The following is a 115,343-nucleotide window of genomic DNA, read 5'->3' on the forward strand; positions in this document are numbered from 1 at the left end:
GCTCCTGCACTTTGCCAGGATTGGCCTTCAGCACGAGAATCCGGTCCGCAAGCAAGATCGCCTCGTCGAGATCGTGCGTGATGAACAGCACCGTCACGTCGATATTGCGCCAGATGTCGAGCAGGTGCGCCTGCATCTTCGCGCGGGTCTGCGCATCGAGCGCGCCGAACGGTTCGTCCATCAGCAGGATGCGCGGCCGGTTCGCGAGCGCGCGCGCGATCGCGACGCGCTGCTTCATCCCGCCCGACAACTGGTGCGGATACACGTCCGCGAAGCGCGTGAGCCCGACGAGGTCGAGCCACTGCAGCGCCTCGCGCTCCGCCTCGCCGCTGCTGCTGCCGTTGCGCTTCAGGCCGAACATCACGTTCTTCTTCACGGTCAGCCACGGAAACAGCGTGTAGCCCTGGAACACCATCCCGCGATCGGCACCGGGGCCCTGCACGGGCTTGCCGTCGAGCAGCACGTCGCCGCTCGTCTGCGACTCGAGCCCGGCCAGGATGCGGATCAGCGTCGACTTGCCGCAACCGGACGGCCCGATCACGCAGACGAACTCGCGCCGGTGGGTGCGAAAGCTGATGTCGTCGAGCGCGACCACTTCGCCCTGCGGCGACCGGAAGCGCTTGCCGAGATGGCGCACGTCGAGGATCACGTCGCGCGCCTTCAGGCGTGCGAAGCGTTCGCTCACGGCATCGGACTGGAGCAGGTAGTCGGGAAGGCTGTGCGGATTCTGCATGATCGTCTCTTCCGAAAGGATGCGGTAGTTCATCGTGTTCAGCCGTCACGCCTTCAGCGTGCGGTCCCATGGAAACAGCCGGCGGCCGAGCAGCGCGAGCACGATGTCGGTCCCGAGGCCGATGATCCCGATCATCAGGATCGCTGCATAGACGTTGTCGAAATGCTGGTAGCGCGCCTGCTGGCTGATGTACCACGTGATGCCCGAACTGGTGCCGACCAGCTCGGCGACGATCAGGTAGGTCCACGCCCAGCCGAGCAGGATTCGCTGGTCGCGATACAGGTCGGGCAGGATGCCCGGCACGACGACATGCGCGATCAGCCCCGGCTTTTTCGTGCCGAGCGTCAGCGCCGCCTCGAACAGCCCGTACTCGAGCTTGCGCGTCGTGTTCGCGACGATCAGCACCTGCTGGAAGAACGTCCCGATCACGATGATCGCGACCTTCGGCGCGTCGTAGATGCCGAGGACCGCCACCATCAGCGCGCCGAACGCCGGTGCGGGCAGATAGCGGAAGAATTCGAAGAACGGCTCCTGCAGCCGCGCGAGCGCGCTGAAGGTGCCGCATACGATGCCGATCGGCACGCCGATCGCCGACGAAATCACGAAGCCCCAGAAGATGATGCGGATGCTGTGCCACAGGCTTTCGTGCAGCCATACGCCGTCGCGCGAAGCCGGCGGCGTCGTGAACGCCGTGTAGAACGCGCGCAGCACCTGATGCGGCGCGGGCAGGTACACGGGGTTCGCGCGCTCGCCTTCGGGCACGGCCGCATGCGTCGCGCGCGCATGCGCGAGTTCGTCGTCGAACACGGCGCGGTCGACCTGCATGCCGGGCTGGAAATAGTCGACGCTGCCGGGGTTCGTGATGCGCACCTGCGGATGCCAGACGAACGGCACGTAGCTGAGCACGCACCAGACGGCGAGCGGCAGCAGGAAGGACGCGACGCCGAGCGTCCACTTGCCGCGGGTCGACAGCTCGCGGCGCACCGCGAGCCAGTCGGTCGTATTGCGGGTCACTGACATGGTGAATCTCCGTATCGTGTTGCTTGCCGGTCGCGGGCGACCGGGCGCTCAGTGCGGCGCGCCGTTCGCACGGTAGGCACGCCAGCCGCCGAAGCGCGTGATGTCCACGGCGCCGTCGAGCGCGGCGGGTTCGCATAGAAAGCCCTGCACCTGCGCGCCGTCCGCGAGCGTCAGCGTGCCGATGCCGAGCGGCGCGCCGATGCCGGCGACGAAGCTGCCGTAGGCCACGACCGGCATCTCCCAGATCTCGACCGCGATCGCCGCGCCGCCCTCCGGCACGCGCACGAGGCCCGGCTTCGCGACGCCGCCCGACACGGCCGCGCTCAATGCGTAGAGGCGGTAGGACGGCGCGGTGGTCGTCGCGGCGACGAAGCGCGCGCCGCGCTGCGTAAGCTGCCCGTTCAGCGGCTCGCCGCGGAGATGCGCGCCGACGACGGCCACGCGCACGACGCCCGCCGGCGCGGCGAGCGGGAGCGTGATCGCACCGGAACGCTTGTCGCGCGCGGCGCCATGACGTTCGTTCGCGCCTACGTTTGCATGATCGTCGGCATCGACATCGGCATTGGCGTTACAAGCGCCCCCGCCCGCCACGGCGTCGCCGTGCTGCGCAGCGCCCCACGCGTCGCCCAGGTCGAGCAGCATCGCGTCGTCGTGCGCGCGGCCGACGAACGTGATGCCGAACGGCAAACCCGCATGCGGCCCGGTTTCGCAGACACCCGCCGGCACCGCGATCGCGGACAGGTCGAGCAGGTTCACGAAGTTCGTGTAATAGCCGAAGCGCGCGTTGACGCCGATCGGATCGGCTTCCAGTTCGTCGACGGTCGCGGTCGTCGCCGACGTCGGCATCACGATTGCATCGATGTCGTCCCAGGCGCGGGCCGCGTCGACGCGCAGCGCGGCGAGCCGGTCGAACGCCGCGAACGCGTCGGCGGCGCTGAAACGCGCCGCGCCGCCGACGATCTCGCGAATCACCGGATGCAGCGCGTCGGGCCGTTCCGCGAAGAATGCGCCGATCGCGGCGCGCCGCTCGGCGACCCACGGCCCTTCGTACAGCAGCCGCGCGGTCGCGAGGAACGCGCTGAAATCGATCTCGACGACCTGCGCGCCGCTCGCGCGCAAGCGTTCGACGGCCGTCTGCCATGCGGCCCGATACGATGCGTCGCCGAAGAACTCGATCTGATCGGCGCGCGGCGTGCCGAAGCGCATGCCGGCGAGCGGCCGAGCGTGCCGCGCATCGCGGCCATCCGCGTCGAGCAACGGCTGCCACGCGCGTCCGTACGGATCGCCGTCGGTCACGCCGTGCGCAACGGCGAACACTGCGCGCGCGTCGCCCGGCGAATGCGCGAACACCGACACGCAGTCGAGCGACCGGCACGCCGGCACGACGCCGAGCGTACTCAGCACGCCCTTGGTCGGCTTGAGCCCGACGAGCCCGTGAAACGCGGCCGGCACGCGGCCCGATCCGGCCGTGTCGGTGCCGAGCGCGAACGCGGCGACGCCGAGCGCGACGGCCACGGCCGATCCCGAACTCGATCCGCCCGACGCATAACGCGGATCGAGCGCATTGCGGCACGCGCCGTACGGCGAGCGCTGCCCGGACAGCCCCGTCGCGAACTGGTCGAGATTGGTCTTGCCGATCGGGATCGCGCCCGCGGCGATCAATCGCTCGACGACCGGCGCGCTGCGCGACGGCACATACGCGTAAGCGGGACACGCCGCCGTCGTCGGAATGCCGGCCAGGTCGATGTTGTCCTTGATCGCGAACGGCACGCCATACAGCGGCAGCATGGCGATGTCGCGCCCGGCCAGTGCATCCGCATAGCGTGTCATTTCGTCGTGCGTCAGCGGCCTGATCCACGCATGATGCGGATCGCCCGCGTCGAAGTGCGCGGCGATCGCATCGACGAGCGCATGCGGCGTCAGGCTGCCGGCCTCGTACCGCGCGCGCAGCGCGGCGATCGAGTGCAGGTCGGGTAGCGGATGACGATCGGACGGCTTCATGCGACCTCCTCGGCCGCGCCCGCGTTCATCACCATCAGCCGCTGCCCGGCGACGACCGCCGCGCCGGGCACGCAGTCGACCGCCTCGATCACGCCGTCTTCCATCGCCACCACGCACACCTCCATCTTCATCGATTCGAGAATCGCGACGACCTGCCCCTCGGTCACCCGCGCGCCGGTTTCGACCAGCACCTTCCATACGCTGCCCGACACGTCGGCGGTAATGCCGCGCTGTGCGCCGGCGAGCGTGTCGCCAGCCGCCGCACCGGCACCGGCATCGCCCTGCCCGGGCTCGCCCGCATACTCGGCGTGGCCGGCGGCCCGCCAGCGCTCGCGCTCGTCATCGAACGCGGCCTGCTGCATCGCCTTGAACGCGGCGATCGAGTCTGCTTCGTCGCGTAGGAAGCGGTTGTACGCGCCGAGATCGAACACGGATTCCTCGATCTTCAGTTCGGCACGGCCCGCGATGAAATCCGCGCGCAGTTCGGCCAGCTCGGCCTCGCCGACCTCGTAGAAGCGAATCTCGTCGAAGAACCGCAGCAGCCACGGCTTGCCGGGCTCGAATGCACGCGTCGTCCGGTGACGATTCCACATCTGTACCGTACGGCCGACGAACTGATAGCCGCCGGGCCCTTCCATCCCGTACACGCACAGGTAAGCGCCGCCGATGCCGACCGCGTTCTCCGGCGTCCACGTGCGTGCCGGGTTGTACTTGGTCGTCACGAGCCGGTGCCGCGGATCGATCGGCGTCGCGACGGGCGCGCCGAGATAGACGTCGCCGAGCCCCATCACCAGGTAGCGCGCGTCGAACACGATGCGCTTGACGTCGTCGATGCTGTCGAGGCCGTTGATTCGGCGGATGAACTCGATATTGCTCGGGCACCACGGCGCGTCCGGCCGCACCGACTGCATGTAGCGCTCGATCGCGACGCGCGTCGACGGGTCGTCCCACGACAGCGGCAGATGCACGATCCGGTTCGGCACGCGCATGTCGGCGACGTCGGGCAGCTCGTGCTCGGCCGCCTGCAGATGCGCTAGCAGCGCATCGAGCGGCAGCGCGTGCGCATCGAAATGCACCTGCAGCGAACGAATGCCGGGCGTGAGGTCGAGCATGCCGGGCAGCCGGTGCGCATCGAGCCAGCACATCAGCGCGTGCACGCGAAAGCGCAGGTTCAGGTCGAGCACGAGCGGGCCGTATTCGATCAGCAGGTTGCGGTCGCCCGAGCGCCGGTAGACGACGCCGATACCGTTGCCGGCTGCGGGATCGCGGTACAGCACGCAGTCGTTCGCGCCGTCGGCCGGCTCGCCGGACGCCGGCAGCCGTGCGGGCGCCGCAAGCGTCGGAGCGTGTGCGGGCATGGCGGCCGCGCGCGCGAACTGCACGGTGTCGCCCGGCCGCAACTGCCCGAGCTTCCACAGCTCGTCGCGCACGACCGTCACCGGGCACACGAAGCCGCCGAGGCTCGGTCCGTCGGGCCCGAGTATCACCGGCATGTCGCCGGTGAAATCGACCGCGCCGATCGAATACGCGTTGTCGTGGATGTTCGACGGATGCAGGCCCGCCTCGCCGCCGTCCGCGCGCGCCCATTGCGGCTTCGGGCCGATCAGCCGAACGCCCGTGCGGCTCGAGTTGTAATGGACCGTCCAGCGCGTGTCGTACAGCATCGCGATGTCGTCCGACGTGAAGAAATCCGGCGCGCCGTGCGGGCCGTCGAGCACCCCGAGCGTCCATGCGTGCGTCAGCGCGGGCCGGTCGGCTTCGGCGAGCGTCGCGCCGGCTTCGCCGCGCCCCGCGTCCGCATGCAGGTGCAGCACGTCGCCCTTGCGCAGCGCGCGGCCCGCATGGCCGCCGAACTGGCCGAGCGTGAAGGTCGCCTTGCTGCCCAGGTAGTCGGGCACCTGCAGCCCGCCTTTCACCGCGAGGCACGCGCGCACGCCCGCGCCCGTCACGCCGCCCAGTTTCAGCACCGCGCCGGGCGCCGCGCGCAGCACCTGCCAGAACGGTGCGGGCGCGCCGTCGAGCGTGGCGGCGAGCGGCGCGCCGCCGAGCACGAACAGCGTGTCGGTGTTGAAGCGCAGCGTCGCGCCGACCATCGTGAACTCGAGGCCGGCGGCGTCGCGCGGATTGCCGAGCAGCGCATTCGCGAGATCGAACGCGCGGTTGTCCATCGGCCCGGACGGCGGGACGCCGACGGCCCAGTAGCCGACGCGGCCCGGCGTTTGCTGCACGGTCGTCTGCACGCCGCCGTCGAGCACGTCGATCGTGTGCGGCGCGAACGCGAAACGCGACAGGAACGCGGTGGTCTGCGCGCCGCGCGCGAACGTGTCTGAACCGGCGATCGCGCGCAGGTAGTCGAGATTGGTCTCGATCCCGTACAGCTCGGTGGCGGCCAGCGCGTCGCGCAATGCCGCGAGCGCATCGCGGCGCGTGTCGCCGCGCACGATCAGTTTCGCGAGCAGCGGATCGTAATAGGCGCTGACCTCGGTGCCCGCGTCGATCCACGTATCGACGCGCACCGCGTCCGGAAACGCGACATGCGTGAGCACGCCCGCGCTCGGCCGGAACTGCTGGTGCGGGTCTTCCGCGTAGAGCCGCACCTGGATGCTCGCGCCGCGCGGCGCGACGGCGAGCGTATCGAGCGGCGGCAGGTCGCCTTCGGCCTGCAGGATCATCCATTCGACGAGATCGATGCCGGTCACGGCTTCCGTCACGCAATGCTCGACCTGCAGCCGCGTATTCACCTCGAGAAAATAGAAGCGGCGCTCGCGCGCATCGAACACGAACTCGACCGTGCCGGCCGACGCATAGGCGGCCGCGCGCGCGAGCCGCACCGCGCTCGCGTGCAGCGCGGCGCGCTCGCCGTCGGCGAGATCCGGCGCGGGCGTTTCCTCGATCACCTTCTGGTTGCGCCGCTGCACCGAGCAGTCGCGCTCGCCGAGCGCGATCACGCCGCCGCGCCCGTCGCCGAAGATCTGCACCTCGATGTGCCGCGCGTGTTCGACGAACTTCTCCAGATAGACGCCCGCGTGCGCGAAGTTCGCGCTGCCGAGCCGCACGACGGATTCGAAGGCCGCCGCGAGCTGCGCGGCGTCGCGGCACAGCGACATGCCGATGCCGCCGCCGCCCGCCGTGCTCTTCAGCATCACCGGATAGCCGATCGCATCGGCTTCGACGAGCGCCGTCGCGACATCGGCGAGCAGCCCGGTGCCCGGCAGCAGCGCGACGTCGTGCGCGCGCGCCAGTTCGCGCGCGGTGTGCTTGAGGCCGAACGCGCGCATCTGCTCGCCGCGCGGCCCGATGAAACGCAGGCCGGCGGCCTCGCATGCGTCGGCGAAGTCGGCGTTCTCCGACAGAAAGCCGTAGCCGGGATGCACGGCCTGCGCACCGGTCGCGCGCGCCGCAGCGAGGATCGCGGCGACGTTCAGGTAGCTGTCGGCCGCCGGCGCGGCGCCGACGCAGACGGCTTCGTCGGCGAGTGTCACGTGGCGCGCATCGCGATCGGCTTCCGAATAGATCGCGACCGACGTGATGCCGAGCCGCTTCAGCGTGCGGATCACGCGGCAGGCGATTTCGCCACGGTTCGCGACGAGGACTTTCGAGAATCTCATGTTGCCTCCCGCCGGGCCGCCCCGAGGCAGGCAACCGCCCCCTTGGGGGCAGCGGACGTGTCGATCCGGAGTAGCGCTTTAGCGCGTACTCCGGTCCCATGCAACGCAATTGAGCGTGGGGGTAGTTCATTCAGCCTCCCAGATCGTCAGCCGCACCGGCGTCGGGTTGTAGCCGTTGCACGGGTTGTTGAGCTGCGGGCAGTTCGAGATCAGCACCGTGACGTCCATCTCCGCGCGCATCTCGACATACTTGCCGGGCGCGGAAATGCCGTCCTCGAACGTCAGCCCGCCGAGCGGCGTGACCGGCACGTTCATGAAGAAATTGACGTTGCCGACGAGGTCGCGCTTGGTCAGCCGCGCGCCGGTGCCACATGCGCAGTGCGCGATCGCGTTGAGGAAACTGTCGCGGCAGTTGTGCATGTGGCGCTTGTCAAGCGCGTAGCGCACCGTATTGCTTTCGGCCGCGCACGCGCCGCCGAGCGTGTCGTGGCGGCCGCAGGTATCGGCAACGATCGTCACCATCGGATTGCCGAGACTGGACAGCAGCACGCTGCCCGCGCTCAGGTACAGATTGCGCTGCTCGCGGATCGTGTCCTGCGCGCTGTAGCGCTCGTCGGGTGCGTCGGTGCGATAGAACAGCGTATCGACGGCCTGGTTGCCTTCGAGATCGAGGATGCGCAGCACCTGCCCGCGCTTCACGTCGTGCAGCCACGGTTCGCCGGCGTTCAGCGTGGTGTCGTAGATCGCGTGCCGCGGGTCGAGGCGGCTTTCGATGATCGGCATGTCGGGTCTCCTTACGCGAACAGTCGGTCGGTGTTGATGAAGCCGCGCGTGTTCTCCGCGCACGCGGTGCGGCACGGATCGTCGTCCGGCGCGGCACCGTCGGCCGGGTAGGCGCGGTATGCGATCAACTTCACGGGTTTCGGCGTATAGGCCGGCTGCGGATCGAGCGGATGCGGCGCGGTCGAGAACGCGGCGAGCGTGTTCATCTCGAAGCGCAGGTCGAATGTGCTGCCGGCCGACGAGTGGCCCGCGACGAAATCGAACGACCCGTCGTCGCGCGGCGCGAGCTTGCTGAAGAAATTGACGTTCGCGACGAGGTCGCGCGCGGACAGCCCGTATTTCGCGAGTTCGAGCACGAGGCTGTCGCGGCCGTTGCGGATCATCGCGTTGCGTTCGGCCTGATACGACGACTCGCCGTACTTGCGCGCGAACAGCCGCGCATCGCCGATGCCGCCGAGCGGATCGTGCCAGCCGAGCGTGTCGGCCGTGATCGACGCGATCACGCGGCCCATGTCCGTATACAGCGCGTGGCCGCGCGTCAGGTGCGCGGTGTGCTGCGCCTTCAGCGTATCGGCCATGTTGTAGCGTTCGAGCGGATCTTCGTGACGATGAAACACGGCGGACAGGTTCGCGCCGCCGTCGAGATCGACGATGCGCAGCGCGAGACCGCGACGAAGGATGCCGGACCAGTGGGTTCCGGCGGGAACGACCGTTTCCCACACGACGTGCGGCAACGGGGCAAGCGGGGCTTGGGGGCTCGGCGACATGGCGGCTCCTCGGATCGGTTGGACAAAAGGCGTGAGAGGGCGACCGAACGACATCGCGACCTCCCGGGCTTTTGTCCCTCCGTGGAGCCTCGCCGGATCCTCGCAACAAGGCAGGCGGCAAGACCGGATTGCTCTCGGACCAGGCATCGCACGGCGTATGACGCCGCGCGACCGGAACCCTAGCGATCCTGAAGATGATGCAAATTGCTTCGCACCTCTCGGACGGTGAATAAGCGAGTTGCGTGCCAGCGCCTTCCGCAATCGCACGCGGCCCCGAGCAGCGCAGCCTCGGCGGCCGACCCGCACACGACGCGCAATCGCCGGCCCGCCCTCCCGTTGGGCAGCGTGCGCACCAGTCGAACGCGGCCGGCACCAACGCGGGGCAGCCGCGGGCCAGCAATACGCACGCGCATCGCGTGCGATCGCAATGGCACGGCCATTGCTGAATACGCACACCATCACTCTGTCGACCGACCGCTCATGAACAAACTCGACCTGCTTCGGCGCGCGCTGGCCGCGCTGTTCTCCGTCCGTTTCATCGAACTGCAGCGGGCTGCGCGCCATCGCTGAACGGCGCGTTTCCGACGCACGTCAGCTGCCGGATCACACCGCTGGCATGCTTCTCGCTCGCTCCGGTGCCGAGAGGTGCGGCGGTGTCGCATCTTAGGGATGCTAGGGTTCCGGTTCGTCGAACGTCTGGTCCGAGAGCAGCCCGGCGTCGGTGCATACGGTCGTCTGACCGTGCGCGCATGGCGCTACACGGCGGGACAAAAGCCCGGGAGATTGGCGATGGCGACGGCCGTCGCGCCTCTCCGTGGCCGGTCGTTCGTCCCGCATCCGCAGGAACCGGTCACGCGGCCGGATCGCGCATGGGCGCGACCCGTGCCGACGATCCCGATCCCGGTCTCCTGGAGAAAACGATGACCCGCCTCGCCTCGCCGTTCCGCCGCCTGCTGTCCTCCCGGCACCTCCGCTCCGTCCGCCACGCGCTAGCCGCCGTCGCCGTCACGACGTCGCTGTTCGCCGCGCCCGCCGCGCATGCGGCTCCGCCGCTGAAGATCGGCTACAGCGACTGGCCCGGCTGGGTCGCGTTCCAGGTCGCGCTCGACAAGGGCTGGTTCAAGGAAGCCGGCGTCGACGTCGATTTCGAATGGTTCGATTATTCGGCGTCGCTCGACGCGTTCTCCGCGGGCAAGCTCGACGCGGTCGCGGTGACCAACGGCGATGCGCTCGTCACGGGCGCGTCCGGCGCGAAGAACGTGATGATCCTGCTCACCGACTATTCGGCCGGCAACGACATGATCATCGCGAAGCCGCCGCTGCGGACCGTCGAAGGCCTGAAGGGCCGGAAGATCGGCGTCGAGCTCGGGCTCGTCGATCACCTGCTGCTCGAAACCGCGCTGCAGAAGCACGGGCTGAAGGACGGCGACGTCACGCTCGTCAACGCGAAGACCAACGAACTGCCGCAGGTGCTCGGCGCGTCGTCCGACATCGCGGCGGTCGCGGCGTGGCAGCCGAATGCCGGCGAGGCGCTGAAACGCGCACCGGGTGCGCGCGCGATCTTCACGTCGGCGGATGCGCCGGGGCTGATCTACGACGCGATCACGGTGACGCCGACCAGCCTCGCCGCGCGCCGGGCCGACTGGGCAAAGGTCGTCAAGGTCTGGTATCGCTGCGTCGCATACATCAACGATCCGAAGACGCAGGCCGATGCGGTGAAGATCATGTCCGCCCGCGTGGGCCTCACGCCGGCGCAATATCTGCCGCTTCTGAAGGGCACGCACTTGCTCGATGCCGCGGCCGCGAAGCAGGCGTTCCGCAAGGGCGACGGTCTCGATTCGATCTACGGATCGACCCGCAACGCGAACGCATTCAACGTGCGCAACGCGGTCTACAAGCAGTCGCAGGACATCGACGCGTATATCGATCCGCGTCTCGTCGAATCGCACTGAGGACGGCGGCACGTTCCGGCAACGCGGCGCACGGGGGAGCGTCGCCGCGTATGTCGAGGTGATGCTCGCCCTCGGCCTCGTGGCGGCACACCGGATGACACGGGCAGCACGCGCACGGTGAATGCCGAAGCGCGTCGGCCAGCGCTTCGCCGCGTTACCGTGCTGCTTTCCGTCGCGCGTATCGGTGATCGGTCGCTCTGCGCACCGCGCCTTCGCGATCTCAATCGCGGACCGCATGGCAAGCCCGGCGGCCGCAATTTACCGTCAACTGCACCGTCAGATATCGGTTCCGTATCGTGCGCGCGTGATTGCGCGCACCTTGATGGCGCATGTATCGACACTATAATTTTTCAAGGTGGATTCGCATTCGAACGGTCGGTCATCCCGAACTCATCGGGAAAAGGGACACATTGTCGTCACCCTCCCGTCCGGTCGCCGGATCGATAACGTATGATGGTTGGCCGCTTCCACCGATTCCCGCTGCATCCACGTCGGCCGGAGTTTTCACCGTCAACCGAGTGCAAGCGCAGGAGCCACGCATGCAGGACAACCCGCCCATTATCGAAAACCACCTGCTTGCCGCGCTGCCGGATAACGAGCGCGCCCACCTCGCCCCACACCTGACGCTCGTCGACATGCCGTTGGGAAACGTGCTGTACGAGTCGGGTGGCCAGCTTCATCACGTCTATTTTCCGACCACGTCGATCGTGTCGCTGCTATATGTGATGGAGGACGGCTCGTCCGCGGAAATCGCGATCGTCGGCCATGAAGGCATGATCGGCGTGTCGCTGTTCATGGGCGGCGAAACGACCCCGAGCCGAGCCGTCGTGCAAAGCGCGGGGCAGGCCTACCGGCTCGATGCGGGCATCCTGAAAGAAGAATTCCGGCGCGGCAACTCAATGCAGCGCCTGCTGTTGCGCTATACCCAGGCGCTGATCACGCAGATGGCTCAGACCGCGGTATGCAACCGGCATCATTCGATCGATCAGCAGCTGTGCCGCTGGCTGCTGCTCAGCCTCGACCGCCTGCCGTCGAACCAGCTGCGCATGACGCAGGAACTGATCGCCAACATGCTGGGCGTGCGCAGGTCGGGCGTGACGGAAGCGGCATTGAAGCTGCAGGACGCGGGCCTCATCCGCTACAACTACGGTCATATCGAGGTGCTGGATCGGCCGGGGCTCGAAAAGCGCGTGTGCGAATGCTACAGCGTGGTCAAACGCGAATTCGATCGCCTGCTTCCCGATCTGAAGCGGCTCTAGCCACTACTGCGACGCATCGTGGCGCGAACGGCCCGAATCCGATATTCCGTGAGCATACGACTGTCGACGCGACGGAACCTCTCTGTGACATCGTTTCATCCGGCTACCCAGTACGGCGTCCGGTTGTAGTACTGGTGAAGCGACATTCCCCACCGTGATTGCGTCATCACCGGCCAATGCTCGTCGTCGAAGCCCGGTGTGCCTTTGACATGCGCGGCGGTCACATCCAGATGGAAAGATTTGTCGCCGATATCGTATTTCATCGCATTCCACGGAATGGCGCAAAGCATCTCGCCCGTTCCTCCGCTGGAAGCAACCGCGTAGGCAATTCTGCCGTGGTGCAAGTCGAGCACGATGTCGAAAACACTTCCAACATCCTCGCCGTCCGACGCAACGATCTTGCTGCCCTTCAGGCCATCCGTAGTCGTCACCATAGGACCGGGCTCGTCGCCTGAATCGTGTTCGACAAGCTTGCCCCCGTTGCCGTCATCCACAGGTCGATCGGGGGTGTGAAGCGTCGTCATGATGTCCTCCTTGGACAAGATCCGGGAATATCCATCTCGTGCGCAGCCTCGACATCGACAATGGCACTCGACGCACAAGAAAACGCTGCGCGCACCGGCATCGGAAGTCGGTACGGTTCCGTACCCGGGAAGACCGGGAATATCGGCTCGCCGTCGCTCTGACCGATGCCTGCGCGTTCATCGATATCGCTGAATGCCGGCGACGACTCGATGGATCCCCGTCACGCAAGGCGCTGGCACGCATCGCGCAACCTGCGCTAACGGTGCTTGACGTGCGACGACTTCCGGTGATGCTTTCGATGGGCCGGGCGGGAAATCATCCGGGTGACACCGCCTATCGACGGCGGATCGCTGGCGGGGAACGTCCCCTCGACCGCGTCGTCGACATTGCGCTCGCTCTTGCTGCCGTTCGTATGCTGCTCTCGATACCTGCTGCGCATAACCGCCTCCATGGAGCTGATGATCGGACCGGGCTGCCCCGGATTCGACTGGCCGCGTGCGGCCGGCCCAGTGTGGAATGCCGCCGGTCACGACGCCAGCATAAGCTCCATTTAAAAATTGCGCAGGGTACGAGCGGAACCTGCCGATCTTCACCGCTTCGTGATCCTGATGACAAAAAGAGACAGGATGTTTCGCGACATGTCGGGAGGGGACGGTTCGCCGCCGGATCGTCCCCGCGTGCGCTTTGTACGGTTTCGTACCGCATCGGCCATTCGTCGCGTGTAGCGTCTCAAGCATGCCGGCCATCCGAGGGGACGCGCCCGGCAGGAATCGCTCCGCATCGGCGGACGAACGGCTGGACGCCGCCGCACGGCAGGCATGCCAGCCGGATCACCGACGTGCCGAGCATCGATCTGGCGAGGACATCATGTTACGAAGCATCCGAAGGTTGCACGGAGACACGGTTCGAGCGAAGGACGGCGATATCGGGCGCATCCACGAGGCCTACTTCGACGACGACAACTGGTGCATCCGCTACCTCGTCGTCGAGACGGGCGACTGGCTGCACGACAGGCAGGTGCTGGTCTCGCCGTATTCCGTCACGCATGCCGATCCCGAAACCCGCACGCTATACGTCAGCCTCACGCAACAGCAGGTGAGAGACAGCCCGAACGTGGACACGCACAAACCGGTATCGCGCCAGCACGAGATCGAGTACCTGCGTTACTACAACTACCCGACTTACTGGGGCGGCCCGAACCTTTGGGGGATGGGCGCGTACCCGGCTTTCGATCCCGCCGGGCCGTCGCAGGACCCTGAAGCTGGCGATCCGCTCGTCTCGCGCACCGCGCCGGCCAGCGCAGCGGCGGATACGCATCTGCACAGCACCCGCGAGGTCGACGGATATCGGCTCGAACTCGAGGACGGACATATCGGCCACGTGTCCGATTTCATTTACGACGATGAAGCCTGGGTGATCCGCTATCTGGCAATCGACACGTCGAGCTGGTGGTCGACCGGCAAGGAAGTGCTGATCGCGACTCACTGGCTCGACCAGGTGGACTGGCCGACGGAAACGGTATCGACCACGCTCACGCGCGACGCGATCCGCCGGAGCCCTCCATACGACGACTCGCAGCTCGTGCATCGAAGCTACGAGATCGAGTTGCATGAGTTCTACGGCAAGCACGGTTATTGGTCCGGAGACCGATAACGCTGACCCGCGCAACGGGTAGCCCACGCAACCACCATCCCGTGCGGGATATCCCGTGACCGGGCGCCAGGGAGCAACTGCATGACCTCAACCGATTTCCCGCCAACCGAAGGTTCGGCACTCGATGCACTCTGCATCAATACGCTGCGCTTCCTGTCGATCGATGCCGTGCAGAAAGCGGCGAGCGGCCATCCAGGCTTGCCGCTCGGCGCCGCACCGATGGCCTATGCGTTATGGATGCGCCATCTCAAGCATCACCCCGCCAACCCGGCGTGGCTCGATCGCGATCGCTTCATCCTGTCGGCCGGACATGGCTCGATGCTGTTGTACAGCCTGCTTCACCTGACCGGCTACGACCTGCCGCTCGATCAGATCGAGCGCTTCCGGCAATCGGGCAGCCTCACGCCCGGCCATCCGGAGCGCGGCCTCACGCCGGGCGTCGAGACGACGACCGGCCCGCTCGGCCAGGGCTTCGCCAACGCCGTCGGCATGGCGATGGCGGAAGCGCAGCTCGCCGCGTGCTACAACCGTCCCGGCTTCGAGATCGTGGATCACCACACCTACGCACTCGTCAGCGACGGCGACCTGATGGAAGGCGTCGCAGCGGAAGCCGCATCGCTTGCCGGCCATCTGCGGCTCGGCAAGCTGATCTGCCTGTACGACGACAATCGCGTCACGCTGTCCGCCGGCACCGCGATCACCTTCACCGAAGATCGCGCGCAACGGTTCGACGCCTACGGCTGGCATACCGAAACGGTCGACGACGGCAACGACCTGGCCGCCATCGACGCGGCGCTGGTCAACGCGCGTGCGGAGAAGCTGCGTCCGTCGTTGATCCTCGTGCGCACGCACCTCGGCTACGGCTCGCCGAACCGGCAGGACACGTACCAGGCTCACGGATCGCCGCTCGGCGATGCCGAGGTGCGCCTGACCAAGCACAACCTCGGCTGGCCGCCCGACCCCGCCTTTCATATCCCCGCACGGGCGCTCGCGCATTTTCGTCGTGCGTTGACGCAGGGGCGGGCACGGGAAGAGCACTGGAACGCGCGATTCGCAGCCTATGCGCGCGCGTTTCCCGAGCTGGCCGAGATGCTGCTGAACACCGTGCGCGGCGCGCTGCCCGACAGTTGGGACCGCGATATCCCGGTCTTTCCGGCCGATCCGAAAGGCATCGCGACGCGGGTCGCATCCGGCCAGGTGCTGAATGCCCTCGCCTCCCGCGTACCGTCGCTGGTCGGCGGCTCCGCCGATCTGAATCCCTCCACCTTCACCGCGCTGACCGGGCACGGCGATTTCGAGGCCGCCGGCATGAATGCGCTCGACCGGCAAGGCTCCGACGGCGGCGGCTGGAGCCGCAGCGGCCGCAATCTGCATTTCGGCGTGCGCGAGCATGCGATGGGCGCCATCCTGAACGGCCTGGCGACCCACGGCGGCATCCTGCCGTTCGGCGCGACCTTCCTGATCTTTTCCGACTACATGCGTCCGCCGATCCGGCTCGCCGCGTTGATGCGCCTGCAGGTAATCTATGTCTTCACGCACGACAGCCTCGCGCTCGGCGAGGACGGTGCGACGCATCAGCCGATGGAGCAGCTGGCCGGCCTGCGCGCGATCCCGGGCCTGCTGGTGATTCGACCGGCCGATGCCAACGAGACGGCCGTCGCGTGGCGGGTGGCGCTCGAAGCGCGGGAGCGGCCGACCGCGCTGGTCCTGACCCGCCAGGACGTGCCGACCATCGATCGCCTCCGGTTCGCGCCGGCCGAGGGCTTGCGGCGCGGCGGCTACGTGCTGGCCGATGCCCCCGACGGCCGCCCCGCGCTGATCCTGATCGCGACGGGCTCGGAAGTCGCGTTGGCGCTGGCGGCGCAAGTCGAACTGCTCGCGCGCGGCGTGGCGGTTCGGGTGGTGTCGCTGCCCTGCTGGCGATTGTTCGACGCTCAGCCCCAGCCGTATCAGGACGCGGTGCTGCCGAAGTCGGTCGGCGCGCGGCTGGCGATCGAGGCGGGTGTGTCGCAAGGCTGGCACCGCTATGTCGGCGATCGTGGCGACGTGCTCGGCATCGCGGGTTTCGGCGCGTCGGCGCCGGGCGCCGAGCTGATGCGCGATTTCGGCTTCACGGTCGAAAACGTCTGCGACCGCGCGCTGAAACTGCTGGCCTGAACCGTGGGCGGCCCATGCGCGTATCAGGCATTCGGGTCGCCGCCGGCATGGCGCGTACCGGCTTCGAGCACGTGTCGACCATCGACCGGGCATCGGACGCGATGCGCGCCACGTGATCCTCTCCGTCGAAGCTTTCCGGATAAATCCGGTAAAGGTCCTCGGTACCCGACGCGCCGGCCGTGCTCAATGCGCGGCCGGCTTGCCCGCTCGACGCTCGAGCATGAGGATAAGGGCGATGATGCTGACGAAATGCGTGCGTTCCGAGGGCGTCAGACTGCCGTGTTCCAGAATCGATTCCAGCCGGATTCTCCACAGTGCCCATGGCGCAGGCTCACCGGACGCGACGCGTGCAATGAGTCGTTCAAGTGAAAGCAGGTCTCCCTCGATTGCTGTGTGGGCCATGGCAGTGCTCCGGTGGTCGTCAGGGTCGGAAAACAGTCTATGACGACGCACGGCGCCACTCTGCCCGCTACCGTACATCGCATGCGTGCCGTTTCGGGTACGGGTTCCCGGGTGCTTCAGCCGCAGGCGCGCGTGGCTGCGATCGCAATGGTCGTGCCCGGTCCTTTGTCCGCCATCGGACAGACGCCGAACCGGCTCGCTGCGAACGTGGGACGTTCGGCGCGATACTGTGCGACGAGTGCGACGCCCCGAGCGTGCCACGTACTGCCTCCACGACGCCACATGGCGACCTGCAACCGAAGCGCGGCGAGCGCGACGTTATTCATGCGGGGAATGCAAAGTGACCGAAGCGATCGGATGCCTCATCTTCGGAGCCCTGCTGATTTTCATGGGACTCATGGGATCGTCGCTCGAGCGACTGCCGCTGAGTGCGGCCATGGTGTATCTCGGGATCGGCTTTCTGATCGGACCGGCCGGCATCGGCTTCCTGTCGATGACATTGCCGGACGACGTCGCGCGGTTGCGCATCGCCGCCGAAATCGGCCTGCTGATCTCGCTGTTCGCGATCGGCCTGAAGCTGCGTGTCCCGCCCGCCGATCCCCGCTGGATGCTGCCGCTGCGGCTCGGCGTCGTCGCGATGATCTTCACCGTCGCGTCGATCGCCGCGCTCGGCGTGCTGGTGTTGCATTTGAGTGTCGGCGTCGCGGTACTGCTGGGCGCGATGATCGCGCCGACGGACCCGGTACTTGCTCATGACGTCGGCGTGCGCGACGCGGGCGACGTCGAGCTGGTGCGTTTTTCGTTGTCCGGAGAAGGCGGGATCAACGACGGCACGGCCTACCCGTGCGCGCTGCTCGGCCTGCTTTTGTGCGGCTCCGGCACGACGTCGGAGCTTCACTGGAGCATGGTCGGCGGCATTGCATGGGGCATCGCGTCCGGCGTGGGCACCGGCTGGCTGTTCGGCTTCGTCACGGCCCGGCTCGTCGCATTCCTGCGTAGCCGGCACGGACAGGCGCTCGGCTTCGAAGGGTTCTTCGCGCTGGGCCTGATCATGCTGTCGTACGGCGTGACGCTCGCCATTCATGGCTACGGGTTCCTGGCCGTATTCGCCGCGGGCGTCGCGATGCGGCGCGTCGAGCATCGAACGAGCGGCCGGAAGACGTCGAAGGAGACAGTCGGCGTCGTGGACAGCGAGGATGTCGAGGCCACCGCCACCGATCCCGACAAAGCCCATGCGTTCGTCGCGGAATCGGTCATGGGATTCACGGCCGAGCTGGAACACATCGCCGAAGCCGTGCTGATCCTGCTGATCGGCGCACTCGTCTCCCGCTATTGGGCCGGCATGCTGACCTGGACGGGCGTGGCTGTGGTCGCGACACTGCTGTTCGTCATCCGGCCGGCAGCCATCCAGCTCGCGCTGATCGGGTCCCGGGCGTCGCGCCGCCAGCGCCGGTTGATCAGCTGGTTCGGCATTCGCGGCGTGGGTTCGCTGTATTACCTGACGCTGGCCCTGGAGCAAGGGCCGCGCGCGGAACTGTTGCCGCTGGTGCCGTGGGTACTGGCCATCATCGCCGTGTCGATCGTGCTGCACGGTATTTCAGCCGCGCCGCTGATGCGTCGCTTTGCGTGAGATCCGGGGCGTGCGCAGTGGCACGATGCGTGCGTTGGTCGAACGGCTCGGTGCGGTGCTCCCCCCCGACACGCAAGGTGCCGGGCGGGCGTCTTTCCATGAACCTGCAGCGTCGATGACGTCCCGCGTCACAGCCTGCCCAGCAGCATCAGGACGAGCAATACGATCAATACCAGGCCCAGCAATCCGCTTGGACCATAACCCCAGCCATTGCTGTAGCGCCAGGTCGGGATCACTCCGACCATCAGCAGCACGACCACGATCAGTAGAAGAAGTCCCAGTGACATGTCGTCTCTCCTCAATCAATCCGGACGGTCATGTCGCGATGCGTGCGCACCGATGACCCCGCCGAATGCAATCGAACCGATGTTTACGTCGACACGCTCACATGCGCTCCCGCCTCGACACGCGCACGCGCCGTTCGTCGCCTGTCGACGCGAATTTCGCAGTGCCGCATCCCGAATGCCGGAGTTCCCCGGACGCAAGTCGTCCTGCTTCTTCATGCAGGGCTCGTGCTCGATGCACCCGGTTCGGGACGTGCATCGACACTTTCGATATCAAGGTAGACGGACGCGGGCGCGGAGTCTGTCCGGCAACGTACCGGCCGCGCGCGAGTCATCCCGGACGGCGCGGCGCATCACTCCGGCCGCGCGACCTCGATTGCAACCGGCACGCGATGGCGCAACCGGGCAACGGGCGGCACGTCGTCGCGCGGTCGACAACGTGCGGACCTGGCGACGGTTGCGAGTCGACGATCGCGGGTGCCGCCTGCGAGGTTCGTCACCTGCTTTTTTCTTCGGTGCCCCGGCTCAGTGGATATGTCCGCCGAACAGCCCGAGCAACCCGATGACGATCAGGTAGATCGCAACGATGTAATTCAACAGACGGGGCACCACAAGAATCAGAATGCCTGCGATCAGCGAAACCAGTGGTCCCGCGCTCGTGAGGATGTTCATACGCCCTCCGCAAGATTGAAACAACACATGAATACAAAGCCGCCCTGCCTTCGACGTTTGTTACAGCGGCTTGAGCCGGGCAATACGCGAGCCTTTGGCGGTCGTGCAACGGCGCGCAACGGTCGAGTCGACGTCCGCGGCAACGCCGTGGCATTTGTCGGTCCGGTGGCCACTGGCGTCGGATGTGCAGGCCGTCGTGCATCCCGGGACACGACACCGATAGCAAGGATCGATCCCGGCGCATCCCATGGAAATGTTCGTCGCAGCATGATTGGCCGCGGATTGTTCGTGGATATCCCTGACACTGCCTGCACGCGAATGCGAATAAAGTACGAAAGCGTGCCTGGCGTGCAAGACAGACAACCTGCACCCTCCGTCTTCGCGGCGATCACGCCGAGCGCCGCCCGCATGCATCCGCTGGCGCGCCGGCGCCGACTCGCGTACGGCATCGTACCGACTTCCGTCACGATCGCGCGCAGTGTGTCTTCGGGCGCCCTGAGTGTCCCGCGCCAAAGCGCCCGATACGACGCTTCGATGGTTCCGGGTTTCGTACCGGTGAAACGGGCGACTCATGTCAAGGAGCGATGTCATGAACAGGGATCAAGTGAGAGGCCGCATCGCGGAAGCGAAAGGCAAACTGACGGAAATGATCGGCAGGGTCATCGGCAATAGATCGACCAGGATGCGCGGCAAGGTCGAGCAGGTCGTCGGCAAGACACAGGCGTCATTCGGTGACGCGAAAGAGCAATTCAGGAAGCGGCCGTAGAGTGTCCGCGCGAACGGTTCCGAAGGAAGCGCCGCGCGACCGGGCAACGTGCCGCGCATTCGGCGGGTATCGACGGCGCGTGCGTGCATGCATCCGGCGATACCCGCTTCCCGACTGAGCGTCACGATGCCGCAATGCGTCAGGTGCGATCGCTGTGCGCGGCACGTGGTTTGTGCTGCTCGTCTCCGACGCCGGGAAAGAACGCGTCCCAGGCGTCCCGGACACCTTTCGCTGCGGTCGCATCCGCGGCAAACGTCTCCTGGTCGCCCGACTTGGCCGGATCGGAGCACAAGCCTCGCCAGCGCGTAAAGGCGAGCACCGGCTTTTCGGTCCATTCGCCGCCGCCGAACTTCGCAAATGCCGTGTCGCCGCTCACCAGTCGAACCTCATACCATCCGTCGCGAACCGGCGCATATCGGTCCAGCGGAAACCATCGTGTAGATTGGATTTTCATCATTGCCTCACTTGTCCAGGGAGCGTTGTACGCGACAAAACTCCCGTCTCGTCCGGTCGGCGCGTGCGCTAATCGGCGCACCGATTCAGCCACAGCCGGCCCGCGGCCGTCATATTGATCGAGCCGCCGCTGCGCGACTCGTATGCAAGCCCGTGAATCAACAGTTCATTGGCTATCGCGCGCGGTATATCGGCTTGGGAATCCGGAATTCGATCGAGCGATTTGAGGGTCTCGACGACCTCGGGTGAAAGTGGGATGCACATGGCAGCCTCCTCGGTGTTGAGTTCATCGTGAACCGCACGACACGCCTGCGTCTGTACGGTATCGACTATTCGGAAGCGGGTATTCCTGCAGCGCAATTGACCGCCTATTGCAAACCGGTGATTCATCTGCATCGAAACATGATTCGGTATCCGATGTGTTCGTTGCCAAACCGGTATTGAGCGCGCACACTGAAACACCTGCCGGTTTGTCGTCAAGGCATCGGCGCCCTCGAATCCTTCGGCGCCAACGGTTGCTCTGTCAGGAGCACATCATGACCATCCCCACTCTCGAATATCGCGGACGTGAACTGCGTGTCTATTCGCAAATCCTGTTCCCGCCGTTCGGCGATCCCCACGCCCCCGGCCTGAAGCGCTTCGGTTCGATCGTGCGCATCGATAAGATTCCGGCGACCTCGGCAACGGCACCGCGCTACTCGACCATTTTCGGGCACGGCGCTCCGCAAACGGCGGCGCTCGCACTCGACCTGGCGATGCAATTGGGCAAGGACATCGTGGATGGCAAGATCGCCGCTCCGGCGATCTAATCCGTCCGCCGCATCCGGCTCGACGCGGCGTCTCGCGACGCGAGCACACCTCACTCCGGAGGAACTATGAAATCCTACACAGGCCCCTCGATCGATCGGCGCGATGACGCGACGCGGCAAAAGCAGCGGGACGATCTGGCCCGTGCAGACGTCGAACGCGCCGAAAAGCGCATCCGCCAGGATGCCGGCATCAATTCCAATGCGAGCAAGTGGCGTTATTCGCGCCCCGACAATCGGGCGAAATGAGCGGCGCGCGCGCCGCGCGCTGTGGCACGCCGGTCCCGCATGGCGGGTCGCCGGCGTGCCGCGATCACGCATACCGGCGCAGGCGCATCGAGAAATCGGCGATCGCCTTGATGCCGCTCTGCTCCGCACTACGGCACCAGTCCTGCAACTGAACCAGCAATTGCTCGTGCGACGCGTGCGACCACGTCCATAGCTCGAGCAACGTCTCGTACATATCCACGTACACGCGTATTCGCCGGTTCGCATTGGGGCTCTTCAGCGCCCGCAGATCGGGCTTGTCCCGATGGCCCCAGGCCTGGCGCAGCCAGCGTTTCATGCCGAGCGCGAACGCGCGCTTGTCGTCGCTGCTCATGTCCTCGATGCGGCGCAGCTCCCGCCGGCAGGCCGACTCGAGCATGCGCGCATAGGCGGCCATCACCGCATGCCGGTTGCGGATGATCGCTTGCAGCGTCGCGTCGTCCGCCACCACCTTGTTCGGGAGCAGGCGCGGCTTCGTCGCGATTCGCCGAATGGTCGCGAGTCTCAACACCGCCAGCAGGCGGATGTACAGCCAGCCGATGTCGAACTCGAACCAGCGGTTCGACAGCCTGGCCGACGTCACGTATGCGTGGTGATTGTTATGCAATTCTTCTCCGCCGATCAGGATGCCCAGCGGGAAAAGGTTGGTGCTCGCATCCGGCGTCGCGAAATTCCGATAACCGCTGAAGTGGCCGCAGCCATTGACCACGCCGCCGGCCCAGAACGGAATCCACATCATCTGGATCGCCCACGCCGCCACGCCGGGCAGCCCGAACAGCCCGACGTCGATCACGGCCAGCAGCCCGACGCCGAGATTCGGATAGCGGGCATACACGTGGCGTTCGAGCCAGTCGTCCGGCGTACCCGAGCCGTATCTGCGCAGCGTTTCCTCGTTCCGCGCTTCCGCCCGGTACAGTTCCGCACCGCGCAGCAGCACGGTCGCGAGGCCGCGGGTGCGCGGGCTATGCGGATCTTCCGGGGTCTCGCTCCTCGCGTGATGCTTGCGATGCACCGCGACCCACTGCGTGGTCAGCATGCCGGTCGTCAACCACAGCCAGAACCGGAAGAAGTGACTGGCGCACGGGTGCAGATCCAGCGCCCGGTGCGCCTGGCAGCGGTGCAGGTACACGGTCACGCTGATGATGGTGACATGCGTGAGCGCGAACACGACCCACGCAAGCTGCCACCACGACAGCTTCAGCTCGCCGTTCAGGAGAAATGCCGACATACCGGTCGCACTCCGCGCCACGCTCCTATCCGCGCGCGCTTCGCCGTGACGGCGCGTGCGCGTGCCGCTTCCCTGCCCTTCAACCGGCGGGCCTATTTCCCGACCTGATTGCCGACAACCCCGCCGACGGCCGCGCCGCCAATCGTGCCCAACGCACTGCCGCCCGTCAGGACTGCACCGGCGACGCCGCCGACACCGGCCCCGATCACGGTATCCGTTCCGCGGCGAGACATACCGCCGCAACCCGCCAGCACGACAACCGTCATGGTCACTATCGCCATCTCGACAGCAACGGAATGTAGCTTTCTCATGATCATCTCCTCGGGTTGCCGCCGCGCCGCCCGACCCGGCACGACGCACGGAAGCCCATGCGCCGACATCCCGATCAAGTTCGGGACGTCAGTTCATAATGCGCGATGAATCGCGCACAGTCCGTCCGCTAACGTACCGGCCGGGATGCCGGCCCGCCGGCTCACAGCAGCACCGCCTGCGCAGCCCCCAGCGTCACGACCACGCTATGCCGCCGACCATCGTCCACGAGCCGCACCGCCGCTTCGCCGGTGGCGAGCCGCACGCCATCGACGACGAGGCGCGACACGCCGCCGCTGACGTCGTCCGGATTCTCGACGACGATGTCGTAGTGCGACGCCCCGTGACGCAGCGTTGCCCGGAAGCCTGGCCAGGAGCGCGGGATGCACGGTTGAATGGACAGCATGTCGCCATGCCTGCGCAGGCCGAGCAGGCCTTCGACGCCCGCGCGATACAGCCAGCCCGCCGAGCCGGTGTACCAGGTCCATCCGCCGCGGCCGACATGCGGCGCGACCGAATAGACATCCGCCGCGACCACGTACGGCTCCACCCGATAGCGATTCGCGCCGCTGCGCGTGCGGCTGCGATTGACCGGATTGAGCAGCGCGAACAGATCCGCGGCGCGATCGCCGTCACCCATTTGCGCGAACGCGAGCACCGACCACGTGGCCGCATGCGTGTACTGGCCGCCGTTTTCCCGGATGCCCGGCGGATAACCCTTGATATAGCCGGGATCGACCGGCGAACGATCGAACGGCGGCGCGAACAGCAGCGCCAGGCCATCGGCGCGGCGGATCAGCCGCGCGTCCAGCGCGCCCATCGCGCGCGCGGCGCGCGCCGGGTCCGCCGCGCCCGACAGCACGCTCCACGACTGCGCGATCGCGTCGATCGAACATTCGGCGTTGCCGGCCGAGCCGAGCGGCGTACCGTCGTCGAAGTAGCCGCGCCGATACCACTCGCCGTCCCATCCCGCATCGGCGAGCGCGTCGCGCAACGCGTCGGCGCGCGTCAGCCAGCGCGCTGCCAGATCGCCCGCGCCGCGCGCCCTGGCGAGCGGCGCGAACGCCGTGAGCGTCGCATGCAGGAACCACCCGAGCCACACGCTTTCGCCCCGTCCGGCCTCGCCGACCCGGTTCATGCCGTCGTTCCAGTCGCCCGTGCCGATCAGCGGCAGGCCATGCTCGCCGACATGCGCGAGGCTGGACTCCAGCCCGCGCACGCAATGCTCGAACAGCGGCGCGCTCGTTTCCGAGATGCGCGGGACGAAGAATGCGTCCTGCTCGTCGGCGGCCAGCGGTCGCCCGTCGATGAACGGGATCGACGCATCGAGAATCGCCCGGTCGCCGCTGACGTCGACGTAGTGCGCGACCGCATGGGCGAGCCAGACGCGGTCGTCGGAGATCCGCGTGCGTACGCCGCTGCCGCTTTCCGGCAGCCACCAGTGCTGCATGTCGCCCTCCGGAAACTGGCGCGCCGCCGCCCGCAGCAGATGCTCGCGCGTCAGCGCCGGGCGGGCGGCCGCGAGCGCCATGCCGTCCTGCAGCTGATCGCGAAAACCGTACGCGCCGCTGGCCTGATAAAAGCCCGCACGCGCCCAGATCCGGCACGACAGCGTCTGGTACAGCAGCCAGCGGTTCAGCATCAGATCCATCGCGCGGTCCGGCGTCTCGACCTGGAGCGCGCCGAGCGTCTCGTCCCAGAACGCCGTCACGGCGGCGAATATCGCGTCGAGATCCGCCTGACGGTAATGCTCGATCAACTGTCGCGCCGCCGCCGCATCGGCGCCTTCGCCGAGCAGCAAGACGATTTCGACGACACCGCCGGGTTCGAGATCGACCGTGGTCTGCAACGCGGCACACGGGTCGAGCCCGGCGCCGACCCGGCCCGACAGCGGCGGCGCGCCGACGCTGCCCGGAAAACCGGCGGGATCGCTCAGCACGCCATTACGGCCGATGAACTCGCGCCGGTCCGCGCTCCAGGCGGTTTGCCGGCCGCATAGATCGGCGAACGCCACCCTGCCGCGATACGCCTGGCTCCAGTCGTTGCGGGCAAACAGCGCGCCGGTGGATGGATCGATCTCGCTCGCGGTGTGCGGCGCCGCAACGCTGCGCGACGCGCCCAGCGCCCACTCCGCATAGGTTGCGACGGACAGCCGGCGGGTCCGGTCGGACAGGTTGCGCAAGGTCAGGCGGGAAATCTTGACGGGATCGGCCAGCGGCACGAACTGCAGCAGTTCGACGGCGACCTCGGCGGCAGTATGCGCATACCGGCTGTAGCCCTGGCCATGGCTCGCCACGAACGGAGTCGCGCCCGGCGCGTCGTCGCCGATCGAGTTCGCCTGCGGCCCCCAGCGCATGCCGGTCTCGTCGTCGCGGACATAGAACACCTCGCTGGGCGGATCGGTAACAGGGTCGTTCGACCATGGCGTCAGCGGATGCTCGCGGCTGTTCGTGACCCAGGTATAGCCGCCCCCTTCCACCGAGCTCAGGAAGCCGCACGACGGGTTCGCGACGACGTTGACCCACGGCATCGGCGTGCATTGACCGGGCTGCAGGATCACGACGTATTCGCGGCCGCCGCGCGCGAAACCGCCGATGCCGTTGAAGTATTCGAGACCGGCGCCGGCCTGCGCACCCTTCGGCGGCAGTAACGCGGGCGGCGGCAGCGGCGGGCGCGCGGCATCCGAGCGGGCGGGCAGCGGTGAACCCGCGAGCCGTCGCAGCTGATCCACCAGCCGGCCGTTGCGCGCGGCGAGCACGGCGCGCGCGGCCGACGGAAACAGCGCGCGCGCCGCCGCCGCCATCAGGTCGTCGCGCAGCACGAAAATACTGCCGCGCCCGGCTTCTGCCGGCTGCTGCCGGGCCCGCACCAGCCCCTCGAGCGCCGCCTGCAAATCCTGCACATACGATGCCGCGCGCTCGTTGACGATGACCAGATCGACCTCGAGCCGCTTCATCCGCCAATACTCGTGCGCGCGGATCAGCTGCCGCACCATCGCGATGTGCTCGATGTCGTCGATCCGCACCAGCAGGATCGGCAGATCCCCCGATACGCCATGCGTCCATAGCGGCGACGCGCCCACGCCGCCCGCCGCCGACACCGCCGCCGCATGGCGCAGCAGTGCGGCGGAACCCGGCCGCATCGACGCGTCGCTGTAGAGCATGTATCCGGCCAGCTGCTGGAACAACGCGGCCTCGTCGAGGCTCACCGCGCTATGCCGCAGTTGCACCTGCGCCTGGGTCCACGCGAGCATCGCCGCACGCGCGAACGATTCGCCGTCGCGATGCTTGTCGACCAGGTCGAGCAGCTGCGCGCGCGAATCCGCGACGATGGTCCAGTAGACCACGCTCGCCTTCGCGCCCGGCTCGATGCGCAGCCGCCGCCGCAACGTGAACGCCGCGTCCAGCACCGCGCCTTCGGAAGCGCCCAGCGCGCGCCGTTCGGTCAGCGCAAGCGGCAGTCGAACGCCGCGCCCGCGCCCGATGAAGCGCAATCGATCGGTGTCGAATTCTTCCGCGCCGACGGTTTCGCCGGAAGTCACCGCCAGATGGGCGGCCCAGACCTCCGCCTCGTTCGGCGCGCGCTTGCGCCGCGTCGCCAGAATCGCGCCGGACGCCGGCACGTACTCGGTCTCGATGAACAGCTTCGAGAACGCGGGATGGGCGTGATCGGCCGCGGGCGGCGCGAGCACGATTTCCGCGTAGGACGTGAATTCGATCACGCGGGCCCGGGTGCCTGCATTGGCCACCGACACCCGCCGCACCTCCGCGTCGTCCTCGGCGGAGACCACCACCTCGAGCGACGTCGTCAAGGTGCCGTCGCGCCGCACGAACTCGGCGCGATCCTCGGTGAACGTCACTTCGTAGCTGTCCGGCACCACGCCGGTGGGTTGCCACGCGGCCGACCAGACGTCACCGCTGTCGACGTCGCGCAGATACAGATAGCTGCCCCAATCGTCGCGCGTCACGTCCTCCCGCCAGCGCGTGACCGCCAGATCGTCGCGGCGGCTGTAGCCGGAACCCGCGGCCGTGAGCATCACCGCGTAGCGGCCGTTGGACAGCAGATGCGTGACGGGCGCGGGATCGTCCGCCGACAGCAGGCGCCGCGCGACGCCGGCATCGATGCCATGCATCCTGCCGGCGGGGCTCGCATCGACCCGCGGGCGCCCTGCCGCGACCCGGCCCGGCACCCGCTCCTGCAACAGCAGCTCGGTGGCGCGGACGGCCGGCTCGCCGTGGAAGAACGCGCGAATGCGCCCGCCCAGCAGCGCATTGGCGATCGACACGATCGACATGCCCTGGTGATGCGCCATGAACGCCCGCACGATGGCCACCGGCATGCCTTCCGGCACGCGCGCGGGCGTGTAGTCGAGCGCTTCGTAGAAGCCGAAGCGCCCGCACGCGCCGGCCGCGCGCAGCCGCTCGAAGTTGCGCGCGGCGGCATCCGGCGCGACCATCGCCGCGAGCGCGGTCGCATAGGGTGCAACCACCAGGTTCTGGTCGAGATCGCGCTTGAGCCCCAACTCCGGCACGCCGAAGCTCGAATACTGATAGGTCAGCTCGATGTCGCGCGTGTTGTACGCCGATTCGGACATGCCCCACGGCAGACGCAGCCCGTCGCCATAGGCGATCTGCCGACGCACCACCAGGTGATTGGTACGCGCGAGCAGGCTGCTGTCCGGCGCGCGCATCACCAGCGACGGCATCAGGTATTCGAACATCGATCCCGACCACGAGATCAGCGCCGCGCCGTGCCCGATCGGCGTCGCCAGGCGGCCGAGCCGGAACCAGTGCCGCGCCGGGACATCGCCCTTCGCGATCGCGACGAAACTCGCCAGGCGAGCCTCCGACGCCAGCAGATCGTAGTTGCCCGGATCGAGCCGTCCGTCGGCCACCGCATAGCCGATCGACAGCAGATTCCGCACCGGGTCGAGCAGAAAGCCGAACTCCATCGCATAGGCCATCTGCAACGCGGTATCGGCCAGCGCATGAAGACGCTTGTTCAACACGTCCGCTTCGTCCGGCGTGCGCGTCGCGTCGCGACAATGCCCCTGCACCGCGTGCTCCAGCGCCTGCGCCCAGAACAGCACGTCGTCGACGTCGCCGCCCCGCACGCGACCGACGTCGTCCATCAGCGCACGCGCGACATCGGCGACCGTCGCGGCGAGGACCGTGATCGCCGGCCATTCCGGCGCGGCGCGGCCGTCCGGTGCGCCGTCGTCCCCGGCCGGCGCGGCGAGCGTCTCCTCCAGCTCGGTCGCGGCCCGCTCGAATTCGCCGTGCAAGGCCGTCCGGGCGTCGCCTTCCCGGCACACGGCGTTGCGCAACAGCTCGAGCGTATCGCCGATCCCTTCATACGCGGCCTGCCGCCCCACGCCGGCGGGCTGATTCGCCCATGCGCGGCAACCGTTGCCGAGCGCGATCAGGTGGCCGGCGAGATTGCCGCTGTCGACCGACGACACGTACCGCGGCTCGAGGGGCCGCAGGTCGCGCGTGTCGTACCAGTTATAGAAATGGCCGCGATAGCGCGACATCAGCCGCATCGTCGCAAGGGTCGCCTCCAGCCGCGACACCGCGTCCAGCGTGCCGAGCCAGCCGAACTCGCGGGCGCTGACGGCGGACAGCAGATACAGCCCGATATTGGTCGGCGAAGTCCGGTGCGCGACAACGGGCTTCGGGTCCTCCTGGAAATTGTCCAGCGGCAGCATCTGATCGTCGGCTGTCACGAAGGTCTCGAAATAACGCCAGGTCCGGCGCGCGTCGCGCCGCAGTCGGCGCGCATCGTGCGGGGCCACCGCCAGTTCGCCCGCAGGCCGCGGTGCGCGGCTCAGCCAGTAGGCGATCGCAGGCGCCGCAAGCCAGACCAGCGCGAACGGAACGGCCAGCCAGCCCGCATGACGATCGAAGCGCCAGCCCGCCGCCAGGCCGGCAGCCGCAGCCAGCAGCGCGAGCGTCACGCCGCCGCGCATCTGCCGATAGGTGAGCGCCAGGGTCCGCCGCTCGCGCGCCCCGGCTTCGGCCGCCGTGGTCCATTCGAGCAGGTGGCGACGGCTGATCCCCACGCGAAACAGCGTGCGCGCGATCGCGTCGCCCATCGACCACGCCTGCTGCGGCAGCATGACGATCGACAGGCCGAACCGCGTCAACGCGAACCGCAGCTCCGTCGACCATGCATAAAGCACGCTGCGCGTGGTCATCTTCACGTGCGTGCGCCGCCAGCGCGGCACCAGTCCGCTCAATACGGGCAACAGGAACGGCAGCGCGATCGTCATCAGCACGAACGCACTCCAGGCGAGCGACACGGGCAGCGGCAGCATCCATCCGGCCAGCAGCGCGACCAGCATGGCGGGCGCCGTGAGCGTGCGGCGCAGGTTGTCCAGCATCTTCCAGCGGCCGACCGCCGTCAGCCGTTCGCGACCGAAAATCAACCACGGCAGGAGCTGCCAGTCGCCGCGCGCCCATCGGTGCAGGCGTCCCGCCGCGACGTCGTAGCGGGACGGCGACGCTTCGACGACCTCGATATCCGACGCCAGCCCGGCCCGCGCGAAAATGCCTTCGAACAGATCGTGACTGAGCACCGTGTTCTCCGGCACGCGGCCGGCGAGCACCGCCTCGAACGCATCGACGTCGTAGATGCCCTTGCCCGCATACGAGCCTTCGTCGAACAGGTCCTGATAGACATCCGATACCGCCGACACGTAAGGATCGATGCCGTGCGCGCTCGACGACACGCGCTGGAACAGCGAGCCCTCGTCGCCGCTCGCGAGGGATGACGTGACGCGCGGCTGAAGGACGCCGTAGCCTTCGACGATGCGCCGGCTCGCCGGGTCGAATACCGGCCGGTTGAGCGGGTGCGCCATCTTGCCGACCAGGCGGCGCACGGTATCGCGCAGCAGCCGCGTATCGGCATCGAGCGTGATCACGTAGCGCACGTCCTGCGGCACGCGCGGCGGCCGGCCTTCCGGCGCGATGAACGTCGTGTCCTGCGCCCCGCGCAGCAACCGGTTCAGCTCGTGCAGCTTGCCGCGCTTGCGCTCCCAGCCCATCCAGCACCGTTCGCCGTCGTTCCACACGCGCTTGCGGTGCAGCAGCAGAAAACGCTCGCCTTCGCCCGGTGCCGCCGGATAGAGGCGATTCAACCGGTCGATGCCCGCCGCCGCGGAGGCCAGCAGCCCGTCGTCGCTGTCGGCGTGCGGAGTGGGCGCGTCCACCCAGTCGGAGAGCAATGCGAAGTACAGCGCGCCGTTGGGGCTCGCCAGATGATGAATTTCCAGTTGCTCGATCTGCTCGGCGAGCGCCGCTTCCGTCGTCAGCAGCACCGGCACGGCGACCAGGGTGCGCAGGTCCGGCGGGATGCCGTCGAGCAATGCGAGGCCGGGCAGGATCTTCGCGCCGACATCGCGCATCACGCTGCGATTGACGAGCGCGAGCGCGGCATCGAGCGCCGGCAGCAGGCCGGCGACGCCGAGCCAGATCAGCCAGTGGCCGGGCGGTTCGACGCGCGTGAGCCACGCCAGCATGCCCGCCAGCAGCAGCGCGGCGATCAGCCCGATACGGCCGAGATAACCGCCGAGACCGGCGCGGCGTGTCAGGCGCCGCAACCACAACGCAACGGGCGGCCGATAGCCGATCTCCGCTTCGAGCGCGGCGCGGCCGTCCGCCAGCAGGTAGTAACCGGGGTCGGTCTCGCGGCCCCGTACCGCGCCGGCGGCCGGCGCGCGGGCTGCCGCATCGGCGACGACGCGCCGGGCAATCTCGAGCTCGCTGACCGGCGCGCCGCGGGCAAGCGCTTCAACGGCGTCGCGATACAGGTTGCGCGTGGGGAAATCCATCTCCGCGAAGCCCGGGTGGCTGCGCAGCACCTGATCGACCAGGCTGATGCGTTCGAACAGATCGGTCCAGTCCACCTCCGAAATCAGCCGCATGCTGGTGATCACGTTGCGCACGGTCAGGCTGGCGGCACCCTGTTGATGGTTGACGGAGGCAACGATCTGGTCCGGCGTCGCGCCGCGCGCCGCCAGGTGCCGATGCAGCCACGCGAGTGCCGGCGCGACGGCCGGATCGGGATCATGCAGCCGCTGAATCAGCTGCACCGCGAACGCATCGTGCAATACGGCCTGCTCATAACGGGCGACGAGCGGCTCCGTCTCCACCCGCGCCTGCCCGCCTTCGCCGAGCAGGCGATCCGCGAGCGCATCAGCGTCGAGCCGCGCGCGCCGGTCGTCGATGATCTGATCCGCGAGCCGCCGCAGGTTTTCGATCAGCACGATCCGCAGCGTGATCGCCACCGCCCACAGTTCGCCGATCGTCAGCGGTTCCACGGCCTGGTAGGCAAGCATGAAACGGCATAGCGCATCGGGATCGAAACGACTGTCGGTATGCGCGACGAATGACCAGTTGATTCCGAACACGCGCGGATAACCGGCGAACGGGCCGTTGCTCAGTTTGGGCAGTTGCCGGTAATAGCGAGGGGAAAGATCGTCGCGGATCTGCCGCACCTGTTCCGCGACAAGATAGTAGTTGTCGAGCAGCCACTCCGCCGCGGGCGTGATTTCCTCACCGCGCGCGTCTGCGGCCACCGTGTTCCGGTAGGCCTTCAGCAGATGATCCGCGTTGTCCTTCAGCCGTGTGCCCAGCGAGGGGCCCGACGCAGCACCGGGCAACACCTTCTGCGCGCGAGCCAGGCTGCCCGCATGCTGCGCGAGTCGCTCGTCGCCGAAGAACTCCTCGCGAATCGGCCGGGCATTGCTCCACGGCGAGGTCCGGCGTCGCGAAACGCGCGCAACGTGAATCTTCAAGAGGCGTCCTCCCAGATGACCGCACCGCTCAGCCAGGCTTCACGCCGGCGCGCCGGGGCCGTCAAACCGCTTCCGACAACGATGTCGCGACGGGTTCGCCATGCAAGCCGCCGTGCGGCGCGGAGCAGTCGATGGCGTGCTCGCACGCCATCGACACGAACGCATCGCGTGTCGTATGCAGCGCGGCCGCCGTCCGATCGATGTCATGCACGATGTGCTTCGGCAGGCACAGCTCGATCCGCACGGAACTCGATGTCATCCGGGTCAGGTCGATATCGAAGAACCGCCAGATTCCGTCGCCGACATCGACCTCCGACGCCTGCAATACGGACATGTCCGTGGTCGGCGGCGGGACGAGACGCGCGGACCGGTCATAACGGGCCACGACCCGTTGCGCGGCGGCCGCCTGCAACTCGCCATACGAGTCGCCCTCCACGTCAACCTCGGGAAAATCCGGAAGCGCGCCGCGATAGCGGGGATTCCCGTGCCGCGTGATATAGATCGGATATTTCATGAACCGCTCCAGACAGAAGAATGCGACGAACGTCATCGTGCATCACGGCCGCCCGGTGAGTCGGTACGCTGAAGAACAGTCTTCGGGGCAGGTTTAGTGGTGACTTGCCCGTCGGGCACGCACCGGGTCGCCGGATGCCGCGCGATCCGCGCCTGGCAATTGCGACGCGCTCGATGCCGGTAGGGCGCCGTACGGACGATTTGCATGACGATCGAGCGCATTGCTCGCATCGGGCGCGTCCGCCTCCTCTGCTGCCGGCACGCCCGTGACGACCAGGGATGCGGTGCGCTTCATCGCACATGCGCCAGGTTGTTGCCATCGAAGCGGAGCGTCACCGTGAATCCCGTCACACTCGTTCGATCTGCCGCGTTCATCCTCGCGGCATTCGCCGTCGGCGCGTGGGGTTGCCTGTGCCTCGCGGCCCCACGCGTCATCGTCGCGGCCCTCGTCGCGGCCCTCGTCGCGCAGTCCGCTGCGGGTCGCCAATGTCCGGTATACGTTCGCAATCCTTCTGATTTGCAAGCTGCAGAGTGACTTGCCGGAACCCATCGCCGGGCGTATGGTTTATTTCTCTGTCGCCCTTTTTGGGGAGATATCGAAATGGCTGCCATGCAATCCGCGGCCACGCCCCTCTCCGACGAGGAAGCCCGGCGCCAGCTGCGCCGCGCCGTCATAGCCAGCACGATCGGCACCACGATCGAATGGTATGACTTTTTCCTCTACAGCACGGTCACCGGCCTGGTCTTCGCAAAGCTGTATTTCCCGCAATCCCATCCTCTCGTCGGCACGCTGCAGGCGTTTCTGATCTATGCCGTCGGCTTTGTCGCGCGGCCGGTCGGCGCGGCGATCTTCGGCCATTACGGCGACCGCATCGGACGCAAGGCCACACTGATCGTGACCCTGCTGCTGATGGGGCTCGCCACGTTCGCCGTGGCTTTCGTCCCGACCTACGCGACGATCGGCATCTGGGGCGCCGTTTTCCTCACGGTGCTGCGCTTCATCCAGGGCGTCGGCGTCGGCGGCGAATGGGGCGGCTCGGTCCTGATGTCGATGGAATGGGCGCGCACCAATGCACATCGCGGCTTCGTCGCGTCGTGGCCGCAGTTCGGCGTGCCGGCGGGATTGTTCCTCGCCAACCTAGCCGTGCTGGCCATGAGCTGGTTTTCCGGCAGCAGTTTCCTCGCGTGGGGCTGGCGCGTGCCGTTTTTCCTCAGCATCGTGCTGGTCGCGATCGGGCTCTATATCCGCCTGAATATTCTCGAAACGCCGATCTTCGCGAAGCTGCTGGCCGAGCGCCGGATCGAGAAGACGCCGATGCTCGAAGTGCTGCGCAAGCAGCCGAGGGATATCGTGCTGTCGGCGTTTGCGCGGATGGCCGAACAGGCGCCGTTCTATATCTTTACAGCGTTCGTGTTCACCTACGGGATCACGGCGCTGGGCGTCACGCGTGAACTGCTGCTGACGGCGGTTCTGGTTGCATCCGTGGTCGAATTCTTCACCATCCCGCTGTTCGGGCACGTGTCGGATCTGATCGGGCGGCGGCGGATGTACATGATCGGTGCGGCTGCCGTTGGTGTGTTCGGATTCCTCTACTTCGCAATGGTCGATAGCCGGAATCCGGTATGGATCTTCGCGGCCATCGTGCTGTCGCTGGTCCCGCATTCGATGATGTACGGGCCGCAGGCTGCGTTGATTGCCGAGTCGTTTACCGGGCGGTTGCGATACAGCGGTGCGTCGATGGGGTATCAGCTCGCTTCGGTCATCGCAGGCGGCCCGGCACCGCTGATCGCGACGGCGCTGTTTGCCTACTACCATTCGGGGTATGCGATCGCGGTGTACGTGCTGGTGTGTGCGGTGCTGAGCCTGGTCGCCGCATCGAAGCTCGGGGACTACACGAACAAGGATATTTCGCGGGAATACGACGAAGCGCGGGATCTGGGGGATCACGGACACGCGCCACCGCTGACTTGACGGGTTGGCCGGCGATCGCGCCATCGATGATGCATAGGGTGACGAGGCGGCTGCCGGCCCGCTTTCCGCACCCGGTCTCGATTCAGGACCATACGCGCGCGCGGAAAACGAGACGACTTCTTGATGGCGTGCAGTCGAACTCACGCCCGCTCAGCCGCGCCCCGCTCACTTCCTGCTATCCGCACGAACGGAGCCCAGCGCTTCGAGCAACGGCCGCAGCGCATCGAGTTCCGCGCCGAAGCCGGCCCAATCCCCCGCCTTCAGCCGCTCGAGCGCGCGGTCGTAATGGGCCAGCGCGTCGCGAGCGCGCGCGTCCGGCGCACCGCGGGCCGGTGCCGCCACCGGCCCCGGCCCCGTCTCCTTGAAGAGCGCTGCGAGCGCCTCGCTCAGGTTTTCCTCCATCACGACGCGATCACCATAGGCCGCGATCACCCGCTTCAGCTCGGGCAATTGGCCCGACGCCGCGCGCAGATAAAGCGGCGACACGTAGAGAATCGAATTCTCGATCGGCACGACCACGAGATGGCCGCGAATCACGCGTGAGCCCATCTGGTTCCACAGCGAGATCTGCTGCGAGATTTCCGTGCTCTGCTGGATGCGCGCCTCGATCTGGTACGGCCCGTAGATCAGCTTGTCCTTGGGGAACGCGTAGACGATCAGCTTGCCGTACCCGGGCGGATCGCAACGCGCGGCCAGCCACGCGATCATGTTCTCGCGCTGGCTCGGCACCATCGGCAGCATCAGCACGAAGCCGGCCTGCGCGTCGCCGGGCAGCCTCATGATCGTGTAGTACGGCGCCATCTGCGCGTTCGCGGCGTCGCCCCCGTCGATATCGCCCAGCGCGCGAGGAAACTGCCAGAGGTCCTCGCGGTTATAGAACACTTCCGGTGCATCCATGTGATAAGCGCGGTAGAGGTTCGCCTGGATCAGAAACAGATCCTCGGGGTAGCGGATATGCTGTCGAAGATCCGGCGGCATCGCGTCGAGCGGCTTGAACAGGCCGGGGAAGATGCGCGCGTAAGTCCGCACCAGCGGATCGGAAGGATCGCTGACGTAGAAGTCGACCGTGCCGTTGTACGCGTCGACCACCACCTTGACCGCGTTGCGGATGTAGTTGGCGCCGTCGCCGACACCGGGCGGCGCATACGGAAACCAGCGGCTGGTCGTATAGGCGTCCTGCATCCAGAACAGGCGTCCGCTGCTTGCCACCACATACGGGTCGTGGTCGAGCGCGAGAAACGGCGCAATCGTGCGTATCCGGTCCCGGATGTTGCGGTGAAACAGGATCCTGCTGTCGTTCGTGATGTAGTGCGTCAGCAGGATGTTGGGATCACCGAACTGCCATGCGAAGAGGCTGCGCCGCGCCGCGCCGCCGATCGCGACACCATCGCGCCCGCTGTAGGACGTGTAGACGTTGCTGTCGCCCTTCGGGTAGTCGAATTCGGGCACGCTGCCCTTCACGATCACATAACCCTGCCCGCCTTCGCCGAAGTAAATACGCGGTTCGCGGATCGCCGGTCCGCCGTCCGCGACAGGCGGAATGTCGCGCAGATACAGCGACGGCAGGCCTTCCGTCGATTTCTCGGTGACCGGCGACATCACGACGCCGTTGCCGTGGGTAAACAGCAGATGCAGGTTCACCCAGGTTCGGGCGTTCTCCGGCAGCATCGACTGCTCCAGCTCGCGCGCCGACAGCATGACCTGCCGGTAGCCGGAGTCGAGCCGGTAGCGATCGATATCCACGGCGAAGAACTTGTAGTAAGTCCTGATCTCCTGCAACTGCGCATAGGTATCCATCAGCGGCTGCACATCCCACAGGCGGATGTTGTCGACGGTCGCGCGATTGGCCTGCAGCGACGCGAGATTCAGGCCCTGCCCGGCCGCGAACGGCTTGACCTCGATCTGCGCGAGACCGTAAGCCTGTCTCGTCAACGCGATGTTGTGCTGGATATAGGGCGTCTCGAGCTGCAGCTCGCTCGGCTTGACGTAGAAGCGCTGGAACAGCGCGGGATAGACGATGCCCAGCGCAAACGAAGTGCCGAACACCAGCAGCACCGCGGCGGCCGGCAGCCGATAGCCGGGCCGGCGCAGGTTGACCAGCATCGCAACGGCCGACGCAATGGCGAGGCCGACGAGCAGCCACAGCACCGGCAGCATCACGTGGACGTCCGTATAGCCGGCGCCGACCACGACACCGTTGTTGTCGTAGAGCAGCAGAAAGCGTTCGAGCCACCAGGACCAGGCTTTCAGCAGGAAGAACAGCGCCAGCAGCGCCGAACCGTGAACGGCGGCAGCCGACGAAAGCCCCTTCGGCGGGCGCAACATGATGTCGCCGCGCAGCCAGTAGACGCTGCCTGCGACGATCGCGCAGCAGGCGACCACTTGCAGCAGCAGGTTCTTCAGTACGATCCAGACGGGCAGCGCGAACAGATAGAAACCGATGTCCTTGCCGAAGATCGGATCGCGCGCGCCGAACGGCACCCGATGCAGAAAGCGCAGCGCAACATCCCAGCTCGACATCGCACCGGCGGCGATCGCAAGCCCGAGGAAGACGGCACCCGCGGCGATGACCGCGCGCCATGGAACGCGCGATGCGACCTCCGCTGCGAGCGCCCGAAGGACATCCTCCGCACGCGTCGACGAAGCTTCCTCTACCTGCCAGACATCGACGGGCCTTGCAAAACGATGCGCGAGCAGCCCCGACGCGCCGATCGCGGCCGCCGACACGGCGAGCACCGCGACGAACAGCAGCACCCTCGCGGACAGGATCGTCCAGAAGACGCCGGCATAGCCGATCGACGAGAACCAAAGCCAGTCGACCAGGATACCGGTGATGCGCCCGATGACGATCAGGCAGGCGACGACGGCCGCAGCCGCGATCCCATAGCGCCCCAGGCGCGAGACGGACGTTGCTTGCGAGCGCATCGAGGCTCCTTTGCCGGGCCGTCATGCGAGGCCGGCTGCGGCCGGATCGGGGTATGCCGCCGATCCGTCGGTCGGGATCGCGGCCGGCCGCATGTCTGAATGCTACGCTCGTTGCCGGCACGTCGCCATCCGACGGCACGCGCGACGTCACTTGCGGGCGATCGATCGCAGTGCACTGCAGCAAATCCGATCGCGTCTCACTCGCGGGACGCGATGTGAAGCCGGGTGAGCACACGGTCAACGGGGCATTTGCACGCCATCCGGGTCACGCTCACAATGAGCGTTCGGGCGGCTTGCCGCGCCGGAACGGACGGAGGGCGAAATGGGCGATCCCTATGATCTTCAGCGCTTTGTCGACGCACAGGATTCGGTGTATGCGCAGGTATGCGACGAGCTGAAGAACGGACACAAGCGAAGCCACTGGATGTGGTTCGTGTTTCCGCAGATCGAAGGGCTTGGCAACAGCGCGATGGCGCAACGGTATGCGATCTCGACACTGGCCGAAGCCGTCGCGTATCTTCAGCATCCGCTGCTCGGCGAAAGGCTGCGGGAATGCACACGGCTGGTCAATCACGTCGAAGGCAGTTCGATCCAGACGATTTTCGGGTATCCGGACTACCTGAAATTCCGGTCGTCGGTCACGTTGTTCGCGCATGCGACTGCCGACAACGCGGTGTTCGTGGAGGCGCTCGAGAAATATTTCGGTGGTGAGGCCGATCACGATACGCTCGCGCGAATCTAGGCGGGGGCGGCGCGAATAAACCGCCAGGCCTCGGGCCAGGGATGTCCCCTGGGGTGCCGGGCATCGCATGCATTGCCCGGCACCACCGATCGCGCTATGCCGCGCGAACTACATCAGAACTGATACCCCGCGCCAACCACCGCGCCGAAATCCGACCGGCTGTTGCCCGTCACCGACGCCTTGACGACCCAGCGGTTGCTCTCCGTCACGTACGAGTAGCCGGCGGCAAACCCCTGCTGGCCATGATAGTTCGCGGTCGCCGCCGACACCATCGAGCGCCCCGCACCCGTCGGCTGCGGCAGGCCGGCCACCGCCATCGCCGACGCGACGCCGCCGTACATGTCCTTCTTCAGGTCGTTGAACGAGTTGTACACCTGCCCGATGCGCTGGTCGGTGTAGCTCTTCGCCTGCGTCGAAGCGGCCGTGAGGTTGTCGTTCAGCTGCTGCACGTTCACCGCGTCGGTCGGCGCCGTTCCGGCCGCGACGTTCGTGATCTGGCGCTCGCTGCCCTTCGCGCCGACCGAGAACGAATTGTCGCGATCAGCGACGGAGCCCTGGCCGACCGCCACCGCGTTCTTGCCGGTCGCGGTCGCCGTCGACCCGATCGAACCCGCATCGGCACGCGCGATCCACGTCGTGTTCGCATCGGTCGCCGCCGCGCGGATCTTGTCGTTGGCCGCCACGCTCTTCATCGCGTTGTTGAACTGGCCGACGTTGACCGCATCGTTGTCGTTCACGCCCGCCGCGACACCGGTCAGCGTGCGGTCGCCCGCCGAGCCGGAGAAATTCACGCTGGTGCCGCCCGTGTCTTTCCCGACCGTGATCGCGCCGTTCGGGTCCTGCTGCTGCACGAGGCCGGCCTTGCCGTTCGCGATGTTGGTCACGCTGCCCTGCAGGTTCGAGATGTCGGTCGTGTTCTTCGACACCTGCTGGTTGGTCGCGTAGAGCTGCGAGCCGTTCACCGCATCCGTGCTGGTGGCACTGAGCGTGCCTGCCTGCACGTTCGTGATGCGCGTGCCGCCGGCGCCGCCGAGCGTGATCGTGCTCTTCGAGCTGTCGTCGTACTGCACCGCGAGCGCGCCGAGCTGGTTGAGATTCGACTGCACGTCCTTCAGTTGCTTCACGTTCACCGCGTCGGTGTCACTGGTGCCCGCCGCGACGTTCTTGAGCACGACGGCCGAGTTCGTGTCGCCGCCGACGAGCGAAACCGAATTCAGCCGGTTGCCGTTCGCGTCGACATCGTATTTGACGACGTTCTTCACCGCCTCGCCGGCTTGACTGGACACCTGCGTGATCTGCTGTTCGAGAGCGGATTTCACGCCCGACAGCTGGCCGCCATTCACCGCGTCCGTGCTGCCCGCGGCGACGTTGCCGTCGGCCACGTTCGTCAGCTTCGTCGGGGCACCGGCGCGCGCCGCGCTGTAGGCGCCGAGTTGCGGGTCGAACTGCAGCGCGTCCTGTTGCAGCCCGGCGATCGCGGCCGTATTGCCGGCGATGTTCGTTTCGGCATTGCCGAGGCGCGTTTCGTGATTCTCGAGCGTCGTCGTGTTGCTGCCGACGCGGCCGTCGAGGTTCGTCAGCGCGTCGCCGACGTTGTTGAACGAGCCGCCACCGACCTTATAAGCCGGCGCGCCGATCGAACCGTCCGGATTCGCCGTTGCGCCGCCGCCGAGCGCGGCCGCAGTGCCGTCGATCGAGCGACGCAATTGCGCGCCGTTCACCGCGTCCGTGCTGCCGGACGCCACGTTGCCTTCCGCGACGTTGGTCACGCGCACCGGGCTGCCGCCGTTGCCCGCGCCGAGCGAAACCTGCTGCTTGCTCGCATCGTCGTACTTCACGGCCAGCGCATCGAGCTGGCTCGTGCCGTCGTGAATCGCTGCGGTCAACTGATCGACGTTGACCGCGTCCGTTCCGTTCTTGCCGGCCGCGACGTTGCTGATGAGTTGCGGGCCGTTGCCGCCGTGGCTCGCATCGTACGCGCCGAGGCTCGCGTTCCACTGGAGCGCATCCTGCTGAAGCGCGGCGATGTTGCCCGTATTCGTCGTCACCTGGTTGCCGACGGTCGTGATCGACTGATTGAGCGTGTCGGTCGCCTTGCCGAGCTGGCCGACGTTCACCGCGTCGCCCGCGGCAATGCCGTCCGCGACGTTGTGCAGGCCGACCGGTGCCTGCGCGCCCTTCCCGCCGAGCGTGACGCCGCCGTGCGCGTCGTCGTCATACTGCACCGCGTTCTTCGTCGCAGCGCCGATCTGGCTGGTGATCGACGTGCTCAGGTTGCCGAGCGTCGTGCTGAGGTTGCTCGTCACGCTCGTGCTGAGCGATGCGAGGCCGCCGTTCAGTTGCCCGACGTTGACGGCGTCGTGCACGTCCTTGCCGTCCGCGACGTTGTGCAGCGTGGTGCCGTTGGTGCCGGCGAACGTCACCGAATCGAACCCGCTCGCGCCGTCGTACTTCACGTTGCGCGTATCGGCCGCCTGCAGGTTGCCGATGTTCGAGGCGGTCGTGCTCAACGACGTGTTGATGCCGGAGACGCTGTTCTGCAGGTTTGCGATGTTCGAAGCCGCCGTCGAAATGGACGTTTGCAGCGGCGCGACGCTGCCCTTCAACTGGCCGACGTTCACCGCGTCGGTATCGGCCACGCCGGCCGCGACGCCGCCGATCGTGGTGCCGTTGCTGCCGTCGAGCGCGATCGCCGCATGCGAATCGTCCGTGTATTTCACGACGTTCTGCGTTGCCGACACGATGCTCGTGCTGAGGCTGTTGCCCACGTTGGTCACACGCTGGTCGACGTTCGTGATCGAAGTCGACAACGAATTGCCGACCGACGTCACGCGTGCGTCGACGTTGCCGATGCCCGTGCTGAGCGTGCTGTTCACGTTCTTCAACTGCTGGACGTTGACGGCATCCGTATCGGCCGCGCCCGCCGCGACGTTCTTCAGCTGGCGTTCGTTGCCGAGCGCGCCGAACGACACCGCGCCGCCGACCGGCGCTGCCGTGCCGCCGAATACCGGCGTGCCGCCGTTGTTCGCACCGACGCTGCCCGAGCCGATCGCAACCTGATTGTTGTCGTTCGTCTGTGCGCCCGCGCCGATCGCCACGGATTGCGTGCCGCCGGCGCGCGTCTGCGTCGCAGCGTCGTACGCGGCGCCGTTCGATACGCCGTCGCTCGACGTCGGGTTCGCGCCACCGATCGCAATCGAGCGATCGCCGCTCGCCAGCGCCGAGTGGCCGAGCGCGATCGAGCTCGTGCCGTGCGCATCGGCGACGTTGCCGAGCGCCATCGAGAAATCGCCGACAGCGGCCGACTGGCGGCCGACCGCGAGCGACGTATTGCCCTGCGCGACCGCCACCGTGCCGATCGCCGTGGCCGAGTTCGCCAGCGCCTGCGAGCCGACACCGATCGCAATCGCGCCGCCGCTGCTGGTGCCACCCTTGCTGCTCGCATTCGACTGATCGCCGATCGCGATACCGCTGGTGCCGGCCCTGGCATTCGTTCCCTGCGTCACGTTCGAGGTGCTCACCGCCACGTAGCTTCCGCTCTTCGTTGCCACGCAGAGCGGGTTCGTCCCGTCGATGCACTGGCCGTTCAGCGCGTTGTCCGGGTTGCCGCGGTCGACGAAATTGTCCGCGTGCGCGACCCCCGCGATCAGGACACCTGCGCCCGTGAACATGGCGGCGACAAGCGCCGAAATCTGATTCATCTTCATGCTGGTCTGCTCCGTTTTGTAACGTCTGGTTTGAATACGGACTACTTACTTTTATTGACAGCTTCGACTTCGACTGCGATTGCGACTTCAGTGCGGAACCCGTTCGCGATGTCCGGCCTGGCCGTGTCGAACGCGACACGCACCGACCGCGCAAATCGACAGGGCGTCCGATAGCCCGGGCACGCCGTCTCTTCCGGCCCGTTCCGTTAAATCGTTACCTGCATTAGGAATACGTATTGTTATTTATGGACGAGTTCGCCCCCGACCGAATCCGGAGATTCAACCCGTCTTTATAACTACCCTGAATCCGACGTCGCGCCGACCGCGACCAACCCCGTCTCTTTTACTTCATCTCCGGCAACCGGATTTCCGTTTCGATGCTCAGGACATTCGCTCAGACATGCATCAACTGATGCTTCGGACTCGAATCGCGCAACGTCCGGCGCGGTTCGCGGAGCCTTCGGTTGTTCTGTGCCATCCGGCGCTCAAAGTTCGGACGAATTATGAGACACGATCGATGATTATCAAAGGCGACATTGTTTATAGATTGCAAAATCCAATATATTCAATGTGTTACTTGAAATATTGCCGTCTCGCAAACGATTGCGCATCGCCGAGATTAATCGAAATGTTTTTTGAGGCAGATAAATGCTTTGCCGAAGCGGATTTGAATTAAATGCAATCTAACGACTCGCGACCGGAGAGTCGGTGCGACCGAGCCATTGTGTGCCGGACATACATGGAATCCGCCGGTTTTGACGAACATCAAAGCGGCAACACTGCAGGCGAAAACCGCGGCACATCCTGAAAATGCGTAAAAAGACTTGGCACGAATATCGACAAGCCATCTGGCGTGATTTGAAATATGCTCCTACAATTCCGCTCGCATCGATACCGGTAGCCGCGCCCATTCGCGACGCGACCACGGCAATCATCCGCGCCTTTACCGGCTCAGCGATCAAAACAACGAACGCCGGGTATTGCGCCGAGCGATTGCCTGCCGCGTAGTCCGGCCCAATCCGATTGTCGATGCGAGCGGGCGATGCGTTTGCGCGTCGTCATAGAGCGGCTTCCGAGATTCCCCGCACCGGGCAGGCCACCCGCGGGATCACAGCCAGCCGCCTTTCCAGAACAGGTGCACGATGCCTCCATCGATCTCCGCATTGAGCGACGCCCATATCCTGATCGTCGACGATCACCCCGACCAGCTGCGTTTGCTGATCGACATCCTGCGCAGCACCGGCTGCCGTATCAGCATCGCATCCGACGGAGTGCAGGCGTGCGAGCGCGCGCAGGCGCTGATACCCGACCTGATCCTGATGGATGTCCGCATGCCGCGCATGGACGGTTTTACCGCGTGCCGGCTACTGGCCGCAGATCCGCTGACGAGCGCGATTCCGGTCGTCTTCCTGACCGCGGCCGGCGAATTGCACGAACGCCTCGAGGGGCTGGAAATCGGCGGCGTCGACTACGTGGTCAAGCCGTTCGAGCCGGCCGAAGTGCTTGCACGGATTCGCGTGCAGCTCGCGCGGACAAAGCGCGAACGGCCGTCGGACACGGAAAGCCAGTTCGCGGCCGGCCAGGACGACGACATCATCGTGCGCGCGGCCATTCGCCACCTGTCGCGTACATTGAACGATCCGCCGACGGTCGAGCAACTGGCGCGCGCGGTCGGCACACATGAAAAGCGGCTGTCGCGCGCGTTTCGCGACAATCTCGGCCAGACGGTGTTCGAGTATCTGCGGCACGAGCGGCTGCGGATCGCGCAGGATCTGCTGGATTCGACGTCGCTCAGCATCGCCAGCATCGCGAAGGAAATCGGCTTTTCCACGCCGGCGAACTTCGCGACCGCGTTCCGCGAACGTTTCGGCATCACGCCGACCGAATGGCGGCGCCAGCGCCACGCGGGCCGGCGCGCCGCGGCCCGCGATCCGCAACGCGGCGCGTAGGCCGGCGCGGTGCGAGCGCGATTACCAGTTGTATTTCGCGCTGGCCAGCACGGTCCGCTCGTTGCCGAACACGCACAGCGTGTACGACGTGCAGCCGCTGACGTAACGCCGGTCGAACAGGTTCGCGACGTTCAGCGCGAACCGCCAGTGGCGCATCTCGTAGTGCATCGCGAGGTCGTACAGCGTCGTGCTCGGCACCGTCAGCGAGTTGTCGGGTGCGCCGGCCGATGCACTCTGGTAGCGCACGCCGGCGCCGATCCCGAGGCCAGCCAGCGCGCCCGTATGCCAGGTCCAGTCGGCCCACATCGACGCCATCTGCCGCGGCAGCGGCACGGACACCGGCCAGTTGTTCAGCGACGCGTCGTTCGCCTGCACGTTCTTGACGTCCTGATACATATACGACGCGACCACCGACAGCTCGCGGGTCAGCTTGCCGACCGCACTCAGCTCGATGCCGCGCGAGCGCACCTTGCCGGTCTGCACCGATGTCGTGCCGGTGGGGTCGAGATTCGCCGGCGCCGGCGTCACGACGTTGGTCTGGTCGATCTGGTAGACGGCCGCGTTCAGCATCAGGTTCTGGCCGGCCGGTTGCCAGCGCAGCCCGGCCTCCGTCTGCGTGCCGCGCGTCGGCTTCGGCAAGCCGCCGCCGGCCATCCGCACGCCGATGACCGGATCGAACGACGTCGAATAACCCACATACGGCGACAACCCCGCATCGCCCCGATAGGTGAGCCCGATGCGCCCGGAGAATGCACTGACGTCCTGCCGCGACTGCGTGCCGGCCGTCTGCGACTGCGTGCCGGCCGCCCGGTCGTCGAACCGCGCATTCACGCGATCCTCGCGGCCGCCGAGCGTCAGCGTCCAGCGCTGCCAGCGGATCTGGTCCTGCGCGTACACGCCGACCGCGTTCATCGCCGTGTACTGGTCGACGTGGCCGAGCGACGTCGGGCCGGAGAAGATCGCGGCCGTCACGGGCCGATAGACCGGGTGGTACAGGTTCAGCGACGGCGCCAGCGCGAGCCACACGCTGTTGGTCGTCGTCTGCCGGTCGAACTGCAGGCCGAACAGCAGCGTGTGTTCGAGCGGCCCCGTGCCGAAGCGCGCCTGCGCACGGTTGTCGATATCGAGCCGGCTGTAGTTGAGCTGGAACAGCCCCGCGAAACGCATCAGGTTGGTCGTGCTGCGGGGAGCCAGGCCGATGCCGAACACCGTCGCGTCGTCGAGCGACAGGTGCGACCAGCGCACATCCTGGTGCAGCGTCCAGATCGCATTCACGCGATGCTCCAGCGCGTAGCCGAGCGACCATTGCTTCTTCCGGTAATCGTTGAACGCAGGGTCGCCCATGTAGATGTCCTGCGACAGGCGACCGTTCGGGTTCGGCAGCACCGTGCCCGACGCGGGAAGGAAGTTGGACGAGATGTCGCCGCTGTCCTGCAGGAACGATGCGGAGAACGTCAGCGACGTATCGGCGTTCGGCCGCCATCGGAACGACGGCGCCAGCGCGACGCGCCGGTCGCCGTTCGGGCCGGTCACCGCATTGCCGTCGCGCGCAACGCCGACGAAGCGATACGCATACCGGCCGTCCGGGTCGAGCCGGTCGCCGACGTCGAGCATGAACTGCTTGCGCGCATTGTTGCCGATCTGCACGCCGGCTTCGCGCACGCGCTCGCCGTCGGCGAGTTTCGTGTGCGCGTCGACGATCGCGCCGGGCTCGCCCGCGCCGTACAGCACCGACGTCGGCCCGCGCAGCACCGCGATCGAGTCGATCGTGTACGGGTCGACGCGCCAGTTCGCGATCACGGCCGTATTCGGCGCAGGCACGCCGTCGACGTACAGCGATGGCGTGAAGCCGCGCAGCGCCGCATACCAGTCGGTCCGGCTGTCGGCGCCGAACGTCGCGAAACCCGGCACGTAGCGCAGCGCCTGGTTCAGGTCGGCCGCGCCGGTCATCTCGATCTGTTGCGCGGTCACGATGTTGGTCGTCTGCGGGATCTCTGCCACCGGCGTGTCGGTCTTCGTGCCGGCGGTGGTGCGCAGCCCGACGAGCCCGACGGACGATCCGCCGGCCGCTCCTTTCACGTCGATCGGCGGCAGCACGGCCGCCGCCGTACCGGCCTGCAGCGGCGCCGCTGCGTCCGACGCCTGCGCGTGTGCGCTGCTCGCCGCCGCGACGCACAACGCTCCCCCGGCAGCGATCGCCCATGCGCGTCGCACCGCCCCTGTCTCCGTCAACATCGTGTCAATACTCCGTCGTGCTGTCTTGGCTCGTTCGGCCCCGGCGACGAGCGGTGCGTCGCCGGCGGCCGTCCTGTGTTGCCGTGCTTGTGATGTCGGTCGCGCACGAGTCGGCATGCACCGGCCTGCACTGGCCAATGGTGCCGTTCGCGAGCGCAGCGATCATACCGGTCGAACGTGGCGCGGTCTTTAAAAAAACCGAGCGGGCGTTTGAAAGTGCGCAATTCTTCAAGTCACGCCGTCGCCGATCGCGGCATGACGTCATGCGAAGCCGTACATCGCGAACGTTCCGGGCAGATCGAAAATGCGCATCGAAACCGATCCGCCGCCACGCGCCGGCACCTGGAATGCCGCACAGCCGAAAGCGTAACGGGCCCGTTCGACGGAGAACACGCCGAACACGCGGCGGGGCGCGCCACGCCATCGCCGGCGTAGCGCATGCCGGACGGATCAGATCGGCGAAGTCGGCGCGACGGATTTCAGCGTCGTGGACGCGGTGCTGCAGTCGTACGGCGTGGACGTGCCCGGCGTGCCCGTGACCGTCACGTCGTTCGCGCTCGACGTGACGATCGAGCCGGAGAAGCTCACCGCGCCCGGCCCGAACGTGTAGTGCGTTGCGGCGTCCTTCTCGAACGTCGGCTGCGTGCCGTCGAACACGACGTTGCTCAGCGCGATGCCGAGCGGAAAGTGCTGCCCGTTCGCTTCATAGCCGGAGAACGTGATCTTTCCGCAGCCGAATTTCGCGCTGCCGACGTCGTGAAAGTCCTGGACCGCGATGTTCGTGAAATCCGGATACAGCGTGCCGGTCGATGTGCTGTAGAACGGATCGAACACGAGCGCCCGCGCGACGTTCCTCATGCAGACCTGCGCGAAACGCACGTTGCTCACCAGGCCGCCGCGCGACGAATCGGATTTGATTCGCAGGCCGTTGCCGTTCGGGCTGTCGAACCCGTCCATCGTCAGGTCGCGCACGCCGGCCAGCGCTGCAAGTGAAGCCATCCTTACCGCGCGTCGCGCGAATCGATCGTCAAGGACCGCGATCCTGCTCGTCATCGTGTTGTTCTCCGGTTCTTTTCATACGTCGAGCGACGCCGGCGTTGCTGCGTCGGCATGAAGTCGTGCCGGCCCGCGAACCGGCCTGCGATGCGCAAACATCACATGTTGTCTGTTGTATGACAACTTTAAAAATAACGGACTGGCATCGATCAGCATACGTGCGGCGTCTCCCGCTCGCGGAGCCGGCGACGATAATATCTAGCAAACGTATCAATCACCATGTATTTCGATTTTGTTAGCATGTTAATCAACCGGTTTGCAGCAATCACCATCCGATCGACGAGTTGTTTCGTGACAACTTTTTATTCCGAAACGATGACGCGTCCGCTACACTCCGCGTCGTTATGCGATGACTGATTTCAACTGCGCTCAAGAGGACGCTCGACGGTCGGTCGCCCCGCTCGCCCGCGGTGCGGGTACTCGCGAGCGGGTCTCGTCAAGGAACGACGCAACCATGAACGACATGCAATTTCGGTCCGGATCCGGCGCAGGCATCTCCCGGCGCACCTTCCTTTACAGCGTCGGTGCGCTCGCGCTGTCGGCATGCGGCGGCACGGACGCGAGCGGGAGCGTCACCGGCGTTGCAGCTGCCGCGGCGGGCAACCGTGCGCTCGCACGCGTTGCGACGGGTACCGCGACCGTCGTGACACGTGAAGCGTTCGCGCATCCGGGATTGCTGCACACGCAGGCCGATTTCGACCGAATGGCGCACCAGGTATCGACCGCCGTGTCGCCCTGGTTCGACGGCTGGAACCGGCTGGTCACGAACGGTCATGCGCAGTTGTCGTGGTCGCCGCGACCGCAGGCCGTCGTGACGCGCGGCGGCACCGGCGCGCAAAACTACCCGGTGCTGTACAAGGACATCGCAGCCGCCTATGCGTGCGCGCTGCGCTGGAAGATCTCGGGCGATGCCGCCTATGCGGACAAGGCCGTGCAGATCATGAACGCGTGGTCGTCGACGCTGCAAAACCTCGCCGGGGACTCGAACGTCGATCTCGCAGCCGGCATCTACGGCTACGAATTCGCCAACGCCGGCGAAATCATGCGCACCTATCCCGGCTGGGCGGCGGCCGACTTCGCCGCGTTCCGGGCGATGATGGCCGACAAGTTCTACCCGATCAACGCGGACTTCCTGAATCGCCACAACAACACGGACATCACGCACTACTGGGCCAACTGGGATCTGTGCAACCTCGCATCGATCATGGCGATCGGCGTGCTGTGCGACGATCACGCGAAGTTCGACGAGGCCGTCAACTACTTCATCGACGGGCCCGGCAACGGTGCGATCGCGCAGGCCGTCTACTACGTGCACCCCGGCCATCTGGGCCAATGGCAGGAATCTGGCCGCGACCAGGGGCACAACACGCTCGGCATCGCGCTGGGCGGCGCGATCTGCGAAATGGCGTGGAACCAGGGCTTCGACCTGTACGGTCACGACAACAACCGGTTCCTCGCGGGCGCGGAGTATGTCGCGAAGGCGAATCTCGTGCGGCCCGACGGCACGTTCCTGCCGGTGCCGTATGCGTCGTATTCGAACGTCGACGTGACCCAGACGCAATTCTCGACCGCCGGCCAGGGCACGATCCGCCCGTGCTGGGCACTCGTCTACAACCATTACGTGAACCGCAAGGGGCTGTCGGCGCCGTGGTCGACGAAGTTCGCGCTCGCGATCCAGCCCGAAGGCGGCGGCGGCAATTACGGCGAAGCGAGCGGCGGCTACGATCAGCTCGGCTACGGCACGCTCGCATGCACGCGCGATCCCGTCGCGCCCGCCGCCGCGCCGAGCGGGCTGACCGCATGGCCAAGCGCCGAACGGGTCGTGCTGTCGTGGTGGGGTGTCGCGAACGCGGCAAGCTACAACGTGAAACGCGCAGCCGCGTCGGGCGGCCCCTACACGACCGTCGCAAGCGGCATCGCCGATCCGCTGACGTACACGGACAGCCCGGCGGCGGGCACCTGGTTCTACGTGATCAGCGGACAGGCCGCGTCGGGCGAAACCGCGAATTCGGCGGAAGTCGCCGCGTCGACGGCACTGCAACTGCATACGCTGCTGACGTTCGACGAGACGGGCGGCACGGCCGCCGCGGACGCGTCCGGCAACGGTCATCCGGGCACGCTCGCCGGCGGCGTTTCGCGCGGGCCCGGAAAAACCGGCAACGCCGTGTCGCTCGACGGTTCGACCGGCTACGTTGCGCTGCCGAACGACATCGTCGCCGACGTGTCGGATTTCACGATCGCGGCCTGGGTGAACTGGAACGGCGGACAGACGTGGGCGCGCCTCTTCGATTTCGGTTCGGGCACCGGACGCTATCTGTTCGTCACGCCGAGGAGCCATGGCGGGACGATGCGCTTTGCGATCACGACCAACGGCGGACATGGCGAACGCGCGATCGACGGCAACGCCGCGCTGCCGGCCGGGCAATGGGCGCACGTGGCCGTCACGCTGGCGGCAACGACCGCGACGCTCTATCTGAACGGCAACGCGATCGGCACGGCGGGCGACGTCATCTTCGCGCCATGGCGCATCGGGCGCACCGCGCAGAACTGGATCGGACGTTCGCAGTATCCGGGCGATCCGTTCTTCAGCGGCTCGATCGACGAGTTCCGCATCTATCGCGGCGCGATGTCGGCCGATCAGGTGAAGGCGCTCGCGCAGCGGGCGTGATGCGCGCCAAGCGACGCTGTCGACGAATGCTGCAGGTCAGGTAGAACGGCCGCAGGCCGGGCTGCGGCAACGCAAGCGTGTCCGGCGCCGAGGGCCCCGCGTCGGCTCGCTGATTTTCATGCACATCTCCGGCAATCGAGGATCCGTCATTCATCCTGGCGCCGCGACGCGCGCCGATGGCCCGTTTCCCTATGGGCCGAGGCGGCATCGTCCGGATTCCTGACGTACGTCAAGTGCATGTTTCGCGCGCGTGGCATGACGCCCCGGGAATGCGCACCCTTTCGTGCGTTGCGAGATAGTAGGCAACGCATGCGTTCTTTGCGTGTGCGGCGGCGGGTGCGCTACGCTCGCCCTTCCCGCACGACGCTGCCCGACCGGCCGGGGGCCGCGCATGGTGACGCTCGCGGAAGTCGCGCGACGCGCGAACGTGACCGCGGCGACGGTTTCGAACGTGTTACGGAATCCTAAGAAAGTGAAGCCGGCGACCGTCGAACGCGTGATGGCGGCGATTCGCGAACTCGGCTATCGACCGAATCTCACCGCGCGTGCGCTCGCCGAAGGCCGCACGTCGACGCTCGCGCTGATGCTGTCGAACATCACGAACCCGTTCTATCCGGAGTTCGTGCTCGCCGCCGAGCGCGAGGCGCGCAAGCGCGGCCATTATCTGCTGGCGTCCGACACCGACGACCCGGCGATCACGCGCAACTACCTCGAGCGGATCGCCGGCACGCTTGCGGCCGGCGCGATCGTGATGAACACCGACCTCGCCGAGGCCGAACTTGCCGACATCGCGCGCCATGGCGCGGCGATCGTGCTGTGCATGTGGGAGCATGTGCACGCGTCGCGCACGCTGCCCTGCGTGACCGTCGATTTCGCGGCGGCGGGCGCGCTTGCTGCCGCGCACCTGTCCGGGCTGCGGCATCGCGCATTCGGCGCACTCGTCGGCAAGGGTTCGGGCGGCCCGCAGTCGATGCGGCTGCGCGGCTTCGCCGACGAACTCGCGGCTCGCGGCCATGCGCCGGACGCGGTGACGACCGTGTCCGCACACGATTCGATCGAGGGCGGCTACGAGGCGGCCGCCGCGCTGCTGCGCACGAAGCCCGGCGTCACCGCGCTGTTCGCGACCAACGACCTGATGGCGATCGGCGCAATGCAGGCAGCGGCCGATCTTGGCCGGCGCGTGCCGGCCGACCTTTCGATCGTCGGCATGACCGATATCCAGCTCGCCCACCAGTTCCGCCCCGTGCTGACGACGGTCCGATTCCCGACGTCATTGATCGCCGCACGCGCGATCGCGCTGACACTCGACATGATCGACGGCATCGAGCCAGCCGCCGCCGTGCATACGATCGGTACGCCGGAGCTCGTCGTGCGCGAGTCGACCACCACGGCACCGGCCCGATGATCGACGGACGGGCGCGCCGAATGCGAGCCCGTCATTTCTTCCATCACCCCCGCACCCGCCGCAACCTGAGCGTCGCCGACGGCGACTCTCCGAACGCCCGCTTGTATTCGATCGCAAAGCGCCCGAGGTGCGCGAATCCCCATTTCAGCGCGACGTCGGTGACCGACGCGAGCCCCGGCGTATCGTCGGCCAGCAGTTCCTCGCGCACATGTTGCAGCCGCAACTGCCGCACGAAGCCCATCGGCGTGATCCCGTGGCGATTGCGGAAGCCGGCGAACAGCGTGCTCGGGCTGACGCCGGCGAGCTCGGCGAGCCGTTCGATCGTCAGCGGCTCGTCGAGATGCGCACGGATGTATTCCTCGACGCGCCGCACATAGAATGGCGCGAGCGCCATCGGCAGGTGCCGCGTGCCGTCGCGCGCGCTGTTCGGCTGGCCGTGCAGCAGCAGGTTGAGCAACGTCGATTCGAGCTGCTCGAACGCGAGCGGGTGACGCAGCGGATGCGCATCCGTCGCGATCGCGCCGGCGAGGATCGGCAGCATCTGGGCCAGACACGCCCCCTGCGGCGACGACAGGCCGAATTCCGGTTCGAATTCGACCGGTGCGCGCCGGTCGTCGCCGAAATGCCGCTGCGCGTGGCGCTCCATCACCTCGCGCTCGATGCGCAGGATGACTTGCGGGCACGCGTCGCCCCACCGCATCTTGAGCGGTAGCGTCGGCGAGATCAGCGACGCGGCGCCCGGCGACGACACGAAGCGCGTCGAGCCGCACTCGATCTCCGCGTCGCCGCGCAGCGGAATCTGCAACAGGAAGAAATGCTCGAGCGGCCCCGGCTCGATGCTGACGCCGCCGCCGTAATCGAGCAGGTTCAGCGACAGGTTGCCCCAGCGCGCATGGTGCATGCAGCTGTGCAACGCGCGCGATTCGCCGATCGGCGTGAGCCGGTGCGGCTTGAACACATCGGCGACGCGTGCGCGCACCTCGTCGACATCGTCCGACTGCAGCATCAGGTTGTCGTGATTGAAACAGGCGGCGTCGGCAAGCCAGCCGGTTTCTGAAATTTGCGCCATCGAAGTTCTCCCGTCATGCTCGATCGCACTCGCGCCGTGCATGCGTTCCCGGTATTGGGGAATCCCGCTGCACGATCCGGATAGCGCCCGGAGTATCCGGACAGTCCGGCCATCCGAACCCGCAAGTCCCGCGCAAACGACGCAAGAACCGGACCGTTCGCGCATCGTAGAAAACTGTGCGGGGCTTCCGTATCCGCACATACCCGCACACAACCGCAGTTCAGCCGCGCGCCCGCCCGGGCGCGGCGGCCGGATCGTCAGGTTTCCGGAGTTCGCGGATACCGGCCGAAGAAAGCGGATAGAAGCGCGCGTTTCGTCCGCCAATACTGGGCCCGTCACGGAAACAAACAGCATGGAGGGACACATGAAAGGACGTCACATCGAGATTCCGTCGCCGGATGGCGGAACGCTTCGCGGATACCTGAGCACGCCGGCCGGCGGCAGCGGGCCGGGCATCGTGCTGTGTCACGAGATCTTCGGCGCGAACGCGACCATGCGGGCAACCGCCGACTACTACGCGGAGGAAGGCTACGCGGTGCTCGTGCCCGACCTGTTCTGGCGCCAGTCGCCGGGGATCGAACTCGGCGACTCCGCTGCCGATTTCGAGCGCGCGATGGCGCTTTACCGCGAATACGACGAGAACAAGGGCGTCGAGGACATCGGCGCCGCGCTGCGCGTGCTCACGCAACGGCCGGAATGCACCGGCGAAGCCGGCGTGCTCGGCTACTGCCTCGGCGGCAAGCTCGCGTATCTCGCCGCATGCCGGCTGCCGGGCGTGGCCGCCGCGGTCAGCTATTACGGCGTCGGCATCGAGCATGCGCTGGACGAGGCCGCGCAGCTGCGTGGGCGGCTCGTGCTGCAGATCGCGGGGCAGGACCGCTTCTGCCCGCCCGACGCGCAGCAGCGCATTACCGAAGCGCTGTCCGGGCGCGACGGCGTCGAGGTGTATGTGTATCCGGGCGTCGATCACGCGTTCGCGCGCATCGGCGGCGATCATTTCGACAAGGCCGCCGCGGTCATGGCGCATCAGCGCTCGATCGCCGCGTTCCGCGCCGCGCTCGGCCCGCACTACGACCTCTCCGCGCTGTGGGAAGCGCATCTGCTGCACGAGTTCGACACGCGCAACGTCGACGCGACGATGGCCACGATGGTGGCCGAGCCGTACGTCAACCATATTCCGACGCTGACAGGCGGCGTAGGTTACGACGAGCTCAAGCGTTTCTACACGCATCACTTCGTGCATGCGAATCCGCCCGACACCACGATCACGCCGATCTCGCGCACGATCGGCGCGAGCCAGATCGTCGACGAGCTGCTGTTCTGCTTCACGCACACCACGGAGATCGACTGGATGCTGCCGGGCGTCGCGCCGACCGGCAGGCGCGTCGAGATCCCGCTCGTCGCGATCGTGAAGTTTCGCGGCGACAAGCTCTATCACGAACACATCTACTGGGATCAGGCGAGCGTGCTCGTGCAGGTCGGCCTGCTCGATCCGGCCGGCCTGCCGGTCGCGGGCGTCGAAACGGCGCGCAAGCTGCTCGACGAGACCGTGCCGTCGAACGGCCTGATGCGCCGCTGGCAGGACAGCGAACCGCCGACGGGCGCGCGTTGACGCGGCCCTTCCGTCACCCTTCGATTCCCGGAGATACCCCATGACTACCCTTGCTGGCAAAGTCGCGATCGTCACCGGCGGCGCCACGCTGATCGGCGCCGCGGTCGCGCAGGACCTGACCCGCGCCGGCGCGCGCGTCGCGATACTCGATCTCGATGCGGAGAATGGCGCGCGCGTCGCCGATTCGCTCGGCGAACGTGCGATGTTCGTCGCGATCGACATTACCGACGACCGCGCGATCGAGCGCGCGGTATCGGCAATCGCCGAACGGTTCGGCGCGATCGACGTGCTCGTCAACCTGGCATGCAGCTACGTCGACAACGGCATCCAGGCGACCCGCAACGACTGGCTCGCCGCGATGGACGTGAACGTCGTGTCGGCGGCGATGCTGTCGAAGGCCGTTCACCCGCACATGGTCCGGCGCGGCGGCGGCGCGATCGTGAACTTCAGCTCGATCTCGGCCCAGTGCGCGCAAACCGGCCGCTGGCTGTATCCGACGTCCAAGGCGGCGATCCGCCAGCTCACGCGCAGCATGGCGATGGATCTCGCGCCCGACCGCATTCGCGTCAACTCGGTGTCGCCGGGATGGACGTGGTCGCGCGTGATGGACGAGCTGACGCGCGGCGACCGCGCGAAGACCGACCGCGTCGCCGCGCCGTTTCACCTGCTCGGCCGGGTCGGCGATCCGTCGGAGGTCGCGCAGGTCGTGACGTTCCTGTGCAGCGACGCGGCGAGCTTCGTGACGGGCGCCGACTACGCGGTGGACGGCGGTTATTCCGCGATGGGCCCCGAACAGGCGGTGCCGGCCATTCCGCGCCTGGCGGAATGACCGCTGCCCGCCGCCGCTCCCCGCAATCATTCCGGCCGGCATCCGGCCACCCGAGGACATTCTCATGAGACGCATCGCTATCGTCGGCGCCGGCCAGTCCGGCCTGCAACTCGCCTTCGCCCTGCTCGACCAGGGTTATCACGTCACGCTCGCGACCAATCGCGACGCGGAGCAGATCCGCGCCGGCAAGGTCATGTCGAGCCAGTGCATGTTCCATACCGCGCTGCAGATCGAGCGCGATCTCGGCCTGAACGCGTGGGAGGAGGCGTGCCCGTCCGTCGAAGGCATCGGCATCGCGGTGCCGCACCCGAACGGCAACGGCCGCAAGGCGATCGAGTGGTCGTCGCGGCTGACCCGCTATGCGCAGTCCGTCGACCAGCGCGTGAAGATGGCCGACTGGCTCGACGGCATTCGGCGCCGCGGCGCGGAAGTACGCATCTGCGACGTCGGCGTGCCCGAACTCGAGGAACTGGCATGCAGCCACGATCTCGTGCTGCTCGCGGCCGGCAAGGGCGAGATCGTCAACCTGCTCGGCCGCGACGACACGCGCAGCGCGTTCGACCGCCCGCAACGCGCACTCGCCCTCACCTACGTGAAAGGGATGACGCCGAGCCAGCCGTATTCGCGCGTGCGCTTCAACCTGCTGCCCGGCATCGGCGAGTACTTCGTGTTCCCTGCTCTGACCACGACGGGCCCGTGCGAAATCATGGTGTTCGAAGGCATTCCGGGCGGCCCGCTCGACTGCTGGGCCGACGTGAAGACGCCCGAGCAGCATCTCGATCGAAGCCTGTCGTTCCTGCAGCAGTATGTGCCGTGGGAATTCGAGCGCTGCCGCGACGTCGAGCTCACCGATCCGAACGGCACGCTGTCCGGGCGCTTTACGCCGATGGTGCGCAAGCCGTTCTTCCGGCTGCCGTCGGGCCGCACGGTGTTCGGGATGGCCGATGCCGTGGTGGTCAACGATCCGATCACGGGCCAGGGATCGAACAACGCCGCGAAATGCGCGAACGCCTATTTCGACGCGATCGTCGCGCGCGATGCCGCGCCGTTCGGCGAGGACTGGATGCAGCAGACGTTCGAAGGCTACTGGGCCTACGCGCAGCATGTCGTGCGCTGGACCAACTCGCTGCTCACGCCGCCGCCGCCGCACATTCTCGAACTGCTCGGCGCGGCCGGCCAGTTGCCGTCGCTCGCCGCCGCAATCGTCGACGGCTTCGACGATCCGCGCCGGTTCTCGCCGTGGTGGTTCGAGCCGTCGGCCTGCGCGGCGTTGATCCGCGAACACAGCGCGCGCACGGAGTAACCGGCATGGAAACGACCGTTACCTGCAGTCCGGTCATCGACCCGATGCAATTGCGTGCCGCGTTCGGGCAGTTCCCGACCGGCGTCACCGTGATCACCACGTGCGCAACCGATGGACGCAAGGTGGGCCTCACCGCCAATTCGTTCTCGTCGCTGTCGCTGGATCCGCCGCTCGTGCTGTGGAGCCTTCGCAAGGTCGCGCCGAGCCGGCCTGATTTCGTCGCGGCCACCCACTTCGCGATCAACATCCTCGCGCACGACCAGATCGACCTGTCGCGCCGCTTCGCGACGCCCAGTGCCGACAAGTTCGACGGCGTGCGCCACGTGGATTCGGAAAGCGGCGGCGTGCCCTGCCTCGACGGTGCGAGCGCGCGCTTCGTGTGCCGCAACGTCGGCCATTACGAAGGCGGCGATCACCTGCTCTTCATCGGCCAGATCGAGCAGTTCGACGCGTTCGGCAAGGCACCGCTGGTGTTCCATGCCGGCCAGTATCGTGCGATCGCCGACCACCCCGATCTTTTACGCATCGTTTGATTAGTCATACCAATAAATATCCAGGAGGTGGTGAACATGAAACTCGGCTCTCGCCTGCTCGTCGCCGCAGGCCTCGCGATCGCCGGCATGACCGGTCACGTGCCGGCCAACGCGGCCGACCTGCCGCCGGTCAACCTCGGCATGACCAGCTTCCTCGACGGGATGCCGCCGGCAGGCCCGGGCTGGTACGGCACGCAGTACCTGCAGTACTACACGGCCGGCCGCGTCAACGACAATGCCGGCAACAAGGTCGGCCTGCCGAAGCAGGACATCGACCTGTTCGCGGGCCTGAGCCAGCTCGTCTACCAGTCGCCGCTGACGTTCGCCGGCATGCATCCGGGCCTCGACGTGATCCTGCCGTGGATTGCATCAGCACGCACCGACGACGGCATCGGCAACGTCGCGCTGAATTCACGGGCCGGTTTCGGCGATCTGCTGATCGGCCCGTTCATCCAGTTCGACCCGGTGATGGGCGCGCAAGGCCCGCGCTTCGCGCAGCGCGTGGAATTCCAGTTCATCGCGCCGACCGGCGCGTACGATCCGTCGCGCGCGATCAACCCGGGCAGTCATTTCTGGTCGTTCGACCCGTACTGGGCGGCGACGCTGTGGCTGTCGCCGAAATGGACCGTGTCGTGGCGGCTGCACTATCTGTGGAACGCGACCAACCATCAGCCGGCCACGTCGCTCGGCCCCGACGTGACGTCGACCCGGGCGGGCCAGGCGATCCATGCGAACTTCGCGACCGAATATGAAGTGCGCCCGGGCCTGCGGCTGGGACTCAACGGCTACTGGCTGCGCCAGACCACCGACATGAAGGAAAACGGGCAGGACGTGCCCGGTACGCGCGAGGCCGTGCTGGCGATCGGCCCGGGCGCCATGTACAGCTTCTCTCCGCACGATCACCTGCTGTTCAACACGTACTTCGAGGTCCATGCGCGCAACCGGCCGCAAGGAACGCGAATGGTGCTGCGCTATGTGCATCACTTCCGGTAACGCGGTAGTGCGGCGAAGCAGCGGGCGCGCAAAACGGGGGGCACGAGCGGTGCGAGTCGTTCGCCCCGCCCGCCGCAGCGTGAAAATCCGTCGTCAAGGAAAACGAACTACTTCGCCGCCTGCGCCGCCGGCGTGAACGTGCACTTTGGATCGTTCTTGCCCCGCGCCGAGCAGCACTCGAGCAAGTCGCTCACCGACTTCGCGTTGGCCGCATTCCATTCGGCGAGGCTGCGGTTGTTGTCGATCGGCATCCAGTGCGTCAGCGGATAACTGCTCGCGAGTTCATTGCTGCCTTTCGGCGGCGGCAGCCTCCCGGCGGCGAGCGGCACGTAGATCTCGCAACTGTTCCGGTTGCCGATCCGGTGACAGCCGATGCAGGTATTACCCGGCGTGCTGATCGCATGCGATGTAAACGATGCGAAATCGGCGCCGAGATTGATGTACTTGCCCCACGGATCGGTCGGCACCTTGTTCCACACCTGCCCGATCCACGGGCTGTACATGACCGGGCTCGCGTCGTGGCACGCCGCGCAGCGCTTCGTCGCGGTCGCGGCGGGCTTCCACCAGAATTCCACCGCCGACGGATGGCCGGGCGGCGGCGTCTTCTCATTCGGCGGCGGCACGCGCGCCGCGTTCATGCCGGCCGTGCCGCCCTGTTCCGCATGAAACCAGCAGGTCTTGCCGTTGCCCGCATGGTGCAGGACGATATCGACTTCGTCGTAATACGGGCTCCGGTTCGCGCGGATCTGCTTGCGGCGGCAAAACGCCGATATCTGCGTGTCGCCGTGCGACAGATCGAGAATCTTCGAATAAGGCGTGCATTGCCCGGACGTCGGCGCTTCATACGGCAACAGCGCCGGGCGATCGCAGGTCATGTGCGCCGCATACCGCGCGGGCACGCGGCCATTGACGGTGATCGGCACGTCGGTGCCGCTGTTGCAGTCGAACGCGGGAATCTCGCCGATTTCGTCGGTGCACTGCTGCGCGTATTCGAGCAGCGACGCATCGCCGCTGTTCGCCGCGAATGCGGCAGGCGCGGCCAGCAGCATCGCCAGCGCGACGACGCAGGTTCGGATCGTCATGCCGCCCCCTTCGTGTAGCGCATCGCCACCTTGCGAATCGCCTCGATGTACTTGACGTAGCCGGTGCAGCGGCATACGTTGCCGCCCACCCATGTCTCGATCATCGCGTCCAGTTCGTCGGCGTGCACCGGCTGCACGCGCAGGTGATCGAGCATCGCGGTCGCAGCCATCAGGAATCCCGACGCACAGTAGCCGCACTGGAACGCGAACGATTCGAGAAAACTCTGCTGCAGCGGCGACAGCGTGCCGCCCTGCGCGAGCCCTTCGATCGTGTACACGTGCATGCCGGCCATCGCGCTGACCGGGGTCGAGCACGACAGCGTCTTTTCCATCGGCGCATCGGGCGTGTTGCGCACGCCGACCGTGCACGCACGGCACACGCCGATGCCGCAGCACAGCTTCGTGCCCGTCAGGTCCTGTCGCTCGTGCAGGAAATCGATGAGGTTCATGTCGCCGTCGGCGGCGGCCGCTTCGACGGGTTTGCCGTTCACGTGCATGCGGACCGGATCGCTCATCGCAGTACCTCCCGAATCTTGTCCGGCGTTACCGGCGTCACCCGGAACCGCCGCCCCGTCGCCATCGCCAGCGCATTGAGCAGCGCCGGCGCGATCGGGCACATCACCGCTTCCGCGATGCCGCGCGCATTCGCGGGATCGCCGCCGGGCGGCGGCAGCGCGATCAGTTCCTGCGCGGGAATGTCCGGCAGACGCGTCACCTCGTAGCGGTCGAGGTTCCATCTGCCGCCGCCCGGCCCGTCGGGACCTAGCGGGCACGTCTCGGTCAGCACGTTGCCGATCCCCATCGCCACCGCGCCCTGCGACTGTCCTTCGACGAGCTCCGGCGAAAGCTGCCGGCCGACGCTCACGGCCGTCACCACGCGTTCGACCTTCACGCGCCCGGTCGCGGGATCGACGGACGCGGCGACGAGCGCCGCCGACGGCGCATAGGTCGTGCGCCCGTAGAGGGTCGTGTCGATCGGCGGCGCCTGCAGCTCGCGCGACAGCGGCGTCAGGTAATACGGATCGAGGCCGACCGCCACATAGTCGTAGTCGACTTGCGCACTGCCGGACGCGAACGGATACGTGCCCTTCCAGAAGTACCCGGCATAACTCGCATGCACGGCGGCAACCGTTTGCAGCCCCATCTTCGTGATCGTGCCGAGCAGCGCCGGCCACGGAATCGGCGCGAGGCCGTTCGCGACGAGCGCGCGATCGACCCAGCGCACGTCCTCGGCCCGCACCGGCACGCCCCACCATGCGCGTGCGGCCGGCAGCACGCTTTGCAGGAACAGCGCCTGCGCCGCCCCCTTCACCGTGTGGTACTGATGGAATGCGCCGAGACAGGCGCTCGACGAGCCGTACAGGTAGCGCACCGTCTTCGGGTTGGCCGCCGGATTGTTCGAACGCGTGACCCCGAGCGCATTGAACGGTCCGATCTCGCTCATCGCAATCGTTTGCGCGTTCTGCCCGAGAAATTCGGCCGGTGCGAGACCGAGCGTCGTGGCCGCGCCGTTGCCCATGTCGGTATACGGCGTGACCACGCGCAGCCTGCTGTCAGGCAGGATCTGCACCATCCCGAACATCCCGTCCCCGGACGTTCCGTATGCCTCGTTCGCCATCGCGAGGCCGACGCCGTACCGGAGGTTGCGCGCGCCGCGCTCCGCACGCGTGCGCTCGTGGTCGCGCCACAACGGATGCCGTTCGAGCCGGTCGAGCAGCGCGCCGAGCTGCAGGTCGAACAGGATCGGCGCGCCCGTGATCGCGCGTCCCTTGCCGAGGCCCGGCACGTTGCCGAGGAAGTTGGCACGGCGGATCGCGAACGGCGACAGTCCGAGCCGGCGCGCGGCCTCGTCCATCAGCGTCTCGATCGCCATGAACGCCTGCGGCCCGCCGAAGCCGCGCTGCGATCCGCCGAACACTTCACGCGTGTAGGTCGACGCTGCCTGCGCGCGTGCGCGCGGGATCTCGTAGCAGCTCATCGCACTCAATGCGGCGAGCTGCGCGACGTACGGCGACAGGTTCTTCTTGCCGCCGCCGTTCATCAGGAAGTCGCATGTGATCGCTTCGAGCTTGCCGCGGCGGTTGAACCACAGCGATTCGGAGAATTGCGTCTCGCAGCGCTTCAGGCCGACCTGGAACTGTTCGTAGCGCGACTGCTGCCAGCGCAGCGCGCCCTTCGCGAACGGCGCGGCGAGTGCCAGATAGAGCGGGAAGTAGGACTTGTCGCGCCCGCCGAAACCGCCGCCCGGATAGCATGCGATCACATGCGCCTCCTTCACCGGGATGTCGCTGCCGTAGAACAGCGCGCAGGCGCCGGTCGCATCGTCGTTCGCCGATTGCGTGCCGAGGACGAGGCCCATTTTCGCGTTGGACGCGTCGTACCACGCGAGCCCCGCTTCGGGCTCCATGAACATCGGGTCCATCGCCGGCGTCTCGAAGCCGTCGTTGCCGGTCGCGCGCACGCCGATCCACGTGCCGGCGGCTGCGTTGCGCGCAATCGTCGCATCGATGTTGACGACCGCCTCCTCGCGTTCTTTCAGGTATTGCGCAGTCGGCTTGCCGCTGCTGTCGGTCCGGTAGTTGTTCACGTAGTTGAAACCGCGTTCGTCGTCGCGCACGTAGATGGTCACCGGCGTATACGGCACGGCCTGCGCGGCGGCCGAGCGGTCGACCGCCGCGCCGTAGCGGATCACGCTGTCGTTGAAATCGAGCAGCTTCCTCGCGCGACGATAGACATCGAAGTTCTCGAAGATCAGCAGCGCGGCCGGTTGCCCGTAGCAGTCCGCCGGATGGCCGGGCCGCGCGAGCCAGTAGATGTCCTGGTTCGCGATCGGATCGGGGACCGGCGCAAGCGGAATCCGTCGTGCGCTCAGCAGCGCGTTGTCGACGACGGCGATCGGCCGCAGCTCGGCCGGCAGCATGCCGAGGTCGTAGCCTTCGTACACGGCGTCGACGCGGCCGCACCGCAGCGCATAGAGCCAGCTCTCCTGCTGCGGCCAGCCGACGAAGTCGCGCGACTTGAAATCGCGCGCGTAGATTTTCTGGCCCGTGACCTTCGGCATCCCGTCGATGCGCCACCGCGCCTTGCCGGGCACCGGCGCCCAGCTCGGCCCGCTCGCGCCGGTATCGGCCTGCTCGCCGGCGTCGAGCGCCAGCGCCGGCAAATGGGTGATCGAGATCGCGACGACAGCGCCGCTGCCGGCCAGCTTCAGAAACGTCCGGCGTGTCACAGGCACATCGATGGCCATGCTGCGTCCCTCGTTCGATTGGTCAGGGCTGGGGCACCGTCGATGCGCGACGCGCGCCGCCGCGCCGGCCGTGCGCGGGCCGTTACGCGTGTGCTTCGCGGTGCTGGACGTCGGTGCGGAAACGGGCTTGCGGGCGCGGTGGTACGCGCCGGTGGTCAGGAATCGGGAGGAAGCGGACCGGGAAGGATGCGCGGCGGATTCGCGCGGCCGTTCGAGGCCCGTGGACGCCGGCTCGATGAAGCGTCAGGCTGCCTGCTTGCCGCTGATTGCTTGTTCATGATTCCCCCGGCCTTGATCGTGCATAACTGGCCTGTTTTCCGTATTGTCGGGCAGTCTCTTGATTTTCAAGTGTTTTTGTTCGGTCTTTCCGGCATGCGTGACGTTTTTCGTGTTCACACCGTCATACGAGTTTGATTTTGAATAATGCTAGAAATTAGCACTGGGGATTTCAAGGAGATTTTCGGATAGCGCGCACGGCGCCGGTGCGCGTAAAGCGCCGGTCCGTGCCGTCCTGGCTGCCTGCCGGCCGGACGGGGCCACGCGACGAAAATTACAAATTGCCTTCATCGATTCGAACGTTTCGTCAAACGCCGTGTTCCCGCGTTGCGCCAATAACGAACGGGAAGCAATCGCAATCAACAACTCGATGAACAATCCCGCACATTATTGAACCGGATTAATTTCACCGCAGACGTTCAGCGTTTTTCCGTCGCTTTTAACCGCGCCGGCGCAATGCCGGCAACGGGGCCTTCAGGGTTAGCAGTAGGGGGCAGCCGATGAGGGCGGTGGACTACGGCTTGCTCCATGGCCGACCATGGGTCCAGGTTGCGTTGACGCCGCTATGGTCGACCTGTCTCGCGGCGCCGCCTGGGGAGGGAGCCTCCATGAAGCCGGTTGCCGTGCCGGCCGGCGCGTGTGTCGGGGCCGGCACGCAAAACCTTTGGCGCTGCGCTCGAAGCCGCGCGTGTCCGCCGCTCACGGCGCGATGCTGACGAACGTCGGCAGCAGCACGCGATAGACGTGAATCATCGCCGGCCCGAGCAGCACCAGCATCAGCGCGGGAAAAATGCAGAAGATCAGCGGGAACAGCAGCTTCAGCGCGATCTTCGCCGCACGCTCTTCCGCGCGCATGCGCCGCCGCGTGCGCAGCATGTCCGACAGCACACGCAGCGATTCGCTGATGCTCGTGCCGAAGCGATCGGCCTGGATCAGCATCGCGCAGAACGACTCGATGTCCTCGACGCCGGTGCGCAGCGCGAAATTGCGCAGCGCCGTCTCCTTCGTGAAGCCGGAGCGCATCTCGAGCAGCAGCAGGTCGAGTTCGCCCGCGACCACCTCGCTGCGAAACCGCAGTTCCTCGCTCACCCGCATCAGCGCCGCATCGAGCCCGAGCCCCGCTTCGACGCACACCGTCAGCAGGTCGAGCGCGTCCGGAAAATCCTCGAAGATTGTCTGCTGGCGCACCTTGACCCGCTGCGACAGCACGATGTTCGGGATGTAGTAGCCGATCCCGGCGAGCGCCACGAGGATGGCCGACAACAGCGCACGCTCGTCGCCGAGCTTGGTCGTGATCAGCCCCAGCAGCGCCACGCACGGCAGCGCGAGCGCAAGCACCGTCTTCGCGGTGAAATACAGCGCGGCCGCGCTCGAGTTGCGCCATCCGGCATTCATCAGACGGACGCGCAGCGGCGAATTCTCCCAACCCTCCTTCGGCACCGACAGCTTCGAGATCGGGGTGGACAGATCGACCAGCTTCGCGACCCAGCGCGACGCCAGGTCGTCGCCATCGCCCGGGCCCGCGACGGCACCCGAGCCCGCACCGGCCCCGCCGGCCTGCTGGAGCCGGCGCTGGATGCTGCGCGGCGCGAACAGCAGCATCGCGACGAGCGCACCGCCGGCCACGAAGATGAACAAGCCGCCCAGCATCACGGCCTGTACCACGTTCAGATTTTGCATGACAACCTCGCAACGGTTCGTTATTCGACTCGCACGTCAGACGCGAATCCGGACAATCCGGCGGATCCAGAACAGGCCGAAGAGCATCGACACCAGCATCCCGCCGACCATCTTGATCCCTGCCGGATCCTCCCAGAGCACGGACAGGAACTCGCGGTTCAGCAGCGCCATCACCGCGGCGGTGCCGAACGGCAGCAGCCCGAGAATCCACGCCGACAGCCGCCCTTCCGCCGACAGCACGCGCACCTTGTCGAACAGCTTGAAGCGCTCGCGGATCAGCGCGGCGATGCTGTCGAGCAGCTCGGCCAGGTTGCCGCCCGTCTCGCGCTGGATCAGCACCGCGATCACGAAGTAGCGCAGATCCTGCACCGGCACGCGCGTCGCGAGGTTCATCAGCGCGTCGTGCAGCGACACGCCGTAGTTGACTTCGTCGAACGTGATCCGGAACTCGCCGCCCATCGGATCGGGAAACTCGTCGCCGACCATCCCGAGCGTGCCCGTGAACGAATGACCGGAACGCAGCGCGCGCGCGATCATGTCGCAGATGTCCGGCAGCTGCCGCTCGAGCTTGAGCATCCGGCGCGCACGGCGGCGCATCACGTACATCGTCGGCAGGCACGCGGCAAACAGCGCTGCCGGCAGCGCGGCCAGTTGCGGCAGCGTGGCGACGCTCAGCGCGAGCCACGTGAACGCCGCGAACACCACGCTGAGCACGATCAGCTTCGGAAGCGTCCAGTCGAGGCCCGATTGCTGGATCACGAGATCGAGCGCGTGCACGCGCGGCAAGCGCAACAGCAGCCGGTCGAACGGCTTCGATTCGTCGAGCATCCGCTTCTTCAGGATCGACAGCCGCTCCTGCTGCACGTTGCCGCCGGCCGACATCGCGCGAATGCGCGATTCGATCCGGCGCGCCGCGGCGCCGTGCCGCGCGTTCCACCATTGATAGATGCCTTCGATCGCGAGCACGACCGCGACGAAGGTGAGAATCACAAAACCGTAAAAAATCGTGTTCATGAGGCCTCCCCGGCAGCACACGGCGCCATATCGTCAGTCCGTCTCGTAACGCTGGGACGGGTCGTACAGCGAATCCGGCAGGTTGATGCCGAACGCCTGCAGCCGCTCGACGAACTTCGGCCGCACGCCGGTCGCGCAGAAGTGGCCGCGTACCGTGCCGTCGCGATCCACGCCCGTGCGCTTGAACGTGAAGATCTCCTGCATGTTGATGATGTCGCCTTCCATCCCGGTCAGCTCCTGGATGCTGACGATCTTGCGCTTGCCGTCCGTCAGCCGTGCCGCCTGCACGACCACCGAGATCGCCGACGCGATCTGCTGGCGCATCGTCTTCGGCGGCAGCGACAGGCCGGAGACGCTGATCATGTTCTCGAGCCGCGTCAGCGCATCGCGCGGCGTGTTCGCGTGGATCGTCGCGAGCGAGCCTTCGTGGCCGGTGTTCATCGCGTTGAGCATGTCGAGCGCTTCGGCGCCGCGCACTTCGCCGAGGATGATCCGGTCCGGCCGCATCCGCAGTGCGTTGCGCACCAGCGTGCGCTGCGTGATCTCGCCCTTGCCCTCGATGTTCGGCGGGCGCGTTTCGAGCCGCAGCACGTGCGGCTGCTGGAGCTGCAGCTCGGCGGCGTCCTCGATCGTCACGATCCGCTCGTTGCGCGGGATGAAGCCGGACAGGATGTTGAGCAGCGTCGTCTTGCCGCTGCCCGTGCCGCCCGACACGAGCACGTTCACCTTGGCGCGCGACAGCGCATCGAGCAGCTCCGCCATCGGCGGCGTCAGGCTGTGGTAGCGCACCAGGTCGTCCATCTTCAGCGGGTTGACCGCGAAACGCCGGATCGACATCAGCGGCCCGTCGATCGCCGACGGCGGGATGATCGCGTTCACGCGCGAGCCGTCCGGCAGCCGCGCATCGACCATCGGGCTCGATTCGTCGATGCGGCGCCCGACGCGCGACACGATCTTCTCGATCACCTTCATCAGGTGCGCGTCGTCGTAGAACGTCACGTCGGTCAGTTCGAGCTGGCCGCAGCGTTCGACATAAACCTGCCGGTACGTGTTCACGAGGATGTCGGAGATGCTCGGGTCGCGCAGCAGCGCTTCGAGCGGGCCGAAGCCGAACATCTCGTCGTACACGTCGATCGCGAGCTGGCGCCGCTCGATGTCGTTCGCGGGCGTCCGCTCGTCGTCGAGGATGCGCGAAATCAGCGAGGAGATTTCCTGGCGGACCTGCTCCTGCGGCAACCGCGACAGGCGCTCCAGCTCGACGCGTTCGAGCACGGCCTGGTGAATTTCGCGGCGCAGCTTCTGGTATGCGTCGCGTACCGACGAATGCGCCGGGCCGGCCGGCTCGCTGCCCGCCGCCAGCGGCTGGGCTCGGTGCAAGGACATCTGTTCGCGCAATGACATGACGGTTCCCCGAGAGATTTACATGGACTTGAGCTTCGGCGTGGCCTTGCGGCCGAACAGCCGGGACATCAGCGGTTCGCTGCGCGTCGCGCTGCGTCCGGCGCGCACCTCGCCGTCGACGACTTGCTTCGCGTAGCCCTGCAATGCACGCGCGACTGCGGTACCGCGCGCGAGCCGCGACACCGGATGCCCCTGGTTGATCGCTTCGAGCACGGTGTCGGCGTCGTCGGGAATCATGCAGGCGGCCTGCAGGCCGAGCACCTCCTCGAGCGCGGTGCGGGTCCGGTCGCTCGCGCGCGTCGCGCGGTTCACGACCAGTCGCATCTGGTCGGTCGAGTAGCCAAGCGACACGAGGATCTCCAGCAGCCGGCGGCCGGCGCGCACGTGCGGCATCGCGGGCTGCAGCACGAGCTGGATCTGGTCGCTGCGATCGAGCGCGACCATCGACAGCGGATTGATGCCGACACCGATGTCGAAGATCACGAAGTCGTAGCGCGGCGCGGCGACGCCGAGGATCCATTCGAGCGCGTCCTCGCGCATCTCGGCGGCCTTGACCGGGTCGCCGGCACCCGCGAGCACGTGGAAGTTCTCGGTCACGTGCGCGACGCTCGCGTCGAGAAACGCGCCGTCGAGCCGCTCGATCTGCGCGCAGAGCTGCGGCAGCGTCGACGGCGGGGTTTCGTCGCTGACCAGGAACGCCGCGTCGGCGAACTGCTGGTTCAGGTCGATCAGCAGCACGCGGCGCTTGAAGCCTTCGGCGATCTCGAACGCGACGTTGCTGGCGACGAAGCTCGTGCCGGCCCCGCCCTTGCACGACATGAACGACACGATCCGCGTATCGTCGGTGTCGCTTCGCGTGCTTTGCGCGGCGGCACGCTCGAGCGCGTTGCCGAGCGCCTGCCGGTCGAGCGGCCACTGCAGCACGTCTCGCGCGCCCGCGCGCATCGCGTCCAGCAGCACGTGCGGCGACGCATCCGCCGTCACGAGGATGCAGGTCAGGCCCGCGTGCGCGCGGCAGATCCGCTCGATCGCCGACAGCTCCGACGGATCGGTCGAGGTGCCGTCGATCAGCAGGATGTCGAACGCGTCGAGCCCGTCGGTGCGATGCTCGATCTGCGACGGCCGTCCGGTCGCGCGCGTCGCGCGATAGCGTCCGCAGTCGGCCACGAGGCGCGCGATCTGCGTGAGCCGCGCGGTATCGTCGGAAGCTACGAGGATATTGATCATGTCGTGTGCCTCGTCTGTTCGATTAATTGCAGGCGGTGCCGCCAGTCGCGGAAGTCAGGCTTTCGCGCGGCAGCGTTGTCGTGAACGGTGGCATCTTGATCGTCACGTTCACGAACGGGATCATCGTCTTGACCGTGACGTTCTTGACGCTCACGGTCACGAACGAGCAGGTGTTCACGTCGCAGCCCGCCGGCGAGTAGTCCACCGACACGTTCGAGCTCGACAGCAGCGGCAGCAGCTTCGTCACGCGCTTCGCGACGCCGGCGGCATCCACGTCGCAGACCACCGCCGTGCGCGCGCCGAGGCGTACGGCCTCGCTCGCGGTGTTCCAGTAAAACAGCACGCGGCCGAATTCGAAGATGCCGATCAGCAGCATGATCAGCACCGACGCGATGAGCCCGAACTCGACGATCGTCGAGCCGCGCTCGCCGCGCCGGCGCGACAGCGGAAAATGGCGCGCATTCATGACACTTGCCTCATCACGGTGACGATGTTGCCGAAGGTGATCGACTTCAGCCCCGGGTACGCGGGGATCGGTTGGTACTGGTAGCCCTTGATCTTCACTTCGACGACGTTGATGCTGCCCGTCGCGGTGCCGCTCGCCGCGTTGTTGTCCGCGTCGTAGGTCGGCAGGTTCGAGAACTGCGCCGGGTCGGACGCATCGCCGCAGCCGGTCGTATGCGACGCATCGCAGATGGTCACCATCGACGTGGTGAGCCCCGGCACCAGCTCGGTGCCGGCCGAGCCGCAGGTCGTGCTGCCGTACACGACGAGACACTGCGCCGCCGCCACCGGATACGCGCTGTCGGTCGGCAGCCAGACCGACAGGTAGCGTGCCGCGTCGCGCGTCGCCTTGGTCAGCGTCTCGTACTGGTAGATCGCGCGGCCGAACTCGGCCACGCCGGTCGCGAGCATGATCATCGGCATCAGCACGAGCGCGAACTCGACGGCGACCACGCCACGGGTGCGCGAACGGCGAAACGGGGGCCTTTTCATGATCGCCTCTCCCTATTGAACGAGCATCGGCACCTGGACCCCGGACGCGCTGCCGCTGCCGGGCATCCCGTGCGTCGCGCACGGATTGTTGCCGGATACGGACGAGCCGAGGTATTCGAGGTGGGCTATGACGGGGCCGCTGCCGGGGCTGAACGGCAACGGATCGAGCATCAGCACGCAATCCCATTGCGTGATGTGCACCTTGCCGCTGCTGCCGCTCAGCGTCGAGCAGTCGCCTTCCGGCGCGAGCGCGACACGACGGTCGCCGCCAAAGGTCTGGTAGTTGCTCGCCGTCGCGGTGCCGTTGGTTGAGATCCCGCTGCCCGCCGGCGGCGCGCCGTCGCCCTGGTAGGTCTTGTAGGTCGTGCGGTCGGTCACGAACTGCGTGTATGCGTCGCCCTTGATGCCCGGCGTTCCGGGCGGCCCGTAGTTCGGGCCGACATACGCGTAGCCGGTGAAGTCGGGCTGGCCGCTCGAGCCGTTCGCGCCGTTCGTATAGATACCGAAGCGCGTATTCCAGGCGCGCAGCGACGCCGACTTCAGGCCAGTGCTGCCGAGGTCGGGCGGGCTCTTGATATTGCAGGTGTTGCCCGACAGCTCGCTCGCGATGGTCGTTTCGTTCGTCGAGCCGTCGAGCGCCGCCCAGCCGAAGTTGCCGGGCCCGTAGGTCGAACCGGACGGCGACGTGATCCAGTCGCCGACCTTATAGGACGGCGCGCCCGTCGCGCGGCACACGAACACCGGGATCGCGCAGGTGGTCTGCCCGCCGCCGACCGTCGCGATCGCGCTCGCCGACACTTCGGCCGCGTTCGCGAGCTTCGTGCCCGGCAGCACGTTCAGCACCTCGATGAACCAGTGTGCAATGTTGCTCAGCGACGCGACGCACTTCACGTACTTGATGTTCGCCGGCGTCGCGACCGAGTTCTTCGTCAGAAACGGATTGGACAGCGAGTCGCTGAACGTGATGTTCGAATTCGTCAGCATCTGCACCGACTTGTTCTGGAAGAACACGAAATTCAGGTGGCCGGCGGCGATGCCGTTCGCCTCGGCGACCGACAGGCTGATGGCCGAAGTCAGGTCGCGCGCAGCCGACAGCGCGCACGCATCGGCGCTGTTCTGCAGTTCGCTGCGCGTGACGTACAGCTTGCCGAGGTCCAGCGCGAGACCGACGAACCCGATCATCACCGCCAGTGCGAGACCGACGATGATCGCGACGGCGCCGCGCTGGCGATGGAGGCCGCGACGCGTGACTTTCGGATAGCGAGCTGCGCTGGACATGGCGTTCTCCCTGAGCGTGCCGTCGTTATTGAGTCGCCTTGCCGATGCCGATCACGAACGCATTGGCAGGCGGCTGGATTTGCTTGAACGACTTGTCGTAGTTGTCGAGCGCGGCCGCGGCGGCGCCGCCGTCGATGCCCGACGCCGACGCCGATGCCGCGTGTTCGGCGGCATGCGGGTCGATGATCTGGGCCTGCATCACGGAGCGGACCGAGTCGCCGAAGCGGCTGTCCCACACCGGGGTCGACGACATGCAGCCGGCAAGCGCGAACGCGAGCGGTGCGGCGAGCGCCGCGCGGCGCACGAATACGAGGTAGGCGGATTTCATGGAGCTTCCCCTTGGATGGCTTCAACGATCGGTGGACTTGGGTTCCGAGCGCGCGACCTGCGCCCGGGCAACCGCGGGCACCCGTTGCTTCGGTCGCGCCGCCGGCTGGGCCGGCGTGTCGGGGCCGGCCGCCGCGAGGCGCGCGGCGGCGGCTTCGATACGTGCGACCCGGGCTGCATTTGCCGCGTCTGGCTGCGGCGCGGTGGCCGCTACCGGCGCAGGCGTCTTCTGCGGCTCGGCCGGCACCGGCGGCTGTGCGTCCGTGCCCTGCGGCACGCGCGGCGCGGGCAGTGCGGCGGCCGCAGCGGCGGGTGCTTCCGATTGCGGTGCAGGTGCAGGACCCTGGGCCGGAGCCTGGGCCGGTGCCTCCTGCGGTGCAGCAGCCGCGCCGTTCGCGGGTTGCGCGCCCGCCTTGCGGACCCCGCGGCGGCCTTCCATGTTGCCCGTCGCGTACACGTCGATTTCGTGCGGCTTCGAGAAGCTGTCGGTCGGCAACTGCACGTCCGCGGTCTGCATCGGCTTCACGAGGTGCGGCGTGATCAGGAAGATCAGCTCGGTGCGGTCCTGCTGGAACGACGTGCTGCGGAACAGCGCGCCGAGCACCGGCACTTCGCCCACACCCGGGATCGCCTTCAGCGCGCCGCTCGCGTTGTCCTTGATCAGCCCGCCGATCGCGAACGATTCGCCGTCGCTCATCTGCACCGTCGTCGACGCGCGCCGCGTCGTGATCAGCGGCAGGATCGACGTGCCGCCGATATTGGACGCACTCAGCGTAACGCCCGTCTGCGACAGCTCCGACACTTCCGGCGCGACCTTCAGGCTGATCCGGCCGTTGGCCAGCACCGTCGGCGTGAACTTCAACGCGACGCCGAATTCCTCTTCCTGCAGCGTGATCGACGAGACGCCGTTGCTGCCGCTCTGCGGGATCGGGATGAAGATCTTGCCGCCGGCGAGGAACGTCGCTTCCTGGCCGCTGATCGTCACGAGATTCGGCTCCGCGAGGATCTTGACGAGGTTGTCGGTGTTCTGTGCGTCGGCCGAGATGCTGAACGGCTTGTTGTTCGCCTTGTTGAAGATGGCCCCGCTCGCGACGCCCGCGAGCAGGTTGCTGACCAGCGCGCCGCTCCACGAACCGAACCCGCCCTGGATGTTGAACGCGCTGCCCATCTGGTTGATCAGCGTCTTCGACACCTCGGCCACCTTCACCTCGAGCATCACCTGCTGCGGCGACGTGACGCTCAGCATGTTCAGCACGCCTGCGCCCTGCTTGCCGCCCCCGCCGGCATCACCCGCACTGTCGCCGTACGCGCGTGCGATCTGCACGGCCTGCTGCGCGGCCTGCGAGCTCGACACCGTGCCGGCCAGCACGATCGTGCCGGCGGCGGTCGACACACGGATGTCACGTTCTCCCGGCAGCAGTTGCAGCAGCGATGCCTGCAGGCCGCCTGCGTCCGCGCCGACCGCGACGTCGATCACGCGGCATGCGCCGCTCTTGCCCTGCACGATCATGTTGGTCGTGCCGACCGACAGCCCGAGGATGTACAGCGTCTGCGGCGACACCATCGTCGCCTGCGCGACGGCCGGGTTGCCGATCGTCCGATTGCGGACCGGCTCCGGCATCGGCACCAGCAGCGACTTGCCGAGCGGCACGCTGACGCTGGTCGACTCGCGCACGGCACCGACGCAGTTCGGCCCGCGCAGCGGCCCCGCCGCAGCGGCGGCCGCGGCGACCGGCGCCGGCGCCATGCTGATCGTCATCTGCACGGGCCCCTTGCCGACCGCGGCCGGCGCGCTGGCGCCGCCCTTCGTCAGCACGCCCGCCTCGATGCCTTCCTGGGCCAGTGCGCCATAAACGGTCAGCCATCCTGAACAGAGGATCGCGGCCATCATCGTGCCCCGTGCGACGCGCGTCCGCAGTGGGCCGGTACCTGTACGTTGCGGTTTGAGCTTCATTTTGTGTGATCCCCCGAGAGACCGGCGCCGTGCCGGTTGTCGACTTCCGAGGCCGCTGTACCCTGCCGGCGGCCGATCTGTTTATCTGGCTGTGTTGATCTGCTTCAGAAACATTCGACGCTGCCCTTCACGCCCGTCAGCACGCCGACGCAGTCGCGTCGCGCTGCCGGCGCCGCGTGCGACGCGACGTGCACGCGCACCGTCCGCACCTGTGCGGGAGCGGGAAGCGGCGGCAAATCGGGTACGGGCGGCTTGCCGAGCAGCGTCATCTTGGTCGCGCCGTCCGTGTTCAGCGTCTTCTGGTCGACCTGGTTGCGCAGCACGAGCGACAGCGTGCCGACGCTGCGCGCGAGGTCGAGCCGTTCGGCCTGGTCGGGCGTGACTTCCAGCGTGACCGCGTTGACGACCTTCGGTGCGGTGTCGTCGCGGCTGACCTGCTGCGCGACGGCGAGCACCAGGATGTGCTCGAGCACGATCTTGGAGATGCTCTGCCCGTCGGTCTTGCCCTGCTGCTCCTGCGTGTTGACGATCACGTCGACGTAGGTGCCCGGCAGCGCGAAGCCCGCGACGCCGACCACGTCGTTCACGCGCACCGTGATGGCGCGGCTGCCGTCGGCGATCACCGCGGACAGCCCGCCCTTCGTGCCGAGCGGTGCGAGCTTCGACTCGATCACCGGCTCGCCGCGCGCCAGGCTGGTGCGCACGACGCGCCCTTCGAGGGTTTTCGTATCGGTGAACGCGCCGGTCGGCACGCTGCCCGACGGCCAGCTCACCATGTGGATCTGGTTCGCCCCGAGCGGCTCGCCCAGGTTCAGGTCCGCGGCCGCCACCGCGACGGGCGTGACCGAGTTCGTGGATGTCTGCACCAGCCAGTGGGACGCGAACACGACCGCGGCAAGACCCGCGACCATCGCGACGGCCAGCATCATGAGCGCTCGACTGTTTTTCATGGCAATGCTCCTCGACGATTCGTGAAAAAAACGGCTCAACCGGTGATGTACGTACGTCCGCCTCGCTCGACGGGCGGCGTATGGTTGCCGTCCCGTTCGGGCGCTGCGCCGAAATAGCTCGCCCACGCGTCGTACAGCGCGTCGTGCGTCACCTCGGGCGGATCGCCGCGGTAACGTGCGCCGGCGGCGACAAGGCGCAGCAGATCCGCCGGAAAGCACGCGAGAAACGCCTTGCCGGTCGGCAGATGCAGCCGATGCAGCAGGAACTCGAATGCATCGCTCGCCGAGACGAGACCGAGCGATGCGCAGGCCGCGTCGTACACCGCGCGGTAGTGGTCGATCGACAGCGGACCGACGTGAAGCTTCGAGCCGAGGCGGCGCATGAATGCGTCGTCGCAGAACTGCTCCGGCGCCAGGTTGCTCGAGAACACCGGCCACACATCGAACGGCAGCACGAAGCGGTTGCCGGATTCGAGCGTCAGGAAATCGACGCCGCAATCGAGCGGGCGCAGCCAGCGATTGAGCAGGTCGCGCGGCTCGACGCGCTGGCGGCCGAGATCGTCGACGATGTACATGCCCATGTTCGCCTTCATGTGCGGCGGCGCCTGGTAGAAACCGGCGGCCTCGTCGCGGCGCAGGTCGAGCTCGTCGAGCGTCAGTTCGCCGCCGGACATCACGACCGGCCGCTTGCACAGGCGCCAGCGGCGATCGACCGACTGGCCGCCGGATTGCGGTTCCGCGTCGACGTGCACGAGCGGGTCGTAGATCTGGATCACTTCACCGGCCGCGCAGATCGCGTGCGGCACCGGCACGCGGCCGTGCATCAGCGCGCCGAGCCGCTCGGCGAGGAAGGTCTTGCCGCTGCCGGCCGGGCCGTAGATCAGCAGCGGACGGCCCGCGTTCAGCGCCGCGGCCGCCGCATCGATGACCGACGTGTCGATCACGATGCCTTCGAACGCGGCCCACACGTCGCCCTGGCCGATGTGCAGCTTGCGTACCGAATGCGCGCTCACGCATTCGAGGTATGCGTCGAGCGTGACCGGCGCGGGCCCGCTGTAGCCGCTGCGCGCGCGTTCCTCGAACGCGAGCACGCGGCCCGCGTCGGTCAGGCGGAACGTCACGTCGAGATCGGTCGCGCCGCGATGGGTGAGCTCGACGAGATGCTCGCGCACCAGGAACGCGAAGACGTCGTCGAGCACCGCGAGCGGCAGGCAGTGCCGCTCGACCAGGTCGCCGTACGACGGGCGGCCGAGCATCAGCGTCGACTTCAGCACGAGCCCGGCGACGAACGTCATGCTCAGCCCGGTTTCGCCGAGCGAGCGCGGCGCCGCCGGCAACTGCGCGCCCAGCTTCGTATTGACCTCCCGCGACGGCAACGGATCGGGCAGTTTGGATACCTGCGCGTCGCGTCTCGGTTCGGTGTGGTTCGTGTTCATGGTCGTTCCATCCTCGTTGCGGGCTCGTCGCGCTACGCGCACGACGCGAACAGCATGCCCAGCGTGCCGGCCGCGATCGCGACGCCGTACGGCAGCGTGCCGACCGACGCGATTTCCGCTGGGCCGTCGGCTGCCCCTGCGCGCGCCCCTTGCGAACGGCGCGCGATCAGCACGCGGACGTTCGCCCACATCCGGCGCATCCGCCCGCGCAGCAGCGCGAACGCGATGGCACCGATCCCGCCGGCCACGAAGGTGGCCAGCACGATGTAAAACGTCATTTCCGCGCCGACCCATGCACCGATCGCGAGCATCAGCTTCACGTCGCCGGCCGCCATCCCGCGCAACAGGTAGAACGGCAGCAGCAGGCCGAAGCCGGTCGCTGCTCCCGCGAGCCATCCGAGTGCGCCTGCCAGGACGCCGTGCAGCGTGCACTGGGCGACCAGCGCGCCGACGAGTCCGACCGCGACGAGGCGGTTCGGAATGCGGCGGGCTGCGATGTCCGTGCTGGCCGCGGCGACCGCGAGCAGCGTCACGCACAACGGAACCGGGTAAGGCGGCGCAACGAGTAACATGGCGAACCTCGCGGAGCGAATCGAAGGATCAGGAAACCATTGCAAGCGCGGTGGTCACGGCAGCCGTCAAGGCTGTTGCAATCACCTCGTACGTATCGGCCAGCGAACCTCTCAGCGTGACGACGCTGCCCAGCACCGCGACGGCGAACATCGCCCCGAGCAACGCATATTCGATCGACGTCACGCCCTGCTCGTCGCCGATCCAGCGGCGACATACGGCACGCACCCTGGCTTGCATGATGGTCTCCGGTTCCGGTTGATCAGATGACCGGGACGGCTCGAGCACTGCACCAGCCGAGCCGTCCGCGGTACGGTCCATCAGAGGCCTGCCACCGCCGAATCCAGGTCGGCCGCGATCGTGCTGAACACGGTCTTGAGGTCCTTCCCGATCGTCGACAGCGCGAGGATGATGCCTACCGCGATCAGTGCGGCGATCAGGCCGTATTCGATGGCGGTCACGCCGTCTTCATCGCGGACGAAACGGCTGGCTTGTTGAATGAACTTGGACATGGTTATCTCCTTGCGTGATGACTTTCAAAGCCCTCGTGTACCGGCTGGATCGATCGATCTGGCATCGATACGTCGAGGAAAGTTGTTAATGCCGTGTGGTGACGACGAACGATTCGGATGAGCCGTTCCCCGTACCGTCCATCAAATGCCTGCTACTACCGATTCCAGATCGTCCGCGACCGTGTTGAACACGGTCTTCAGATCCGTACCGACCGTCGCCAACGCGGCGACGATGCCGATCGCGATCAGTGCGGCGATCAGGCCGTATTCAATGGCCGTCACGCCGCGCTGATCCCGAGTGAACCAGGCGATCTTTTCGATGATTCTTGACATGAGCACTCTCCTTTCGGACTGCTATGAAATACCCTTCGTCTGTCATGACGTCGGGGACGGGCACCACCGGCACTACAAGAAAATCGAAACGCGACGCTCAGCTGCGAGGACAGGGATGCGCACACCTGTCCGTGAGAACGGATTTCTGTGAGAGGGAACGCGAGAGATGCGCGTACGGTTCGATCAGCCGGATAAACCGGGCTGGACGATCGACCTGAACGGCGTGACAGCCGTTCGACGCACGGAATTCAATTGAGCGGGAGCCGAACTCCCGGCGAGGCTGAAAATCGCTTTTGTCGCGGCTCGCCGGCCGCGATGTGCTTTGCTGTTTCATTTTTATTCCCCGTCTGCTGCGATGCCGATTTCTTTTTGCCCTGACGATCCCGGGTCTCGTTGGCCGATCGACGAAGGTTCTCGCGGTTCATCGACCTGGAGCTGCGTGTTTTCCCCGACGCGCTCCGGCCCTCTTCTCCGCAGGTGATTCCGAAGCTGGTTCCGTCTGTTCCCGGAACCGCCCGGTCGTCACGTCGTCGACTGCCGTGCCAACGCTAACGCAAAGAGCAGGCCACCTCGAGCAAAATCCAGGCGTATCAAGGGTTCCGGCGATCCCCGGGTTCATGCGCCAATGGTGCGACGAACGAAATGTTTCAACTTTGATATATGCATTCCCGCGGGCGAGGTACGCCGGAACGCTCGCCGCCGCGCTGCACAAAGGGTCCAAAATTTTTTCTCGGGACTTTCCCGAACGCGGGCAGCCGGTTGCATTTCACGGGATCGGCGGGACGCGCCACCGCTCAAAAACGCGGAATGTTTCAAGCCAGAAACATGAAACCCGGCCGGGTCGTTTTCTCATACCTGAAAACGCGGCTTTCACGCCTGTCACCGATTGATCGGGATCACGGCTTCCAGTGCGCGGTTTGCATCACGCGATTTTTTCTTCAACAATGAGTTCACCGGACAACGCCATTCAGAGCGATTCGATCCGGCAGCACGACAACATGAAACGGCTGCGACAGACCAAGCAGCCTCCACTACATACGGGGCATCATGTACACAGCCAATCGTGGAACGCGCGATCGCGCCATATGCCGGGCTCAATGGCTGACGGCGGACCGGATCGTTCCGTACAGCTGCATCATGCTGATGCTCTTCGCCGCGCTGCTGGCCGTCTGGGGCGTCGTGACGGACGGCTTCACGTCGAATGCCACCGCCCGCCCGGGCACCGACTTCTCGGTCTTCTGGACCGCATCGCACCTCGTGTTGCAAGGCCATGCCGCAGCGGCCTACGACTCTTCGTCATTCCTGCAGGCCGAGTTCGCGCACTTCGGTGCGTATCTGCAGCACCGGCCGCTTCCCTGGCTCTATCCGCCGACGATGTTGCTGTTCATCGCGCCGGTTGCCCTTGTGCCTTTCCTGCCCGCATATTTCCTCTTTTTCGCGGGCAGTCTTTTATGCTACGCGTTCGCCGTCTCGCGGTTGTCGGGATTGCGCGCGCATCTTCCCCACCCGCGCGCCGCGGCGCTCGTCGTGGTCGCTTATTCGGCGGTGTGCATGTCCGCGCTGTTCGGCCAGAACAGCATCCTGACCGCCGGCCTCGCCGCACTCGCACTGCATCTGCTCGGCAAGCGTCCGGTCGCGGCCGGCGTGCTGATCGGGCTGCTCGCGATCAAGCCGCAACTCGCCGTCGTGTTTCCGTTCGTGCTGATCGCGGCGCGGGCGTGGCGCACGTTCGCGGCGGCGGCGATCAGCGCGACGCTGTTCGCGGCGGCCGGGGTCGCACTGGCCGGGCCCGGCGCGCTGCACGGGTTGAGCCACGCCATGTCGACGGTACGCGACCAGCATTTCATGCTCGCGTCGTACTGGCTCGCGTCGCCGACGCCGTTCGCCGCGTTGCGGCTCGCGGGTGCGCCGGTGGCGGCCGCACTGGCCGCGCAAGCGGCGGTCGCGCTGCTGGCGATCGCTGCGGCCGTCGACGTATGGCGCCGCACGCGCGACATGCGCCTGCGCGCCGCGGTGCTGGCCGTCGCCACGCTGCTGACGACGCCGTATCTGTGGAACTACGAACTGACCTGGCTCGGCATCGCGATCTTCTGCCTGATCGCACACGGTCTCGACGAAGGCTGGCTGCCCGGCGACCAGGGCATCCTCGTGCTCGCGTGGCTGCTGCCGATCTTCGAGATGTTCAACCGGCTGATGAAGCTGCCGCAGATCGGGCCGGTCGTGCTGCTCGCGGTGCTGTTCGTCGTCGTGCGCCGCACGGCGCTCGCGTCACGGAGCACGCAATGAAAGCGCCTTCGTTCGCCCGCCATGCGCATTCCGCCGTCGATCTGCATCCGGAACTCCCGATCGCGGGCCCGCGCCGCTATCCGCACTGGCTCAATCGCGATCGCGTGCGCCTTTATGCGGCCGCCGTGCTGTTGACGGAACTGCTGTTCATCGTCATCTACGTGACCCGCGTGGTCCTGTCGCACAACGGTGCACTGGAACAGCTGTCGCAGGATTTCTCGCCGATCTGGAGCGCCGCGCGGCTTGCCGCGCACGGGCACGGTGCCGACGCATGGCATTTCCCCACGCTGTTCGCGGTCCAGAAACTGGCAGTCCCGACGATGACGCTCGCGGACGGCGCACTGCCGTGGCTCTATCCGCCGACGATGCTGCTGCTCGTGCTGCCGCTCGGCTGGCTGCCGTACATGCTGGCACTCGTGCTGTGGCTCGGCGTCACGTATGTGCTGTTCGCCGCGACGATCCGCGCGACCGTGCAGCGCGATGCCGCGTGGCTGTGCGCGCTCGCGTTCCCCGGCGCGTTCCTCACCGTGATCGTCGGCCAGACCAGCCTCTTTACCGCGACACTCGCCGGCATCGGCCTGCTCGCGCTGAACCGCCGCCCCGTATGCGCGGGGATCTGCTTCGGCTTGCTGACGATGAAGCCGCAGCTCGCGGTGCTGTTCCCGCTCGCGCTGCTGTGCGCGGGCCAGTGGCGCGCGCTGGCCGCGTGGGCCGCGACGATCGCCGGCTGCGCCGCGCTCGCGACGCTCGCGTTCGGTGTCGGCCCGTGGGTCACGTTCGCGCATGTGATCGGCAACGCCTATACGATCGTCGGCACCGGCCACGCCAAGCTCGCCCGCATGCCGACCGTGTTCGCACTCGCGACGATGGCCGGCTGGCCCGCGATCGTCGCGCGCGGCCTTCAGCTGCTGTCGGCCGCGGCCGCCGCGATCGCCGTCGTCTACGCGTGGCGCGGCGCGTGTTCCTACGCGCTGCGCGCCGCGACCCTTGCATGCGCATGCCTGCTCGTCAGTCCCTATCTGTACGACTACGACCTGACCTGGTACGGCATCGTGATCGCGTGGTACGCGCGTTATGCGTGGACGCACGGCTGGCGCCGCTTCGATCGCGAATGGCTGATGCTGTTGTGGCCGATGCCGCTCGCGGGCCTCGCGGTCGTCTCGCATCTGTCGTTCCAGTTCATGCCGCTCGTGACGCTCGCGTCGCTCGCGCTGCTCGTCAGCCGGATCGCGCAGGAAAGACACGACGTGCCGTCGATGCCCGACGCACGCGACGACTCGACCGAGACCGGCTTCGCACATCCGGTCCGACCGCACCACCGCCCGGCGCACGGAATGCGCCGCACCGGCCGCCCGACGCTCGGCGCCGGCCGGTGAAGCGACATCACAAGGGGAATCATCATGCGGGAACCACTCTACACGCCGCTCGTTTCGCTGGTCGTGCCGTTCTATAACGAAGGCGAGGCCGTCGAGCGCTTCTTCGACGTCGTGATTCCGTTGCTGACGGCCATCGACGCGATCCGCTTCGAGATCGTCTGCGTGAACGACGGCAGCCGCGACGACACGCTCGAACGCCTGATCCGGATCAGCACCGGCGAGCGGCGCGTGCGCGTGATCGATCTCACCCGCAACTTCGGCAAGGAAGCGGCGCTGACGGCCGGCCTCGACGAAGCCGCCGGCGACGCGGTGATCCCGCTCGACGCCGACCTGCAGGATCCGCCGAGCCTGATTCCGGTGATGATCGAACACTGGCGCGCCGGCGCGGAAGTCGTGGCGGCGAAGCGCAGCAACCGCGCGTGCGATTCGTTCGCGAAGCGCACCGCGGCCGCGATCTACTACCGCGTGCACAACCTGCTGTCGGACGTGAAGCTGCCGGAGAACGTCGGCGATTTCCGGCTGATGGATCGCAAGGTCGTGAACGCGCTGCGCAACCTGCCCGAACGGCACCGCTTCATGAAGGGGCTGTTCGCGTGGGTCGGCTTCAAGACCGTGATCGTCGAATACCAGCGCGACCCGCGCAGCGCCGGGCACTCGAAGTTCTCCGGCTGGAAGCTGTGGAATTTCGCGCTGGAAGGGATCACCAGCTTCAGCACGGTGCCGCTGCGCAGCTGGACCTACATCGGCGGCGGCATCGCCGCGCTTGCGTTCCTGTACGGCTCGGTCATCATCTTCCGCACGCTGCTGTTCGGCAATCCGGTGCTCGGTTACGCGTCGCTGATTTCGGTCACGCTGTTCATCGGCGGCATCGAGCTGATCGGGATCGGTGTCGTCGGCGAATACATCGGGCGGATCTACGACGAGTCGAAACAACGGCCCGTCTACCTGATCCGCCGACGCTACCAGGCGCACGGCAAGGTGATCGAACTTCCGGTCGCGCGCGATGCGCGCCGCCAGATCGCACGCCGGCGCGTACAGCCGAACCGGGCGCGGATCGACGCACGCTGAACGCGCGCAGACGGCCATGATCGACCTGCTCCATGCCGAGCGCACCCGGCTCGTGCGCTTCGGCTTGTCCGGGCTCTGTTCGACCGCGCTCCATACGCTGGTCGCGTCCGCGCTGTTCGCGTTGTTCGATGCGACGCTGGTCGCCGCGAACGCGGTCGCGTTTCTCTGCGCGACGGCGTTCTCGTATCTCGCGAATACGCTGTGGAGCTTCTCGTCGACGGTACGCACGCGCAACGCGCTGCGTTTTCTCGTCGTCACGCTGGCCGGCTTCGTTGAAACGCTGCTGCTCGCGCGTGCCGCCGAGATGCTCGACGTGTCGCGTTCGATGAGCATCGTCGCGATCGCATTGCTGATCCCGCCGACGACGTTCGTGCTGCATCGGCTCTGGACCTACCGGTAAGCGCGCGATCGCCGGCCGCCCGGCGGCCGGCTACCTGCCGCGAATCACGCCCCCTTCCCGCTCCCGAATCGTCGTGCCGCCACGGCGACGGTCGCTCGCGGTCGAGCCGGCCATCCGCCCCTTTCTCCGATCGAAAATAATCGGCAAAGCGATTAACAGATTCAATTTTCTTCTATTTATGTAACGCATCGATCCGATTGAATCCAGTTTTAAAATTAATATCAGACAATCATTTTTATAACCCTGTTTACTCTTACAGCTTCCAGAATTAACCGAACGGGATAATCTGCATTCGCCATCGCACCCGCACGTGCCATACAACGCGCAAACCCTTACAGGACAAGGCGATGGCAGATACACGAAGCAATTCGCGCAACGATGAGTCCCATTACTTCAAACGGGAGCTTCTATGTCACGCGTTACCGATGTGCTCGTCTCGATCGATACCGAAACCATTCTAAAAAATTATCCGAATCCCAGCAGGGATCCGAAAAGCCCGACGCTGATCGACTGGAAACACGTGTACATGGTCACCAACCAGGACAACGTGGTTTCCGGGCAGGCGGGCGGCGAACTCGACCTGAAGGCGCAGGTCGGCGACCTGATCCGCTGGCGCGAAACGAGCCTGTCGCTGGGCTTCGAGAAACAGGTGGTCTTCTACGGCTTCATCGCCAACCAGGGCAAGGACCTGATTTCGACGCCCACGCCGCGCAAGGCCACCGCATCGGTGCCGATTCCGAACCCGAGCTCGCCGTCGACGCCGACCTGCCAGAAGGTCGACAACTATTACTGGTCGTCGGAAACGCTGTCGGAAGGGCGCGTCACCTACCACTTCTACTTCCAGATCATCGACCGCAACTGCCAGTCGCTGGGCTGCTACCAGTGGGATCCGTTCATCTCGATCCACAACTGATCGCGGCAGGCGGGCGGCCGCGCCGCGGTCGCCCGCGTCATTCCCTTGTTGCGGAGGAAGCGCTCATGTCTGGTCTTCGTTGCGATGTGCTCGCTATCGTCGACGCCGTCACGCTGCTGTCGGTCTACCCCGATGCGAGCCGGAACGCCGATGCGCCGACCGTGATCGACGGCCGGCACATCTACGTGTTGAGCCCCGGCGACGACAGGCAGCTCGGCCACAACGACAGCCGGCTCTTTGCCGGCCTGTCGCCAGGCGACCAGCTTCGCCTGCGCGAAACCGCACTCGCGCTGCGCGCCGAAGTGAGCGTGCTGTTCATCCGGTTCGCATTGAAGGACACCGGCATCGTCGCGCCGATCGAACCGGAAGTGCGCGACGCCACGACGCCGGTACCGAATGCCGATGACCTGCTTCATCCGTCGTGCCAGCCGATGAAAGACCACTACTGGCACAGCGACGTGCTCGCCGCGGGCACCACCACGTGCACGGCCGACTTCGCCGTGCTCGATCGCGACGGTGCCGTGTCGGGCTATTTCCGCTGGGAAACGACGATCGAGATCGCCGGCAGCCGGCCGGATACGAAACAGCCCGGTTAGCCCGGTTTCCAGCCGTCGTCGGACCGCGACGGCAATTTCAGCCTGCCGCCGGATCCCGCCTTCACGGCGATCTTCCCCGCGAATGCCGCGGACCGGCAGGACCTGAAGCCGTTCATCGACGATGCGCTCGAACCGGCCGCGTCGTTCGGCGGCAACGACAACGACGGCATCAGGCAGTTCACGCTGAACTCGAAAGGCGGCAAGATCCGGATCGACGTATCGGCCAACGGCAGGAAGTCCGCGACCGACGCGCGCCTGGCGCCGCTGTCCGCGGGCGATCAGGTGTGGCTCGGCTGGCTCGGCGCCGACCGCGGCTACAACGACGGGATCGTCATTCTTCAGTGGCCGATTACCTGAGCGTCCGAGCGTCGCCGCGTGCCGCGCGCTGCGCTCAGGTGCGCGGCAGCCCCGGCGGATTGGTCTGCGACCGGTCGATCGCTTCGGCGTCGAGGCTCCAGCGGCCGAGCACTTTCCGGTAGCTGCCGTTCGCGATCAGCGCATTGATCGCGAGCGTCAGCGGATCGGCGAGGCCGCTGCCCTTGCGTGTCGTGATCGCGATGTCCGCGGTGCGCGGCCAGCCGCCGCTCACCGTGCCGATGAGCTTCGCATCGCCGCGCAGCGACGCCTGGTACGCGAGCATCGAATTCACGCTGAAGATCGTGTCGACACGGCCCGACTGCAGCGCGACCCAGCGCTCCGCCGCATCGGCGTAATACTGGATCTCGACCGGCGCGAGGCCGCGCGCGACGTTCTGCCGGTTCCATTCGAGCAGGATCTTCTCCTGGTTCGTGCCCGAATCGGTCACGACGCGCAGCCCGGCGACGTCCTTCGGCTCGCGGATCGCGGCAATCCGGCTGTTGGTCTTCACGTAGAAGCCGAGCTGATCCTTCCGGTACGTCGAGAAATCGAACTTCTCCTTGCGCTGCTCGGTGACCGTCACGTTCGAGATCACCGCGTCAACCTTGCCCGACTGCAGCGCGAGCGGCCAGTCGGCCCACGCGAGCGGCACGATCTTCAGCTTGCGCCCGACGCTGTCCGCGATGAGCTGCGCGAGATCGGGATCGAAGCCGACCACCGTCCGCGCATCGGTCGCATACGTGCTGAGCGGCGGCAGGTTCGGCGCGATGCCGATCGTCAGCGTGTTCGCTTCGGCAAACCTGAAGCCGCCCGGCAATGCCTGTTCGACCGCCGGGTTCACTGCGCCGCGCTGCCGGCCGGGCTGCTCGGGGCTCAGGTCGAACGGCGCGGCCTGCGCGGCGACGCTGCCGCCGATCAGCACCGCGGCCAGCATGCGAACGACACGCGCAACGGGAAATGCTGTTCTTGTCATGTTTTCCGGATTCCTTCCTGTTCGATGATGCGTGGGGCGAACGCAAGCGGGGGGCGGCGCGACGGTCGGCGCTGTAACGCGTCGCCGCGCCGCGCTGCGTTCCCGGCCCGCTTACGCGGGCGTCGCTTCGAGTTCGGCCGCGTGCCGAGGCACCGGCTGCGCGACGGGCGACGGGCGCGCCGCTTGCGACGACTCGCCCGCATATAGCGCCTTCGGATCGAACACACGCGCCTGCAACGGCGTAAACGCACGGAAATTCCACAGGCTGCGCGCGACGAACACGCGCTGCACCCAGCGAAACGCGCGGTCGTTTTCGTCGTATTGCGGATCGAAGCGGTCGCGCGAATGCAGCGTGAAGTGGTTGTTGATCAGCACCAGCTTGCCCGGCGACACCTGCACCCCGAACGACACCTCGCGCACCGCGCGATACAGGTTCGCCAGCGCTTCCTGCGCACGCGTGTTGACCGCCAGCACCATGTCCGGATAGAACGCGACCGTCACGCGCGGCGCATCGAGCGGCCCCGACAGCACGGCGCTCAGGTCGGTGTTGTCGCGCGGCGTCGGCGTGGCGCCGCGCCACCGGTACGGCACGCGGATGATGTAGTGCTCGCCGTAGAGCAGCGCGATATCGTCCGGCGACAGCAATTGCAGCGCGCGGCGCGCATCCGCGAGCCGCGTATACGGGCCGCCGCCGGCCTCGCTGCGCACGCCGAGCAGCAGCAGCGCGAACGGCGACGTGTCGCCTTCGGGCATGTGCGCCTGCGCCGCGTTCTCGATATGGAAATCCAGCTCGACCTCGGAGCCGAGGCCCGTGTATTCGCGCGCGGTCGTCTTGTGCGGCGTCAGGTTGTTCACGAGCTCGCGGCCTTCGTGCGCGATCGAATACGGCTCGCCGGCCAGCGTGCTCAGCGCGACCAGCACGTTCTCGCTCAGCACGCCGGACTTGAACGAGCGGCCGGTTTCGTCGAACCTCGGGCTGCCGTTCACGTCGTCGTCGATTGGCAGGTTGTCGATCTCGATCGATCCGTGCGCGTCCGCGGTCGGCGCCTTCGCGCGGTCGAACGCGTCGACGATCCGGTCGGGAAATGCGTTGTAGGCGAGCTTGCGTACTGCGCTGATATAGCCGGCGCCGCCAGCGGGATCGTAGGCCAGCGCGCCGAGCGTCTTCCGGATGTGACCGGACTCCACTGCCGTCAAGACGATGCGTTCATCTGCGAGATAGGTCATAGGTCTCTCGTATAAAGATCTTGGGTCGAAGAGCGGTATGGCACCACCGCCGCGCTTTGCCTTCCTCGGTGCGAAGCGCTCGACAAGACTAGAAGACCGTCATTGCATTGCGAAATGATATTAAATCGATTGCAAACAAAAATTATCGATATAAGTTCAGCAACGCGGCTAGCATCAGGCCGTATCGATAGCGCCTGTCTTTAACACTAATTCTTGTTAAAAAATAGCTGGTTATTATTTGTATTCGCTAGCAGGTCGATGCTAGTTTTCTGTCGGATTCGACGATGCGGCCGGCTCTCGACGGGCAGCCGCCCCTTCATCCGCCACACGGAAAACCGCCAGATGAACCGATACCCACTGCTGCGCTGCCTGTTCGGATACTTCGGATGCGTCGGATGCGACGCTTTGTCGCCGGCGGACTGCCTCGCGACCCGCGCGGCGCGGGGGCAGCGATGAGCGAACGCGCTCCGGCGCTCGACAGCGCACTGGCCGCCGCCGCGCCGCCGCATCGCACGTCGCTGCGCGCGATCTTCCCGACCGTCGCGGCCGCCAGCCTCGGCTTCGCGATCGTCCAGCTCGACGTGACCGTCGTCAACGTCGCGATTCCGAGCCTCGGCCATTCATTCGGATCGAGCGTCCACGGGCTGCAGTGGATCGTCGACGCGTACACGCTGTCGTTCGCCGCGCTGCTGCTGACGTCCGGCACGCTGGCCGACCGCTTCGGCAGCCGCCGGCTGTTCGCGCACGGCCTCGCGCTGTTCCTGCTCGCGTCGCTCGGCTGCGCGCTCGCGCCGTCGCTTGCGGCGCTGATCGCTGCGCGTGTCGCGCAGGGCATCGGTGCGGCGATGATCCTGCCCACGTCGCTCGCGCTCATCACGCATGCCTGCGCGAACGACGCCGCTGCGCGCGTGAAGGCCGTCGCATGGTGGAGCGCGACCGGCGGCGCGATCAGCGCGGCCGGTCCGACGCTCGGCGGGCTGCTGATCGATTCGCTCGGCTGGCGCGCGATCTTCTTCATCAACCTGCCGATCTGCGCGGCCGGGCTGTGGCTCACGCTGCGCCACGTGCAGGATTCGGCCGCCGCGCGCACGCGGCTGTTCGATCCGGCCGGCCAGATCGTCGCGGTGCTCGTGCTCGGTCTGCTGACGGGCGGCATCATCCGGGCCGGCGCGCACGGGCCGGGCGACCCGTATGCGGCCGGCCCGCTGATCGCGTCGGTCGTGCTCGGCGCGCTGTTTGTCGCGATCGAGCGGCGTGTGGCGGCACCGATGATGCAGCTCGCGTTCTTCAGGATCGCGCGCGTACCGGGCGTTCTCGCGATCGGTGCGGTCACGAATGCCGCGTTCTACGGACTGATCTTCTCGCTGAGCCTCTATTTCCAGAGCGCGCGCGGCTTCACGGCAACCGAATCGGGGCTCGCGCTCGCGCCGCTCACGATCATCATGCTCGCCAACATCGCGAGTGCGCGGCTCGCCGTCCGGTACGGATTCCGCGCGACCGTCATCGCCGGCCTTGCCGTATCGCTCGCGGGCTACGTGTGGTTATGGCAAACGCTCGGCGCGCATACGCCGTATGCGCTGCTGGCGCCGGGACTCGCGGCGATGGCGATCGGCGGCGGCATCGCGATTCCCGCGCTGACGTCGACGATGCTCGGCAGCGTCGAGGCCAGCCGCTCGGCCACCGCGTCCGCGATCCTCAATACCGCGCGCCAGGTGGGTGCCGCCGTCGGCGTCGCGGCGCTCGGCGCGCTGGTCGCGGGCCAGGGCGCCGCGATCGTGGCCGGCGCGTCGCGCGCGTTTGCCGTCGCGGCCGCGCTCGTCGCCGTCTGCATCGTGCTGGCCGCGCGCTGGCCCGGCGACGCGCCGGATGCCGTCGCGCGGGTCTGAGCACGTGCCGCCCGCCTCCCTTCAACCGATCCCACAGCCGAGCGAGGAATCCATGCAGCATCGCTTCATCGATACCGTCCTGATCGTCGACGGCGCGTCGACGGCCGCCTATCTGGCGCCCGCGTTTCGCGCGTACGGCATCCGTTGTGCGCACGTGATCAGCGACCCCGATCTGCCGGAAATCTACCGGAACCAGTTCGTCCCGTCCGACTACGTCCGCCAGGTTCAGCATCGCGGCGACATCGACGCGACGCTCGCGCAACTGAGCGACCTGCGGATCGGCGCGGTGCTGCACGGCCTCGACGCGGCGCTCGAACTCGCCGACACGCTGGCCGAACGGCTCGACGTGCCGTATCGCAATCCGCTCGCGACGTCGGCCGCGCGGCGCGACAAGTTCGTGATGAACGAGCGCATCCGCCAGGCCGGCCTGCGCGCACCGGCGCACTTCCACAGCACGTCGGTCGACGAAGCGCTCGCGTGGGCGCGCGCGCACGGCACGCTGCCGCTCGTGGTGAAGCCGGCGCGCAGCGCGGGCGTGGCCGGCGTGAAGATCTGCCGCACGCTCGCGCAGGTCGAGACCGCCGCGCGCGACGTGCTGGCCACCCGTTCGCTGTACAACCAGCCGAACGACGACATCGTGATCCAGAGCTATTCCGAGGGGCAGGAATACATCGTCGATTCGGTGTCGTTCGAGGGCCGCCATCGCGTGGTCAGCCTGTGGGAAGTGCATCGCGACCGCACGCACGCGCCGCGGCTCGACAAGATGCTGGTGCTGAACCATGCCGACCCGCGCTACGCGCCGCTGCTCGATTACGCGGCCGACGTGCTCGACGCGCTCGAAGTACGCTTCGGGCCGACCCATCTCGAACTGTTCGACACGGCCGACGGCCCGACGATCGTCGAGCTGAACGCGCGGCTGCATGGCAGCCTCGATCCACGCTTGACCAGCGCGGTCAGCGGCGAGAATCACGTGTCGGCCGCCGTCGAAGCCGTGCTGCATCCGGAGCGGCTGTTCGACGAAGCCGCCGCGCCGACGGATTTTCGCGGCTACTGCGGGCACGTGCTGCTGCTGTCGTCGCGCAACGGCGTGCTCGCGCAGGACTTCACATGGCAGGCGATCCAGGCGCTGCCGTCGTTCGTCGGGCTCAAGCAGTGGATCAAGGTGGGCGACACGCTGCGCGTGACCACCGACCTGCAGACGGCGCTCGGCACGGTCGGCCTCTACAGCCCGACGTTCGAGCGGCTGCTCGACGATTGCCGGCGCATCCGCGAAATCGAGGCCGATTTCTTCGCGGACGAACGTGCGGTCGCGCCGGCATAGCGTGATGGGCGCCGCACTCTCACACCCCGTCTCTCCGGCACTAGCGCGCGAGCAACGCACCTGCCTGCCGGCCCAGCACCGCGCGCAATGCGTCGAGTTCGGGCAGCGCGGGCGCCTCGTCGGGCGTGACGAGGTAGGTCGTCACGCTGTCGAGATCGTCGAACGCGTGCGTGCGCAGTTCCTTGCGCGCCACATGTTCGGTCGTGATCCGCTTCGGCAGGATCGCGACGCCCATCCCGGCCGCCACGCATCCGAGGATCGCGCCGAACGTGCCGAACGACGATACCGATTCGATCGCGAAACCGCGCGCCTTCAGCCAGTGCTCGGCAACCGCCCGATACGGGCAGCCGTCGTGAAACGCCAGCAGCCGCACCGTGTTGCCGGCCAGCAATTGCCGGCGCGTGACCGTGGCTGCGCTCACCAGCACCATGTCCTCGGCGAACGCGGGCTCGTAGCGCAACCCGGGGCGGACGACCGCCCGCGCGGTGAGCGCGGCGTCGATCCGGCCGCGCAGCAGCGCGTCAGCCAGTTCCGGCTCGCTGCCGATCTGCACCGCGAGGCCGAGCGCCGGATCGTGCGCCTTCAATGCGGCGGCGAGCGCAGGCAGCCGCGTGGCCGCCGTGCTTTCCATCGAACCGAGCCGGAAGCTGCGCGCGACCGGCGTCTCGCGCACTACCTGCGCCGCTTCGTCGACGAGCCGCAGGATGCGGTCGCAATACGGGATCAGCCGGCGCCCGGCGTCGTTCAGCACCAGCCGCTTGCCGTGCCGGTCGAACAGCGGCGCGTCGAGCGACTCTTCGAGCTGGCGCAGCCGCGCGGTCACGTTCGACTGCGTGCAGCCGAGCCGTTCGGCCGCGCGCAACGCACTGCCTTCCTGCACGACGGCCCGGAAGGTTTCGAGCAGAGGTATGTTCATATCACTTTCTCTTGTTACTGATCCAGTTTATATCATTTTACTTCGCACATTATCGGGATTAGCCTGACGGATATCCCGACCCGGCCGGCCCGCTTCCGAGGAATCCGCATGCCATCCGCTGTCTGCCCCGGCTTCATCTTCGCTCGCCGTCGCCGCGCGGCTTGCCCGTGCGCGCGCTGATCGCCGCGCTGGTGCGGCGCGGCCCGACCGTGCTCGCATGCGGCGTCGGCCTCGGGCTGCTGGTGCCGCCGCTCGCGGACATTGCGCGGCCACTGATGCCCGTCACCGTGTTCCTGTTCGTACTCGGCACGCTGCTGCGCGTCGAGCCCAGCGCCGTGCGCGCGGTCGCGCGGCGGCCGGCCGTGTCGCTGCTGCTGCCTGCGGTGACGATGATCGCGTGCCCGGTCGCGCTCGGCATCGCGGCGCGGCTCGCGGGCATGCCGTACGACTGGGTCGTCGCGCTGGTGATCGCATACTGCGCGCCGCCGTCGAGCGGCACGTCGACGATCGCGCGGATGCTGTCGCTCGACGCGAGCGTCGCGCTCGTCGCAACCCTCGCATCGATGGCGTTCGTTCCGTTTACCGCGCCGCTGCTGACGGCCTGGTTCAGCCACGATGCGGCCGTGTCGATCTCGCCGGCGAGTCTTGCCTTGCGGCTTGCGCTGCTGATCGGCAGCGCCGAAGGCGTCGCGCTGCTCGTGCGGCGGTTCGCCGGTTCGCGGCTCGACCGATATGCGACGCCCATCGATTCGATCGTCGTCGTCGCATTGCTGGTGTTCGCGCTCGGCACGATGGCCGGCATGCAGCAGTCGATCATCGACGCGCCGCACCGCGCGTTGACCGCGATCGCACTCGCGTTCGCCGTCAACGCCGGCTTCCAGATCGTCGCGTACGGGCTCACGCCCGGCGACGTCCGCACGCGGCTCAATGTCGCGCTGATCGTCGCCAATCGCAACGTCGGCCTGATGTGGGCCGCGCTCGGGCTCGCGGCCACGCCGACCATGGCGCTCGTGTTCACGTGCGCGCAACTGCCGATCTACACGCTGCCGCGCGTCGTCCAGCACCTGCTGCCGCGCCTCGAAGCACAGCGCCTGCGCAGGCGCGCACGCTAGCCGGCACCGCCCCGCTTTCCCGTCCTCGATCAAGGATCCAGCATGAAGCGACTCATCGTGATCGGTGCCCGCGCCACCGGCAGCAGCCTCGCGCTCGTGCGCGCCGCGCTCGCGCGCCAGGTGGCCGTGACCGTCGTCACCGCGCCCGGCCACCGTCTCGACGGCGTGTTTCCCGACGGTGTCGAGACCATCAACCTCGAACCCGACGCCGGCCGGCTCGCCGGCTGGCTGCGCACGCGTTTTCCGGACGAACTCGACACGCTGCGCGTGACGACCGCACACGACACCTATGCGCGCACCGCCGCGTGGGTTGCCGACGCGCTCGGCCTGCCCGGCCCCGATGCGCGGCACGTCGCGCACGCGGTGTCGAAGTCGAACCAGAAGGCCTTGCTCGCCGCGCACGGCATCCCCGCCGCGCAATTCGTCACCGGCACGCTGGGCGCGCCGGCGGCGCTCGCCGCCGCGGTCGATCCGTTACGTTTTCCGGTCGTCGTCAAACCGTCGGAAGGATCGGCGAGCGACGGCGTCCGGCGCTGCGAGACCATCGCCGAAGTGCGCGCGCAGCTCGACGCGCTCGCCGCCGCACAAGCCGATGCGCAGTCGCTCGCGACCGAGCGCGTCGTCGTCGAGGAATTCCTGAGCGGCAGCGAATACTGCGTCGAGTATTTCGACGGCCGCTACGTCGGCGCGCTGCGCAAGCTGAAGCGCCATGGCGCCGGCTTTCTCGAACGCGGCTATACGTCCGAACTCGATCTCGATGCCGACACGCTGCGCGCGCTGATCGACGTCGGCGCCCGCGCGACCGCGGCCGCCGGGCTCACGTGGGGGCCCGTGCACCTGGACTGCATCGTGCACGACGGCGTGCCGCACGTGATCGAACTGAATCCGCGCATCGCGGGCAGCTTCATTTGCGACATCGTACGCGACGGTTACGGCTTCAACGTGGTCGACGCATTGCTAGACAAGCTCGACGGACGGACGGTGACTGTTCCCGAACTGTTCGAGCCGCACGCGTATGCGCGCGCCGAATTCCTGCTCGACAGCGATCCGGGCGCGTGGCGTTTCGCGCAGGCCGGCGAGATCAACGACGGCAAGGTCGCGATCAGCTACGGGCCGCAAGTGCTGCCCGATCGCGAACGGCGCGCGTTTCTTTATGTGCGTGTCGCGTTGCCTGTCGCGCGTGATGCGGCGGAGAAGCCGGGTTCGTCGACCGCTAGCGGCAACGTCGTGCAGGCGACGCCGGCCGGATAGCGCGTCGGACAGCGTGGCGGGACGGGAGCGTTGCGCGCCCTCCCGTCGCAGCGACAGCATTCCCTGCCGGCGGCGTGCAGCCTGTTCATCAGCCGTGTGGCCGAGCGCCTGGACGAACTGCCGGGCACCGCGTTCGGCGTATTGAGCGATACGCTTCCGCGCAATGAGCCGAAGCCCTTCGAGCACGCATTTCCGCACACGCACGACGTTTTACGGCCGCATCCTCATGCCCGCTGCTCCAGCTCCGCCGCATCCGCGTTGTCGCAGGCCCGCCGGACCGGCAGCCGCACGCAGAACGTCGTGCCGCGCCCGGGTTCGCTCGTCACGTCGATTGTGCCGCGATGGCGCTCGACGATGCCGTGCGATACCGACAAGCCAAGCCCGGTTCCCTGCCCGACCGGCTTCGTCGTGAAGAACGGATCGAAGATCCGCCGGATGACGTCGGGCGTCATGCCCGTTCCGGTGTCGCTGATCGCGATCGACACCTGCTCGCCGTCGCTCGACGTGCGGATCGTGATGACTCCGCGCTCGGGAATCGCCTGCGCCGCGTTGACCAGCAGGTTCATGAACACCTGGTTCAACTGCGACGGCAGGCATTCGACCTGCGGCAGGTCGCCGTAATCGCGCACGATGTCGGCCTTGTACTTCAGTTCGTTATGGACGACGTTGAGCGTGCTCTCGAGGCCCGCATGGAGATCGACCACGCTCCACTCGTCGCTGACCGGGCGCGAGAAATCGCGCAGGTCCTGCACGATGCGCCGCACCCGCACCGCGCCATCGATCGATTCGTCGATCAGCGTCACGATCTCGTCGCGGACGTAGTCCAGATCCGCGGCGCGGCCCATCGCCGTCAGCGCGTCGCGCGCGGCGGGATCGAGCTGCGGCAGTGCCGCTTCATGCGCCGCGACCACATCGAGCAGGCTTCGCACCCATGTCTTCAACGTATTGAGGTTCGCACTGACGAAGCCGATCGGATTGTTGATCTCGTGCGCGACGCCCGCCGCGAGCTGGCCGATCGACGCGAGCTTTTCCGACTGCAGCAACTGCACGTGGGTTTCCTCGAGCACATGCAGAAGGCGCCGCTGCTCTTCCTTCTCCTGTTCGAGCCTTGCCTGCGCGGCCTTGCGCTCGTCGATCTCGGTCGCCATGTTCTCGCGCGTGCGCTGCAGCATCTCCGTCGTCTGCTCGTAGCGGTGCAACGCACGTTCGAGTTCCGCGGTGCGCATTCGCACGAGCCGCTCGAGCGTGTCGGCCATCCCGCGCAGAAAGGTTGTGCGCGCATCGAAGCGGCTAAGCAGCAGCGTGACGATCAGCGTCGCCATCGTAAACAGCGCGACGGTCGTCGCGAGCCACGGCGCGTCGATCCCGTTCGCGGTGCCGCATCGCGCGTCCGGCGCGAAATGGGCCGCCGCCATCCCCGTATAGTGCATGCCGGTAATGGCAATGCCCATGATGAAGGCCGCGCCGACGCGTTGCGCGGTCGCATGACGCGCCTGCTGCACGCGCAGCGCCTGCGCAATCCACAGCGCGGCAGTCGACGCGATCACCGCAATGCCGATCGATGCGGCGAACAGCGCGGGATCGTAGCGAATGCCGGGCTGCATGTGCATCGCGGCCATTCCCGTGTAGTGCATGCCGGCAATCCCGCCGCCCATCAGCGCACCGCCCGCGAACAGCCGCCGCCAGCCCAGCCGTGCGCGCGTGACGACGTTCAGAGCGAAATACGACACGAGCACGGCGATCGCCAGCGACGCGCCGGTATCCGGCAGCGCATAGCCGAGCGGGATCGGCAGCGAAAACGCGAGCATGCCGACGAAATGCATCGACCAGATCCCGGTTCCCATCGCGGCCGCGCCGCCGCCCAGCCACGCACGCTTGAGCTTCGGGTTGTCGAGCAGCGAAATGAACGCGGCCAGGTCGAGCGTCGTATAGGAGGCCAGCGTCGCGATGGCGAGCGACAGCAGGACGAGCGGGATGTCATAGGTGCCGTGCATGATCGAGCGCCCGAATCGGTGTGAAGGCATTGCCGCCGCATGCGGTCGAGCGCGCGCGGCGTCCATCAGGCCATGTTCCCCGTCAGCCGGGCGGCGCGCCCGCGTTGTGCGCCTGCATCGATGCGGCCGCGCCGGCCATGACGAGAATGTCGAACGGCGTTCCTTCCCGCGTCTCGAAACGGCGCACGAGCTCGATCTGGTGCGCCGACATCACGCTGCCTTTCGTCATCAGCAGTACGCCGCGATGCGTGCGCAGATCGTCGGCAAGCTGCATTCCTTCGCGCAGCTGCGCGGACTTGATCTCCGCGACGGACGCCGCGATGCCGAGACTCGCCGGGTCACGCATCAACTCGATGCAACGCTCGACGATCTGCGGGTCGTATCGCACGCTGGCCTGCGAGCGCAACGCATCGAGCGCCTGTTCGACCGAATGCGGCACACCGATTTGGCCGTTGCGCAGCCCTTCGAAATCGCGTGCGACTGCGACGATCCGCGAGCCGAGTGGAATCGCGTCGCCGGTCAGCCCGTCCGGCGTGCCGCGTCCGTTGAAGCGCTCGTACTGGTGCAGCACGATCGACGCGACCTTGTGCAATTGCGCGACCGGCGTCAGCACCATCTGCGCGCGCAGCGGATGCTCCTGGAACAGCCGGTGTTCGTCCGTCGTCATCCGCGCGAGCGGCTTGTGCAGCAATTCGTCGGGCAGCGACAACTTGCCGATGCCGTGCAGCAGCCCCGCGAAATAGACGTCCTGTGCGTGCAGCTCGCTCATCCCCGACGCCAGCGCGAGCCGGCGCGCGATCTCGCCGACGCGCATCGCGTGTCCGCTGGCGATCCCGCAACGCAGCTCGATCATGCTCGCGCAGACCTGGACCATCGCCGTGAAACTGCTTTTCAGGTCGCGTTGCGCCGCTTCGAGGAACATCACGGTCTGGCCTAGTTCCTCGGTGCGTGCACGCACCTGCGTTTCGAGTTCCGTGTTGAAACGGCGCAGCGCCTCGTTCTGCGCTTCCGTCAGCGCGGTCAGCCGGGCCGCTTCGCGGCGCAAGCGCCGCTGCTCCAGCGCCTGTTCGATGGTCATCAGCAGATCGTGATCGTCCCACGGCTTGTTCAGGTAGCGATACACGCCGCCTTCGTTCACGGCCTGCACGACCGATGCGATATCCGCATAGCCGGTCAGCAGGATACGCATCGTGTCCGGGTACAGCGCCCGCGCGCGGGCCAGGAATTCCGCACCGGTCATGCGCGGCATCCGCATGTCGGACACGATCAGGTCGACCTCGGTCGACGCCAGTATCTCGAGCGCGGCCTCGCCGCTGTCGGCGGTCAGGATGTCGTAGCGCGCGGGCCGGAACACGCGCTTGAGCGCCGACAGCACGTTCGGCTCGTCGTCGACCAGCAGGATCGACGGTGCGCGGCACGCGTCGTCGGATGCCGTTGCCGCCTCGGGTGTTTCAGGCAATACCTCGTTCGGCCCGTTTGTTGCAGATGTCGTCATGATTGGCCTCGAATCGATTATTCACACCATATCTCTCTGCAACATCGGCTTGTACGGCGTTTTCCTATATCGGGGGAAACGCTAATACGTCCTTTCGCGAACGCGAATGAAGAACGTCAAAAACAGAAGTCTGTTGCGCAACTGCCGTCGAAACCAGTTCCAGTTCCTGCCAACCATGCGTTTCGCGCGTGGTCGACGTAACGCGGCAGCGCGCCATCGCACGGCGGTGAGCGGACCGTCGCCGCTATTTACGCGTCTTCGCTGCGGTGTTATAACGCGGTGTCGGAAAAGGCAGACTTGGTTTGGTAAGCCCAAGTCCTTTCGTTAGCGAAAGCTCTGGTCTTTGCCCCGTGCACGAGATCCCCACGACGAACATCTGACGCCGACCAGGCGTCCAAACGTTCGTCCGTGTGGCGCTCAACCTCACAAACGCTCCGGTCGAACCTCGACACAGGAGTGGTTCATGCACGAGCACCATCAGGATATTTACGACGTCGTGATTGCCGGGGCTGGCCCCGTCGGTCTGTTTCTCGCCTGCGAGCTTCGCCTGTTCAAGCTGTCGGTCCTCGTGCTCGAGCGCGCCGAAACACCGCACGCTCCGTTGAAGCGCCTGCCGTTCGGCATGCGCGGCCTTTCGGCACCCACCCTCGAAACGCTTTACAGGCGCGGGCTGCTGGACGAGGTAATCGAGGCCGGGCGTGCCGACCCTATCGCGTACACGACTGCGACAATCGCGCACTGGATGCAGCAGCCGCGCCGGCCCGCCGGTCATTTCGCCGGCATTCCGTTCCATCACGACGACATCGATACCTCGAAGTGGCCGTATCACCTGTCAGGCTCGGCGGACACCAGCATGGCAGTCGCAGTGGGGACGCTCGAAACCGTCCTGGCTCGTCGAGCCAGCGCGACGGGATGCGAGATCCGGCGAGGCCTGAGCGCCGACGCATTCCACGAGTCGGATGGAGCGGTGACCGTTCATGCGGGCGGGGACACTTTTCGCGGGCGCTGGCTCGTCGGCTGCGACGGCGGCCGCAGTGCGATCCGCACAGCCGGCTTCTTCGATTTCGTCGGTACTGGTCCAGAGTTCACCGGCTACTCCGTCGAGGTCAACATGGCCGAGCCGGACGCACTTCCCCCCGGCCGACACTACACATCGACGGGCATGTACACCTATGCGCGGCCCGGCACGATTGCGATGGTGGAATTCGACGGCGGAGCGTTTCACCGACTTCAACCCGTCACGCTGGAGCATGTGCAGGCGGTGCTGCGCCGCGTGTCCGGCACCGAAATCACGCTGACCGGGCTCAGGCTGGCTACCACGTGGACGGATCGCGCGTTCCAGGCAACGACCTATCGGAACGGACGCGTACTGCTCGCGGGCGATGCCGCGCACATCCATTCTCCTTTGGGCGGTCAAGGGCTTAACCTTGGACTCGGAGACGCAATGAACCTGGGCTGGAAGCTGGCAGCCACCATCCGTGGCGATGCACCGGCCGGACTGCTCGACAGCTATCAACAAGTGCGGCATCCGTTAGGGGCACGCGTTCTCGATTGGTCGCGTGCGCAAGTCGCTCTTATGCGACCTACCCCCGGCACGCGCGCGCTGGAAGCGATCGTTCGCGATCTCATCGAGACCCGGGATGGCGCAACGTATTTTGCCGAGCGCGCCTGGGGTGTTTCGCTTCGCTACGATCTTGGCAGCCCTCATCCGCTGGTAGGCCGCAGCGTACCCGATTTCGAACTGGTCGACGGAACGAAGGCAGGCCGCCTGTTGCGCGACGGGCGGGGGCTCCTGCTGGACTTCGATCCAGGCGCGTCGCTTCAGGCGCTTGCGAACCGTTGGCGCGAGCGCCTCGCCTATGTCGCAGCCGACGCCAAGGACCGTTTAGGTATGCGAGCTATATTGGTGCGTCCAGACGGGATCGTCGCGTGGGCATGCGAAGCCGCTCCCGACCATGAAGAAGTCGCCCATGCCATCTCGCGATGGTTCGGCGAAACCGTGCGTGCAGGTGATTCGCCTCGTCGGAGAACTTCAACAGCCTGCCGGCGTTCGAGCGCTTCGCGGCCAGCGTCATGAAGTCCCTTCGACGATGACGAAGGTCCCGGTCGCGGCCCCGGCGCGGAGCACCTTGGCCGCCTGATATTCGGGGCTCTCATAGAAGCGCCTGGCCTCGGCTAGCGAATCGAACTCAAGGACCACATGTCGCTCGTGGGCCTCGCCTTCGAGGTTTTCATACTGCCCCCAACCAGCGATGACCTTGGGGCCGAATTTTTTCATCGCGTCGCCTGCGGCTTTTGCGTAGGCAGCGTAAGCAGTCGCGTCCGAGACGCTGACGTGTGCGATCAGATAACCCTTTGGCATGTCTATCCCTCTCTTTCAGTCGGCACATCCGGACAACCGCCCAGGTCGACGGTATGGGTGTGCAATAGCCGGTTCTAATTCGACGCAACGGGCCTGAACGGCAACGGACGCCTGCTCGCGTCCTGACGATCGATCATCCAGCCGGGATAACAACGAGGCAGAGCACTCACGGCTTCAAGACGCGCAAGCTCATCCTCGGTGAGAACGACATCGACCGCGCCGAGATTGTCCTCGAGCTGTTCGACCCGTTTGGCGCCGATAATGACGCTCGTGACATGCGGTCTGGCGAGCAACCAGGCGAGCGCTATCCGGGCGACCGAGATACCGCGCGCGTCGGCGATGGCGCGCATCTCCGCAACGCACGGCCAGGCCCGATCAAGATCGACCGGCGGAAAATCGAAGTGGCTGCGCCGCGAACCTTCTTCGGTCGGTGCTCCGGGGCCAAACTTCCCGGAAAGCAAGCCGCCCGCGAGGGGCGACCAGACAAGCAGCCCCATCTGCTCGTCGATCACGAGCGGCACCAGTTCGCGCTCCACGTCGCGTCCGGCGATCGAATAGTAGGCCTGCAGCGTTTCGAAGCGCGTGGCGCGAAGCGCCGCACTCAGTCCGAGCGCTTTACCGATCTTGCCTGCGCGCCAATTCGAAACGCCGACATAACGAACCAGCCCCTGCCGCGTAAGATCGTCCAGGGCCCGCAGCGTTTCTTCGATCGGCGTGACAGAATCGCTGGCGTGTATCTGGTAAAGGTCGATATGGTCGACCTGGAGCCGTTCGAGGCTTCTCTGCACCGAATCCATGATGTGACCGCGCGACGCCCCCTGATCGTTGGGTTTCGGGCCCATCACGCCGGCCGTCTTCGTCGCCAGTACGATCTCGCTGCGTGGTACTCCGATATCTTTCAGCGCCTGTCCGACGACGCGTTCGGACTGGCCAAAGGAATAAATGTCGGCGGTGTCGATGAAATTGATTCCCTCGGCGAGCGCGCGGGCGATCAACCGGTTCGCATCGTCCTGACCGACTGCGCCGATCGCCTTCCACATGCCGGCGTCGGCATTGCCGCCCAGCGTCATCGTGCCGAGGCACAGCTCCGACACATACAGGCCGGTGCGGCCAAGTTGCTTGTATTTCATGACCATTCCCTTCAAGAGTGGCTGGTTAACAGGTGGCGGCGTCCGTTCCGTCGCGTCGCGCGCGCCAGGATTTCAGTTGCCTCGAAATTTTCCGGACCGAAACTGTCCGGCGATCATCGCGACGCGTGCGCCGTAGCGGCGCGCCGTCTCGAGATCCCCTGGCGACATCTCGTCGGGCGACGCATCGGCAGGCGTCTGCGCCATCGGCGCGATATAGGAGCCCATGCGATTCAGGTCGTCACGCATCGAGGCCTTCACGTTCGCCGGCTTGATATCCATGCTGACCCAGATGCCGCCGTGCTGCCCCGCGAGCAGAAAGAAGTATTCGAGCGTATTGAGCTTGTCGCCGTTGATACTCGCGCTGTTGGTAAAGCCGCCGAAGATCTTGTTTTGCCACCTACCTTCGAACCAGGCTTTCGAGGATGCGTCCGCGAATTTCTTGAACTGCCAGCTGGGGCCGCCCATGTAGGTCGGCGAGCCGAACAGGATCGCATCCGCGCCGGCCAGCGTATCCCACGCATCCTCGGCAAGGTTTCCGTCGGTGTCGATTGCGACGAGTACGGCACCGGCGCCTTCGGCGACAGCTGTTGCCATACGCTCGGTATGCCCATAGCCGGAGTGGTAGACGACGACCGTTTTGATCGCAGAAGTGTGTTGTGTCATGGTTGCTCCCTTTCGTTCAAGTTGTCCTCCGTGGACGACATGGGAAGCCACTCTACTGAGTCGCAACTGAGTTATAAATGATGACAAATTGAACGTTCCGTTACTCCCTGGGTGAACAATGCAAAACCTTGACGCGCTTTTGATCTTTGCCCGTGTCGCCGAAATGACGAGCTTCACACGCGCGGCCGAAAGCCTCGGAATTCAGAAGGGACGCGTGTCGATGGTGATCCGCGGACTCGAGCGGGATGTCGGTGTGGCGCTGTTGCATCGGACCACGAGGAGCGTGCAGCTCACTGAAGACGGACGCGCCTTTTATCTACGCGCACGGGACCTGCTGGCCGAAGTACAGGAATTGCAATCGATGTTCTCGGGTCGTGGCGCATCCCTGCGTGGAAGGTTGCGCGTCGACATGCCCACCGAGTTGGCACGAAGCGTCGTGGTTCCCGCACTGCCGCAATTGATGGCGGCACATCCGGAGTTGGAACTGGAACTTTCCAGCACCGATCGGCGTGTCGATCTCGTCCAGGAGGGGTTCGATTGCGTGATCCGTCTGGGTCCGATCGTCGACGAGACGCTGATTGCCCGACCGTTGGGCAAACTGCGCATGACAAATGCGGCGAGCCCGAGCTATCTGGCACGGTACGGCATACCGCACACGCTCGACGATCTGCGCAGCCAGGGGCACCGGATGGTTCACTACACGCTGACACTCGGCGCCAGGCATGCCGGATGGGAATACCCGGACGGCGACGGCTATGCGTCGCTTCCGTTGCCGAGCGCGATGCAGGTCAACAGCGTGCAGACCTATCATGCAGCCGGGCTTGCGGGCATCGGATTGATCCAGGCGGGATATTCGGCGCTCGCGCATCACATCGAAAGCGGCGCGCTGGTGGAGGTTCTGCCTGACTTGCGTCCCGAGCCCCTCGCCGCGTCGCTCGTCGTGGCCCATCGGCGTAACCTGTCGCCACGCGTTAGGGCTTTCATGGACTGGATCGAGGGGGTATTGGAGCCGTATTTCGATTAACCGTCAGGTGTAGCGGCTCAACGGGGCGGAAAATGGCCGAACGCGGAAGTACGAGTTCGGCCCGTCAGCGAGGTATTCGCACGACAGCCGAACTCCGATAGCCGTCCCGCTGGACCACATGCAGAAGAAGATTTCGGCAAGATGCGCAGCTACGGTCAACGCCAATATGTTGTTGGAAAATGGCCGTCGTGAGGCGGTCGCTGCTCTTCGATCTGTCGCGCCGGCGTTACGCGTGACGCGGTGTTTCAACGGGTGGTGTGCCGTCATGAAAGAGCGCTTTCAGCTGTGAACGCAGCTCCGGCGAATCGGCATGCTTGTGAACCGCGACCGCATGCTGTACGGCCGCCTCGAGCAACTCGTTTTCGGAATCCGCGGATAGCGCAACGGAACAATTCATTTCGCTCGGGAATTCCCGGCAATCGATGTATTTGCGCGTCATGATGTCCTTCCTCATACGACAGTAGTCATGGGTCTTGCTTGAATGACCGCGCGGGATGCCGCGCGAAGTACATAGGCACTAGGCACGATTGCGCCTCCTTGTCGCGGACGAAATGATTTTGAAAGTATAGGTCGCGTGCAATGAATTCGCGGTAACGCATCGAAATTCACGGCGTTCCGCGTGCGTAGCCCGCACGACGTGCCGCAGGTGCCGTCTGCGGCCGGGAATAAAACACGGTCGTAATCAACGGCCGACTACATGACTGACGAAATCCGCACACGAAAGTCCATGGTCCAGGCGGAATCGGCGTTTGAATCGCAGTCCGAAAGTGCGGGGCGATGGCCGTAGATGGCGGGGTGGCGATCCATACCCGGTGAACCGATCGACCTACCGCACGCGGACGGATCGCCTCGACCGCGACTTGAACCGCTCCAGTTCCTTGTCGGCGAGCACGTAATCGTTGCAGTCATGCAGGCGCTCGAAGGCGAGATCCAGGAATGCCCGCACGCGCTTGGGCAGAGCAGTTCGGCTTCCGTAGTAAAGGTGCAAGCCGATGTGCGTGCTCATATGCTGCACGAGAACCGGCACCAGCCGTCCCGCCCGGATATGGGGCACGGCCGTGAAACCCGCGAGCTGCCCCAGCACTTGCCCGGCGAGCACGGCCTGCACTTCGAGTTCCGAATCGTTCGTCGAAAACGCAGGCGACATCTGACGATGTTCGAGCTTGCCGTCGACGTTCAAATACCAGGGTGCCACCTTGCCCGTGACAGGATGCCGGAACACGCCACAGCGGTGTGCCGCCACGTCGTCCAGTGTCGACGGCGTGCCGTGTGCTTCGAGATATTCGGGCGCCGCGCACACGATCATCTGGATCGGGAAGAGCTGCCGGCCGATTACGCCCTCGCTGGCCGACGCGCCGATCCTGAAGCCGACATCGACGCGATCCAGCACCCAGTTGCCGATTCCATCATCGAGCTGGACATCCGGCTGAATACCGGGGTGCTCGCGACAGAATTCGTCGAGCAGCGGCATAAGAATGGCGGCGAACGACGACTTCGGCCCGACGATACGCAACGGCCCGGCGATCTCGTCTTTGGACTCCCGCGCCAGGACAAGCGCCCTGTCCAGCGCCTCCAGTGCGGGCTGCGTGTTCTCCAGGAAGCGCTGCCCTTCCTCGGTCAGCGCGAGGCTGCGCGTGGTTCGATGCAATAGCCGGACGCCGAGGCGCTGCTCCAGCTGCGCGATGCTTTGACTCGCGGCCTGAGGCGTGACGCCCTGGGCAAGCGCAGCCTGTCGGATGCTGCCGAGTTCCACGGCTTTGGCAAAGGTCGCGATGGCCTTGAAGTCGTTGCTGGGCATGGTCAATGCTTGCGTTAAAGCACGAATGGTCGGGTTCGGGGGTCGGGTCAGCGTCGCATCGGTATCAATCTCAAGTTGATACTGATGCAACGGGAATTCGACTATTCGCTTGAAACTGCACCTTCTAAAGTAGCGCCTTGGGGTCAACGTATCCGGCTCGTTCCGAGCCGGCCTCATGCCGCCCCCGACTTTCAGCGCAAAGGACCGACCATGCAGGATGTGACACTGAACAACGGGATGAAGATGCCGATCCTCGGCTACGGCGTCTTTCAGATTGCCGACGAGGCGGAATGCGAACGCTGCGTCGTCGACGCGGTACAGGCAGGCTACCGCCTGATCGACACTGCTGCGTCCTACAAGAACGAGGAGGCTGTCGGGCATGGCCTCAAACGTTGCGGGGTACCGCGCGACCAGCTTTTCGTCACCAGCAAGCTGTGGTCGAGGACGCCGGCTATGAACGCGCCCGGGTGGCCATCGACAAGTCGCTGAAGCATCTGGGCCTCGACTACCTCGATCTGCTCCTGATCCATCAGCCGTTCTCGGACGTTCACGGCGCGTGGAGAGCGATGGAGGAAGCGCATCGCGCCGGCAAGCTGCGCGCGATCGGCGTGAGCAACTTCCAGCCGGATCGCCTGATGGACATCGCGTGTTTCAACGAGGTGACGCCGGCGGTCAACCAGATCGAAATCAATCCCTTTCACCAGCAGGACGAAAGCGTCGATTTCACGCGCAGGCTCGGCGTTCAGCCAGAGGCTTGGGCACCTTTCGCCGAAGGGCGCAACAACCTGTTCGACAACGCGCAACTTGTCGAGATTGCGCAGTACCACGGCAAGACCGTGGGACAGGTCGTGCTGCGCTGGGTGGTACAGCGTGGCATCGTCGCTCTGGCGAAGTCCGTGCGAAAGGAGCGGATGCTGGAAAACCTGGCCGTCTTCGACTTCGAATTGTCCGAGGAAAACATGCGGGCCATCGCCACGCTGGAGACCGGCACGAGCAGCTTCTTCTCCCATCGCGATCCGGCGATCGTGAAGTGGATGAGCGAACGGAAACTCGGCCTCTGATGCGCAATCGCGGCGGCTGTCCGGTCAGTCAACCGTAATTTCGATTTGGTAAACTGCGAGGTTTCATCCTTGACCTTGTCGCCGGTTTTATGGCTACTGCACCCTCGGACAACGCCTCTTCCGAGTTCATTCCGGCCGACGTGAGGCAAACCGTCGTCACCCAAACATTGCCGTCCGCGCAGATCGGTATCAGTCGGCTGAAGACGGCGCGCAGAAATATGGGCCGGACTGCACCCTATGACCTCGAAGATGCCGATCTCATCGTGTTGCAATTGCGCGCATTCGGCGAACAGGAATTGTGGCTTGACGGACGTGCTGCCCGCTTCGTCCCCTACAACGCAGGGACCGTGACGATTCACGACCTCGACCGCAGGTGGGTGGCGGATCTGAAGGGGGCGTTCGACTGCCTCCACTTCCATCTGCCTCGCCGCACGCTGGAGGAAACGGCCGATGAAATCGGCGGCCGGCGACGACCGCAGCTTTATTTGCCGCCGCACTTGAGTGCAACCGACCCGATCGTCCATCACCTCGGACAATCGTTGCTGCCCGCGCTGGCGCAGCCCGAGCATGCGTCGCAACTCTTCATCGACCAAGTCGCGCTCGCTTTCCAGACTCATATCGCACAACAATACGGCGGCATCGGCGAGCAGCGGGAAAGGCAGACCGGCAAACTCACGCCGTGGCAGGAGCGTCAGGCAAAAGGACTCCTGTTCGAACACCTCAACGGAAAAATTTCGCTTGTCGATGTGGCGAAGGCCTGCGGCCTGTCTCGCAGTCATTTCGTCAAGGCCTTTCATCAGACTACGGGACTGCCCCCGCATCGCTGGCTGATCAATCAACGCGTAGAACTGGCAAAGAAGTACATGCGCACATCCCCCATGCCTCTGAACATGATCTCGGATTTGTGTGGCTTTGCGGATCAGAGCCACTTCACGAGGACATTCATGCGCCTGACCGGCGTCACACCTCGTCAATGGCGTGCGGACAACCGTTGATTTGGGCACCGTGGTACTAAGTACTTCCGCTAATAGTCGCTTTGCCCCGTGCCGCCCGCATTGCGCACTCCACCGCGACAATCGCGGCCCCGCACCACTTCATTCCCCGGACGCGGCATCAATCTCGCAAACGATTTACCGATAGAACCAAAAGTTACCGTTCGTTTCAAAGACGGCCAAAATAGTAAGTTGAAGCGAGGCTATTCTTCCGTTACCCACAATAACACCCATGGGGGGGTGACTATGAATAAGCTCTTTAAAAGTGCCCTTTGCGCTGCGATCGTGCCTTTCGTTATTGCCGGCTGCGGCGGCGGAGACGACGGCGGCAGCGTGCAGAACGGCACGCTGCATGTCGCGATGACCGACGCACCGTCGTGCGGCTTCGATCATGTGTTCGTCACGGTGTCGCAGGTGCGCGTGAACGCCAGTTCGAACGCGGGCGACAACGACGGAGGCTGGTCGACGATCGCGCTGCCGACGCCGCAGAAGATCGACCTGCTGTCGCTGACCAACGGCGCACTCGCCGATCTCGGCCAGACCGCGCTGCCGGCCGGCCAGTACCAGCAGGTCCGCCTCGTGCTCGCGCAGAACCAGGGCAACACGCTCGCGAACTCGGTCGTGCCGACCGGCGGCAGCGAGCAGGCGCTCGCGACGCCGAGCGCGACGCAAAGCGGTTACAAGATCATCTCGCCGTTCACGGTCCAGCCGAACACGCTCGTCGACCTCGTGCTCGATTTCAATGCGTGCAAGTCGATCGTGCAGCGCGGCAACGGCACCTATGCGCTCAAGCCGGTCGTGACGGCAATACCGACGGTCGTGAGCGGCGCGATTTCCGGCTACGTCGCGCAGGCCGAAGCGGGCGCAACCGTCTATGCCGAGCAGCATGGCAAGGTCGTGCGCGGCACGGTCGCCGACAGCACCGGCAAGTTCGTGCTGTCGCCGCTGATCCAGAGCTCGACGCAGGGCAATTACGACGTCGTGATCGTGCAGAACAACGTCGCGTCGGGTGTCGTCCGCTCGGTGCCGGTTGTCGTGAACACGAGCACGGCAGTGTCGACGTCGAACCTGCCGATCACGCTGCCTGCTTCGACGATGAGCACGGTCAGCGGCACGGTGACGGCGAGCGCGAACGCGCTGGTGCGCGCACTGCAGACGATCGATGCAAACGCATACGAGATCACGTCGATCAACGCAAACATGGACACGGGCGCGTACGCGCTGTCGGTGCCGACGGCCGCACCGATCGTCGGCACGTACTCGGGTTCGCTGCCGGTCACGCTGGCTTCCGCGCCGGCGTCGGCAGGCCAATATACGATCGAAGCGGACGCAGCGTCGGGCGCAACGCAGGCGACGAATGTCAATGCAACGACTAGCCAGACGAACGTCAATTTCAGTTTCTGACGGTTCAACGGCATAACGGAAGGGGCCGAACGGCCCTTTCCCCTCAACGGGAGAACGAAGTGAAAAAAGGGGTTATCGCGTTGCTTGCTGTGGCGAGCACGATCGGTGCACTCAGCGGGTGCGTGGCTTACGTTCCCGGTCCGCCGGTAGTGGTCGCGCCGCAAGGCGGTCCGGGGAACGGTTTCTGCCCGCCCGGCCAAGCGAAGAAAGGCAATTGCTGATACGAGGCCCGCGCATCGCGGGCCTTTCTTTTACCCGCTCTGCGCCGGTGGACTCGGCCGGATCTGTTGGTAAACCCGGGCAGCCAAAGCAGCTTTACGTCTGACCGATGACTATCCTGGTACCCGATACACTGCAAGCCACTCGCGAGTAATGCGGCAGTACCTGCGGCTTATCTGACAAGGCTCGGCGCACAAACCTACGCCAATACCTAAGCTCACCCTTTTGGAGATCAGCCGGTACCACCGCCGGCTGCCGACATCTGCGAGCGGCGACTTCCGACCCTTCTCTGTCGTTCGCCGCAGTACCTCGACAACGGCGGCTTATGACGGTACAACGGTCATCGCACCTGTCCGGACGTTCGAAGACGCGGCTGAGTTAGTCGGGGTCGAGACGATCCCTCGCTTCAACCCGACCACCCCGCCCGCCTGTAATCGCTTGGCGACACTCCGGACACCCGTTTGAACGCGCTGCTAAATGCGCTCTCGGATGCGTAACCTAACCTTGCCGCGAGAATGGCAATCGGCAGTTTCTCGTCGGTTAACGCCTGCTTTGCCATACGCATGCGCCACTGCGTGAGCCACGTGAGCGGAGCCATGCCCGCAACCGACCTGAAATGTACGCAAAACGCCGTGCGCGACATTGCCGATGCGGCCGCAAGCTCATCCAGTCGCCATGCCCGGCCGGGATCGCCATGCATCAACCGTAGCGCGGGCGCAAGCCGTCTGTCGCCGATGGCGCGCAGCCAGCCGTTGGGGATTGCCGTGCTGGTGTCGAGATAGACGCGCAGCATTTCGACGAACATCAACTGCGCAAGGTAGGTCGAAGCAAGGCCACTGCCCGGCAAACCCGACGCGAATTCCTTGACGAGCCGGGCAAGCAGCCATCGAAGGACGGCCGCCTGCTCGCAGTCCGCGCGGATGTGTATCAGCGATGGCAGGACGTCGACCAGCAGCGCGTCGTTTGAGGGCGCGAGCCTGACGTGTCCGCCGATCTGCGTACAACCATTGCCGTCGCCGATCGTCGCAGTCCGGGTTTGCTCGCCGGAGAACACTGTTGCCGCGTCGACCGGATCCGCGTCTGGGTCGCTTGCGAGGACAAACGCGTGTTCGCCCGTCAGCAGAAAGACGTCGCCTTCGCCGACCGCGACCGGCTCCGTCTGCGCATCAATGCAAAGCCAGCAGTTGCCCTTGACCAGCGCGAAGAACTTGAGCTTTTTCGGCTGCGGAAAGCGGATCGCCCACGTGCCCCCTGCGGAGAAACTACCGGCCACGACGGGCTGGGTACCGAGCAGCCGGAGGATAGCCGAGAGCGGGTCGTCCTCGATATTTGAACTCATGCGACAGTATTCCGAACGTTTGATGATTCATCGTACCGGGATTTGAGCCCACACTGCGTACATCATTGTTCGTCCAGGGAAATACCATGATGACGCCACAAAAGCCGCTGGGTTCGGGTTTCGGAGCCGCCACCACCGCCGACGAGGTCATCGCCGGCATCGATCTTGCCGGTAAGACGGCGATCGTGACCGGGGGCTACTCCGGCCTCGGACGCGAAACCGCCCGGGTTTTGCGCGCGGCCGGCGCACGCGTGATTGTTCCCGCGCGCGATCTGCGCCGCGCCAGCGAGGCACTGGCCGGCATCGACGTGGAAATCGCGCCGATGGATTTGCTCGATCCGCCCTCAATCGATGCCTTTGCGGCGGCGTTCCTCGAATCGACTCCGGCGCTGCACATGCTGATCAACAGCGCCGCGATCATGGCCGTGCCGGAATTGACGCGCGACGCGCGCGGGTACGAGTCTCAGTTTGCGACCAACCATCTCGGCCACTTGCAACTCACGATGCGGCTCCTGCCGGCGCTGCGCAAGGTGGAAGGTGCTCGCGTGGTGTCGGTTTCGTCGATTGGTCACCGCTATTCGCCGGTGGTTTTCGACGATCCGCATTTCGAGCGTCGCGCGTACACACCGTGGGCAGCGTATGGGCAAGCGAAGACCGCCAATATCCTCTTCGCCGTTGCGCTCGATCAGCGCGAAAAGGAGCACGGAATCCGCGCGTTTTCGCTGCACCCGGGAGCTATTGTCGAGACCGGGCTTGGGAAATACATTGCGCGCGAGCAACTGATCGCCGCAGGTGTCCTTGATGAACAGGGCAAGCCCGTGCGCGATCCGGCGAGGCAACTCAAAACTGTCGGACAGGGAGCCGCCACCCAGGTCTGGTGTGCAACGAGTCCACAATTGAATGGCATGGGCGGCGTATATTGCGAAAACGTCGACATTGCTGCAGTGATGATGCAGGAACCGGAGAAGATGGATATGTCGGATGCAATGCGACTTACGGGCGTATTGCCCTATGCCGTCGACTCTGGATTCGCCGATGACCTATGGGCACTCAGCGAGCGACTTCTCAGCGTCTAGTGGAAGCTGCTACTACTTGACAGATTCGGCTCTTCGGTTTTTTATGTGGCTGTCTCATCACGACTGGCGACGAACCGTTACTTGTTACGAAGCAGCCATTCGAGCGTCGTCGTCAGCGTGCATGCCTATGGCAGCAACTGGCCGGGAAGCGTCACCGTCATATAGAATGACGCGCTTTGCCCGTACTCCTATGTGGTTCAAAAATCTTCAGCTTCATCGTCTTCCGGCACCTTGGGCCGTTACCCCCGATCAGATGGAAAAGTGGCTGGCGCCCTACGCGTTTCAGCCGGGCAGCAGCGTCGAGATGCAGAGTTTCGGATGGGCGTCGCCGCGTGACGACGGCGCGCTTGTGTATTCGATCAACCGGCAGATGCTGCTGCTGTTCCGTGCCGAAAAGAAGCTGCTCCCCGCGTCGGTCGTCAATCAGGTGACCAAGGCCCGGGCGCTTGAGGTCGAGGAGCAGCAGGGCTTCAAGGTGGGGCGAAAACAGCTGCGGGAACTCAAGGAGCAGGTTACCGACGAACTGCTGCCGCGCGCGTTCAGCATTCGCCGCGATACCCGCGTGTGGATCGATACGGTGAACGGCTGGCTCGTCATCGATGCGGCTGCACAGGCTCTTGCCGACGACGTTCGCGGCCTGCTCGTCAAATCGATCGATCAGTTGCCGCTCGCCGGCGTTCATGTGGCGCTTTCGCCGGTCGCCGCGATGACGGATTGGCTGCTGTCCGGCGAGGCGCCGGGCGGATTCACCGTGGACCAGGACGCCGAGTTGCGCTCGAGCGGCGAAGGCGGCGCCACGGTGCGATACGTCGGCCACGCGCTGGAAGCGAACGACATGCGCCGGCACATCGAGGCCGGCAAACAATGCATGCGCCTCGCGATGACCTGGAATGACCGGATCTCCTTCGTGCTGACACCGTCGCTGACGATCAAGCGCGTCACGCCGCTCGACGTGATCAAGGAGGCGACGGATCCCACCGCGCAGAACGACGATGAACGCTTCGACTCGGATTTCACGCTGATGACGGGTGAATTGGGGCGGATGCTGACCAGTCTCGTCGATATCTTGGGTGGCGATCAGCACGACTCGATTCATAAGGCGGCAGCAGCCTGAACTCCGGCGGCTGTCGAGAATCATCGCCCCGCGGCGGTGAGGCTTCGCGCTGACGCGACATTTCGTGGAGGACCGTCGCCGCCCTGGCGGCGGGTCGCGGCTGGGCGCACGCACTCCAAACCAGCCGACGGGCCAGCGGCTACCGTGCGACCGGTCTTTGGTCGCACCACGGACGTTGATGTCCGCATAAACACTGTTAGACTGCGGACGCCTTCCCCGCACATGTACTCGACCATTCTGGATGGCGACATGACCGAATGCGCTCTAACGTTTACCAGTCAGACCGAATGGGAAAGCTGGTTAGCGCAAAACGGCAGCACTTCGACCGGAGCATGGCTGCGTCTAGCGAAAAAAGGCACCGAGCAGCGAACCGTAACCTACGAACAGGCGTTGGAAAGCGCCCTCTGCTATGGCTGGATTGATGGTCAAAAGCAGGCTGAGAGCGAGCAATACTGGTTACAACGCTTCACCCCACGCTCCGCAAAAAGCATCTGGTCCAAACTCAACAAAGACAGGGCCGAAGCACTGATCGCCGCAGGCAGAATGCGCCCGCCCGGTATGCGCGAAATCGAGAAGGCCAGGCAGGACGGCCGCTGGAAGGCTGCTTATACGTCGGCCAGCAACTCGATAGTGCCGGACGACCTACAGGTGGCTTTGGACGCAAATCCGGAAGCCATGAAGTTTTTTGCAACACTGAACAGCCGTAACCGCTATGCCATCCTGTTTCGGGTACAGAATGCCAAAAAGCCAGAAACAAGGGCGCGGAAAATCGAGGAATTCGTCAACATGCTGAACCGTGGCGAAACCTTTTATCCGTAGATCTTGCACTTCTGACGGAGATTTTGCCAAACGAGCGCATATAAGCCGTAATGGCCGCTTCGGCTCAGCAGCCGTGATGCGTGAGACATGCCCGAAGGGGTGTTGCTGGCCGAACTCAGCCAATTTAGCCAGCGAACAAGTTTTATATGCCGCCGTTCATCCGCCGGGCAGGCATCTCTCGCTTTCGGATCACCGCACATTGATGCTGGCGGCCGGGCTCAGCTCTTGCTCGACGTCTTTGCTACAAATGGCGTGGGCGCATGTAGAACCTGTTCGCTTCCACATTTTGGGCATTGCGGGTGAGCGGTTTCATGCTCCGCGAGATGTTCAACATGTTCGAACGTCTCGCCACACTTCTCGCAACGGTATTGGTAAGTAGGCATGGCATCCCTCCGGCACGAAGCTTGCGAGTGTCGCCACGGACGAAGCCCGGACGGCGTCCAGCACCCCAAATGAAACATTGTAGTGCAGGACATGTGCAGACACTAATCGTCCATCACCACAACACGCTGCCCCCACGGCCGGTGATAAGCTCAACGTCGATGCATTTCCTGGCCCCCTGACTGCCCATCCGCCCCCAATCGAGCTCCCTCATGCCCCTCGCTCCCTCCATCCTCTCGGCCTTCACCCCGACCGGCAAGCTGCGCGCGTCGATCAATCTCGGCAACCCGATCCTCGCGAACCGCGATCCGGCCACCGGCGAACCGTTCGGCGTGTCGATCGACCTGGCGCGCGCGTTCGCGGAACGCCTGTCGGCCGAGTTGGAACTCGTCGTGTTCGACTCCGCCGGGAAATCGGTGCAGGCGCTGACCGAAGAGCGCGCCGATTTCGGTTTCTTCGCGGTCGACCCGCTGCGCGGCGAAACGGTCGCGTTCACCGCGCCGTACGTGCTGATCGAGGGTTTCTATCTCGTGCGCGACGCTTCGCCGATCCGCACGAACGAGGACGTCGACCAGCCGCACAACCGCGTGACCGTCGGCAAAGGCAGCGCATACGACCTGTTCCTCACCCGCGAACTGAAGGCCGCGCAGATCGTGCGCGCGCCGACGTCGCAGGCCGTCGTGCAGACATTCGTCGAACAGCAACTGGAAGTAGCGGCCGGCGTGAAGCAGCAACTCGAAGCCGACGCCGCGAAGACAACGGGCCTGCGCCTGCTCGACGAGCGGTTCATGGTGATCCGGCAGGCGATGGGTGTGCCGAAGAGCCGCGGCGAGGCTGCCGCGGCGGCGCTGAACGAATTCGTCGAGGACATGAAGGCGTCGGGCTTCGTCGCGGATTCGCTGCGGCGGCACGGCATCACCGGCGCATCCGTTGCGCCGTAACGGCGGCCATCGTGTCATCTTCTACGCGCAGGATCGCGGCGGCCGAGCAGGCCGTCAGTGTCGCAGCGCATTACGCGCGGAATCCCGTACGCCGACAACTATCGATTGACTCTGCCGGCCATACCCAAACCTATTGGCCGGCCCGCTTTCCGGCGATCGATATCTTCGTGACGGCAAGCAGGCAGGTCGGGTGCCGGGCTGGCAGCAGTATCCCGGCGCGCATCCGCAGAAGGTTGTCGTGACGTAAAAACGGCTCCGGCATCTCGCCGGACACCGGAGCCGTTCATTCGACGCGCCGCATTCAACCGACCCGTGCTTCCCCCTGCCGCTCGGCTTCGCCCTCATCCGCCGCCGTGCGCGCGAGCACCGGCTTCAGCGCATGCCCCGTATGGCTCGCGCTCACCTTCGCGAGCGCCTCCGGCGGCGCGGCCGCGACGATCGTGCCGCCGCCCACGCCGCCTTCCGGCCCGAGATCGATGATCCAGTCGGCTTCCGCGATCACGTCGAGGTCATGCTCGATCACGACGACGCTATGCCCCGCATCGACGAGCCGATGCAGCACGCGAATCAGCTTCGCGACGTCCGCCATGTGCAGGCCGACCGTCGGCTCGTCGAGCACGTACAGTGTGTGCGGCGCCTTCTGGCCGCGCCGCGTGATGTCGTCGCGCACCTTCGTCAGCTCGGTGACGAGCTTGATGCGCTGCGCCTCGCCGCCGGACAGCGTCGGCGACGGCTGACCGAGCGTCAGATAGCCGAGCCCGACATCCTTCATCAACTGCAGCGGATGCGCGATGTTCGAGATCGGCGCGAAAAACTCCACCGCCTCGTCGATCTCCATCGTCAGCACGTCGCCGATGTTCCGGCCGCGCCACGTGACCGCGAGCGTCTCCGGATTGAAGCGCTGCCCGTGGCACACGTCGCACGGCACCTTCACGTCGGGCAGGAAGCTCATGCCGATCGTGCGCACGCCCTGCCCTTCGCACGCGGGGCAGCGCCCGTCGCCGGTATTGAACGAGAAACGCGACGCCGTATAGCCGCGGGCGCGCGCTTCCAGCGTGTCCGCGAACAGCTTGCGGATCGTGTCCCACACGCCGATATAGGTGGCCGGGCACGAACGCGGCGTCTTGCCGATCGGCGTTTGATCGACTTCGAGCACGCGATCGATCTGCTCCCAGCCGCTCAACGACTCGCAGCCCTGCCACGCATGCGTGACGTTCAGCGACGGCCGCGGCGCGCTGCGCGCGAGCACGCTCGAACGGCGGTTGGCCGCCGGCGCGTCCTGCTGCGCGGCCTTGCGCGCGCGCCGCGTGGCCGGCGACGACAGCACCGAGCGGCCGACCGCATCGAGCAGGTTCGTCATCAGCACGTCGCGCGCAAGCGTCGACTTGCCCGACCCGCTGACGCCCGTCACCGCGACGAGCCGCGCGAGCGGAATGCCGACCGTGACGTCGCGCAGGTTGTGCAGCCGTGCGCCATGCACGGTCAGCCAGGCTTCCGGCACCGCGGCCCCGCCCTTCTTGCCCGGCAGGCTCACGCCGCGGCGCGTTTGCAGCGGATGCGTCATCGGATGCGCGAGCAGGCGCCCCGTCACCGAATCGGACTGCGCGGCGAGATCCGCGACCGCGCCCTGCGCGACCAGGGTGCCGCCGCGCTTGCCGGCGCCCGGGCCTACGTCGATGATGTGATCGGCGCGGCGAATGGTGTCTTCGTCATGCTCGACGACGACCAGCGTATTGCCCTTGTCGCCGAGCTTGCGCAGCGCGTCCAGCAGGATCTGGTTGTCGCGCGGATGCAGGCCGATCGTCGGCTCGTCGAGCACGTAGCAGACGCCCTGCAGGTTGCTGCCGAGCTGCGCGGCGAGCCGGATGCGCTGCGCTTCGCCGCCCGACAGGCTCGGCGCCGCACGGTCGAGGCTCAGGTAGCCGAGCCCGACTTCCTCGAGAAACGCGAGGCGGCTGCCGATCTCGCTGACGATGTCGCGCGCGATCTGCGCGTCGCGCCCGGTGAGTTCCAGCCCGTCGATCCAGCGCCGCGTGTCCGACACCGTCCACTGCGCGACCTCGACGATCGGATGCGCGTCGAACGTGACCGCGCGCGCGGACGGGTTCAGCCGCGTGCCGCGGCAATCCGGGCACGGCTCGTTGCCGACGCCTTCCGGTTCCTGCTCGTCCGACGGCAGCGTCTGCTCGCGGCCGCGGCCGTCCTCTGCGAGCACCGTGTCGTCGTACGCGGCGCGCTGCTCGCGCGTGAGCGTGACGCCGGTGCCGACGCAGGTCGTGCACCAGCCGTGCTTGCTGTTGTACGAGAACATCCGCGGGTCCAGCTCCGGGTAGCTCGTGCCGCACACCGGGCACGCACGCTTGACCGACAGCACCTTGACCGCACCGACGCGCGCGGTCGAACGATCGTTCTGCATCGCATCGTGCAGCCCGTCGAGCGGCGCGAGCAGATGCATCACGCCCTTGCCGAGTTCGAGCGTTTCGTCGAGCACGCGCCGCAACTCGGCCTCGTGGTCCGGAGACACGACGATATCGGCGACCGGCAACTCGATCGTGTGCTCGCGGAAGCGGTCGAGCTTCGGCCACGGATCGACCGTGACGAACTCGCCGTCGACGCGCAGATGCGTGCTGCCGCGCGCCTTCGCCCACTTCGCGAGATCCGTATACACGCCCTTGCGGTTGACGACGAGCGGCGCGAGCAGCCCGACGTGCTCGCCGCGATGATCGCGCAGCAACTGCGCGGCGATCGATTCGACGGATTGCGACGTGACCGGCGTGCCGTCGTGGATGCAATGCTGCAGGCCGAGCTTCACATATAGCAGCCGCAGGAAGTGCCAGACTTCGGAGGTCGTCGCGACCGTGCTCTTGCGGCCGCCGCGCGACAGCCGCTGCTCGATCGCGACGGTCGGCGGAATGCCGTACACCGCGTCGACTTCGGGGCGCCCGGCCGGCTGCACGATCGAGCGCGCATATGCATTCAGCGATTCGAGGTAACGGCGCTGGCCTTCGTGGAACAGGATGTCGAACGCTAGCGTCGACTTGCCGGAACCCGATACGCCGGTGATCACGTTGAACTTGCCGTGCGGGATGTCGACGTCGAGCGACTTCAGGTTGTGCTCGCGTGCGTTGACGATACGCACGACATCCTCGCCTTCGATCGCACGGCGCTCGCGCGCGGCGTTCAGCACCGCCTGCAGCGGCACGCCTTCGTCGGCGAGCGGCGCTTCGGCATCCATCGCGCGATCGTATTGCAGCAGCGCCACGCCGGTATGCGATTCGGCGCACGCCTTCACGTCGTCGGGCGTGCCTGCGCACAGCACGCGGCCGCCGCCGTCGCCGCCTTCCGGGCCGAGATCGATCAGCCAGTCGGCCGCGCGGATCACGTCGAGGTTGTGTTCGATCACGATCAGCGAATGGCCGGCCGCGAGCAGCTTGCCGAACGCCTGCATCAGCTTCGCGATGTCGTCGAAGTGCAGCCCGGTGGTCGGTTCGTCGAACATGAACAGCCGCGCACGCGCGACGCGCGCTTCTTCCGTGACGACCCGGCGGCCGTTGACCGCCGCCGCGGATTCGGCAAGGAAGCCGGCCAGCTTCAGGCGCTGCGCCTCGCCGCCCGACAGCGTCGGCACCGGCTGGCCGAGCTTCACGTATTCGAGCCCGACGTCGACGATCGGCTGCAGCACGCGCAGCACCTCGGCGTCGGTCGCGAAGAACGCGGCCGCTTCGCTGACGGTCAGGTCGAGCACGTCCGCGATGTTCAGCGCGCGCCCGTCGCGCTCGATGCGCACTTCGAGAATCTCGGCGCGGTAGCGGCTGCCGTCGCAATCCGGGCAACGCAGGTACACGTCGCTCAGGAACTGCATCTCGATGTGCTCGAAGCCCGAGCCGCCGCAGGTCGGGCAACGGCCGTCGCCCGAGTTGAAGCTGAACGTGCCGGCGCCGTAGCCGCGCTGCAATGCGAGCGGCGCCTTCGCGAACAGCTTG

At 66.3% G+C, this 115,343-nt stretch carries 93 protein-coding genes, 1 pseudogene and 2 riboswitches (2 of these 96 running past the window's edge); of the genes and pseudogenes, 38 read left to right on the plus strand and 56 right to left on the minus strand.

Translation table 11 applies throughout. The annotated features are described in order from the left end of the window. The 6 genes from DM992_RS33505 to DM992_RS33530 form a co-directional block, all read right to left on the minus strand. Nucleotides 1-733: the 5' portion of an ABC transporter ATP-binding protein gene (locus DM992_RS33505; protein WP_111021571.1), read on the minus strand. It extends 182 nt beyond the left edge of the window; only the first 733 of its 915 coding nucleotides appear in the window; its start codon is at nucleotides 731-733; the stop codon falls past the left edge of the window. Nucleotides 734-778: 45 nt separating this feature from the next. Beyond that, complete coding sequence (locus DM992_RS33510) at nucleotides 779-1,753, minus strand: ABC transporter permease (protein ID WP_111020601.1); 975 nt, start codon at nucleotides 1,751-1,753, stop codon at nucleotides 779-781. A 48-nt stretch (nucleotides 1,754-1,801) separates the two neighbouring features. Continuing rightward, nucleotides 1,802-3,754, minus strand: coding sequence for an allophanate hydrolase (atzF, locus tag DM992_RS33515; protein ID WP_111020602.1), 1,953 nt, complete (start codon nucleotides 3,752-3,754; stop codon nucleotides 1,802-1,804). Further along, nucleotides 3,751-7,362: an urea carboxylase gene (gene uca / locus DM992_RS33520; protein ID WP_111020603.1), complete on the minus strand. Its 3,612-nt coding sequence runs from the start codon at nucleotides 7,360-7,362 to the stop codon at nucleotides 3,751-3,753. The genes atzF and uca overlap by 4 nt, the downstream gene beginning before the upstream one ends. Before the next feature lie 126 nt (nucleotides 7,363-7,488). Further along, complete coding sequence (locus DM992_RS33525) at nucleotides 7,489-8,145, minus strand: urea amidolyase associated protein UAAP2 (RefSeq protein WP_111020604.1); 657 nt, start codon at nucleotides 8,143-8,145, stop codon at nucleotides 7,489-7,491. A gap of 11 nt (nucleotides 8,146-8,156) precedes the next feature. After that, nucleotides 8,157-8,912, minus strand: coding sequence for an urea amidolyase associated protein UAAP1 (locus DM992_RS33530; RefSeq protein ID WP_111020605.1), 756 nt, complete (start codon nucleotides 8,910-8,912; stop codon nucleotides 8,157-8,159). A 58-nt stretch (nucleotides 8,913-8,970) separates the two neighbouring features. Further along, nucleotides 8,971-9,106: riboswitch (guanidine-I (ykkC/yxkD leader) on the minus strand. Nucleotides 9,107-9,573: 467 nt separating this feature from the next. Continuing rightward, nucleotides 9,574-9,696: riboswitch (guanidine-I (ykkC/yxkD leader) on the plus strand. Between the two features lie 136 nt (nucleotides 9,697-9,832). Between DM992_RS33530 and DM992_RS33535 the strand changes: the two genes are divergently transcribed. Then, nucleotides 9,833-10,864 (plus strand): ABC transporter substrate-binding protein, encoded by a 1,032-nt coding sequence (locus DM992_RS33535; protein ID WP_111021572.1) that lies wholly within the window; start codon nucleotides 9,833-9,835, stop codon nucleotides 10,862-10,864. Nucleotides 10,865-11,403: 539 nt separating this feature from the next. Continuing rightward, nucleotides 11,404-12,123, plus strand: coding sequence for a Crp/Fnr family transcriptional regulator (locus DM992_RS33545; RefSeq protein ID WP_111020607.1), 720 nt, complete (start codon nucleotides 11,404-11,406; stop codon nucleotides 12,121-12,123). Nucleotides 12,124-12,218: 95 nt separating this feature from the next. Here DM992_RS33545 and DM992_RS33550 read toward each other — a convergent pair whose 3' ends face one another. Together DM992_RS33550 and DM992_RS43080 are read right to left on the minus strand one after the other, a co-directional pair. Beyond that, nucleotides 12,219-12,647 carry a PRC-barrel domain-containing protein gene (locus DM992_RS33550; protein WP_111021573.1) on the minus strand — a complete coding sequence of 143 codons (429 nt, stop codon included), beginning with the start codon at nucleotides 12,645-12,647 and terminating at the stop codon, nucleotides 12,219-12,221. 257 nt (nucleotides 12,648-12,904) lie between these two features. Next, the gene (locus DM992_RS43080; protein WP_111021574.1) at nucleotides 12,905-13,087 is read right to left on the minus strand and encodes a hypothetical protein; all 183 of its coding nucleotides are present in this window, start codon (nucleotides 13,085-13,087) and stop codon (nucleotides 12,905-12,907) included. 428 nt (nucleotides 13,088-13,515) lie between these two features. Between DM992_RS43080 and DM992_RS33560 the strand changes: the two genes are divergently transcribed. Beyond that, a complete protein-coding gene (locus DM992_RS33560) occupies nucleotides 13,516-14,301 on the plus strand; it encodes a PRC-barrel domain-containing protein (RefSeq protein WP_111020608.1) in 786 nt (261 codons plus the stop codon). An 81-nt stretch (nucleotides 14,302-14,382) separates the two neighbouring features. Beyond that, entirely contained in the window at nucleotides 14,383-16,458 is a 2,076-nt protein-coding gene (tkt, locus tag DM992_RS33565) for a transketolase (protein ID WP_111020609.1), read from the plus strand. A gap of 183 nt (nucleotides 16,459-16,641) precedes the next feature. Here tkt and DM992_RS33570 read toward each other — a convergent pair whose 3' ends face one another. After that, a complete protein-coding gene (locus DM992_RS33570; RefSeq protein ID WP_111020610.1) occupies nucleotides 16,642-16,860 on the minus strand; it encodes a hypothetical protein in 219 nt (72 codons plus the stop codon). 340 nt (nucleotides 16,861-17,200) lie between these two features. Between DM992_RS33570 and DM992_RS33580 the strand changes: the two genes are divergently transcribed. Beyond that, nucleotides 17,201-18,490, plus strand: a complete 1,290-nt coding sequence (locus DM992_RS33580; protein ID WP_111020612.1) for a cation:proton antiporter — start codon at nucleotides 17,201-17,203, stop codon at nucleotides 18,488-18,490. 128 nt (nucleotides 18,491-18,618) lie between these two features. On the opposite strand, the gene DM992_RS33585 is transcribed toward DM992_RS33580, so the two are convergent. Further along, nucleotides 18,619-18,777 (minus strand): DUF3309 family protein, encoded by a 159-nt coding sequence (locus DM992_RS33585; protein WP_111020613.1) that lies wholly within the window; start codon nucleotides 18,775-18,777, stop codon nucleotides 18,619-18,621. A 522-nt stretch (nucleotides 18,778-19,299) separates the two neighbouring features. Continuing rightward, a complete protein-coding gene (locus DM992_RS33590; RefSeq protein ID WP_081938516.1) occupies nucleotides 19,300-19,446 on the minus strand; it encodes a DUF3096 domain-containing protein in 147 nt (48 codons plus the stop codon). Nucleotides 19,447-20,035: 589 nt separating this feature from the next. On the opposite strand from DM992_RS33590, the gene DM992_RS33600 reads away from it, so the two are divergent. Beyond that, the gene (locus DM992_RS33600; RefSeq protein ID WP_111021575.1) at nucleotides 20,036-20,212 is read left to right on the plus strand and encodes a CsbD family protein; all 177 of its coding nucleotides are present in this window, start codon (nucleotides 20,036-20,038) and stop codon (nucleotides 20,210-20,212) included. A gap of 139 nt (nucleotides 20,213-20,351) precedes the next feature. Here DM992_RS33600 and DM992_RS33605 read toward each other — a convergent pair whose 3' ends face one another. Further along, nucleotides 20,352-20,666: a hypothetical protein gene (locus tag DM992_RS33605; protein ID WP_111021576.1), complete on the minus strand. Its 315-nt coding sequence runs from the start codon at nucleotides 20,664-20,666 to the stop codon at nucleotides 20,352-20,354. A gap of 68 nt (nucleotides 20,667-20,734) precedes the next feature. Beyond that, nucleotides 20,735-21,061: a hypothetical protein gene (locus DM992_RS43085; protein WP_239511515.1), complete on the minus strand. Its 327-nt coding sequence runs from the start codon at nucleotides 21,059-21,061 to the stop codon at nucleotides 20,735-20,737. A 140-nt stretch (nucleotides 21,062-21,201) separates the two neighbouring features. On the opposite strand from DM992_RS43085, the gene DM992_RS33615 reads away from it, so the two are divergent. Continuing rightward, complete coding sequence (locus DM992_RS33615) at nucleotides 21,202-21,474, plus strand: hypothetical protein (protein ID WP_111020614.1); 273 nt, start codon at nucleotides 21,202-21,204, stop codon at nucleotides 21,472-21,474. Nucleotides 21,475-21,540: 66 nt separating this feature from the next. After that, complete coding sequence (locus DM992_RS43585; RefSeq protein ID WP_111020615.1) at nucleotides 21,541-21,720, plus strand: hypothetical protein; 180 nt, start codon at nucleotides 21,541-21,543, stop codon at nucleotides 21,718-21,720. A gap of 64 nt (nucleotides 21,721-21,784) precedes the next feature. Here the strand turns inward: DM992_RS43585 and DM992_RS33625 are convergent, their stop codons facing one another. The 5 genes from DM992_RS33625 to DM992_RS41985 all read right to left on the minus strand — a co-directional run bounded on the left by DM992_RS33625 (nucleotide 21,785) and on the right by DM992_RS41985 (nucleotide 33,135). After that, the gene (locus DM992_RS33625) at nucleotides 21,785-22,966 is read right to left on the minus strand and encodes a fatty acid desaturase (protein ID WP_111020616.1); all 1,182 of its coding nucleotides are present in this window, start codon (nucleotides 22,964-22,966) and stop codon (nucleotides 21,785-21,787) included. 92 nt (nucleotides 22,967-23,058) lie between these two features. Next, nucleotides 23,059-23,283 (minus strand): glycine zipper 2TM domain-containing protein, encoded by a 225-nt coding sequence (locus DM992_RS33630; RefSeq protein WP_239511516.1) that lies wholly within the window; start codon nucleotides 23,281-23,283, stop codon nucleotides 23,059-23,061. A 155-nt stretch (nucleotides 23,284-23,438) separates the two neighbouring features. Beyond that, complete coding sequence (locus DM992_RS33635) at nucleotides 23,439-32,072, minus strand: glucoamylase family protein (RefSeq protein ID WP_111020617.1); 8,634 nt, start codon at nucleotides 32,070-32,072, stop codon at nucleotides 23,439-23,441. Nucleotides 32,073-32,133: 61 nt separating this feature from the next. Next, the gene (locus DM992_RS33640) at nucleotides 32,134-32,586 is read right to left on the minus strand and encodes a type II toxin-antitoxin system HicB family antitoxin (protein ID WP_111021579.1); all 453 of its coding nucleotides are present in this window, start codon (nucleotides 32,584-32,586) and stop codon (nucleotides 32,134-32,136) included. A 93-nt stretch (nucleotides 32,587-32,679) separates the two neighbouring features. Next, nucleotides 32,680-33,135 carry a hypothetical protein gene (locus DM992_RS41985; RefSeq protein ID WP_162631799.1) on the minus strand — a complete coding sequence of 152 codons (456 nt, stop codon included), beginning with the start codon at nucleotides 33,133-33,135 and terminating at the stop codon, nucleotides 32,680-32,682. Between the two features lie 51 nt (nucleotides 33,136-33,186). Between DM992_RS41985 and DM992_RS33650 the strand changes: the two genes are divergently transcribed. After that, nucleotides 33,187-34,557: an MFS transporter gene (locus DM992_RS33650; protein WP_111020618.1), complete on the plus strand. Its 1,371-nt coding sequence runs from the start codon at nucleotides 33,187-33,189 to the stop codon at nucleotides 34,555-34,557. A 165-nt stretch (nucleotides 34,558-34,722) separates the two neighbouring features. Here DM992_RS33650 and DM992_RS33655 read toward each other — a convergent pair whose 3' ends face one another. Next, complete coding sequence (locus DM992_RS33655; RefSeq protein WP_111020619.1) at nucleotides 34,723-37,482, minus strand: UPF0182 family protein; 2,760 nt, start codon at nucleotides 37,480-37,482, stop codon at nucleotides 34,723-34,725. Nucleotides 37,483-37,804: 322 nt separating this feature from the next. Here DM992_RS33655 and DM992_RS33660 point away from each other — a divergent pair, with 322 nt between their 5' ends. After that, a complete protein-coding gene (locus DM992_RS33660; RefSeq protein ID WP_111020620.1) occupies nucleotides 37,805-38,224 on the plus strand; it encodes a DUF1810 domain-containing protein in 420 nt (139 codons plus the stop codon). A 113-nt stretch (nucleotides 38,225-38,337) separates the two neighbouring features. On the opposite strand, the gene DM992_RS33665 is transcribed toward DM992_RS33660, so the two are convergent. Next, complete coding sequence (locus tag DM992_RS33665) at nucleotides 38,338-41,931, minus strand: YadA-like family protein (protein ID WP_111020621.1); 3,594 nt, start codon at nucleotides 41,929-41,931, stop codon at nucleotides 38,338-38,340. A 1,142-nt stretch (nucleotides 41,932-43,073) separates the two neighbouring features. On the opposite strand from DM992_RS33665, the gene DM992_RS33670 reads away from it, so the two are divergent. Further along, nucleotides 43,074-43,880 carry a response regulator gene (locus DM992_RS33670; RefSeq protein WP_111020622.1) on the plus strand — a complete coding sequence of 269 codons (807 nt, stop codon included), beginning with the start codon at nucleotides 43,074-43,076 and terminating at the stop codon, nucleotides 43,878-43,880. Nucleotides 43,881-43,901: 21 nt separating this feature from the next. Here DM992_RS33670 and DM992_RS33675 read toward each other — a convergent pair whose 3' ends face one another. The 3 genes from DM992_RS33675 to DM992_RS33680 all read right to left on the minus strand — a co-directional run bounded on the left by DM992_RS33675 (nucleotide 43,902) and on the right by DM992_RS33680 (nucleotide 47,114). After that, a complete protein-coding gene (locus DM992_RS33675; protein WP_111020623.1) occupies nucleotides 43,902-46,115 on the minus strand; it encodes a TonB-dependent siderophore receptor in 2,214 nt (737 codons plus the stop codon). Nucleotides 46,116-46,376: 261 nt separating this feature from the next. Continuing rightward, a complete protein-coding gene (locus tag DM992_RS41990) occupies nucleotides 46,377-46,517 on the minus strand; it encodes a hypothetical protein (protein WP_162631800.1) in 141 nt (46 codons plus the stop codon). Nucleotides 46,518-46,565: 48 nt separating this feature from the next. After that, nucleotides 46,566-47,114, minus strand: a complete 549-nt coding sequence (locus tag DM992_RS33680) for a glycosyl hydrolase family 28 protein (RefSeq protein WP_239511517.1) — start codon at nucleotides 47,112-47,114, stop codon at nucleotides 46,566-46,568. A gap of 511 nt (nucleotides 47,115-47,625) precedes the next feature. On the opposite strand from DM992_RS33680, the gene DM992_RS33685 reads away from it, so the two are divergent. Together DM992_RS33685 and DM992_RS33690 are read left to right on the plus strand one after the other, a co-directional pair. Continuing rightward, complete coding sequence (locus tag DM992_RS33685; protein WP_111020625.1) at nucleotides 47,626-49,839, plus strand: LamG-like jellyroll fold domain-containing protein; 2,214 nt, start codon at nucleotides 47,626-47,628, stop codon at nucleotides 49,837-49,839. 391 nt (nucleotides 49,840-50,230) lie between these two features. Further along, on the plus strand, nucleotides 50,231-51,244 hold the full coding sequence (locus tag DM992_RS33690) for a LacI family DNA-binding transcriptional regulator (protein WP_111020626.1): 1,014 nt from the start codon (nucleotides 50,231-50,233) through the stop codon (nucleotides 51,242-51,244). A 43-nt stretch (nucleotides 51,245-51,287) separates the two neighbouring features. Here DM992_RS33690 and DM992_RS33695 read toward each other — a convergent pair whose 3' ends face one another. Beyond that, nucleotides 51,288-52,313, minus strand: a complete 1,026-nt coding sequence (locus DM992_RS33695) for an AraC family transcriptional regulator (RefSeq protein ID WP_111021580.1) — start codon at nucleotides 52,311-52,313, stop codon at nucleotides 51,288-51,290. A 364-nt stretch (nucleotides 52,314-52,677) separates the two neighbouring features. Between DM992_RS33695 and DM992_RS33700 the strand changes: the two genes are divergently transcribed. The 5 genes from DM992_RS33700 (at nucleotide 52,678) to DM992_RS33720 (ending at nucleotide 57,583) form a co-directional block, all read left to right on the plus strand. Beyond that, nucleotides 52,678-53,925, plus strand: a complete 1,248-nt coding sequence (locus tag DM992_RS33700) for a dienelactone hydrolase family protein (RefSeq protein WP_111020627.1) — start codon at nucleotides 52,678-52,680, stop codon at nucleotides 53,923-53,925. Between the two features lie 40 nt (nucleotides 53,926-53,965). Continuing rightward, a complete protein-coding gene (locus DM992_RS33705) occupies nucleotides 53,966-54,754 on the plus strand; it encodes an SDR family oxidoreductase (RefSeq protein WP_111020628.1) in 789 nt (262 codons plus the stop codon). A 64-nt stretch (nucleotides 54,755-54,818) separates the two neighbouring features. Then, the gene (locus DM992_RS33710) at nucleotides 54,819-56,057 is read left to right on the plus strand and encodes a styrene monooxygenase/indole monooxygenase family protein (protein WP_111020629.1); all 1,239 of its coding nucleotides are present in this window, start codon (nucleotides 54,819-54,821) and stop codon (nucleotides 56,055-56,057) included. Nucleotides 56,058-56,062: 5 nt separating this feature from the next. Beyond that, nucleotides 56,063-56,590 (plus strand): flavin reductase family protein, encoded by a 528-nt coding sequence (locus DM992_RS33715; protein WP_111020630.1) that lies wholly within the window; start codon nucleotides 56,063-56,065, stop codon nucleotides 56,588-56,590. A gap of 36 nt (nucleotides 56,591-56,626) precedes the next feature. Then, nucleotides 56,627-57,583, plus strand: coding sequence for a transporter (locus DM992_RS33720; protein WP_111021581.1), 957 nt, complete (start codon nucleotides 56,627-56,629; stop codon nucleotides 57,581-57,583). A 107-nt stretch (nucleotides 57,584-57,690) separates the two neighbouring features. On the opposite strand, the gene DM992_RS33725 is transcribed toward DM992_RS33720, so the two are convergent. From DM992_RS33725 to DM992_RS33735, 3 genes are read right to left on the minus strand one after another with little or no spacing between them, the layout of a single operon-like run. Further along, complete coding sequence (locus DM992_RS33725; RefSeq protein ID WP_111020631.1) at nucleotides 57,691-58,665, minus strand: hypothetical protein; 975 nt, start codon at nucleotides 58,663-58,665, stop codon at nucleotides 57,691-57,693. Beyond that, nucleotides 58,662-59,180, minus strand: coding sequence for a (2Fe-2S)-binding protein (locus tag DM992_RS33730; RefSeq protein ID WP_111020632.1), 519 nt, complete (start codon nucleotides 59,178-59,180; stop codon nucleotides 58,662-58,664). The genes DM992_RS33725 and DM992_RS33730 overlap by 4 nt, the downstream gene beginning before the upstream one ends. Next, nucleotides 59,177-61,912 carry a molybdopterin cofactor-binding domain-containing protein gene (locus DM992_RS33735; protein ID WP_111020633.1) on the minus strand — a complete coding sequence of 912 codons (2,736 nt, stop codon included), beginning with the start codon at nucleotides 61,910-61,912 and terminating at the stop codon, nucleotides 59,177-59,179. Before DM992_RS33735 ends, DM992_RS33730 begins: the two co-directional genes overlap by 4 nt. 186 nt (nucleotides 61,913-62,098) lie before the next feature. On the opposite strand from DM992_RS33735, the gene DM992_RS41995 reads away from it, so the two are divergent. Next, on the plus strand, nucleotides 62,099-62,326 hold the full coding sequence (locus DM992_RS41995) for a hypothetical protein (protein ID WP_162631801.1): 228 nt from the start codon (nucleotides 62,099-62,101) through the stop codon (nucleotides 62,324-62,326). 561 nt (nucleotides 62,327-62,887) lie between these two features. Here the strand turns inward: DM992_RS41995 and DM992_RS33740 are convergent. The 16 genes from DM992_RS33740 to DM992_RS42000 all read right to left on the minus strand — a co-directional run bounded on the left by DM992_RS33740 (nucleotide 62,888) and on the right by DM992_RS42000 (nucleotide 76,291). Further along, entirely contained in the window at nucleotides 62,888-63,868 is a 981-nt protein-coding gene (locus tag DM992_RS33740; protein WP_111020634.1) for a type II secretion system F family protein, read from the minus strand. Between the two features lie 36 nt (nucleotides 63,869-63,904). Further along, nucleotides 63,905-64,882: a type II secretion system F family protein gene (locus tag DM992_RS33745; protein ID WP_111020635.1), complete on the minus strand. Its 978-nt coding sequence runs from the start codon at nucleotides 64,880-64,882 to the stop codon at nucleotides 63,905-63,907. Nucleotides 64,883-64,915: 33 nt separating this feature from the next. Next, on the minus strand, nucleotides 64,916-66,283 hold the full coding sequence (locus tag DM992_RS33750) for a CpaF family protein (RefSeq protein ID WP_111020636.1): 1,368 nt from the start codon (nucleotides 66,281-66,283) through the stop codon (nucleotides 64,916-64,918). 18 nt (nucleotides 66,284-66,301) lie between these two features. After that, the gene (locus DM992_RS33755; RefSeq protein WP_111020637.1) at nucleotides 66,302-67,510 is read right to left on the minus strand and encodes an AAA family ATPase; all 1,209 of its coding nucleotides are present in this window, start codon (nucleotides 67,508-67,510) and stop codon (nucleotides 66,302-66,304) included. Nucleotides 67,511-67,532: 22 nt separating this feature from the next. Then, a complete protein-coding gene (locus DM992_RS33760; RefSeq protein ID WP_111020638.1) occupies nucleotides 67,533-67,976 on the minus strand; it encodes a TadE/TadG family type IV pilus assembly protein in 444 nt (147 codons plus the stop codon). Beyond that, nucleotides 67,973-68,506 (minus strand): TadE/TadG family type IV pilus assembly protein, encoded by a 534-nt coding sequence (locus tag DM992_RS33765; protein ID WP_111020639.1) that lies wholly within the window; start codon nucleotides 68,504-68,506, stop codon nucleotides 67,973-67,975. The genes DM992_RS33760 and DM992_RS33765 overlap by 4 nt, the downstream gene beginning before the upstream one ends. 12 nt (nucleotides 68,507-68,518) lie before the next feature. Further along, a complete protein-coding gene (locus DM992_RS33770; RefSeq protein ID WP_111020640.1) occupies nucleotides 68,519-69,784 on the minus strand; it encodes a TadE/TadG family type IV pilus assembly protein in 1,266 nt (421 codons plus the stop codon). A gap of 25 nt (nucleotides 69,785-69,809) precedes the next feature. Next, nucleotides 69,810-70,112, minus strand: coding sequence for a hypothetical protein (locus DM992_RS33775; RefSeq protein WP_034182327.1), 303 nt, complete (start codon nucleotides 70,110-70,112; stop codon nucleotides 69,810-69,812). A gap of 21 nt (nucleotides 70,113-70,133) precedes the next feature. Next, the gene (locus DM992_RS33780) at nucleotides 70,134-72,065 is read right to left on the minus strand and encodes a type II and III secretion system protein family protein (RefSeq protein ID WP_111020641.1); all 1,932 of its coding nucleotides are present in this window, start codon (nucleotides 72,063-72,065) and stop codon (nucleotides 70,134-70,136) included. 104 nt (nucleotides 72,066-72,169) lie between these two features. Continuing rightward, complete coding sequence (cpaB, locus tag DM992_RS33785; RefSeq protein WP_111020642.1) at nucleotides 72,170-73,015, minus strand: Flp pilus assembly protein CpaB; 846 nt, start codon at nucleotides 73,013-73,015, stop codon at nucleotides 72,170-72,172. Between the two features lie 35 nt (nucleotides 73,016-73,050). Continuing rightward, the gene (locus DM992_RS33790) at nucleotides 73,051-74,451 is read right to left on the minus strand and encodes an ATP-binding protein (protein ID WP_111020643.1); all 1,401 of its coding nucleotides are present in this window, start codon (nucleotides 74,449-74,451) and stop codon (nucleotides 73,051-73,053) included. 32 nt (nucleotides 74,452-74,483) lie between these two features. Further along, a complete protein-coding gene (locus DM992_RS33795) occupies nucleotides 74,484-75,023 on the minus strand; it encodes a prepilin peptidase (RefSeq protein WP_111020644.1) in 540 nt (179 codons plus the stop codon). A 28-nt stretch (nucleotides 75,024-75,051) separates the two neighbouring features. Continuing rightward, nucleotides 75,052-75,261 carry a Flp family type IVb pilin gene (locus DM992_RS33800; protein WP_034182332.1) on the minus strand — a complete coding sequence of 70 codons (210 nt, stop codon included), beginning with the start codon at nucleotides 75,259-75,261 and terminating at the stop codon, nucleotides 75,052-75,054. An 80-nt stretch (nucleotides 75,262-75,341) separates the two neighbouring features. Further along, nucleotides 75,342-75,533, minus strand: coding sequence for a Flp family type IVb pilin (locus DM992_RS33805; RefSeq protein WP_111020645.1), 192 nt, complete (start codon nucleotides 75,531-75,533; stop codon nucleotides 75,342-75,344). 141 nt (nucleotides 75,534-75,674) lie between these two features. Further along, the gene (locus DM992_RS33810; RefSeq protein WP_111020646.1) at nucleotides 75,675-75,866 is read right to left on the minus strand and encodes a Flp family type IVb pilin; all 192 of its coding nucleotides are present in this window, start codon (nucleotides 75,864-75,866) and stop codon (nucleotides 75,675-75,677) included. Between the two features lie 248 nt (nucleotides 75,867-76,114). Next, nucleotides 76,115-76,291 carry a hypothetical protein gene (locus tag DM992_RS42000; protein WP_162631802.1) on the minus strand — a complete coding sequence of 59 codons (177 nt, stop codon included), beginning with the start codon at nucleotides 76,289-76,291 and terminating at the stop codon, nucleotides 76,115-76,117. Nucleotides 76,292-76,913: 622 nt separating this feature from the next. Here DM992_RS42000 and DM992_RS33815 point away from each other — a divergent pair. The 6 genes from DM992_RS33815 (at nucleotide 76,914) to DM992_RS33840 (ending at nucleotide 82,505) form a co-directional block, all read left to right on the plus strand. Further along, nucleotides 76,914-78,152 (plus strand): glycosyltransferase family 87 protein, encoded by a 1,239-nt coding sequence (locus tag DM992_RS33815; RefSeq protein ID WP_111020647.1) that lies wholly within the window; start codon nucleotides 76,914-76,916, stop codon nucleotides 78,150-78,152. Further along, entirely contained in the window at nucleotides 78,149-79,528 is a 1,380-nt protein-coding gene (locus DM992_RS33820; protein ID WP_111020648.1) for a glycosyltransferase family 87 protein, read from the plus strand. The genes DM992_RS33815 and DM992_RS33820 overlap by 4 nt, the downstream gene beginning before the upstream one ends. A 24-nt stretch (nucleotides 79,529-79,552) precedes the next feature. After that, nucleotides 79,553-80,596 (plus strand): glycosyltransferase family 2 protein, encoded by a 1,044-nt coding sequence (locus tag DM992_RS33825; RefSeq protein ID WP_111020649.1) that lies wholly within the window; start codon nucleotides 79,553-79,555, stop codon nucleotides 80,594-80,596. 16 nt (nucleotides 80,597-80,612) lie between these two features. Further along, the gene (locus DM992_RS33830) at nucleotides 80,613-80,996 is read left to right on the plus strand and encodes a GtrA family protein (protein WP_111020650.1); all 384 of its coding nucleotides are present in this window, start codon (nucleotides 80,613-80,615) and stop codon (nucleotides 80,994-80,996) included. A 409-nt stretch (nucleotides 80,997-81,405) separates the two neighbouring features. After that, on the plus strand, nucleotides 81,406-81,909 hold the full coding sequence (locus DM992_RS33835) for an inclusion body family protein (protein WP_111020651.1): 504 nt from the start codon (nucleotides 81,406-81,408) through the stop codon (nucleotides 81,907-81,909). 65 nt (nucleotides 81,910-81,974) lie between these two features. Continuing rightward, complete coding sequence (locus DM992_RS33840) at nucleotides 81,975-82,505, plus strand: AidA/PixA family protein (RefSeq protein ID WP_111020652.1); 531 nt, start codon at nucleotides 81,975-81,977, stop codon at nucleotides 82,503-82,505. 391 nt (nucleotides 82,506-82,896) lie between these two features. Here DM992_RS33840 and DM992_RS33850 read toward each other — a convergent pair whose 3' ends face one another. Together DM992_RS33850 and DM992_RS33855 are read right to left on the minus strand one after the other, a co-directional pair. Continuing rightward, the gene (locus DM992_RS33850; protein ID WP_111020653.1) at nucleotides 82,897-83,835 is read right to left on the minus strand and encodes an ABC transporter substrate-binding protein; all 939 of its coding nucleotides are present in this window, start codon (nucleotides 83,833-83,835) and stop codon (nucleotides 82,897-82,899) included. A 111-nt stretch (nucleotides 83,836-83,946) separates the two neighbouring features. Next, nucleotides 83,947-85,062, minus strand: coding sequence for a TauD/TfdA family dioxygenase (locus DM992_RS33855; RefSeq protein ID WP_111020654.1), 1,116 nt, complete (start codon nucleotides 85,060-85,062; stop codon nucleotides 83,947-83,949). A gap of 452 nt (nucleotides 85,063-85,514) precedes the next feature. On the opposite strand from DM992_RS33855, the gene DM992_RS33860 reads away from it, so the two are divergent. Further along, the gene (locus DM992_RS33860; RefSeq protein WP_111021583.1) at nucleotides 85,515-86,948 is read left to right on the plus strand and encodes an MFS transporter; all 1,434 of its coding nucleotides are present in this window, start codon (nucleotides 85,515-85,517) and stop codon (nucleotides 86,946-86,948) included. A gap of 52 nt (nucleotides 86,949-87,000) precedes the next feature. After that, a complete protein-coding gene (locus DM992_RS33865) occupies nucleotides 87,001-88,269 on the plus strand; it encodes an ATP-grasp domain-containing protein (RefSeq protein WP_111020655.1) in 1,269 nt (422 codons plus the stop codon). Nucleotides 88,270-88,309: 40 nt separating this feature from the next. Here DM992_RS33865 and DM992_RS33870 read toward each other — a convergent pair whose 3' ends face one another. Continuing rightward, nucleotides 88,310-89,185 (minus strand): LysR family transcriptional regulator, encoded by an 876-nt coding sequence (locus DM992_RS33870; RefSeq protein ID WP_111020656.1) that lies wholly within the window; start codon nucleotides 89,183-89,185, stop codon nucleotides 88,310-88,312. Between the two features lie 167 nt (nucleotides 89,186-89,352). Between DM992_RS33870 and DM992_RS33875 the strand changes: the two genes are divergently transcribed. After that, nucleotides 89,353-90,297, plus strand: coding sequence for a hypothetical protein (locus DM992_RS33875; RefSeq protein ID WP_111021584.1), 945 nt, complete (start codon nucleotides 89,353-89,355; stop codon nucleotides 90,295-90,297). 42 nt (nucleotides 90,298-90,339) lie between these two features. Beyond that, a complete protein-coding gene (locus DM992_RS33880) occupies nucleotides 90,340-91,548 on the plus strand; it encodes an ATP-grasp domain-containing protein (protein WP_111020657.1) in 1,209 nt (402 codons plus the stop codon). A 224-nt stretch (nucleotides 91,549-91,772) separates the two neighbouring features. On the opposite strand, the gene DM992_RS33885 is transcribed toward DM992_RS33880, so the two are convergent. Together DM992_RS33885 and DM992_RS33890 are read right to left on the minus strand one after the other, a co-directional pair. Beyond that, nucleotides 91,773-93,542: a histidine kinase gene (locus tag DM992_RS33885; protein ID WP_111020658.1), complete on the minus strand. Its 1,770-nt coding sequence runs from the start codon at nucleotides 93,540-93,542 to the stop codon at nucleotides 91,773-91,775. Between the two features lie 82 nt (nucleotides 93,543-93,624). Continuing rightward, nucleotides 93,625-95,037 carry an HD domain-containing phosphohydrolase gene (locus DM992_RS33890; RefSeq protein ID WP_111020659.1) on the minus strand — a complete coding sequence of 471 codons (1,413 nt, stop codon included), beginning with the start codon at nucleotides 95,035-95,037 and terminating at the stop codon, nucleotides 93,625-93,627. A 463-nt stretch (nucleotides 95,038-95,500) separates the two neighbouring features. Between DM992_RS33890 and DM992_RS33895 the strand changes: the two genes are divergently transcribed. Then, nucleotides 95,501-97,114: an FAD-dependent monooxygenase gene (locus DM992_RS33895; protein WP_111020660.1), complete on the plus strand. Its 1,614-nt coding sequence runs from the start codon at nucleotides 95,501-95,503 to the stop codon at nucleotides 97,112-97,114. Here DM992_RS33895 and DM992_RS33900 read toward each other — a convergent pair. The 3 genes from DM992_RS33900 to DM992_RS33910 form a co-directional block, all read right to left on the minus strand. After that, nucleotides 97,109-97,399: a DUF1330 domain-containing protein gene (locus DM992_RS33900; protein ID WP_111020661.1), complete on the minus strand. Its 291-nt coding sequence runs from the start codon at nucleotides 97,397-97,399 to the stop codon at nucleotides 97,109-97,111. The two genes, DM992_RS33895 and DM992_RS33900, sit on opposite strands and share 6 nt — an antisense overlap. Nucleotides 97,400-97,473: 74 nt before the next feature. Continuing rightward, nucleotides 97,474-98,529: an aldo/keto reductase gene (locus DM992_RS33905; protein WP_111021585.1), complete on the minus strand. Its 1,056-nt coding sequence runs from the start codon at nucleotides 98,527-98,529 to the stop codon at nucleotides 97,474-97,476. Between the two features lie 72 nt (nucleotides 98,530-98,601). Then, nucleotides 98,602-99,192 carry a flavodoxin family protein gene (locus DM992_RS33910; protein ID WP_111020662.1) on the minus strand — a complete coding sequence of 197 codons (591 nt, stop codon included), beginning with the start codon at nucleotides 99,190-99,192 and terminating at the stop codon, nucleotides 98,602-98,604. 118 nt (nucleotides 99,193-99,310) lie between these two features. Here DM992_RS33910 and DM992_RS33915 point away from each other — a divergent pair, with 118 nt between their 5' ends. After that, entirely contained in the window at nucleotides 99,311-100,216 is a 906-nt protein-coding gene (locus DM992_RS33915; RefSeq protein WP_111020663.1) for a LysR family transcriptional regulator, read from the plus strand. Between the two features lie 226 nt (nucleotides 100,217-100,442). Here DM992_RS33915 and DM992_RS33920 read toward each other — a convergent pair whose 3' ends face one another. Both DM992_RS33920 and DM992_RS33925 read right to left on the minus strand, forming a co-directional pair. Beyond that, nucleotides 100,443-100,655: a DUF1059 domain-containing protein gene (locus DM992_RS33920; protein ID WP_111021586.1), complete on the minus strand. Its 213-nt coding sequence runs from the start codon at nucleotides 100,653-100,655 to the stop codon at nucleotides 100,443-100,445. A gap of 387 nt (nucleotides 100,656-101,042) precedes the next feature. Further along, nucleotides 101,043-102,014 (minus strand): LysR family transcriptional regulator, encoded by a 972-nt coding sequence (locus DM992_RS33925; protein ID WP_111020664.1) that lies wholly within the window; start codon nucleotides 102,012-102,014, stop codon nucleotides 101,043-101,045. Between the two features lie 210 nt (nucleotides 102,015-102,224). On the opposite strand from DM992_RS33925, the pseudogene DM992_RS33930 reads away from it, so the two are divergent. From DM992_RS33930 to DM992_RS33940, 3 genes and pseudogenes are all read left to right on the plus strand, one after another. Beyond that, nucleotides 102,225-103,075 (plus strand): annotated as a pseudogene (locus DM992_RS33930) (aldo/keto reductase). An 89-nt stretch (nucleotides 103,076-103,164) separates the two neighbouring features. Beyond that, nucleotides 103,165-104,070: an AraC family transcriptional regulator gene (locus DM992_RS33935; protein WP_111020665.1), complete on the plus strand. Its 906-nt coding sequence runs from the start codon at nucleotides 103,165-103,167 to the stop codon at nucleotides 104,068-104,070. Nucleotides 104,071-104,313: 243 nt separating this feature from the next. Then, nucleotides 104,314-105,471 (plus strand): DUF4382 domain-containing protein, encoded by a 1,158-nt coding sequence (locus DM992_RS33940; RefSeq protein WP_111020666.1) that lies wholly within the window; start codon nucleotides 104,314-104,316, stop codon nucleotides 105,469-105,471. A gap of 625 nt (nucleotides 105,472-106,096) precedes the next feature. Here the strand turns inward: DM992_RS33940 and DM992_RS33950 are convergent. Next, nucleotides 106,097-107,029 (minus strand): AraC family transcriptional regulator, encoded by a 933-nt coding sequence (locus DM992_RS33950; protein ID WP_111020668.1) that lies wholly within the window; start codon nucleotides 107,027-107,029, stop codon nucleotides 106,097-106,099. A gap of 86 nt (nucleotides 107,030-107,115) precedes the next feature. Here DM992_RS33950 and DM992_RS33955 point away from each other — a divergent pair, with 86 nt between their 5' ends. From DM992_RS33955 to DM992_RS33965, 3 genes are all read left to right on the plus strand, one after another. Continuing rightward, complete coding sequence (locus tag DM992_RS33955; protein WP_111020669.1) at nucleotides 107,116-108,105, plus strand: SDR family NAD(P)-dependent oxidoreductase; 990 nt, start codon at nucleotides 107,116-107,118, stop codon at nucleotides 108,103-108,105. 190 nt (nucleotides 108,106-108,295) lie between these two features. Beyond that, a complete protein-coding gene (locus DM992_RS33960; RefSeq protein WP_111020670.1) occupies nucleotides 108,296-109,219 on the plus strand; it encodes a recombination-associated protein RdgC in 924 nt (307 codons plus the stop codon). A gap of 249 nt (nucleotides 109,220-109,468) precedes the next feature. After that, nucleotides 109,469-110,038, plus strand: a complete 570-nt coding sequence (locus tag DM992_RS33965; protein ID WP_111021587.1) for a YdeI/OmpD-associated family protein — start codon at nucleotides 109,469-109,471, stop codon at nucleotides 110,036-110,038. 218 nt (nucleotides 110,039-110,256) lie between these two features. Here the strand turns inward: DM992_RS33965 and DM992_RS33970 are convergent, their stop codons facing one another. After that, complete coding sequence (locus tag DM992_RS33970; protein ID WP_111020671.1) at nucleotides 110,257-110,421, minus strand: zinc ribbon domain-containing protein; 165 nt, start codon at nucleotides 110,419-110,421, stop codon at nucleotides 110,257-110,259. Between the two features lie 210 nt (nucleotides 110,422-110,631). On the opposite strand from DM992_RS33970, the gene DM992_RS33975 reads away from it, so the two are divergent. Further along, a complete protein-coding gene (locus DM992_RS33975; RefSeq protein WP_111020672.1) occupies nucleotides 110,632-111,360 on the plus strand; it encodes an ABC transporter substrate-binding protein in 729 nt (242 codons plus the stop codon). A gap of 301 nt (nucleotides 111,361-111,661) precedes the next feature. Here DM992_RS33975 and uvrA read toward each other — a convergent pair whose 3' ends face one another. Beyond that, nucleotides 111,662-115,343: the 3' portion of an excinuclease ABC subunit UvrA gene (uvrA, locus tag DM992_RS33980; protein ID WP_111020673.1), read on the minus strand. The gene runs 2,222 nt beyond the window's last position; 3,682 of the gene's 5,904 nt are visible here — the last part of the coding sequence; the start codon falls outside the window, past its right edge; its stop codon occupies nucleotides 111,662-111,664.

Source organism: Burkholderia sp. JP2-270, assembly GCF_003233675.1.
Lineage (GTDB): Bacteria > Pseudomonadota > Gammaproteobacteria > Burkholderiales > Burkholderiaceae > Burkholderia > Burkholderia pyrrocinia_C.

What these genes read in the sequence shown, in the direction of transcription:
- DM992_RS33955 (WP_111020669.1), top strand. Translation starts at nt 107,116, where the DNA reads ATGATGACGCCACAAAAGCCGCTGGGTTCGGGTTTCGGAGCCGCCACC.
- DM992_RS33970 (WP_111020671.1), bottom strand. Translation starts at nt 110,421, where the DNA reads ATGCCTACTTACCAATACCGTTGCGAGAAGTGTGGCGAGACGTTCGAA.
- DM992_RS33900 (WP_111020661.1), bottom strand. Translation starts at nt 97,399, where the DNA reads ATGCCAAAGGGTTATCTGATCGCACACGTCAGCGTCTCGGACGCGACT.
- DM992_RS33770 (WP_111020640.1), bottom strand. Translation starts at nt 69,784, where the DNA reads ATGTCCAGCGCAGCTCGCTATCCGAAAGTCACGCGTCGCGGCCTCCAT.
- DM992_RS33850 (WP_111020653.1), bottom strand. Translation starts at nt 83,835, where the DNA reads ATGACAAGAACAGCATTTCCCGTTGCGCGTGTCGTTCGCATGCTGGCC.
- DM992_RS33545 (WP_111020607.1), top strand. Translation starts at nt 11,404, where the DNA reads ATGCAGGACAACCCGCCCATTATCGAAAACCACCTGCTTGCCGCGCTG.
- uca (WP_111020603.1), bottom strand. Translation starts at nt 7,362, where the DNA reads ATGAGATTCTCGAAAGTCCTCGTCGCGAACCGTGGCGAAATCGCCTGC.
- DM992_RS33975 (WP_111020672.1), top strand. Translation starts at nt 110,632, where the DNA reads ATGCCCCTCGCTCCCTCCATCCTCTCGGCCTTCACCCCGACCGGCAAG.
- DM992_RS33950 (WP_111020668.1), bottom strand. Translation starts at nt 107,029, where the DNA reads ATGAGTTCAAATATCGAGGACGACCCGCTCTCGGCTATCCTCCGGCTG.
- DM992_RS33775 (WP_034182327.1), bottom strand. Translation starts at nt 70,112, where the DNA reads ATGAAATCCGCCTACCTCGTATTCGTGCGCCGCGCGGCGCTCGCCGCA.
- DM992_RS33965 (WP_111021587.1), top strand. Translation starts at nt 109,469, where the DNA reads ATGACCGAATGCGCTCTAACGTTTACCAGTCAGACCGAATGGGAAAGC.
- DM992_RS33870 (WP_111020656.1), bottom strand. Translation starts at nt 89,185, where the DNA reads ATGAACATACCTCTGCTCGAAACCTTCCGGGCCGTCGTGCAGGAAGGC.
- DM992_RS33585 (WP_111020613.1), bottom strand. Translation starts at nt 18,777, where the DNA reads ATGTCACTGGGACTTCTTCTACTGATCGTGGTCGTGCTGCTGATGGTC.
- DM992_RS33570 (WP_111020610.1), bottom strand. Translation starts at nt 16,860, where the DNA reads ATGGCCCACACAGCAATCGAGGGAGACCTGCTTTCACTTGAACGACTC.
- DM992_RS33800 (WP_034182332.1), bottom strand. Translation starts at nt 75,261, where the DNA reads ATGCAAGCCAGGGTGCGTGCCGTATGTCGCCGCTGGATCGGCGACGAG.
- DM992_RS33640 (WP_111021579.1), bottom strand. Translation starts at nt 32,586, where the DNA reads ATGAAATATCCGATCTATATCACGCGGCACGGGAATCCCCGCTATCGC.
- DM992_RS33705 (WP_111020628.1), top strand. Translation starts at nt 53,966, where the DNA reads ATGACTACCCTTGCTGGCAAAGTCGCGATCGTCACCGGCGGCGCCACG.
- DM992_RS33560 (WP_111020608.1), top strand. Translation starts at nt 13,516, where the DNA reads ATGTTACGAAGCATCCGAAGGTTGCACGGAGACACGGTTCGAGCGAAG.
- DM992_RS33600 (WP_111021575.1), top strand. Translation starts at nt 20,036, where the DNA reads ATGAACAGGGATCAAGTGAGAGGCCGCATCGCGGAAGCGAAAGGCAAA.
- DM992_RS41995 (WP_162631801.1), top strand. Translation starts at nt 62,099, where the DNA reads ATGCGCGGCGGATTCGCGCGGCCGTTCGAGGCCCGTGGACGCCGGCTC.
- DM992_RS33750 (WP_111020636.1), bottom strand. Translation starts at nt 66,283, where the DNA reads ATGTCATTGCGCGAACAGATGTCCTTGCACCGAGCCCAGCCGCTGGCG.
- DM992_RS33525 (WP_111020604.1), bottom strand. Translation starts at nt 8,145, where the DNA reads ATGCCGATCATCGAAAGCCGCCTCGACCCGCGGCACGCGATCTACGAC.
- DM992_RS33715 (WP_111020630.1), top strand. Translation starts at nt 56,063, where the DNA reads ATGGAAACGACCGTTACCTGCAGTCCGGTCATCGACCCGATGCAATTG.
- DM992_RS33810 (WP_111020646.1), bottom strand. Translation starts at nt 75,866, where the DNA reads ATGTCAAGAATCATCGAAAAGATCGCCTGGTTCACTCGGGATCAGCGC.
- DM992_RS43080 (WP_111021574.1), bottom strand. Translation starts at nt 13,087, where the DNA reads ATGCGCAGCAGGTATCGAGAGCAGCATACGAACGGCAGCAAGAGCGAG.
- DM992_RS33740 (WP_111020634.1), bottom strand. Translation starts at nt 63,868, where the DNA reads ATGCAAAATCTGAACGTGGTACAGGCCGTGATGCTGGGCGGCTTGTTC.
- DM992_RS42000 (WP_162631802.1), bottom strand. Translation starts at nt 76,291, where the DNA reads ATGAACCGCGAGAACCTTCGTCGATCGGCCAACGAGACCCGGGATCGT.
- tkt (WP_111020609.1), top strand. Translation starts at nt 14,383, where the DNA reads ATGACCTCAACCGATTTCCCGCCAACCGAAGGTTCGGCACTCGATGCA.
- cpaB (WP_111020642.1), bottom strand. Translation starts at nt 73,015, where the DNA reads ATGAAAAACAGTCGAGCGCTCATGATGCTGGCCGTCGCGATGGTCGCG.
- DM992_RS33655 (WP_111020619.1), bottom strand. Translation starts at nt 37,482, where the DNA reads ATGCGCTCGCAAGCAACGTCCGTCTCGCGCCTGGGGCGCTATGGGATC.
- DM992_RS33730 (WP_111020632.1), bottom strand. Translation starts at nt 59,180, where the DNA reads ATGAGCGATCCGGTCCGCATGCACGTGAACGGCAAACCCGTCGAAGCG.
- DM992_RS33860 (WP_111021583.1), top strand. Translation starts at nt 85,515, where the DNA reads ATGAGCGAACGCGCTCCGGCGCTCGACAGCGCACTGGCCGCCGCCGCG.
- DM992_RS43085 (WP_239511515.1), bottom strand. Translation starts at nt 21,061, where the DNA reads ATGCAGATGAATCACCGGTTTGCAATAGGCGGTCAATTGCGCTGCAGG.
- DM992_RS33530 (WP_111020605.1), bottom strand. Translation starts at nt 8,912, where the DNA reads ATGTCGCCGAGCCCCCAAGCCCCGCTTGCCCCGTTGCCGCACGTCGTG.
- DM992_RS41985 (WP_162631799.1), bottom strand. Translation starts at nt 33,135, where the DNA reads ATGGGTTCCGGCAAGTCACTCTGCAGCTTGCAAATCAGAAGGATTGCG.
- DM992_RS33605 (WP_111021576.1), bottom strand. Translation starts at nt 20,666, where the DNA reads ATGAAAATCCAATCTACACGATGGTTTCCGCTGGACCGATATGCGCCG.
- DM992_RS43585 (WP_111020615.1), top strand. Translation starts at nt 21,541, where the DNA reads ATGAAATCCTACACAGGCCCCTCGATCGATCGGCGCGATGACGCGACG.
- DM992_RS33625 (WP_111020616.1), bottom strand. Translation starts at nt 22,966, where the DNA reads ATGTCGGCATTTCTCCTGAACGGCGAGCTGAAGCTGTCGTGGTGGCAG.
- DM992_RS33725 (WP_111020631.1), bottom strand. Translation starts at nt 58,665, where the DNA reads ATGACGATCCGAACCTGCGTCGTCGCGCTGGCGATGCTGCTGGCCGCG.
- DM992_RS33590 (WP_081938516.1), bottom strand. Translation starts at nt 19,446, where the DNA reads ATGAACATCCTCACGAGCGCGGGACCACTGGTTTCGCTGATCGCAGGC.
- DM992_RS33510 (WP_111020601.1), bottom strand. Translation starts at nt 1,753, where the DNA reads ATGTCAGTGACCCGCAATACGACCGACTGGCTCGCGGTGCGCCGCGAG.
- DM992_RS33790 (WP_111020643.1), bottom strand. Translation starts at nt 74,451, where the DNA reads ATGAACACGAACCACACCGAACCGAGACGCGACGCGCAGGTATCCAAA.
- DM992_RS33895 (WP_111020660.1), top strand. Translation starts at nt 95,501, where the DNA reads ATGCACGAGCACCATCAGGATATTTACGACGTCGTGATTGCCGGGGCT.
- DM992_RS33825 (WP_111020649.1), top strand. Translation starts at nt 79,553, where the DNA reads ATGCGGGAACCACTCTACACGCCGCTCGTTTCGCTGGTCGTGCCGTTC.
- DM992_RS33675 (WP_111020623.1), bottom strand. Translation starts at nt 46,115, where the DNA reads ATGTTGACGGAGACAGGGGCGGTGCGACGCGCATGGGCGATCGCTGCC.
- DM992_RS33670 (WP_111020622.1), top strand. Translation starts at nt 43,074, where the DNA reads ATGCCTCCATCGATCTCCGCATTGAGCGACGCCCATATCCTGATCGTC.
- DM992_RS33700 (WP_111020627.1), top strand. Translation starts at nt 52,678, where the DNA reads ATGAAAGGACGTCACATCGAGATTCCGTCGCCGGATGGCGGAACGCTT.
- DM992_RS33630 (WP_239511516.1), bottom strand. Translation starts at nt 23,283, where the DNA reads ATGATCATGAGAAAGCTACATTCCGTTGCTGTCGAGATGGCGATAGTG.
- DM992_RS33650 (WP_111020618.1), top strand. Translation starts at nt 33,187, where the DNA reads ATGGCTGCCATGCAATCCGCGGCCACGCCCCTCTCCGACGAGGAAGCC.
- DM992_RS33855 (WP_111020654.1), bottom strand. Translation starts at nt 85,062, where the DNA reads ATGACCTATCTCGCAGATGAACGCATCGTCTTGACGGCAGTGGAGTCC.
- DM992_RS33805 (WP_111020645.1), bottom strand. Translation starts at nt 75,533, where the DNA reads ATGTCCAAGTTCATTCAACAAGCCAGCCGTTTCGTCCGCGATGAAGAC.
- DM992_RS33745 (WP_111020635.1), bottom strand. Translation starts at nt 64,882, where the DNA reads ATGAACACGATTTTTTACGGTTTTGTGATTCTCACCTTCGTCGCGGTC.
- DM992_RS33795 (WP_111020644.1), bottom strand. Translation starts at nt 75,023, where the DNA reads ATGTTACTCGTTGCGCCGCCTTACCCGGTTCCGTTGTGCGTGACGCTG.
- DM992_RS33905 (WP_111021585.1), bottom strand. Translation starts at nt 98,529, where the DNA reads ATGAAATACAAGCAACTTGGCCGCACCGGCCTGTATGTGTCGGAGCTG.
- DM992_RS33780 (WP_111020641.1), bottom strand. Translation starts at nt 72,065, where the DNA reads ATGAAGCTCAAACCGCAACGTACAGGTACCGGCCCACTGCGGACGCGC.
- DM992_RS33920 (WP_111021586.1), bottom strand. Translation starts at nt 100,655, where the DNA reads ATGACGCGCAAATACATCGATTGCCGGGAATTCCCGAGCGAAATGAAT.
- DM992_RS33760 (WP_111020638.1), bottom strand. Translation starts at nt 67,976, where the DNA reads ATGAATGCGCGCCATTTTCCGCTGTCGCGCCGGCGCGGCGAGCGCGGC.
- DM992_RS33755 (WP_111020637.1), bottom strand. Translation starts at nt 67,510, where the DNA reads ATGATCAATATCCTCGTAGCTTCCGACGATACCGCGCGGCTCACGCAG.
- DM992_RS33940 (WP_111020666.1), top strand. Translation starts at nt 104,314, where the DNA reads ATGAATAAGCTCTTTAAAAGTGCCCTTTGCGCTGCGATCGTGCCTTTC.
- DM992_RS33935 (WP_111020665.1), top strand. Translation starts at nt 103,165, where the DNA reads ATGGCTACTGCACCCTCGGACAACGCCTCTTCCGAGTTCATTCCGGCC.
- DM992_RS33890 (WP_111020659.1), bottom strand. Translation starts at nt 95,037, where the DNA reads ATGACGACATCTGCAACAAACGGGCCGAACGAGGTATTGCCTGAAACA.
- atzF (WP_111020602.1), bottom strand. Translation starts at nt 3,754, where the DNA reads ATGAAGCCGTCCGATCGTCATCCGCTACCCGACCTGCACTCGATCGCC.
- DM992_RS33535 (WP_111021572.1), top strand. Translation starts at nt 9,833, where the DNA reads ATGACCCGCCTCGCCTCGCCGTTCCGCCGCCTGCTGTCCTCCCGGCAC.
- DM992_RS33665 (WP_111020621.1), bottom strand. Translation starts at nt 41,931, where the DNA reads ATGAAGATGAATCAGATTTCGGCGCTTGTCGCCGCCATGTTCACGGGC.
- DM992_RS33615 (WP_111020614.1), top strand. Translation starts at nt 21,202, where the DNA reads ATGACCATCCCCACTCTCGAATATCGCGGACGTGAACTGCGTGTCTAT.
- DM992_RS33735 (WP_111020633.1), bottom strand. Translation starts at nt 61,912, where the DNA reads ATGGCCATCGATGTGCCTGTGACACGCCGGACGTTTCTGAAGCTGGCC.
- DM992_RS33910 (WP_111020662.1), bottom strand. Translation starts at nt 99,192, where the DNA reads ATGACACAACACACTTCTGCGATCAAAACGGTCGTCGTCTACCACTCC.
- DM992_RS33550 (WP_111021573.1), bottom strand. Translation starts at nt 12,647, where the DNA reads ATGACGACGCTTCACACCCCCGATCGACCTGTGGATGACGGCAACGGG.
- DM992_RS33960 (WP_111020670.1), top strand. Translation starts at nt 108,296, where the DNA reads ATGTGGTTCAAAAATCTTCAGCTTCATCGTCTTCCGGCACCTTGGGCC.
- DM992_RS33865 (WP_111020655.1), top strand. Translation starts at nt 87,001, where the DNA reads ATGCAGCATCGCTTCATCGATACCGTCCTGATCGTCGACGGCGCGTCG.
- DM992_RS33915 (WP_111020663.1), top strand. Translation starts at nt 99,311, where the DNA reads ATGCAAAACCTTGACGCGCTTTTGATCTTTGCCCGTGTCGCCGAAATG.
- DM992_RS33695 (WP_111021580.1), bottom strand. Translation starts at nt 52,313, where the DNA reads ATGGCGCAAATTTCAGAAACCGGCTGGCTTGCCGACGCCGCCTGTTTC.
- DM992_RS33925 (WP_111020664.1), bottom strand. Translation starts at nt 102,014, where the DNA reads ATGCCCAGCAACGACTTCAAGGCCATCGCGACCTTTGCCAAAGCCGTG.
- DM992_RS33835 (WP_111020651.1), top strand. Translation starts at nt 81,406, where the DNA reads ATGTCACGCGTTACCGATGTGCTCGTCTCGATCGATACCGAAACCATT.
- DM992_RS33765 (WP_111020639.1), bottom strand. Translation starts at nt 68,506, where the DNA reads ATGAAAAGGCCCCCGTTTCGCCGTTCGCGCACCCGTGGCGTGGTCGCC.
- DM992_RS33885 (WP_111020658.1), bottom strand. Translation starts at nt 93,542, where the DNA reads ATGCACGGCACCTATGACATCCCGCTCGTCCTGCTGTCGCTCGCCATC.
- DM992_RS33830 (WP_111020650.1), top strand. Translation starts at nt 80,613, where the DNA reads ATGATCGACCTGCTCCATGCCGAGCGCACCCGGCTCGTGCGCTTCGGC.
- DM992_RS33815 (WP_111020647.1), top strand. Translation starts at nt 76,914, where the DNA reads ATGTACACAGCCAATCGTGGAACGCGCGATCGCGCCATATGCCGGGCT.
- DM992_RS33660 (WP_111020620.1), top strand. Translation starts at nt 37,805, where the DNA reads ATGGGCGATCCCTATGATCTTCAGCGCTTTGTCGACGCACAGGATTCG.
- DM992_RS33685 (WP_111020625.1), top strand. Translation starts at nt 47,626, where the DNA reads ATGAACGACATGCAATTTCGGTCCGGATCCGGCGCAGGCATCTCCCGG.
- DM992_RS33720 (WP_111021581.1), top strand. Translation starts at nt 56,627, where the DNA reads ATGAAACTCGGCTCTCGCCTGCTCGTCGCCGCAGGCCTCGCGATCGCC.
- DM992_RS33680 (WP_239511517.1), bottom strand. Translation starts at nt 47,114, where the DNA reads ATGGCTTCACTTGCAGCGCTGGCCGGCGTGCGCGACCTGACGATGGAC.
- DM992_RS33840 (WP_111020652.1), top strand. Translation starts at nt 81,975, where the DNA reads ATGTCTGGTCTTCGTTGCGATGTGCTCGCTATCGTCGACGCCGTCACG.
- DM992_RS33820 (WP_111020648.1), top strand. Translation starts at nt 78,149, where the DNA reads ATGAAAGCGCCTTCGTTCGCCCGCCATGCGCATTCCGCCGTCGATCTG.
- DM992_RS33880 (WP_111020657.1), top strand. Translation starts at nt 90,340, where the DNA reads ATGAAGCGACTCATCGTGATCGGTGCCCGCGCCACCGGCAGCAGCCTC.
- DM992_RS33710 (WP_111020629.1), top strand. Translation starts at nt 54,819, where the DNA reads ATGAGACGCATCGCTATCGTCGGCGCCGGCCAGTCCGGCCTGCAACTC.
- DM992_RS33690 (WP_111020626.1), top strand. Translation starts at nt 50,231, where the DNA reads ATGGTGACGCTCGCGGAAGTCGCGCGACGCGCGAACGTGACCGCGGCG.